Source organism: Clostridium sp. AF12-41, from assembly GCF_003461685.1.
Taxonomy (GTDB): domain Bacteria; phylum Bacillota; class Clostridia; order Lachnospirales; family Lachnospiraceae; genus Otoolea; species Otoolea fessa.
Genome location: NZ_QTXO01000001.1, coordinates 518,023 through 633,365, shown reverse-complemented (window position 1 = coordinate 633,365; position 115,343 = coordinate 518,023). Strand labels below are relative to the sequence as shown.

At 50.2% G+C, this 115,343-nt stretch carries 94 protein-coding genes (2 of these 94 only partly in view); 83 read left to right on the top strand and 11 right to left on the bottom strand.

Annotation, left to right across the window (positions count from 1 at the left end; genetic code table 11):
- From DWV73_RS02760 to serS, 31 genes are all read left to right on the top strand, one after another.
- Positions 1-764 carry the 3' portion of a cobalamin biosynthesis protein gene (locus tag DWV73_RS02760; protein ID WP_117795553.1) on the top strand. It extends 580 nt beyond the left edge of the window, so the window shows 764 of its 1,344 coding nt (coding positions 581-1,344); its start codon lies beyond the left edge, outside the window; it ends in the stop codon at positions 762-764.
- Positions 765-793: 29 nt separating this feature from the next.
- Positions 794-1,477: a precorrin-3B C(17)-methyltransferase gene (gene cobJ, locus DWV73_RS02755; protein ID WP_117795792.1), complete on the top strand. Its 684-nt coding sequence runs from the start codon at positions 794-796 to the stop codon at positions 1,475-1,477.
- Positions 1,470-4,652, top strand: coding sequence for a cobyrinate a,c-diamide synthase (locus DWV73_RS02750; RefSeq protein ID WP_117795552.1), 3,183 nt, complete (start codon positions 1,470-1,472; stop codon positions 4,650-4,652). The genes cobJ and DWV73_RS02750 overlap by 8 nt, the downstream gene beginning before the upstream one ends.
- Positions 4,653-4,691: 39 nt before the next feature.
- Complete coding sequence (gene cbiT / locus DWV73_RS02745) at positions 4,692-5,258, top strand: precorrin-6Y C5,15-methyltransferase (decarboxylating) subunit CbiT (protein WP_117795550.1); 567 nt, start codon at positions 4,692-4,694, stop codon at positions 5,256-5,258.
- 5 nt (positions 5,259-5,263) lie between these two features.
- A complete protein-coding gene (locus DWV73_RS02740) occupies positions 5,264-6,364 on the top strand; it encodes a tRNA-dihydrouridine synthase family protein (RefSeq protein WP_117795790.1) in 1,101 nt (366 codons plus the stop codon).
- Between the two features lie 166 nt (positions 6,365-6,530).
- Positions 6,531-8,204 carry a Na/Pi cotransporter family protein gene (locus tag DWV73_RS02735; RefSeq protein ID WP_022358706.1) on the top strand — a complete coding sequence of 558 codons (1,674 nt, stop codon included), beginning with the start codon at positions 6,531-6,533 and terminating at the stop codon, positions 8,202-8,204.
- On the top strand, positions 8,204-8,932 hold the full coding sequence (locus tag DWV73_RS02730; protein ID WP_117795548.1) for a response regulator transcription factor: 729 nt from the start codon (positions 8,204-8,206) through the stop codon (positions 8,930-8,932). Before DWV73_RS02735 ends, DWV73_RS02730 begins: the two co-directional genes overlap by 1 nt.
- 7 nt (positions 8,933-8,939) lie before the next feature.
- Positions 8,940-10,340, top strand: coding sequence for an ATP-binding protein (locus DWV73_RS02725; RefSeq protein WP_117795546.1), 1,401 nt, complete (start codon positions 8,940-8,942; stop codon positions 10,338-10,340).
- Between the two features lie 182 nt (positions 10,341-10,522).
- The gene (locus tag DWV73_RS02720; protein ID WP_106999973.1) at positions 10,523-11,545 is read left to right on the top strand and encodes an ABC transporter substrate-binding protein; all 1,023 of its coding nucleotides are present in this window, start codon (positions 10,523-10,525) and stop codon (positions 11,543-11,545) included.
- Positions 11,546-11,675: 130 nt separating this feature from the next.
- Entirely contained in the window at positions 11,676-12,593 is a 918-nt protein-coding gene (locus DWV73_RS02715) for an ABC transporter permease (RefSeq protein ID WP_117795544.1), read from the top strand.
- Complete coding sequence (locus DWV73_RS02710) at positions 12,593-13,390, top strand: ABC transporter ATP-binding protein (protein ID WP_117795542.1); 798 nt, start codon at positions 12,593-12,595, stop codon at positions 13,388-13,390. Before DWV73_RS02715 ends, DWV73_RS02710 begins: the two co-directional genes overlap by 1 nt.
- Positions 13,391-13,922: 532 nt before the next feature.
- Positions 13,923-15,602, top strand: coding sequence for a C40 family peptidase (locus DWV73_RS02705; RefSeq protein WP_106999971.1), 1,680 nt, complete (start codon positions 13,923-13,925; stop codon positions 15,600-15,602).
- Positions 15,603-15,617: 15 nt separating this feature from the next.
- A complete protein-coding gene (locus DWV73_RS02700; RefSeq protein ID WP_117795540.1) occupies positions 15,618-17,297 on the top strand; it encodes an SH3 domain-containing protein in 1,680 nt (559 codons plus the stop codon).
- A gap of 325 nt (positions 17,298-17,622) precedes the next feature.
- Positions 17,623-18,429 (top strand): ATP-dependent Clp protease proteolytic subunit, encoded by an 807-nt coding sequence (locus tag DWV73_RS02695; protein ID WP_117795538.1) that lies wholly within the window; start codon positions 17,623-17,625, stop codon positions 18,427-18,429.
- A 139-nt stretch (positions 18,430-18,568) separates the two neighbouring features.
- On the top strand, positions 18,569-21,844 hold the full coding sequence (locus DWV73_RS02690; protein WP_242995710.1) for a DNA translocase FtsK 4TM domain-containing protein: 3,276 nt from the start codon (positions 18,569-18,571) through the stop codon (positions 21,842-21,844).
- A 42-nt stretch (positions 21,845-21,886) separates the two neighbouring features.
- Positions 21,887-23,350 (top strand): UDP-N-acetylmuramoyl-L-alanyl-D-glutamate--2,6-diaminopimelate ligase, encoded by a 1,464-nt coding sequence (locus DWV73_RS02685; protein WP_117795536.1) that lies wholly within the window; start codon positions 21,887-21,889, stop codon positions 23,348-23,350.
- 18 nt (positions 23,351-23,368) lie between these two features.
- Positions 23,369-24,778: a UDP-N-acetylmuramoyl-tripeptide--D-alanyl-D-alanine ligase gene (murF, locus tag DWV73_RS02680; protein ID WP_117795534.1), complete on the top strand. Its 1,410-nt coding sequence runs from the start codon at positions 23,369-23,371 to the stop codon at positions 24,776-24,778.
- Between the two features lie 161 nt (positions 24,779-24,939).
- A complete protein-coding gene (gene priA, locus DWV73_RS02675) occupies positions 24,940-27,156 on the top strand; it encodes a primosomal protein N' (protein ID WP_181986196.1) in 2,217 nt (738 codons plus the stop codon).
- Positions 27,157-27,174: 18 nt separating this feature from the next.
- Entirely contained in the window at positions 27,175-27,648 is a 474-nt protein-coding gene (gene def, locus DWV73_RS02670; protein WP_022358693.1) for a peptide deformylase, read from the top strand.
- A gap of 49 nt (positions 27,649-27,697) precedes the next feature.
- Positions 27,698-28,642, top strand: a complete 945-nt coding sequence (gene fmt, locus DWV73_RS02665) for a methionyl-tRNA formyltransferase (protein WP_117795530.1) — start codon at positions 27,698-27,700, stop codon at positions 28,640-28,642.
- Between the two features lie 66 nt (positions 28,643-28,708).
- Positions 28,709-29,419: a zinc metallopeptidase gene (locus DWV73_RS02660; RefSeq protein WP_117795528.1), complete on the top strand. Its 711-nt coding sequence runs from the start codon at positions 28,709-28,711 to the stop codon at positions 29,417-29,419.
- Complete coding sequence (gene rsmB / locus DWV73_RS02655) at positions 29,412-30,743, top strand: 16S rRNA (cytosine(967)-C(5))-methyltransferase RsmB (protein WP_117795526.1); 1,332 nt, start codon at positions 29,412-29,414, stop codon at positions 30,741-30,743. The genes DWV73_RS02660 and rsmB overlap by 8 nt, the downstream gene beginning before the upstream one ends.
- 71 nt (positions 30,744-30,814) lie before the next feature.
- Complete coding sequence (gene rlmN, locus DWV73_RS02650; protein ID WP_022358690.1) at positions 30,815-31,879, top strand: 23S rRNA (adenine(2503)-C(2))-methyltransferase RlmN; 1,065 nt, start codon at positions 30,815-30,817, stop codon at positions 31,877-31,879.
- A complete protein-coding gene (locus tag DWV73_RS02645; protein ID WP_117795524.1) occupies positions 31,876-32,622 on the top strand; it encodes a Stp1/IreP family PP2C-type Ser/Thr phosphatase in 747 nt (248 codons plus the stop codon). Before rlmN ends, DWV73_RS02645 begins: the two co-directional genes overlap by 4 nt.
- Entirely contained in the window at positions 32,619-34,865 is a 2,247-nt protein-coding gene (gene pknB / locus DWV73_RS02640) for a Stk1 family PASTA domain-containing Ser/Thr kinase (RefSeq protein WP_117795522.1), read from the top strand. The genes DWV73_RS02645 and pknB overlap by 4 nt, the downstream gene beginning before the upstream one ends.
- A 25-nt stretch (positions 34,866-34,890) precedes the next feature.
- On the top strand, positions 34,891-35,784 hold the full coding sequence (rsgA, locus tag DWV73_RS02635) for a ribosome small subunit-dependent GTPase A (protein ID WP_117795520.1): 894 nt from the start codon (positions 34,891-34,893) through the stop codon (positions 35,782-35,784).
- Between the two features lie 32 nt (positions 35,785-35,816).
- The gene (rpe, locus tag DWV73_RS02630; RefSeq protein ID WP_022360278.1) at positions 35,817-36,482 is read left to right on the top strand and encodes a ribulose-phosphate 3-epimerase; all 666 of its coding nucleotides are present in this window, start codon (positions 35,817-35,819) and stop codon (positions 36,480-36,482) included.
- Between the two features lie 5 nt (positions 36,483-36,487).
- A complete protein-coding gene (locus DWV73_RS02625) occupies positions 36,488-37,138 on the top strand; it encodes a thiamine diphosphokinase (RefSeq protein WP_107000407.1) in 651 nt (216 codons plus the stop codon).
- Between the two features lie 117 nt (positions 37,139-37,255).
- On the top strand, positions 37,256-37,858 hold the full coding sequence (locus tag DWV73_RS02620) for an ECF transporter S component (RefSeq protein WP_022360276.1): 603 nt from the start codon (positions 37,256-37,258) through the stop codon (positions 37,856-37,858).
- A gap of 470 nt (positions 37,859-38,328) precedes the next feature.
- A complete protein-coding gene (locus DWV73_RS02615; protein WP_242995709.1) occupies positions 38,329-39,156 on the top strand; it encodes a pyridoxamine kinase in 828 nt (275 codons plus the stop codon).
- Positions 39,157-39,435: 279 nt separating this feature from the next.
- Positions 39,436-40,713 (top strand): serine--tRNA ligase, encoded by a 1,278-nt coding sequence (gene serS, locus DWV73_RS02610; RefSeq protein ID WP_022360274.1) that lies wholly within the window; start codon positions 39,436-39,438, stop codon positions 40,711-40,713.
- 109 nt (positions 40,714-40,822) lie between these two features.
- On the opposite strand, the gene DWV73_RS02605 is transcribed toward serS, so the two are convergent.
- Positions 40,823-42,565 (bottom strand): NFACT RNA binding domain-containing protein, encoded by a 1,743-nt coding sequence (locus DWV73_RS02605; RefSeq protein ID WP_117795516.1) that lies wholly within the window; start codon positions 42,563-42,565, stop codon positions 40,823-40,825.
- A gap of 144 nt (positions 42,566-42,709) precedes the next feature.
- On the opposite strand from DWV73_RS02605, the gene DWV73_RS02600 reads away from it, so the two are divergent.
- From DWV73_RS02600 to DWV73_RS02560, 9 genes are all read left to right on the top strand, one after another.
- Positions 42,710-43,588 carry a YicC/YloC family endoribonuclease gene (locus DWV73_RS02600; RefSeq protein WP_117795514.1) on the top strand — a complete coding sequence of 293 codons (879 nt, stop codon included), beginning with the start codon at positions 42,710-42,712 and terminating at the stop codon, positions 43,586-43,588.
- Positions 43,589-43,696: 108 nt separating this feature from the next.
- The gene (gene gmk / locus DWV73_RS02595; protein ID WP_022360271.1) at positions 43,697-44,317 is read left to right on the top strand and encodes a guanylate kinase; all 621 of its coding nucleotides are present in this window, start codon (positions 43,697-43,699) and stop codon (positions 44,315-44,317) included.
- A gap of 17 nt (positions 44,318-44,334) precedes the next feature.
- Positions 44,335-44,589, top strand: coding sequence for a DNA-directed RNA polymerase subunit omega (gene rpoZ, locus DWV73_RS02590; protein ID WP_022360270.1), 255 nt, complete (start codon positions 44,335-44,337; stop codon positions 44,587-44,589).
- A gap of 274 nt (positions 44,590-44,863) precedes the next feature.
- Positions 44,864-46,207, top strand: a complete 1,344-nt coding sequence (rimO, locus tag DWV73_RS02585; protein WP_117795512.1) for a 30S ribosomal protein S12 methylthiotransferase RimO — start codon at positions 44,864-44,866, stop codon at positions 46,205-46,207.
- Positions 46,191-46,733: a CDP-diacylglycerol--glycerol-3-phosphate 3-phosphatidyltransferase gene (gene pgsA, locus DWV73_RS02580; RefSeq protein WP_117795511.1), complete on the top strand. Its 543-nt coding sequence runs from the start codon at positions 46,191-46,193 to the stop codon at positions 46,731-46,733. The genes rimO and pgsA overlap by 17 nt, the downstream gene beginning before the upstream one ends.
- A 1-nt stretch (position 46,734) precedes the next feature.
- Complete coding sequence (locus tag DWV73_RS02575) at positions 46,735-47,988, top strand: competence/damage-inducible protein A (protein WP_117795510.1); 1,254 nt, start codon at positions 46,735-46,737, stop codon at positions 47,986-47,988.
- A gap of 102 nt (positions 47,989-48,090) precedes the next feature.
- Entirely contained in the window at positions 48,091-48,429 is a 339-nt protein-coding gene (locus DWV73_RS02570) for a hypothetical protein (protein ID WP_022360266.1), read from the top strand.
- A gap of 146 nt (positions 48,430-48,575) precedes the next feature.
- Positions 48,576-49,649 (top strand): hypothetical protein, encoded by a 1,074-nt coding sequence (locus tag DWV73_RS02565; RefSeq protein ID WP_207661031.1) that lies wholly within the window; start codon positions 48,576-48,578, stop codon positions 49,647-49,649.
- 1 nt (position 49,650) lies between these two features.
- Positions 49,651-50,055 carry a GerW family sporulation protein gene (locus DWV73_RS02560; protein WP_022360264.1) on the top strand — a complete coding sequence of 135 codons (405 nt, stop codon included), beginning with the start codon at positions 49,651-49,653 and terminating at the stop codon, positions 50,053-50,055.
- A 268-nt stretch (positions 50,056-50,323) separates the two neighbouring features.
- Here the strand turns inward: DWV73_RS02560 and DWV73_RS02555 are convergent, their stop codons facing one another.
- Complete coding sequence (locus DWV73_RS02555) at positions 50,324-51,391, bottom strand: HAMP domain-containing sensor histidine kinase (protein WP_117795506.1); 1,068 nt, start codon at positions 51,389-51,391, stop codon at positions 50,324-50,326.
- Positions 51,388-52,065 carry a response regulator transcription factor gene (locus DWV73_RS02550; protein WP_117795504.1) on the bottom strand — a complete coding sequence of 226 codons (678 nt, stop codon included), beginning with the start codon at positions 52,063-52,065 and terminating at the stop codon, positions 51,388-51,390. The genes DWV73_RS02555 and DWV73_RS02550 overlap by 4 nt, the downstream gene beginning before the upstream one ends.
- Before the next feature lie 207 nt (positions 52,066-52,272).
- On the opposite strand from DWV73_RS02550, the gene DWV73_RS02545 reads away from it, so the two are divergent.
- The 12 genes from DWV73_RS02545 to DWV73_RS02490 all read left to right on the top strand — a co-directional run bounded on the left by DWV73_RS02545 (position 52,273) and on the right by DWV73_RS02490 (position 67,614).
- Positions 52,273-53,556, top strand: coding sequence for an efflux RND transporter periplasmic adaptor subunit (locus DWV73_RS02545; protein WP_242995708.1), 1,284 nt, complete (start codon positions 52,273-52,275; stop codon positions 53,554-53,556).
- A gap of 19 nt (positions 53,557-53,575) precedes the next feature.
- Complete coding sequence (locus DWV73_RS02540; protein ID WP_117795502.1) at positions 53,576-56,584, top strand: efflux RND transporter permease subunit; 3,009 nt, start codon at positions 53,576-53,578, stop codon at positions 56,582-56,584.
- An 86-nt stretch (positions 56,585-56,670) separates the two neighbouring features.
- Entirely contained in the window at positions 56,671-57,861 is a 1,191-nt protein-coding gene (locus DWV73_RS02535; protein ID WP_117795500.1) for a TolC family protein, read from the top strand.
- Positions 57,862-57,932: 71 nt separating this feature from the next.
- Positions 57,933-59,252, top strand: coding sequence for a TolC family protein (locus DWV73_RS02530; RefSeq protein ID WP_207661030.1), 1,320 nt, complete (start codon positions 57,933-57,935; stop codon positions 59,250-59,252).
- Positions 59,253-59,516: 264 nt separating this feature from the next.
- Positions 59,517-60,659 carry a nicotinate-nucleotide--dimethylbenzimidazole phosphoribosyltransferase gene (gene cobT / locus DWV73_RS02525; RefSeq protein ID WP_117795496.1) on the top strand — a complete coding sequence of 381 codons (1,143 nt, stop codon included), beginning with the start codon at positions 59,517-59,519 and terminating at the stop codon, positions 60,657-60,659.
- Between the two features lie 87 nt (positions 60,660-60,746).
- A complete protein-coding gene (locus DWV73_RS02520) occupies positions 60,747-61,388 on the top strand; it encodes a bifunctional adenosylcobinamide kinase/adenosylcobinamide-phosphate guanylyltransferase (protein WP_117795494.1) in 642 nt (213 codons plus the stop codon).
- 71 nt (positions 61,389-61,459) lie between these two features.
- A complete protein-coding gene (locus tag DWV73_RS02515; protein WP_117795492.1) occupies positions 61,460-62,245 on the top strand; it encodes an adenosylcobinamide-GDP ribazoletransferase in 786 nt (261 codons plus the stop codon).
- Positions 62,246-62,260: 15 nt separating this feature from the next.
- A complete protein-coding gene (locus DWV73_RS02510; protein ID WP_117795490.1) occupies positions 62,261-62,719 on the top strand; it encodes a bifunctional adenosylcobinamide kinase/adenosylcobinamide-phosphate guanylyltransferase in 459 nt (152 codons plus the stop codon).
- Between the two features lie 23 nt (positions 62,720-62,742).
- A complete protein-coding gene (gene cbiB / locus DWV73_RS02505; protein ID WP_242995707.1) occupies positions 62,743-63,762 on the top strand; it encodes an adenosylcobinamide-phosphate synthase CbiB in 1,020 nt (339 codons plus the stop codon).
- A 250-nt stretch (positions 63,763-64,012) separates the two neighbouring features.
- On the top strand, positions 64,013-65,200 hold the full coding sequence (locus tag DWV73_RS02500; RefSeq protein WP_117795486.1) for an aminotransferase class I/II-fold pyridoxal phosphate-dependent enzyme: 1,188 nt from the start codon (positions 64,013-64,015) through the stop codon (positions 65,198-65,200).
- Between the two features lie 148 nt (positions 65,201-65,348).
- A complete protein-coding gene (locus DWV73_RS02495) occupies positions 65,349-66,962 on the top strand; it encodes a cobyric acid synthase (RefSeq protein WP_117795484.1) in 1,614 nt (537 codons plus the stop codon).
- 16 nt (positions 66,963-66,978) lie between these two features.
- Complete coding sequence (locus DWV73_RS02490; protein WP_117795784.1) at positions 66,979-67,614, top strand: precorrin-8X methylmutase; 636 nt, start codon at positions 66,979-66,981, stop codon at positions 67,612-67,614.
- A gap of 82 nt (positions 67,615-67,696) precedes the next feature.
- On the opposite strand, the gene DWV73_RS02485 is transcribed toward DWV73_RS02490, so the two are convergent.
- Positions 67,697-67,948, bottom strand: coding sequence for a hypothetical protein (locus tag DWV73_RS02485; protein WP_022359551.1), 252 nt, complete (start codon positions 67,946-67,948; stop codon positions 67,697-67,699).
- Positions 67,949-68,155: 207 nt separating this feature from the next.
- Between DWV73_RS02485 and DWV73_RS02480 the strand changes: the two genes are divergently transcribed.
- Complete coding sequence (locus tag DWV73_RS02480; RefSeq protein ID WP_117795483.1) at positions 68,156-69,322, top strand: alanyl-tRNA editing protein; 1,167 nt, start codon at positions 68,156-68,158, stop codon at positions 69,320-69,322.
- Between the two features lie 202 nt (positions 69,323-69,524).
- On the opposite strand, the gene DWV73_RS02475 is transcribed toward DWV73_RS02480, so the two are convergent.
- Positions 69,525-69,761 carry a hypothetical protein gene (locus DWV73_RS02475; protein ID WP_022359553.1) on the bottom strand — a complete coding sequence of 79 codons (237 nt, stop codon included), beginning with the start codon at positions 69,759-69,761 and terminating at the stop codon, positions 69,525-69,527.
- A 185-nt stretch (positions 69,762-69,946) separates the two neighbouring features.
- Positions 69,947-70,204: a hypothetical protein gene (locus tag DWV73_RS02470; RefSeq protein WP_022359554.1), complete on the bottom strand. Its 258-nt coding sequence runs from the start codon at positions 70,202-70,204 to the stop codon at positions 69,947-69,949.
- A gap of 494 nt (positions 70,205-70,698) precedes the next feature.
- Here DWV73_RS02470 and DWV73_RS02465 point away from each other — a divergent pair, with 494 nt between their 5' ends.
- Both DWV73_RS02465 and hemC read left to right on the top strand, forming a co-directional pair.
- Positions 70,699-71,181 carry a bifunctional precorrin-2 dehydrogenase/sirohydrochlorin ferrochelatase gene (locus tag DWV73_RS02465; protein ID WP_117795481.1) on the top strand — a complete coding sequence of 161 codons (483 nt, stop codon included), beginning with the start codon at positions 70,699-70,701 and terminating at the stop codon, positions 71,179-71,181.
- Between the two features lie 25 nt (positions 71,182-71,206).
- A complete protein-coding gene (gene hemC, locus DWV73_RS02460; protein ID WP_242995706.1) occupies positions 71,207-73,633 on the top strand; it encodes a hydroxymethylbilane synthase in 2,427 nt (808 codons plus the stop codon).
- Positions 73,634-73,741: 108 nt separating this feature from the next.
- On the opposite strand, the gene DWV73_RS02455 is transcribed toward hemC, so the two are convergent.
- Positions 73,742-74,596, bottom strand: coding sequence for a PHP domain-containing protein (locus tag DWV73_RS02455; protein ID WP_117795479.1), 855 nt, complete (start codon positions 74,594-74,596; stop codon positions 73,742-73,744).
- 385 nt (positions 74,597-74,981) lie between these two features.
- Here DWV73_RS02455 and DWV73_RS02450 point away from each other — a divergent pair, with 385 nt between their 5' ends.
- The 4 genes from DWV73_RS02450 to DWV73_RS02435 all read left to right on the top strand — a co-directional run bounded on the left by DWV73_RS02450 (position 74,982) and on the right by DWV73_RS02435 (position 83,378).
- Positions 74,982-76,730 carry a VanW family protein gene (locus tag DWV73_RS02450; RefSeq protein ID WP_242995705.1) on the top strand — a complete coding sequence of 583 codons (1,749 nt, stop codon included), beginning with the start codon at positions 74,982-74,984 and terminating at the stop codon, positions 76,728-76,730.
- A gap of 346 nt (positions 76,731-77,076) precedes the next feature.
- Positions 77,077-80,613, top strand: coding sequence for a pyruvate:ferredoxin (flavodoxin) oxidoreductase (gene nifJ, locus DWV73_RS02445; protein WP_117795477.1), 3,537 nt, complete (start codon positions 77,077-77,079; stop codon positions 80,611-80,613).
- A gap of 298 nt (positions 80,614-80,911) precedes the next feature.
- Positions 80,912-81,835: an alpha/beta hydrolase gene (locus DWV73_RS02440; protein WP_117795475.1), complete on the top strand. Its 924-nt coding sequence runs from the start codon at positions 80,912-80,914 to the stop codon at positions 81,833-81,835.
- A gap of 145 nt (positions 81,836-81,980) precedes the next feature.
- Entirely contained in the window at positions 81,981-83,378 is a 1,398-nt protein-coding gene (locus DWV73_RS02435) for a nucleobase:cation symporter-2 family protein (RefSeq protein WP_117795473.1), read from the top strand.
- 146 nt (positions 83,379-83,524) lie between these two features.
- Here DWV73_RS02435 and DWV73_RS12695 read toward each other — a convergent pair whose 3' ends face one another.
- Positions 83,525-84,649, bottom strand: a complete 1,125-nt coding sequence (locus tag DWV73_RS12695) for an NTP transferase domain-containing protein (RefSeq protein ID WP_181986195.1) — start codon at positions 84,647-84,649, stop codon at positions 83,525-83,527.
- A 147-nt stretch (positions 84,650-84,796) separates the two neighbouring features.
- On the opposite strand from DWV73_RS12695, the gene DWV73_RS02425 reads away from it, so the two are divergent.
- The 7 genes from DWV73_RS02425 (at position 84,797) to codY (ending at position 94,849) form a co-directional block, all read left to right on the top strand.
- A complete protein-coding gene (locus DWV73_RS02425) occupies positions 84,797-85,660 on the top strand; it encodes an FAD binding domain-containing protein (protein ID WP_117795471.1) in 864 nt (287 codons plus the stop codon).
- A gap of 59 nt (positions 85,661-85,719) precedes the next feature.
- Positions 85,720-86,196, top strand: coding sequence for a (2Fe-2S)-binding protein (locus DWV73_RS02420; RefSeq protein WP_107000403.1), 477 nt, complete (start codon positions 85,720-85,722; stop codon positions 86,194-86,196).
- Complete coding sequence (locus DWV73_RS02415; protein WP_106999931.1) at positions 86,193-88,505, top strand: molybdopterin cofactor-binding domain-containing protein; 2,313 nt, start codon at positions 86,193-86,195, stop codon at positions 88,503-88,505. The genes DWV73_RS02420 and DWV73_RS02415 overlap by 4 nt, the downstream gene beginning before the upstream one ends.
- Before the next feature lie 342 nt (positions 88,506-88,847).
- Positions 88,848-90,491 carry a YifB family Mg chelatase-like AAA ATPase gene (locus tag DWV73_RS02410; RefSeq protein WP_117795469.1) on the top strand — a complete coding sequence of 548 codons (1,644 nt, stop codon included), beginning with the start codon at positions 88,848-88,850 and terminating at the stop codon, positions 90,489-90,491.
- A 102-nt stretch (positions 90,492-90,593) separates the two neighbouring features.
- Positions 90,594-91,826 carry a DNA-processing protein DprA gene (dprA, locus tag DWV73_RS02405; protein WP_242995704.1) on the top strand — a complete coding sequence of 411 codons (1,233 nt, stop codon included), beginning with the start codon at positions 90,594-90,596 and terminating at the stop codon, positions 91,824-91,826.
- A 9-nt stretch (positions 91,827-91,835) separates the two neighbouring features.
- On the top strand, positions 91,836-93,905 hold the full coding sequence (gene topA / locus DWV73_RS02400) for a type I DNA topoisomerase (RefSeq protein ID WP_117795467.1): 2,070 nt from the start codon (positions 91,836-91,838) through the stop codon (positions 93,903-93,905).
- Between the two features lie 143 nt (positions 93,906-94,048).
- Positions 94,049-94,849, top strand: coding sequence for a GTP-sensing pleiotropic transcriptional regulator CodY (codY, locus tag DWV73_RS02395; protein WP_117795465.1), 801 nt, complete (start codon positions 94,049-94,051; stop codon positions 94,847-94,849).
- A 777-nt stretch (positions 94,850-95,626) separates the two neighbouring features.
- On the opposite strand, the gene purF is transcribed toward codY, so the two are convergent.
- Positions 95,627-97,051: an amidophosphoribosyltransferase gene (gene purF, locus DWV73_RS02390; protein ID WP_117795463.1), complete on the bottom strand. Its 1,425-nt coding sequence runs from the start codon at positions 97,049-97,051 to the stop codon at positions 95,627-95,629.
- A gap of 174 nt (positions 97,052-97,225) precedes the next feature.
- Positions 97,226-99,325, bottom strand: coding sequence for a glutamine synthetase III (locus DWV73_RS02385; protein WP_117795462.1), 2,100 nt, complete (start codon positions 99,323-99,325; stop codon positions 97,226-97,228).
- Between the two features lie 1,017 nt (positions 99,326-100,342).
- Here DWV73_RS02385 and aspS point away from each other — a divergent pair.
- The 4 genes from aspS (at position 100,343) to gatB (ending at position 104,998) form a co-directional block, all read left to right on the top strand.
- Positions 100,343-101,674: an aspartate--tRNA(Asn) ligase gene (gene aspS, locus DWV73_RS02380; protein WP_022360244.1), complete on the top strand. Its 1,332-nt coding sequence runs from the start codon at positions 100,343-100,345 to the stop codon at positions 101,672-101,674.
- Between the two features lie 75 nt (positions 101,675-101,749).
- Complete coding sequence (gatC, locus tag DWV73_RS02375) at positions 101,750-102,043, top strand: Asp-tRNA(Asn)/Glu-tRNA(Gln) amidotransferase subunit GatC (protein WP_117795460.1); 294 nt, start codon at positions 101,750-101,752, stop codon at positions 102,041-102,043.
- A 41-nt stretch (positions 102,044-102,084) separates the two neighbouring features.
- Entirely contained in the window at positions 102,085-103,560 is a 1,476-nt protein-coding gene (gatA, locus tag DWV73_RS02370; RefSeq protein ID WP_022360242.1) for an Asp-tRNA(Asn)/Glu-tRNA(Gln) amidotransferase subunit GatA, read from the top strand.
- Position 103,561: 1 nt separating this feature from the next.
- Complete coding sequence (gene gatB, locus DWV73_RS02365; protein ID WP_117795458.1) at positions 103,562-104,998, top strand: Asp-tRNA(Asn)/Glu-tRNA(Gln) amidotransferase subunit GatB; 1,437 nt, start codon at positions 103,562-103,564, stop codon at positions 104,996-104,998.
- 166 nt (positions 104,999-105,164) lie between these two features.
- Here the strand turns inward: gatB and DWV73_RS02360 are convergent, their stop codons facing one another.
- The gene (locus DWV73_RS02360) at positions 105,165-106,244 is read right to left on the bottom strand and encodes a Xaa-Pro peptidase family protein (protein WP_117795456.1); all 1,080 of its coding nucleotides are present in this window, start codon (positions 106,242-106,244) and stop codon (positions 105,165-105,167) included.
- Positions 106,245-106,492: 248 nt separating this feature from the next.
- On the opposite strand from DWV73_RS02360, the gene DWV73_RS02355 reads away from it, so the two are divergent.
- The 13 genes from DWV73_RS02355 to pgeF all read left to right on the top strand — a co-directional run.
- A complete protein-coding gene (locus DWV73_RS02355) occupies positions 106,493-107,857 on the top strand; it encodes an MATE family efflux transporter (RefSeq protein ID WP_117795454.1) in 1,365 nt (454 codons plus the stop codon).
- 232 nt (positions 107,858-108,089) lie between these two features.
- Positions 108,090-108,431 (top strand): YlxM family DNA-binding protein, encoded by a 342-nt coding sequence (ylxM, locus tag DWV73_RS02350; RefSeq protein ID WP_117795452.1) that lies wholly within the window; start codon positions 108,090-108,092, stop codon positions 108,429-108,431.
- A 15-nt stretch (positions 108,432-108,446) separates the two neighbouring features.
- On the top strand, positions 108,447-109,814 hold the full coding sequence (gene ffh, locus DWV73_RS02345) for a signal recognition particle protein (protein WP_117795450.1): 1,368 nt from the start codon (positions 108,447-108,449) through the stop codon (positions 109,812-109,814).
- 81 nt (positions 109,815-109,895) lie between these two features.
- Positions 109,896-110,135, top strand: a complete 240-nt coding sequence (gene rpsP, locus DWV73_RS02340; protein WP_106999919.1) for a 30S ribosomal protein S16 — start codon at positions 109,896-109,898, stop codon at positions 110,133-110,135.
- Between the two features lie 32 nt (positions 110,136-110,167).
- Positions 110,168-110,395: a KH domain-containing protein gene (locus DWV73_RS02335; protein WP_022360235.1), complete on the top strand. Its 228-nt coding sequence runs from the start codon at positions 110,168-110,170 to the stop codon at positions 110,393-110,395.
- Positions 110,396-110,540: 145 nt separating this feature from the next.
- Positions 110,541-111,053, top strand: coding sequence for a ribosome maturation factor RimM (gene rimM / locus DWV73_RS02330; protein WP_022360234.1), 513 nt, complete (start codon positions 110,541-110,543; stop codon positions 111,051-111,053).
- 65 nt (positions 111,054-111,118) lie between these two features.
- On the top strand, positions 111,119-111,877 hold the full coding sequence (trmD, locus tag DWV73_RS02325; protein WP_117795448.1) for a tRNA (guanosine(37)-N1)-methyltransferase TrmD: 759 nt from the start codon (positions 111,119-111,121) through the stop codon (positions 111,875-111,877).
- 154 nt (positions 111,878-112,031) lie between these two features.
- On the top strand, positions 112,032-112,379 hold the full coding sequence (gene rplS / locus DWV73_RS02320) for a 50S ribosomal protein L19 (RefSeq protein WP_022360232.1): 348 nt from the start codon (positions 112,032-112,034) through the stop codon (positions 112,377-112,379).
- A 242-nt stretch (positions 112,380-112,621) separates the two neighbouring features.
- Positions 112,622-113,167, top strand: a complete 546-nt coding sequence (gene lepB, locus DWV73_RS02315; protein WP_022358768.1) for a signal peptidase I — start codon at positions 112,622-112,624, stop codon at positions 113,165-113,167.
- Between the two features lie 24 nt (positions 113,168-113,191).
- Positions 113,192-114,067 (top strand): ribosome biogenesis GTPase YlqF, encoded by an 876-nt coding sequence (ylqF, locus tag DWV73_RS02310; RefSeq protein ID WP_022358769.1) that lies wholly within the window; start codon positions 113,192-113,194, stop codon positions 114,065-114,067.
- Between the two features lie 6 nt (positions 114,068-114,073).
- Positions 114,074-114,745: a ribonuclease HII gene (locus tag DWV73_RS02305; RefSeq protein WP_117795445.1), complete on the top strand. Its 672-nt coding sequence runs from the start codon at positions 114,074-114,076 to the stop codon at positions 114,743-114,745.
- A 15-nt stretch (positions 114,746-114,760) separates the two neighbouring features.
- Positions 114,761-115,147, top strand: a complete 387-nt coding sequence (locus DWV73_RS02300) for a YraN family protein (RefSeq protein WP_117795443.1) — start codon at positions 114,761-114,763, stop codon at positions 115,145-115,147.
- A gap of 70 nt (positions 115,148-115,217) precedes the next feature.
- Positions 115,218-115,343, top strand: partial view of a peptidoglycan editing factor PgeF gene (pgeF, locus tag DWV73_RS02295; protein ID WP_117795441.1) — the start only. Its footprint extends 765 nt past the window's final position; the window shows 126 of its 891 coding nt (coding positions 1-126); it begins with the start codon at positions 115,218-115,220; its stop codon lies off the right edge, out of view.

The window sequence follows — 115,343 nt, the reverse complement described above, 5'->3', positions numbered from 1 at the left end:
GGCAGAAGGAAAACATCTATGTGACGCTGAAACAGGGCGGATGCCCGAAAAATGCCCCAGCGTCTCTGGTGCGCCGGGATATGGTGATTGGGCTGCAGGAGAAGAAGGAACAGCGGGATGCAGTCAAAGCAGCGGCGGTAGTGGCAGTGGAAACCGGCGATTCGGCGAAGGTGGCTGAGATAGATATGTCTGTCGGAAAATCCGATATAGGATCGCCTGGGCAGAAAAGTGAGCAGAAGAAAGAGCAAAGTTATGAGTCGGAAAATGAATCAGGTACGCCGGAACTTCTGCGCCTGTATCCGCGAACGGTTGTTCTTGGAATGGGATGCCGCCGGGATTCGTCCCTGAATGCTGTCCGGGAGATGGCAAGAGTGGCACTTTCTCGGGCGATGATTGATAAAAGTGCGGTGCGGGCGATTGCAACGGTAGATCGGAAGAAAAATGAGATGGCATTTCTGGCGCTTGCGAAGGAGTGGGATGTGGAACTGTGGAGTTTTACCCCGGAAGAGCTGGAAAGTGCCGGTACGAAGTTTGCAGAATCGCCGTTTGTGCGGAAGACAGTAGGGGTAGGAAATGTTTGTGAGCGTGCAGCCGTCATGGGGGTGCGCCGGATTTACCGGGAACGGGAGATGGATGAGAAAAATCTGCCTGCGATTGATCTGAGAGTACAGAAAATGGCGTTTAACGGTGTGACGGCAGCAGTAGCGGTTCCGGCATCGGAGCAAGTAAGGAGGCAGCAGTGGAAGAAAAAAAATTATACGTGATCGGAATTGGACCGGGGGCGAGAGAACAGATGACGGTCCGGGCAGACCGCATTTTGCGGGAAAGCCAGGTGATCATCGGTTATACGGTATACGTGGACCTGGTAAAAGAATTTTATCCACAGGCGGAATTTCTGACAACGCCGATGCGCCAGGAAAAGGAACGCTGTGAGATGGCATTAAAAGCGGCGCAGGATGGTCGGAAAACAGCAATGATCTGCAGTGGGGACAGCGGCGTCTATGGCATGGCGGGGCTGGTGCTGCAGATGGCAGAGGCGTACCCGGATGTGAACGTGGAAGTAATTCCAGGAGTGACGGCAGCGCTGGGAGGCGGAGCCATTCTCGGTGCACCGTTGGGACATGATTTTGCGGTGATCAGCCTGAGTGACCTTCTGACGCCGATGGAAGTGATCGAAAAAAGGCTGCGTGCAGCGGCGGAAGCGGATTTTATTATCTGCCTCTACAATCCATCCAGCCGGAAACGCCACGATTATCTGGAGCGTGCCTGCCGGATTCTTTTAGAGTATAAAAGTGGTGAGACTGCCTGCGGATATGTACAGAATATTGGCCGCGAGGGCGAGGCGGTGCACCTGCTGACACTGGCAGAACTGGAAAAGACGCCGGTGGATATGTTTACGACCGTATTTATTGGAAATAAGGAAACGCAGATGTTAAATGGATGTCTGGTGACACCGAGGGGATACCGCGATGTGTAAAATATGGATATTTGGAGGAACGACAGAAGGGCGCCTGCTGGCGGAATATTGTAGCCGGGAAAAGATTGAGGCGTGGGTCAGCGTGGCTTCGGAGTATGGAGAGGAGCTTTTGCAGGAGGAGCTGATGGAATCTGGGAATGCAGGGAATCCAGATTTGAACCACAATACTTGCCTTGCAAAGAAAAACTTGAAAACGGTTCAGGCATCCTCAGTGATAAAAGTCTTACGTGGACGGATGGATCGTTACCAGATGGAAGAATTTATCCGAAACCAGGGGATTCATCTTGTGATCGATGCAACACATCCGCATGCCAGACTTGTTTCAGAAGAAATCCAGGAAGCGTGCGGACGGACCGGTGTCCGCTTGGAACGGTGCCTGCGCGCAGAGGGCGAACAAAACAAAGCACGTGATTGGGTCGAGGTTGATTCCATTCAGGAGGCAGTGTCATTTCTTTCTTCTGTTTCCGGCGTGATTTTTGCCACAACCGGCAGTAAAGAACTGGAAGCCCTGTGCCAGATACCAGATTATCAAAAACGGGTGTATGCGAGAGTGCTTCCAACTTCGAATGTTTTGAAGAAATGTGAAAAATTGGGGATAACTGGCAGCCATCTGATTGCGATGCAGGGACCTTTTTCCACCGAAATGAATACGCTATTTCTCCGACAGACAAAAGCGGAGTGGCTATTGACGAAAGATTCCGGGCGTGCGGGCGGATTTCAGGAAAAGGTGGAAGCGGCGCGTGAAAATGGAACCAGAGTGGTTGTGATCCGCAGACCGGAGGAGGATGGTATTTCGCTGGAAGAGGCAATGGAGGTGCTGAAGAAGGCGGATGAGGGGAATGTTGGAGAGTTAAAAACACATTTGATTCTGGCGGGAATTGGCATGGGACAGCCGTCCCAGATGACAGGGGAAGTCCTTCGGGCAATTCGAGAGAGTGACGCCTTGATTGGCGCGGGGCGTATGCTGGAATCCGCGGAGAGAGCGCTGCAGAATGATTTGCTGATTAGCAAGGAAGGAAAAGCTGAAAACAGACAGGAATCAGCGGCTGCGGTGGAAAAAGAAACGAAGTGCTATAAAGCATATCTTCCTGACGATGTGATACAGATTGTATCGAAGCACCCGGAATGGAAGCAGGCGGTCATCCTGTATTCGGGTGATACCGGCTTTTTCAGCGGGGCATCCAGGATGGCAGAGCGGCTGCGGGAAGCTGGTTATCCATTTACCGTCTATCCGGGTACATCCTGTGTCAGTTATCTGGCGGCACGCCTGGGGACGCACTGGGAAGATGCGGCGATTTATTCCGCACATGGAAGAGAATTGTCTGTCGATCGGGTGATGAAACGTCTGTGTGATCCAGAAGAACCGGCTAAGCGTGCGTTTATCCTCATGGGCGGCAAAAATGGAGCTGGACAGTTTTGTGAACGTCTGACACAGGCGGGATATGGAAATGTACAGGTGACGGTTGGTGAAAACTTATCGTACCCGGAAGAGCAGATCCGGAGCGGAACCGCGGAAGAAATGAAAAAATTGGAATTTGCGGATTTGAGCTTGATGCTGCTGGAAGTCACGGATGAAATAAAGCGTGGGCAGAACGAAGAGGAAAAGATTACAGATGGTAACAATACAGAAACAAAAAATGTAGAGAAGTTGATATATGAACAGAAAATGGTGTCAGAAAAAATGCCATCCGATGTTCGAGTAACAGAATCATATAAAAATGATGCAGATAAACTTTTGCCACATGAGGCTTCTGTCAGAGCATGTCCACGCATCATGCTTGCCGCCCCCAAAAGCGGCAGTGGAAAAACTCTTTTGACCTGCGGACTGCTTGAAATCCTTCGCCGCCGCGGTCTGAATCCGATCGCGTGCAAATGTGGACCGGACTATATCGATCCAATGTTTCACCGCTATGTGCTCGGCATTCCCGGGCGAAATCTCGATAGCTTTTTTCTGCCGGCGGAAGGCGTGCGGAAGGTTTTGATGGATGCAGTGCGGGAAGAACAGGCGGGAATCGCAGTTTTAGAGGGTGTCATGGGCTATTATGACGGCTTGGGCGGAACAGAAACGTCCGCCAGCAGCTGGGAGATTGCAGAGATCACAGACACGCCGGCGATTCTGGTGCTGGACTGTAAGGGCGCATCGTTGTCGGCGGCAGCAATGGCATCTGGATTTTTACATTTCCGGAAAAAAAGCCATATTGCCGGAGTGATTTTGAACCGGGTTTCTTCGATGTATTATGAGCGGCTGGCAGCAGCCGTGGAAGAGGCGTCGGGGCTTCCGGTGCTTGGTTATCTGCCGGAATCCGAGGAATACCGCATGGAAAGCCGCCATCTGGGACTTTTTCTGCCGGGCGAGATCGATCGTCTGCGCGAGCGGATCGGGCGATTGGCAGATCAGATGGAAAAGTCGATCGCGGTGGAGCGGGTGCTGGAAGTGGCAGGGATGCTTCCATTGAGGATAGAAAACAAAGAGAAAGAAAAAGTAGAAAACGAATCAATGGAGGCGGAAAGTATAGCGAAATTCCCAGCATGTCAAGAGCAAAAAGTCACCTCGCGTGTCCGCATCGGTGTTGCCCGTGACGAGGCATTCTGCTTCTACTATCAGGAAAATTTCCGCCTTCTGGAACAGATGGGGGCGGAGCTGGTTTATTTCAGTCCACTGAGGGATAAAAAAATCCCGGACAGAGTGGATGGGCTTTTATTTGGCGGTGGTTATCCGGAGAATTATGCACGGGAGCTGGCAAAGAACGCGGCGATGCGTGAGAGTATCCGGCGGTCGATTGCGGCGGGAATGCCGTTTCTGGCGGAATGTGGTGGATTTTTATATTTACACCGTACTCTTGAAGGAAGCGATGGAAAACACTGGGAAATGGCTGGCGTTTATCCATTTGACGCTTACCGGACGAACCGCCTGCGCCGGTTTGGCTATGTGCGTCTGCTGACCTCATCTGGTCAGGAAATTCACGGGCATGAGTTCCATTACTGGGAGAGCGAAGATCCAGGCACCAACTGGGAGGCAGTCAAACCGACCGGAAACCGAAGCTGGCGCTGCATCCATGAAAAGGGAGGACAGATTGGCGGATTTCCGCATCTCTATTATGCATCCTGTCCAGATTTTTTGCGAAAATGGCTGGATGTATGTGCCAAAGGGAGTCAGAAAAAATATATCAATTGAGTGAATTTATATGAGAATCTAGAAAATGGGGAGTAGCAAATGCGAGATGAATGGTTTATCCGGGGCAAGGTCCCGATGACGAAGAGTGAGGTGCGGACCGTGTCATTGTCCAAGCTGGAATTGTATGAGGACTGTGAGTTCTGGGACATTGGCGCGGGAACGGGTTCTGTCAGTGTGGAAGCGGCGGTAAGCTGTCCGGGGATTCATGTGTGTGCGTTTGAATATAAGGAAGAGGCGGTTGAACTGATCCGGGCAAATTGTGAGAAAGCCAGAACAGAGGCGGTCACGATCGTGCCGGGAAAGGCGCCGGAGACATTTGCACAGGTAAGTGTTCACCGACCGGATCGGGCATTTATCGGGGGAACAACCGGACAGATGCGCGAGATTCTGGATGAATTGTTCCGCTTGAACCCAGATATCCGGATTGTGATCAACCTGATTGCGCTGGAGTCTCTGACAGTGCTTATGAGTTACCTGAAAGAGCGCGGGATAGAGGCGGAGATTCTGTCCATGCAGATTGCAAAAGCGGAGAAGATTGGTTCCAGTCATTTGATGAAAGGGCAGAATCCGATCTATATCATATCACTGGGAGGAAATGAAGCGTGAAGAAAATGATTCAGCCAGAGGCATTAAAAGTGGGCGCGAATCGTATAAGCGCAAACGATGCAAGGAGTGTAAAATTAGATTTTGCACCAATGGAGGGAATCACGGGATACGTATTCCGGCAGGCGCATGCAGTCATTTATGGGGGCGTTGACCGGTATTACAGTCCGTTCATTGCACCAGGTTCCAGTCATAAGCTGACATCCAGGGAGAGGAACGATATTCTTCCAGAGCATAATCAGGGATTATGCCTGATCCCGCAGATTCTGACGCATTCGGCGGAAGATTTTCTGTGGGTTTGCGAGGAACTGGCGGAGTATGGATATAGGACGGTTAATCTGAACCTGGGCTGTCCGTCGGGAACGGTGGTTACGAAGAAAAAGGGCGCGGGATTTTTAGCCGAGCCGGAAGATTTGAGCTTGTTTCTGGAGGAAGTCTGCAATGGATTGGAAAAAATCCACGCGTCGGATGGAAAGCCGGTGCGTTTGTCGATCAAAACCCGGATCGGCATGAAAGAAGCGTCTGAATTTCCACGCCTGCTTGCTATCTATAATCACTATCCGCTGGAAGAACTGATTGTACACCCGAGAGTGCGCGAGGACTATTATAAGGGGAAAATACGGATGGAGTCATTTGCGTATGCGCTGGAGCAGAGCTGCTGCCCGGTCAGCTATAATGGAAATCTTTTTTCGGCGGCGGATGCGTCTGCGCTCATGGAAGAAATTGTAGGACAAGATGAATCGTCTGACAAAGGCGAAATGCAGAAAAAAACGAAATTAGCCGCACTGATGTTTGGGCGCGGTGCGGTTGCGAGCCCGTGGATTTTTGGAGAGGTGCGGAATCTGCCATCCTCGACTCATCTCCAATCCTTCCAGCAATTCCACGATCGCCTCCTGACCGGTTATGCAGAAATCATGTCCGGCGACCGGAATACTTTGTTTAAAATGAAGGAACTCTGGTACTATTTCCAGTGCCATTTTCCGGGATGTGAAAAAGAATTGAAGAAGATTAAGAAGGCACAGAAGCTGTCTGACTACCGGGCTGCTGTTCAGGCGATGTTTGCGAGCGGGCGGTTTGTGGAAGGCGGCTTTCGCAACCCGGCACCATAGGAGTGATACCGGGCTGTCCTGTAACCATCCTCTCATTCAGGCAGTACAGTGTTGCGAATATCAAATTTTACACAGATTTTACATTTCCTGCTGGTTATTTTTACATTTATTTGATATAGTGAAGACATACTATGTGTAAAGATCAAAAGATGATGGGAGAATATGTATGTCTATTAGTACTTTGGGAACACTCTTTCAGTTCATTGGAGGACTGGGAATGTTCCTGTATGGAATGGAGTCGATGGCGGATGGTCTGCAGAAGTTTGCGGGCAACCGTTTACAACGTGTGCTTGAGATCCTGACTTCGAACCGCTTGCTGGGCGTGCTGGTGGGCGCGGGCGTTACCGCGATCATCCAGAGTAGTTCCGCGACGACGGTTATGGTCGTTGGTTTCGTAAATGCCGGAATTATCAATCTTCTGCAGGCGACCGGCATCATCATGGGTGCCAACATTGGTACGACTGTGACGAGCTGGATTGTGTCGATGAGTGAGTGGGGCGAGGTGTTAAAGCCAGAGTTCTTTGCACCGGTTCTCTTCGGTATCGGCGCATTCATCACGATGTTTGCGAAGAGCCACAAGAAAAAAGAGGGTGCCGAAGTCCTGATCGGTTTTGCACTCCTGTTTATCGGTCTTTCTTTCATGTCCGGTTCGATTGAGCCGTACCGGGATGCGCCGATCTTCTCCGAGTCCTTCCGGGTACTGGGACAGAATCCACTTTTAGGTATTTTAGTCGGTCTGGCAGTTACCGCAATCATCCAGAGTAGTTCCGCGTCCGTCGGTATTTTACAGATGCTGGCGATCAACGGCATGGTAAACTGGCAGTCAGCAGTCTTTATTACATTGGGACAGAACATCGGTACCTGTGCGACCGCGCTGTTATCCTGTATCGGTACGACCCGTACGGCAAAGCGTGCGGCGGTCATTCACCTTCTGTTCAATGTGACGGGTGCAGTTGTATTTGGCGTCGCTTTATACATCGTGTTTATGATGAATCCGGAGCTTGCGATGACGCGTGCGGACAGTGTGGGAATTTCGATTTTCCATACGATATTTAACGTTGTCAACACCTGCATTATGTTCCCGTTTGCTGGTTTCCTGGTAAAGGCATCGGATGTGATTGTTCCGAAGCCGAAGGAGACAGAGAAAGAGTGGTCGGCAAACAGTGTCGAGACCGAGATGATCCGTCACTTAGACGACCGTATCCTCGAAACTCCGTCCTTTGCGATTGAGACGGCGTGCAACGAGGTTGTCAACATGGGCAAGGTAGCGGTTGCCAACTTAAAAATAGCGACAGCAGCCTTAGTAGATGCAGATGATAATTTCTGTGAACAGGTATTTGAAAATGAAGAGACGATCGACCGCATGGAGAAAATGCTGACCGAATATCTCTTAAAGATCAACAACCTCTCCTTGAATGATGAACAGCATCTTCTCGTTAAGAATATGTATTATACAATCGGTGATCTTGAACGTGTCGGTGACCACTGTGAAAACTTAGCAGAGCTTGCCAAGAAACGGATTGAGAATGTGAATATTGATTTCTCGGATCTGGCGCTGAAAGAGCTGCGGACGATTGCAGATGCAACGCTTAAATCGGTCGAGGCGTCCGTGGAGGCGCGTCAGGCGCATGACATGCAGAAAGTACGTCAGACTGCCCGCTGGGAGGAAGAGGTTGACAATATGGAAGAGGAGATGCGCGAGAGCCATATGAACCGTCTTTCCAATGGAGAATGCAAGATTGAGGGCGGTGTTATCTTCCTGGATGCACTGGCAAATTATGAGAGAATCGCGGATCATGCCAAGAATGTAGCTGGCTACGTAAAGGAAGAGATGCAGTAATGAAATATCGGATATATGTGATTGAGGATGATGAAAATATCCGGAATCTGATCTGCGTGGCACTGGAAAACTTTGGTTACTGCGCCAGCGGATTTGAGACGGCAGAGGAAGCGCTTGACAACCTCTCGGCCCTGCTCCGGAGAGGCAGGGAGGCGCAGCGGGAGTATCCGGCGATGTTTGTATTCGACTGGATGCTGCCGGGGATGGACGGCATGGCGGCGATCCGCAAGATCCGGGAGATGCCGGATTTTTCCGCAGCCCCGGTCCTGATGCTGACGGCAAAGGATCGTGAGATGGATATTGTACAGGGACTTGACAACGGTGCTGACGACTACATGACGAAACCGTTTGGTATTCTGGAGCTTTCGGCGCGCGTCAGAAACCTTTTAAAGCGGGTGGAACCTGCAAAAGAGGAGGTTTCCAGCCTGACGATCGGTGAAGTCAGCATCAACCGGGAGACGCGAGAGGTGATTGCCTGCGGCGACCGGACGGAGCTGACGCTCAAAGAATTTGAACTTTTAACATATCTCATGGAACATATCAACCGGGTGGTGACGCGCGACGAGCTTCTCGATCATATCTGGGGCTATGACTATGATGGGGAGACGAGAACGCTGGACATGCACATCAAGACACTCCGGCAGAAGCTGCATGATGCCGGAGCCCAGATCAAGACAGTGCGCGGCGTGGGCTATCGGTTTTTAAAGGAAAAAGAAGCGGGAAAGTGATGAAACGATGCGAAAAGCGATTTTGACGAAATTTATTCATCTGTTATTCCTGGCGCTGGTTCTGAATACATTTATCGCTCTGGTGGTTACCAGCAGTGTATTGCTCAAACGGTCAAGGGAGGACATGCATTTTGCATTGGAATCCGTTGACCGTATGTTGGATTATACGGGGAATGTGGAAGAACAGCTGATGGATTTGAGCGACCTTACGAACGACAATAATAGCCGTTATACGCTGATCCGGATGGATGGCACGGTGGTGGCTGATACGGAAGTAGCGCAGGTGAATCAGATGGAAAATCATCTGGAGCGCAAGGAAGTGAAGGATGCGCTGGCGACGGGCTATGGATATTCGGTGCGCCGTTCCGGAACGTTAGGAATGCAGATGGCGTACGCGGCGATCCGTTCATCGGACGGCAAATACATACTGCGCCTTTCTGCCTGTTCAACCGGTTTGGGTGAATATATCCTGATGTTGATTCCGGCCGCTTTTTTGAGCTTTGGAATAGCTTTTTTTGCATCGGCAATGGAGGCGGAACGGTTTTCCCAGTCCATCACGCGTCCTTTGCAGGAAATTTCCAGCGAAATGGTGCGGATGGATGACGACTACACGCGTTTTCAGTTTGAAAAATGCCCGTATGAGGAGATCAATGTCATCGCGGACACGACGACGCGGATGTCCCGGAATATGAAGAAATATCTGGAGCGCATTGAGAAAGAAAAACAGATCCGGCAGGAGTTTTTCAGCAATGCATCGCATGAGCTGAAAACACCGATCACTTCGATCCGCGGTTATGTCGAGCTTTTGGAAAGCGGCATGGCACAGGATCCGGACACGGCACATGATTTTCTGGGACGCATAAAAAAAGAGGCAATGCGGATGACGAACCTGGTGGATGATATTTTGATGATCTCCCGTCTGGAATCGCGCGGTGCGAAAGCAGATATTGTGACAATCCGCACGGTGGAACTGCTGGAGGACAGCCTGTCTTCGATTGCCGCGCAGGCGGCGTCGCGCGGCATCACAGTCCATAAAGAGTGCGAGAATTTCACAATTCGTGCCGATCTGCGCCAGATGCAGGAGCTGTTTAACAATCTGTTGACAAACGCGGTCAAGTATAACAACGAGGGCGGCGAAATCTGGGTGCAGGTCAAGCACTGGGGCGCGGATATGATACTGACGGTCCGCGACACTGGCGTCGGCATCCCGGCGGAGAGCCAGAGCCGTATTTTTGAGCGGTTTTACCGGGTGGATAAAGGGCGCAGCCGCAAACAGGGCGGCACCGGGCTTGGTCTTTCGATCGTCAAGCATATCGTGAATTTTTATCATGGAAGCGTGAAGGTAGAGTCGGAAGTCGGAAAAGGTTCAACGTTTACGGTGAAACTGCAGATCGCGGAAGCAAAATAAAAAAGAGTCAACCTAAATTCCCTATAAAATAGCGGAATTTTAGGTTGACTCTTTTTGGAGTTTGTAGTATGATTGCTTTAAAGCGTAACAGTTCAGCTCTTTAAAGCGAAAAATAAATCATGGTTTGAAGCATAAGAGGAAAATCTGTTACATACGTTGAAAAGGTTCAGGAGGATGATATTATGAGAAAGACAAAGAAATTAGCAGCCCTGATGCTGGCTGGCGCAATGGCGGCATCCCTGGCAGCCTGCGGAGGACAGACAGCAAGTACGGACACGACAGCAGCGGAGTCCGCAGACGGAGAAGAAAGCAAAGAGGCAGAGCAGACAGCAGACGGCGAGACCTATAAGATTGGCGTATTACAGCTGACCCAGCATGTGGCACTGGATAAGACCAATGAGGGCTTCGTGGCAGCGCTGGACGATGCAGGCATCAAATATGAGATCGACCAGCAGAATGCAGCTGGCGAGCAGTCTGCATGCCAGACGATCGCAGAGAAACTGGTCAACGATAAAGATGATTTGATTTTTGCAATCGCAACCCCGGCAGCACAGGCAGTTGCAGGTGTGACGGATTCGATTCCGATTCTTGTAAGCGCCGTTACCGATCCGGCGGCTTCCGGTCTGGTAGAGAGCAACGAGGTTCCGGGCGGCAACGTATCGGGTACTTCTGATCTGACTCCGGTTAAAGAGCAGATTGATCTGATGCAGCAGATTATTCCAGATGTAAAAAAGGTCGGGCTTCTGTATTGCAGCGCGGAGGCAAACTCCGTTCTTCAGATTGACATGGCGAAAGAAGCACTTGATACAGCTGGTATTGAGTATGAAGATTACACCGTTTCCAATTCCAATGAGATTCCTACCGTTGTAGAATCTATGGTTGGCAATGTAGACTGTGTATACACACCAACCGACAACATGATCGCAGCTGGTATGGCAACCGTAACGATGGTAACAAATGAGAATAAACTTCCGGTTATCTGCGGCGAGAAAGGCATGGTAGATGCAGGCGGTCTTGCTACTTACGGTATTGATTACTACCAGTTAGGCTACATGACCGGTGAGCAGGCCGTTAAAATCCTGACTGAGGGCGCCGATATTTCTAAGATGCCGATCGGTTATCTGGACGCTTCCAAGTGCGAGCTGAGTGTCAATGAAGAGACAGCGCAGACGCTGGGAATCGATGTATCTGGACTTGAGAAATAAAGAGTACCAGAAAGACCTAAACTTCAAATGAGATGGACTGTCAGATCAGAAGCATAAAATAAATATGCCGATCTGGCAGTCTTTACAGTTAATCAGATGAAGAAAATACGAAACACGGGGAGGTAAAAGTTTGAGCGGTTTATTAGTATCCCTGCAGGGCGCGGTCGCACAGGGCGTTCTTTGGGGAATCATGGTATTGGGAGTTTACATTACATTCCGCCTGATGAATATCGCGGATATGACGGTAGACGGAAGTTTCGCGCTGGGTGCCTGCGTTTGTGCAGTCCTGGTAGTCAACAAAGGAGTAAATCCGGTGCTGGCACTTTTAGTTGCAGTGGCAGCCGGTGTCGTGGCTGGTGCGGTAACGGGTATTCTTCATACTGTATTTGAGATACCAGCGATTCTGGCAGGAATTCTGACCCAGATTTCCCTCTGGTCGATCAACCTCCGGATCATGGGAGGAAAGAGCAATCTGCCGCTTCTGAAAGTCAAGACACTTATCAGTGGTCTGGCTACTTCCTTCGGGATGACTCAGGCACAGGCATCGATGATCGTTGGAATTGTGCTGGCGGTGGCGGCTATTCTGTTTCTTTATTGGTTCTTCGGAACCGAGATCGGAAGTGCGATGCGTGCAACCGGTAACAACGAGGATATGGTGCGTGCGCTGGGCGTGGACACTCGTATGGCGAAGCTTTTATCCCTGATGGTTAGCAACGGCCTGGTCGCTCTCTCCGGCGCACTCGTCTGCCAGAGCCAGAAATATGGTGATGTTGGAAGTGGTACGGGTGCGATCGTCATTGGTCTGGCGGCGATCGTCATCGGCGAAGTCCTGATGGGACGATTGACCTCTTTTTATTGGAAACTGACCTCCGTGGTTGTCGGTTCGGTCATTTACTTTGTGATCCGTGCGGTTGTACTCCGCATGGGTATGGATGCAAACGACATGAAGCTGCTCTCTGCTGTCATTGTAGCACTGGCACTCTGTATTCCGGTAGCACTCGCTAAATATCGGCTGAGAAAAGATTATTCAGAAGGGGGCGAGGAGTAATGCTGACGATAACAAATGTAAAGAAAACTTTTAATAAAGGAACTGTTAATGAGAAAAAAGCCTTAAACGGTATCAACTTACACCTGGCACCGGGCGATTTCGTGACGATCATCGGCGGAAACGGTGCTGGAAAATCCACCATGTTAAATATGATCGCAGGCGTATATCCGATCGATTCTGGTAAAATCGAGATCGACGGTGTAAACATATCTAGGGAGCCAGAATACAAACGCGCTAAATATATCGGCAGAGTCTTCCAGGATCCGATGCGCGGCACCGCCGCCAATATGGAGATACAGGAAAACCTTGCCATGGCACTGCGCCGCGGCAAATCCAGAGGACTCGGCTGGGGCATCAAAAAGAATGAAAAGGACTTCTACCGTGAGGCATTGGCACAGCTCGATCTGGGGCTTCAGACCCGTATGACCAGCAAAGTGGGTTTACTCTCCGGCGGACAGCGCCAGGCGCTCACCCTTCTGATGGCAACTCTCCAGAAGCCAAAGCTCCTTCTCTTAGACGAACACACCGCCGCCCTCGATCCTAAAACAGCCCGCAAAGTCCTCGATCTTACCGAAAAGATCGTAGACGAACAAAATCTGACCGCGCTTATGGTTACCCATAACATGAAAGATGCGATTCAGATCGGCAACCGTCTGATTATGATGCACGAAGGTCGGATTATCTACGATGTAGCAGGGGAAGAGAAGAAGAATCTGCAGGTAGAAGACCTGTTAGAGAGATTTGAAAAGGTAAGCGGAGAAGAATTTGCGAATGATCGTATGATGCTTGCCAAATAAGCAGGGGTTATAAGATTTGAAGGGTTTTATCTCAGTCGAGAAGACTCCCACCTCTTCAGGTGGTGAGTAATAGCAAATTTGTCTCAGTGGGAGTCCATTCTCCGACTGAGATAAACGCTCCGCGAGGATGCGCAGTGATTCTGATAGGAATATGTCAGCTTCGCTGACCAGAATCACGCGCCAAGTCTCACGGACGTTCGACTTGAATAAAATCAATAACCGATAACAGACAAAAAGTATACGGAATGAAAAGTGGGTCAACAAATTAAAAACCACGACTATAAGTGAGAAAGAATGCCCTCCGGCGGCGCGAGCGGTCGGAGGGCATTCTCCTCTCCCATATTTCCAACTAATTCCCCCTTTCACGACTTAACCGTTTATATACAACTTAACACTTCTGTAATAATTCATTCATAGAAAATTCATTTTTTCCTCCACATCCTTCCTTGGCAATTCCCTACGAATATGATAAAATAAAAATTACGTTTAAGATATTAAGTCATAATTTCAAGAAAAATCAGGAGCGATCCATATGTTAGAAGAAGAAAACAAAAAAGAAACGCAGGAGTCAGAACAGGTGCCAGCGGCGGAGCGGATTCAAGAGCCGGAAGCAGTTCAGAGTCAGGAATCAGAACCAGCTCAGGATCAGACACCAAATCCGGTCCGGGAATCCGCGGGACATTCGCGCAGGCGCCAGGGCGAAGATAAGAGTCAGAATCTGCGCTTCGGAGTGATAGCAGCAGGGGTGGTGATTGCTCTTGCAGTTGCAGCATTTGCAGGCAAGTCCCTGCTCAGCCGTCAGGCGGGAGCCGGAACTGCAAAGAATGGGGCGGCGACAGCATCAGAGCTTTCGAAGGACGAGGCATCCGAAGAGTCCAGAGCGGAGGAGATCAAAGAGAAAGAAGCAGTGGTAGCTTCCTATAAAAATTTGGGTATCGTGCAGGTGTCCGGTTATCTGAATATGCGTGAGACGGCGAGCACGGATGGCAACATCATCGGCAAGCTGATGGGCGACAGTGCGTGTGAGATCGTGGATGATTCAGCCGAAGGCTGGTATCAGGTCGAATCTGGCGGTATTTCCGGTTATATCAGCTCAGAGTTTGTTCTGACCGGGGATGAGGCGAAGAAAAAAGCGTTGGAACTGGTTGAAAAGCGTGCGCTCATCACGGCAGATTCCCTGAACATCCGAAAAGAGCCGAACACGGAGTCAGAGGTTGTCGGTCAGGCATTAAAAAATGAGCGCTATGTGGTCGAGAGTGAGCCGGAGAATGGCTGGATTCAGATTTCGAGCGGTTATATTTCCACGGATTATGCAGAGATCAAATACGCACTCAATGAGGCGCGGAAGCTGGATATGCGTGCGATGGTGCTGAATTTATACAAAAATCTAGGTATTTCCAGTGTGGATAATTACTTGAATGTGCGCGATCAGCCAAGTGAGGATGGCAATATCATCGGTAAGATGACGAGCAAGTCTGCCGGAGAGATTCTGGAGACGAGCGAGGACGGCGGCTGGTATAAGATCCAGTCGGGTCCCGTCACTGGATATGTGAAGGCGGAGTATATCCTGACAGGAGATGCGGCGAAGCAGGAGGCGATGGAGGTTGCAGAACTGATGGCGATCGTTTCAACCGACCGCCTGAATGCCCGCACGGAGCCGAGCACGGATGCGCCGATCTGGACGCAGATCTCTAACAATGAGCGTTACGACGTTATAAGCCAGCAGGATGGCTGGGTCGAGATTGCGCTCGATACGACGAGTGCGTATGTGGCGACTGATTTCGTAGATGTGCGTTATGCATTGCCGGAGGCGATCCCATTTACCCCATTAAAAGAAAAGGAATCCTTGCGGACCCAGATTGTCAACTATGCGCTTCAGTTTGTCGGAAACCGTTATGTCTGGGGCGGTAATGACCCGCATTCGGGTGTGGACTGTTCTGGTTTTACAAAGTATGTATACAGCCATGTGGCGGGCGTGTCCCTGCCGCGGGTGTCCCGGGAACAGGCGCGGACGGGTACGAAGATTGATTCTTCGAAGATGCGTCCGGGCGATCTGATTTTCTATACGAATCGCAAGGGAACGGTCAACCATGTGGCGATGTACATTGGCAATGGTCAGATCGTCCATGCGGCGAGCCGGAGAAGCGGCATCAAGATTTCTACCTGGAATTACCGGAATCCGTACCGGATTGTCAATATGCTGGGAGACTGATAGGGAGAGGATAAGATGGAAGAGCAAAAGACAGAAGATTATAAAGAACGCCTGCAGAAAGCACGTCAGAGACGAAATGGCAAAGATCCGATGCACTGGTTCATGATCGGGGGCTGTGCCGTCATTGTGGTGCTGGCTCTGGTTATCATCGTGAAGCTGGCACAGGGCGGCACGTTCGGAGGTTCTGGAAACGCCCGGGTGGCATCGGCATCCGAGGCAGAGGCGCAGGAAACCGTGATCGGAGAGACGCTGCCGGAGGATGAGGAACAGGCAAAAGAGGACGAAGAAAAGAAAAATGTAGTCGAGTCCTACCAGAATCTGGGTATTGTGGATGTATCTGGTTATCTTAATATGCGTGAGAGCGCCAGTACAACCTCCGATGTCATTGGCAAACTGATGGGCGGCAGTGCGTGCGAGATTCTGGACGATTCCCAGGAAGGCTGGTATCAGATATCTTCCGGCGGTCTGGAGGGCTACATCAGTTCAGAATTTGTACAGACCGGCGAGGCGGCAAAAACAGAGGCATTTGAGCTGGTCAAGAAGATGGCGGTCATCACGACTGACAAGCTGAATATCCGGAGTGAGCCGAGTGAGGACGCGCAGGTGCTGGAACAGGCGCTGAAAAATGAGCGTTATTCCATTGTCAGCGAGCAGGACGGCTGGATCCAGATCAGCGGGGGCTATATTTCAGCGGATTATGTGGATGTGCGCTATGCGTTAAATGAAGCGCGTAAGCTGGATCTGCGGACGATGGTTCTCAATATGTATGACAATCTGGGTATTTCCAATGTCAATAACTACTTAAATATCCGCGTGGAGCCGAAGGAGGATGCGAAGATCATCGGTAAGATGACGAGCAAGTCCGGTGGTGAGATTCTGGAAACGACCGAGGATGGCGGCTGGTATAAGATCAAGTCCGGTCCGGTTACTGGCTATGTTAAATCCGAATTTATTCTGACTGGAGATGCGGCGAAGCAGGAGGCACTGCAGGTTGCACAGCTGATGGCGATCGTATCAACTGACCGTCTGAATGCCCGTACGGAGCCGAACACGGACGCGCCGATCTGGACGCAGATTTCCAACAGCGAGCGGTATTCGGTTATGAGCCAGCAGGATGGCTGGGTGCAGATTGCACTGGATGAGACGAGTGCCTATGTAGCGACTGAATTTGTCGATGTCCGGTATGCGTTAAATGAGGCGATCGAGTTTACACCGGTTGAGGAGACCCCGGAGCCTGAGACCAAGGCGGCGAGCAGCAAGGGAGGCTCTGGAAGCAAGAGCAGCAGTAACGGTGGTTCTGGCAGCCAGAAAGCATCTTCAAGCGGCTCCTCCAAGCGTGCGCAGATCGCAAACTACGCGACTCAGTTCCTTGGGAATCCGTATGTATGGGGCGGTACCAGCTTGACAAATGGTACGGATTGTTCTGGATTTACGATGTCGGTTATGGCACACTTCGGCGTCGGCCTGCCGCATCATTCGGGTTCCCAGGCGGGAGCAGGAAGAAGTATCAGTTCTTCCCAGATGCGTCCGGGTGATCTGATCTTCTACACAAACAGCGGTGGAACGATCAACCATGTAGCACTCTATATCGGCGGCGGGCGCGTGTGCCATGCATCGAATGCAAGGGATGGTATCAAGATTTCCACCTGGAATTACCGTACCCCGGCGAAGATCGTCAATGTACTGGGCGATTAATTCCATGGAAAGTCAATAAAAAATATTTGAAAGAGAGCAGGGAGAAAAGGCAGCTTTTCCCAGCTCTCTTTTTCTGTTTCATAGGAAATTGTGTCCTATGAAATAAAAAACGCATCGCGGGGATGCGCACTCGCGCGAAGCAGAAACATGTCGCAAGTGACCGCGCGAGACGCCCGAATGTGCCAAGGCACATCCTTGTTTGTATAAAAAGCGGTTTCAGTGAATAAAGATAATAGGAAGACAGAATACTAAGAATGAATTAGGCAGTTGAGAAAAAACATTGAATCCGCGTGTAAGATGGAAAGAGCGCAGAAAAGAGGAAAATATGATTCGGGCAAATCGTGAAAACAGGGAATGGGAAAATGAAGCGTGGGACAAGCAGGCAGATAAAGTGGGAGAAAGTCGGGAACAGGCGCAGGAGGATCCGATTCAGAAGCGTGAAAATGGACAGACGGATATTACGGGAAAGAATGGCAATCACATTGAATTAATCTCGATCATCGGAGAGATAGAGGGACATGAAAATTTGTCCGGCAATACGAAAACGACGAAATATGAGCATATTCTGCCTAAGCTGGCGGAGATCGAGGAGAGCGGTGAGACGGAGGGAGTTTTAGTCCTGATTAACACGGTGGGCGGCGATGTAAGCTGTGGACTGGCACTGGCGGAGATGATTGCTTCGCTCAGCAAACCGACCGTTTCACTGGTCATCGGAGACAGCCATTCGATCGGTGTGCCGCTCGCAGTGGCGGTCGATCACTCTTTTATTGTCCCGACCGGGACGATGATGGTACATCCGGTACGGATGACGGGGATGGTGATCGGTGCCGTGCAGACGTATGATTATTTTGAAATGATTCAGGATCGTATTTTAAGCTTTGTGTCCGGACACAGTCAGATCTCCTATGAGCGCCTCCGGAGCCTGATGCTCAATACGGAGATGATGACAAAAGATCTGGGAACGGTCCTGGTTGGCGGGGAGGCGGTCCAGGAGGGACTGATCGATGAATGCGGCGGGATCCGGGAAGCGCTTGCATGGCTGAACCGGGCGATCGATGGGAAGAAACAGGAAATAGATGCACACGACCGGATGACGAACACGGATTTTAGTGAAAATCTGAAAAGAAAGTAGAACATACGTGCGAAAATTTTAGGAAAGCGTTGCTTTTTTCCCTGAATTTGGGTATACTGAATGAGATAATAAGAATGTAAAATGAGAAAAGCAGTCTGCGGGAGGCTGTATTTTGTGAAACAGGAGGAACCGCAGATACATGGGAAATGTTGGAGGCATGAGACAGGTGGCAGATACAAGCAGGAAAAGACAGAGTACAGAGCGTGCCGGGGAGACAGCTGGGACAGAGAAAAAAGCCGGGCGATCCAGAAAGTCCCCTGCGGCGAAGAAAGCGGAGGAGACGCTGAACGAGAAAAAGAGTAGGGGGAAGAAGAAAGCTTCGTCCGGAAAAGGTACCGAGAAGGGAACAGGAAGCCGAAGCCGCGCCAGCCAGGCGCCGGAGCCGGTGGAGAAAAGTGGTACAGGGGCATTTATGGGAACGGAAGTGGCGATTATTGTATCATTTGCAATATCGGTACTTTTGTTTTTGAGCAATTTCGGGCTTTGCGGCTTTGTCGGAAGTTTTCTGCGATCGACTCTGCTTGGCGTATTCGGCGTGATGGGGTATCTGGTGCCATTCCTTTTATTTATGGGAACTTGTTTTTATCTTTCAAACCGAGGCAACCAGAAAGCCGTAGCCAAGTTGGTGGCGGTTGGCGAGGTGCTTCTGGCATTTTGCGGACTTTCCCAGCTTCTTATGGGAGGCGGTCAGCATCTGGACTGGAATCTGGGCGATTATTACGCGCAGGCAGGCGGAGGCGGTTTTATCGGTGGCATTCTGATGTTGCTGTTGTGCGGAACAGTGGGAACGATCGGAGCAGTTCTGATTCTGCTGGTGCTTTTGGCACTCGGTGCTGTGTGCATTACGGAGCGTTCCCTGGTAAACTTCGTTAAACAGGGCAGCGGAAGGGCATATGAGTATGCGAAAGAAGATATGAGCCGCCGCCGTGAGATACATGAGGAGAAAAAGGAAGAAAAACGCCGTCTGCGGGAGGAGCAGCGGGTCCGTGGCGTTGATCTCGAGGGTGCCAAGCTGACCGAGCTGCCAGTGATGCGGAATTTCTCGGAAGGAGTCCCGGAGGGAACCGTGCTGGGACCGGAGGATGCACCGGAGGAATTTCGTGAGATGCATGGAAGGCAGGAAAACTTGCAGGATGAGGCCGCGGCTTATGATGATTGGACCGATGTTCCGGCAGAGGGAAAAAATCTGGCACAGGATTCCGGACAGGGAGTAGAGAAGGAGAATCCGGCAGATGTATTTCGCGGGCAGATATTCCACGGTGGCGGAGCGGTAGAACCAGAACCGATGGAGTATGAAGAAGAGCCGGTGGAATCGGAGCAGGATACATATGCATACGCTGGTTCAGAATCCCAGTTTCAGGAAGAATCGGAGCGCGAGACGGCGCGGGCAGTAAAGGAGACAGAATTTGCAGAGGAGCCTGCAGAGACAGAGGACAGTGCGAGCGACCAGCTTCTGAAACGCCTGTATGTACGCCGTGATACCCGGACGATGGAAGAATTTGCCGGCGGCGAGAGTCAGAAAGGTCCAGGCTATTATCCGGTAGAGACACGGGAGAGACCGGCTGCGGAGGCGGCGTCCGGTTTGACCGCAGAGGAGGTTCATACAGATTTAGGGCATCAGGATGTCTTTGAGCCATCGGAAAACGAGTGGGAAACCGTTTCGATGGGGAATGAGGATGAATGGAACGAACCTATATCTGGGGAAACGGATTCCGAACCAATCGATGGCTATTATAAGACGCTGGAATCAGAGCGGGGCGAGACAAAGGGCAGTTTCTTTGTCCCGGAGGATTCCAAAACGGTCGTGACCGCATCCGGAAAGGTGATCGAGACAGATACAGAGGCGATACAGAAAAAACTGGAGCAGAAACGGGAAGAACGAAAAGCACTTCCAGTTGAGGAACTGACGGTTCCAGAGCAGATCGAGCGCAAGGAAGAGGAAGAAAAGAAGATCCAGAAAGAATACATATTCCCGCCATTGACACTTTTAAAACGCGGCACGGGACAGACCGATTTCTCGGATCAGGAGTACCGGGAGACAGCGATCAAGCTGCAGCAGACGCTCCAGAACTTCGGCGTGGGCGTGACGGTTACAAACATCAGCTGTGGACCGACGGTTACCCGCTATGAGCTTCACCCGGAGCAGGGTGTCAAGGTCAGCAAGATTGTAGCGCTGGCGGATGATATCAAGTTAAATCTGGCAGCGGCGGACATCCGTATCGAGGCACCGATTCCTGGCAAGGCGGCGGTCGGTATCGAGGTTCCGAACAAGGAGAACCATGTGGTTCTGCTGCGCGATCTGCTGGAGTCAGAGGCATTTAAGAAATATCCGTCCCGGCTGGCATTCGCGGTCGGAAAAGATATCGCAGGTCAGACGGTTGTCAGCGACATTGCGAAGATGCCGCATCTTCTGATCGCGGGTGCGACCGGATCGGGTAAATCAGTCTGCATCAATACGCTGATCATGAGTGTGATTTATAAAGCGAAGCCGAGCGAGGTCAAGCTCATCATGATCGACCCCAAGGTGGTTGAGTTAAGTGTATACAACGGTATTCCGCATCTTCTGATTCCGGTTGTGACCGACCCGAAAAAGGCGTCCGGCGCCCTCAACTGGGCGGTGGCAGAGATGACCGACCGTTACCAGAAGTTTGCAAAATACGGCGTGCGCGATCTTAAGGGTTTCAATGCCAAGGTTGAGTCGATCGCGGATATCGACGATCCGAAGAAACCGGAGAAACTGCCGCAGATCATCATTATCGTGGATGAGCTTGCCGATCTGATGATGGTAGCGCCGGGCGAAGTAGAAGATTCGATCTGTCGTCTGGCCCAGCTGGCGCGTGCAGCGGGCATTCATCTGGTGATTGCGACGCAGCGACCATCGGTCAATGTCATCACCGGTGTGATCAAGGCAAATATTCCGTCGAGAATTGCTTTTTCCGTCTCTTCCGGAGTGGATTCCCGTACCATTATTGATATGAATGGCGCGGAGAAACTGCTCGGAAAGGGCGATATGCTGTTCTATCCGTCGGGCTATCAGAAACCGCAGCGTGTACAGGGCGCGTTTGTGTCCGACAATGAGGTTTCGGATGTGGTCGGATTTTTGAAACAGGAGGGGCTGACCGCAGAGTACAGCGCCGAGGTTGAGTCCAAGATCCGTTCGACGGCGATGGATGCGGGCTTTGGCGGCGGTGAGCGCGATGCCTATTTTGCACAGGCAGGTAAATTTATTATTGAGAAAGACAAAGCATCCATCGGCATGCTGCAGCGTATGTTTAAGATTGGCTTCAACCGTGCCGCGCGTATCATGGATCAGCTTGCAGATGCAGGCGTGGTCGGTGAGGAAGAAGGCACGAAGCCGCGTAAGGTGCTGATGAGCATGGAGCAGTTTGAAAACATGATGGAAGAAGGATATTAAAAAGCGAAATCATTATAAAATATCAAAATCAGGAGGTATCCTATGAAGCTTAAAAGCTGGCTGAAAGAATTGCCGTATACATTATTGCAGGGCAGCCTGGAGACGGAGGTTGACGAGGTGGTCTACGATTCAAGAAAGGCGGCGCCGGGGACGGTGTTTGTGTGTATGCGCGGGGCAAACGTCGATTCGCATACCTTTATCCCGGATGTGGTTGAAAAGGGCGCGCCGGTTCTGGTGGTCGAGCATCCGGTTGAGGCGCCTGAGAACGTGACGGTCATTCAAGTGGAGAATGGACGGAACGCGCTATCGCTTCTTTCGGCGGCACGTTTTGATTATCCGGCGCGGAAGATGACGGCGATCGGTGTGACCGGCACGAAGGGAAAGACGACTACCACTTATATGATCAAGGCGATTCTGGAGGCAGCCGGACAGAAGACGGGTCTCATCGGAACGAACGGCGCTGTGATCGGTGAGAATCATTATCCGACCAAAAATACGACGCCAGAATCCTACATTTTGCAAGAATATTTTGCAAAAATGGTGGAAGCGGGCTGCCGTTACATCGTGATGGAGGTTTCTTCCCAAAGCTACCTGATGCACCGGGTAGATGGACTTTTCTTTGATTATGGAATTTTCCTGAATATTTCCAATGATCATATTGGCCCGAATGAACATGCAAGTTTTGAAGAATATCTTTACTACAAAAAGCAGCTTTTGAAAAACTGCCGGACAGCGCTCGTCAACCGCGATGATCCGTACTTTGATGCGATCGTAGAAGGGGCGACAGCAGAGATCCTGACCTTTTCATTGGAACAGGCGGCTGATTTTACAGCGGATGACATTCACTATGTACGCGAACATGATTTCGTGGGCGTCGAATTTCAGACGCATGGACGATATGAGAGCGATCTGCGTGTCGGCATTCCGGGCAAATTTAACGTGGACAATGCGCTGGCGGCAGCGGGCGTGTGCAGCTTCTTTGATCTGCCGAAGGAGAAAGTCTGCCATGCGCTGGAACATATCCAGGTCGATGGACGGATGGAGATTGTATATAAATCAGCAAAGTGCACCGTGATCGTTGACTACGCCCACAATGCGGTCAGCATGGAAAGTCTTCTTCTGACGCTGCGCGACTACAAGCCGAAGCGTCTCGTCTGCGTCTTCGGATGCGGCGGCAACCGGGCGCGCGATCGCCGGTACTCGATGGGAGAGATTGGCGGAAAGCTGGCAGATCTGTCGATCATCACGGCGGATAATTCCCGCTTTGAGAAAGTGGAAGATATTCTGGCAGATATCAAGGTCGGACTTGCAAAAACCGATGGCAAATACGTTGAAATCCCGGATCGCCGCGAAGCGATTGAGTACAGCTTGTCCCATGCGGAAGATGGCGATATCATCGCGATCATCGGAAAAGGGCATGAGGATTATCAGGAGATCGAGGGCGTGCGCTATCATTTCCTTGACCGGGAAGTAGTGCAGGAGACGGTGAAGAAGCTGCATATGTAATCAATTTGGAGGCAAAATATGGACCATATTACAGTCAGACATATCGTGGAAGCAGTGTCGGGAACACTGCTCTGCGGAGATGCAGATACGGAGTTAAAACACATCAGCATTGATTCCCGGAGTATGCGCGGGGCGGATCTGTTTGTTCCGCTGATCGGGGAGAAATCAGACGCGCATCGTTTCCTGGTTCAGGCGATGGACAATGGGGCGGCAGCCGCACTGACTTCGGAGCATGAGGCGGCACCGGAGGGCTTTCACGGCGCGCTGATCCAGGTGAAAGATACGAAACTGGCATTGCAGACGATCGGGCGCTGCCTGCGGGCACGTCTTTCTATCCCGTTAGTTGGTATCACCGGCAGCGTGGGAAAGACGACGACGCGCGAAATGGTGGCGGCGGCGCTTTCAGCGAAATATAAGACATTCAAGACACCGGCAAACCACAACAGCCAGATCGGTGTGCCACTCACGATCTCGGAGATTTCTGAGAATGATGAAATCGGCGTGCTGGAACTGGGAATGAGTGAGCCGGGCGAGATGGCGGTGATCGCGGAGATTGCGGCGGTGGATTCGGCAGTCATGACGAATATCGGTGTGACGCATATTGAGAATCTGGGCTCCCGCGAGAATATCTTAAAAGAAAAGCTGCATATCCAGGACGGTATGAAGGCAGGCGGAATCCTGTTTGTAAATGGAGATAATGATATGCTTTCCACCGTGCATGCAAAAGCAGGCTGCCATACCGTCCGTTATGGACTTGGAGCAGATAACGACTACCGCGCCGAGGATCTTTCATATCCGGATGGATTTCCGTCCTTTACGATGGTACACGGCGAGGTGCGCGTCCCGGTGAAGCTGACTGTTATGGGCGAGCACAATGTCATGAATGCGCTGGCTGCCCTGGCGGTTGCGGATGCCTACGGTGTGCCGCTTGCCGATGCAGCGGAAAAGCTGCTTGAATTTGGCGGGTTCAAGAACCGTCAGCAGATTTATCATAAAAATGGTTATACGATCGTGGACGATACCTACAATGCAAGCCCGGATTCGATGAAAGCGGCGATAGGTGTGCTTTCTTCCCTGCCGGCAGGACGCAGAATTGCGGTTCTGGCGGATATGAAGGAACTGGGAGAGAATACGATTCAGTTCCACCGTGAAGTTGGTGCGTTTCTGGCGGAAAAACCGGTCGATATCCTGGTTGTATATGGCGAACTGGCGCAGGCGATCGCCGAGGGAGCAAAGAAAGTCAAACCGGATCTGCATGTCGTTTCGTTTGAAGAGGACGAAAAAGAAGATATGCTTGACTGGCTGGATGCACAGATCGGTGAGGGAGATGCAGTCCTGTTTAAGGGTTCCAACAGTATGAAGCTGGGGGAGACGGCAGCGAGGTTTATCTCAGTCGAGAAGACTCCCACCTCTTCAGGTGGTAAGTAATAGCAAGTTTGTCTCAGTAGGAGTCCATTCTCCGACTGAGATAAACGCTCCGCGAGGATGCGCAGTGATTCTGTAAAGAATATGTCAGCTTCGCTGACCAGAATCACGCGCCAAATCTCACGGACGTTCGACTTGAATTAGAAATAGAAAGAGAAGGAATCATGGCGTATCAATACGCGGATATTATTATAGATATATCCCATGAGAAGGTGGATCGCCCGTTTCAGTACCGGATTCCGGCGCATCTGGCGGAGGAGATTACGGCGGGAACGTGCGTGACGGTACCGTTTGGAAAGGGTAATTCACTTCGGACTGGATATGTGGTGGGAATGGGAAATACGGCGGAGTATGACCCATCCCGCATCAAGGAGATAGCTGGGATCGCACCGGGCAGTATGTCGGTGCAATCTCAGCTTATCCGTCTGGCGTGGTGGATGCGGGAACGTTATGGCGCGACGATGAACCAGACGCTCAAAACCGTACTTCCCGTCAAGGAAAAGATAAAACCGCGCGAGAAAAAGACGCTGCATTGTCTTTTAAACCAGGAAGAGCTGGAAGCGGCAATCCTGGCGGCACAGAAGCGGCATTATAAGGCGCGGGTGCGGCTCCTTGAGGCATTCCGGGACAATCTGGATATTCCGATGGAATTTGCCCGACGGGAGCTTGACCTGACCCTGGCGACGATCCGCCCGATGGAGGAACAGGGACAGCTTTCAGTGAAAGTTTCCCGTGAGGAACGCGGGTTAAACCATGCAAAACTGCCGCGTCCAGCCGGACAGACCGTGCATCTCAATGAAGAGCAGCAGGCGGCGGTTGACCGTTTCTGTGAGGATTATGAGACGGGGAAACGTGAAACGTATCTGATTCACGGCGTTACGGGAAGTGGAAAGACCGAAGTCTACATGGAGCTGATGGCGCGTGTCCTGCGGGATGGAAAGCAGGTGATTCTGCTGATCCCGGAAATTTCGCTGACATATCAGACGGTGATGCGGTTTTACCGGCGATTTGGCGATCAGATCGCGATTCTGAATTCCCGTCTCTCTGCGGGAGAACGCTATGATCAGTGGGAACGGGCGGCGCGGGGCGAGGTTTCCGTGATGATCGGACCGCGGTCGGCGCTGTTTGCCCCATTTTCCAATCTGGGACTGATTCTGATCGACGAGGAACATGAGGGCGCCTATAAGAGCGAGACGATGCCGCGCTATCATGCAAGGGAAGTAGCGGCGGAGCGCGCCCGGCTTTCCGGGGCTTCGCTGGTCTTGGGCTCAGCGACTCCTTCTCTGGAATCGTATCTGCGGGCGCAGAATGGCGAATATGTGCTTCTGCCCCTGCATCACCGGGCAGTGGCGGGAAGTATCCTGCCGAAGGTACAGATCGCTGATATGCGTGCGGAGATGCAGGTAGGCAATAAATCGGTGTTCAGCCGGACGTTGGATGCAATGTTGACAGAGAGACTCGCACGTGGCGAGCAGGCGATGCTTTTTATGAACCGGCGCGGCTATTCCAATTTTGTTTCCTGTCGTTCCTGCGGAAAGGCGGTGACCTGTCCGCATTGTGATGTTTCCCTGACACTACACGGGAAGAACCGTCTGGTCTGTCATTACTGCGGCTATACGATTCCGCTGATGAAGCAGTGTCCGTCCTGCGGATCACCGTATATTGCCGGGTTTGGGGCCGGAACGCAGAAGATGGAAGAATTTACGAAAATTCGGTTTCCGGATGCGAGGATCCTGCGGATGGATGCGGATACAACGGCAAAAAAAGGCGGACATGAAGCGATTCTGGAGGCATTTGCAAATCGTGAGGCAGATATCCTGATCGGCACGCAGATGATTGTAAAAGGGCATGATTTTCCGGGAGTGACGCTGGTCGGAATCCTGGCGGCGGATCTTTCCTTAAATACGCCGGATTACCGCAGCGCGGAGCGGACGTTCCAGCTTCTGACGCAGGCGGCTGGCAGAGCGGGACGCGCCGGGAAGCCCGGCGATGTGGTCATCCAGACGTACCGGCCGGAACACTATGCCGTGCAGGCGGCAGCGGCGCAGAATTATGAGCTGTTTTACAGCCATGAGATCAATTACCGGAGGCTGCTTCATTATCCCCCGGTCTGCCAGATGGCTGCGGTTTATTTTGCCTGCGGCGATGAGGCGGTGCTGGATGAATGTGCGGAAATGGCGGCGCGGCGGCTGCGCGAAAGTGCCGAGTGTATCGGTCCGGTTCCGGCACCGGTATACAAAGTTAATGACATCTACAGAAAAATTTTATATATAAAGTGTGAAAAATGTGCTATACTGGATCAAATCAGGGGTCAGATTGAAACCCTGGCTGCCGCAGATACAAAATGGCAGGCGGTCCAGATTCAATACGATATATCATAGAGAGGAAGAGTGTATAAAATGGCAATCCGGTCAATTAGAACTATTGGCGATGAGGTACTGAAAAAAGAGTGTAAGGCAGTGACGGAGGTAACCGATCACACACTTGAACTGATAGAGGATATGTTTGACACGATGTATTCAGCCGGCGGCGTAGGTCTGGCAGCACCGCAGGTCGGTATCCGCAAACAGATCGTAGTAATCGACGTGGAGGACGGCAACCAGTATGTCCTGATCAATCCGGTCATCGAGGAAATGTCCGGCAGCCAGACTGGTCAGGAAGGCTGCTTAAGCGTTCCGGGCAAGGCTGGTCTGGTAACCCGTCCGAGCCATGTAAAGGTACGCGCGCTGAACGAAAAAATGGAAGAGTTTGTCCTGGAAGCAGATGATTTCCTGGCACGTGCGATCTGCCATGAGTGCGATCATCTGCACGGACATCTGTATGTGGAGTTGGTAGAAGGTCCGTTAGAGGATGTAGCGGCAGAGGAAGAATAAAGCACATTGGCAGAATGAGAGAGAAACAAGAGTGGGGTGACAGGCAGATATGAAGATCGTATTTATGGGAACACCGGATTTTGCGGTTCCGACACTGGAAGCGCTCTATCAGAGCCGGCATGAAGTAGCGGCGGTGGTGACACAGCCAGATAAGCCGAAGGGACGCGGCAAGGCGATGGCAATGCCGCCTGTCAAGGAAAAAGCGCTGGAATATGGGCTTCCGGTTTATCAGCCGGTGCGCGTCCGCAAGGATGAGGCATTTTTTGAGGAATTGACGAAGATTCAGCCGGACGTGATCGTCGTGATTGCATTTGGCCAGATTCTGCCGGAGCGGATTCTGAACCTGCCGAAATACGGCTGTATCAACATCCATGCGTCGCTTCTGCCAAAATACCGTGGGGCAGCCCCGATCCAGTGGGCGGTCATCAATGGCGATGAGGTCAGCGGTGTGACGACGATGCAGATGGATGTCGGTCTGGACACCGGAGATATCCTGGATACCGTGGAAGTACGCCTGGATCCGAAAGAGACAGGCGGCAGCCTGTTTGACCGCTTGAGCCTTGCGGGAGGAAAGCTGATTCTCTCCACACTTGAGAAAGCGGAGGCAGGAATCCTGCATCCGGTTAAACAAGATGAGGCAGAGGCAACCCATGTGACAATGCTCGATAAGTCGATGGGGCAGATCGACTGGTCGATGGATGCGGCAGTGATTGAGCGCCTGATCCGCGGCTTAAATCCATGGCCGAGCGCTTATACAAAATTTGAAGGAAAAACCCTGAAAATCTGGTCGGCGGATGTCGAGGAAGATGCGGCGGGAAGACCGTCACCGGAGACATTCGGACAGGTGGTACGTGTCGGTAAAGATGCATTCTCTGTCCAGACCGGCAAAGGGCTTCTCACGATCCGGGAACTTCAGCTGGAAGGCAAGAAGCGGATGGATACGGCGGCATTTTTACGCGGATATCCGGTGGAAACGGGAGTAAAGCTCGGATAAAATGAATGCTTCAGCAGGAACTGAACTGCTACAGGCAGCCAGGCGTTTGAAAGGAGTTGGAGTGATATGTACGGATACGGATATTACAGTATGTTTGATCCGACGATGATTCTGGTATTAATTGGTGTATTTCTGTCATTAGGGGCATCTGCGAAGGTAAAAAGCACCTACGCGCGGTTTTCAAGAGTCCGGAGCATGACCGGCATGACGGGAGCCGAGGCGGCGAGACAGCTTTTAAATTCACAGGGCATCTATGATGTCCAGATCCGCCAGGTGGCAGGCAGTCTGACCGACCACTATGATCCGCGGACCAAGACTGTGAATTTATCTGAGAGTGTATATGGTTCTACTTCGGTCGCGGCGATCGGTGTTGCGGCGCATGAGTGCGGACATGCGATGCAGGATGCATCTGAGTATGTTCCGCTGCGCCTGCGCGGTTCAATGGTGCCGGTGGTCAACATCGGCGCACAGCTTTCCTGGCCTATGATCCTGATTGGTGTCCTGATCGGCGGCATGGGATCTCCGATCGTTTCACTTGGAATTCTTTTATTTTCCTTGTCGGTGCTGTTCCAGCTGGTGACGCTTCCGGTTGAGTTCAATGCATCCGCGCGTGCGGTACGTCTGCTTGATTCAACAGGGATTCTTCGCGGGGAAGAAGTTGGATATACCAAACAGGTGCTTGGTGCGGCGGCACTGACGTATGTGGCAGCGGCGGCTGGTTCGATTTTACAGCTTCTGCGTCTGATTATATTATTTGGAGGACGACGCGATGACTGATGGAACTGCGCTGCGTGAAATAGCGGTCGAAATTTTGACCGAGATTCTGGAAAAGGGACAGTATACACATCTGGCCCTTTTTCAGGCTCTTTCTAAATATCAGTATCTGGAAAAATCAGACCGCTCGTTTTTAAAACGGATTGTGGACGGGACGGTGGAGTATAAAATCCAGATTGATTATATTATCAACGCATATTCCAAAACAAAAGTTCATAAGATGAAACCGTTTATCCGCACACTTCTGCGGATGAGCGTGTACCAGATTTATTATATGGACCGTGTACCGGATTCGGCGGCGTGCAATGAGGCGGTGCGCCTTGCGAAAAAACGCGGATTTTCCGGACTTTCCGGCTTTGTAAATGGTGTGTTGCGTTCTGTGGTGCGTGGAAAAGGCAAACTGACCTTCCCGGATGATTCAGTGCGGTATTCAATGCCGGACTGGATTTTATCTCTCTGGGAGGAAAACTATGGGGCAGAGACGACGCACAGGATGGCACAGGCTGGTCTGGAGAAACGTCCGTTTATGGTGCGGTTTGCCGAGAGCCGTGCAGGGAAAGAAGAGATTCTTGCCTCCCTGTCCGCCCAGGGCGTGACGGCAGAGGAGACAGCGACGGGAAGCGGCGTTTACCGTCTGACGGGAGTGGACTATCCAGAGAGTCTGGATGCGTTCCGCGAAGGACTAATCCGGATTCAGGACCTGAGTTCGTCGCTGGCAGGTGATGCGGCGGGTATTAAAGAGGGTGATTTTGTACTCGATGTCTGTGGGGCACCGGGTGGAAAAGGGCTTCATGCGGCGGATCTGCTGCACGGAACTGGACAGGTTGAGATCCGGGATGTGAGTGATTACAAGGTATCTTTGATCAAGGAGAATATTGCCCGCAGCGGCTGTACAAACGTCTCTGCCTGCGCCTGGAATGCGTGTGAATTCGATGCTTCGATGGAGCAGAAAGCGGATGTGGTCATTGCCGATCTGCCGTGTTCAGGACTTGGCATTATCGGACGCAAGCCGGATATCAAATACAACGCTTCAATGGACGGAATCCGGGATCTGGCTGCATTGCAGCGGCAGATGCTGTCGGTGGTCTGGCAGTACGTGAAGCCGGGTGGAGTGCTGGTTTACAGCACCTGCACGGTCAACCGTCTGGAAAATGATGAAAACCGGGCATGGTTTTTAAACGAATATCCATTTGAGCCGGTTGATATCAGTGGTCGTCTGGGGATTGATTTTCAGGAAGACAGCCTGAAAGAGGGATACATCCAGCTCTATCCGAGCGTTCATCCGTGTGATGGATTTTTCATCTCTGTGATGAAAAGAAAAGGATAACTGGACGGAACAGCGTATGAATACAGGAAAGACTCCGAGAGTGCATATAGGAGAGAGGGAGGCAGTCCGATATGGAAAAGCAGGATATAAAATCAATGACGCAGGAGGAACTGCGTGCCTTTTTGGTGAGTCTGGGTGAAAAACCATTCCGGACCGCCCAGATCTATCAGTGGATGCATGAAAAACTGGCATCTTCCTTTGACGATATGACAAACCTTTCCAAGGTACTCCGGCAGAAGCTGCAGGACGCGTGCGAGTATGTATCGCTGGAAAAGGTACGGGTGCAGATTTCGCAGATCGATGGAACCCGCAAGTACCTGTTCCGCCTCGCGGACGGCAATGTCATCGAGAGTGTCCTGATGCGTTATAAGCATGGAAATTCCGTTTGTATTTCCTCGCAGGTGGGGTGTCGGATGGGCTGCCGTTTCTGTGCTTCGACCCTGGACGGCCTGGAACGGAACCTGCGCCCGTCGGAGATGCTGGACCAGATTTATCAGATTCAGCGCGATACAGGCGAACGCGTTTCCAACGTGGTTGTGATGGGATCGGGTGAACCGCTGGACAATTACGATAACCTGATCCGCTTTATCCATCTTTTGACGGAGGAAGGCGGACTGCATATCAGTCAGCGGAATGTGACGGTTTCCACCTGTGGGCTGGTTCCGAAGATCCGGGAGCTGGCAGATCAGGGACTGACCATCACGCTGGCACTTTCTCTGCATGCGCCGAATGACGAGGTGCGGAAGAGCCTGATGCCGATCGCGCGTACATATGCGTTAAAGGATGTATTGGCGGCCTGTCATTACTATTTTGAAAAAACGGGACGCCGCATGACGTTTGAGTACAGCCTGGTGCAGGGAGTCAACGACAATCTGGACGAGGCGCGCGAGCTGGCGGCGCTGATTCAGGATCAGCACGGGCATGTGAATCTGATTCCGGTCAATCCGATCAAGGAGCGCTCTTATGTACAGTCGGGACGGAAAGCGATCGAAGCATTTAAGGGATGCCTGGAATCTAAGGGAATCAATGTGACAATCCGGCGCGAGATGGGGCGCGACATAGACGGTGCCTGCGGACAGCTCCGGAAGAGCTATATGGATAAAGAGCAGGAGAAAGAAGGTGCGGCGGTCAAATGAAAGCATACGCACTGACGGATATCGGAAAAACGCGTAAGGTCAATCAGGACGCCCAGTTTGCCAGCACGGAGCCGGTGGGAGGACTCTCCAACCTGTTTGTCGTGGCGGACGGAATGGGCGGTCATCAGGCGGGAGATTTCGCTTCGCGCTATCTGATCGAGCATATGCCGGAATATATCAAAGAGAGTGGTGAGAATGAGCCGGTCGCGGCGCTTCGAAAGGGGATCGAGGCAGTCAATCAGGAACTTTATTCCCTTTCCTGTGAGCGCGAGGAGCTTGCCGGCATGGGAACAACGCTGGTAGCGGCTTCAATTCAGGGAAATACACTCTACGTGGCAAACGTGGGGGACAGCCGTCTCTACCGGATTGAGCGCTCCGGCATTCATCAGATTACCCGGGATCATTCCTACGTGGAGGCGATGGTCTCGCTGGGACAGATGAGCCGCGGCAGCCGGGAATATGAGACGAAGAAAAATATCATTACCCGCGCAGTCGGGATCGGTGGGCATGTGGAGCCGGATTTCTTTGAGGTTTCACTGAACCCGGGCGATTACATACTGCTGTGTTCGGACGGGTTAACCAATATGGTGGATAATTCAGCAATTTACCGGATGGTGCTTCTGCCGGGAACCCTGGACACCAAGGCAAGGGCGCTCACGGCGCTCGCAAACCAGAACGGCGGGAAAGATAATATCGCGGTCATATTGATTGACCCGCAGATCAAGGAGGTGAGAGAATCATGATGCTGAAACCGGGAACTTATCTGCAGGATCGCTATGAGATCCTCTCACTGATTGGTACGGGCGGCATGTCAGAGGTGTATCAGGCAAAATGCCACACTCTGAACCGTCTGGTGGCGATCAAGGTTTTAAAGGATGAGTACAGCCAGGATGCGAATTTCGTCAGCAAATTCAAGATGGAGGCGCAGGCGGCGGCAGGGCTTTCCCATCCCAATATTGTGAGTGTTTATGACGTTGTGGATGAGGGCAGTCTTCATTATATCGTCATGGAACTCATCGAGGGAATCACGCTGAAAAGCTATATTCTCAAGAAAGGTCATCTGGGCGTCAAAGAAACGATTGGAATTGCCATCCAGGTAGCGCAGGGGCTGGCAGCGGCACATGACCAGCATATTGTGCACCGGGACATCAAACCGCAGAATATGATTATCTCGCGTGACGGCAAGGTGAAGGTGGCGGATTTCGGTATTGCCAGAGCTGTATCGTCCCAGACGATCGGGGTCAATGCGGTCGGTTCCGTGCATTATATCTCGCCGGAGCAGGCAAAAGGAAATTATAGCGACGGACGAAGCGATCTGTATTCACTGGGAATCACGATGTATGAGATGCTAACAGGAAAACTTCCGTTTGACGGGGATACCCCGGTTTCAGTGGCACTGGCACATCTGGAAGAACCGGTGCAGCCGCCGAGCCGCATCAACCCGGAGGTGTCGGCAAGCCTGGACCGCATTATTTTAAAATGTACCCAGAAAAAGCCGGAACGCCGTTACCAGAATGCGTATGAGCTGATCGCGGATCTGCGCCATGCGCTGGTGGATCCAAACGATGATTTTCTGAAAAAAGAACCGGAATTTGATGAAAATTCCCCGACAGTCGTACGCGGGGCAGAGGAACTGAACCGCCAGATGGAGGCACAGAGAAATCGAAATCTGGAACAAACGATGGAACATCCGGCAGTGAGTGAAAAGACCGGACCGGTTCCGACAGAAAATGAACGTGGTGAGGTAGTCTGGAAAGAGCCGGAACAGCCGGAGAAAGAGATAGAAGGTTGGCAGGAAGAAGAGAGGGATGTCTATGAGGAAGAAACCTCAAGGCGCCCAGACCGTAGACGGAAGGGACACCGTATAGAAGAAGACAGCGAGGATGTCAATCCGCAGATGGAGCGCCTGCTTACGATGATTGGAATCGGTGCAGCCGTATTGATTGTGGTGGTTGTGATTGTCATTGCTGCGAAGTTGACAGGCATCTTTAATCTGGGATCTGGTAGTCAGAAGCATCCGAAGACGACCGTTGAAGCTTCTTCGGAGGCGTCTGAGAGCAAGAGTCTGGAATCAACGGAGTGCAGGGTTCCGCCGCTGGACGGCATGACGGAGGATGAGGCGAAGACAGCATTGGAAAAGCAGTCGTTGAAAATCCGTTATGAATATGCAAAGTCGGAAACCTCTGAAAAGGGGAAGGTCATTGGTCAGAGTATTGCCAGCGGCACGGTTGTCTCGAAACAGACGGATGTTATCGTCACGATCGGAGAAGGCAATGAGGCAATAGATTTGACGAAACTTGGACTGGAAGAGATGTCCGGCGAGGATGCAGAGACGCTTCTGGCAGAAGAAAATAAACTGACCGTAGTAGTGCAGAAAGAGAGCAGCGATACGGTTGCCTCCGGTATAGTGATCCGGTACAGCCCGTCCAGCGTGGATCCAGGCGGCACGGTGACGCTGTATGTCAGCACAGGTCCGGACGTACCGACGGTACCGATGCCGAGGATTACAGGGCTTTCAGAGGAAAATGCAAAAGTTGTTCTGGAAGCGGTCGGATTAGGGCTTGGCGAGCGCAAGGAAGCGAAGAGTTCAGAAGTGGCAAAGGGCAAGATCATCAGTCAGGATGTCCTGGAGAAAACAGATACACCGGAGGGAAGTGCCATTGGCTATACAGTCAGTCTGGGAAAAGGAACCCGCTATGTGGCGGCGATCAACGATGAATTCCAGATGAGTGAACTGTTTGGACCAAGTTCCGGAGATACGCATATCCGCGTCAGTATTGTGATGAAGCAGACGATTGCCGGCAATACTGTGACTAAGACGGTCATGGAACCGAGGGAGATCGGCGGCGATATCACGCTTCCGATTCATTATAATATCGAGGGAGCGGACGGTGTGCAGACAGGCGAGCTGCAGATCCTCGATCTGACGAACGATCGGGTTCTAAAAACGTATCAGCTTGAATTTGTGGAAGTTTCAGATAATTAATAAGAGGTAGTTGTAAGGTACAGGTATGCAGGGAAAGATAATTAAAGGGATCGGCGGTTTCTATTATGTACACGACGGTATTGGAAAGGTATATGAATGCCGTGCAAAGGGAATTTTCCGAAATCGCGGCATCAAGCCGCTGGTAGGCGATGACGTGGAGATCAGTGTTCTCGATGAGGAGAAGGCGACAGGCAATCTCGATGAGATCCTTCCTCGTAAAAACCGTCTGATCCGCCCGGCGGTTTCAAATGTTGATCAGGCGGTGGTGGTTTTTGCCATCACCGATCCGATGCCAAATTTAAACCTTCTCGACCGCTTCCTCGTCATGATGGAACGGCAGGAAGTTCCGGTCAGCATCTGTTTCAACAAGATCGATCTGGTCGATGCAGCCGAGCAGGAGAAGCTGCGTGCGATCTATGAACCGGCGGGCTATCCGGTGCATTTTATCAGCACCTACGAAAAATCAGGGCTGGAGGAGTTTCATCGGTTGATCATTGGGAAAACAACGGTCTTAGCAGGACCTTCGGGTGTCGGAAAATCGTCGATCACGAACTTTATCCAGCCGGAGGCACAGATGGAAACGGGCGGTATCAGTGAGAAGATCCGCCGGGGCAAACATACGACGCGCCATTCAGAACTGTTTTTCGTGGAAGAGAGCACCTATATGATGGATACGCCGGGATTCAGTTCTCTCTATATCGAGGATTTGGAGCCGGAGGCGCTCAAGGACTTTTTCCCGGAATTTGAGCCATATGAGGATGAATGCCGTTTCTTGGGCTGTGTCCACATTGGCGAGCGCGAGTGCGGAGTTAAGACGGCGGTGCAGGAGCATAAGATCGGGCAGAGCCGGTATGACAATTACCGTTTGATGTATCAGGAATTAAAAGAGAAAAAGAAATACGGCAGAAGCAGCCGTTGAGGATATTATACAAAAAATGGGAGGAAAGAACCATGATTATATTATCACCTTCGATTCTGGGGGCAGATTTTACAAAGCTGGGAGAGCAGGTCGCTGAGGTGGATAAGGCAGGCGCACAGTACATCCATCTGGATGTGATGGATGGCGCGTTTGTGCCGAGTATCTCCTTTGGAATGCCGGTAATTAAGAGCCTGCGCCCGGTGACGGATCGTGTGTTTGACGTACACATGATGGTGGAAGAACCGGGACGTTATGTAGAGGATATCAAAAAAGCGGGGGCGGATCTGATCTGTGTGCATCAGGAAGCCTGTCTTCATCTGGACCGCACGATCGCGCAGATCCGTGAGGCAGGGCTGCAAACAGGTGTAGCGTTAAATCCGGCGACCCCGGTCGAGACACTGGATGTTATTTTGCCGGAGGTGGACATGGTTCTTCTGATGACGGTCAACCCGGGATTTGGCGGTCAGAAATTTATTCCATATACGGTAGAAAAAATCAAGAAGCTGCGCGCAATGTGCAGCGAGAGGGGACTTTCCACCCGCATTGAGGTGGACGGCGGAATCACGCCGGACAATGTGCGGACGGTTTTGGAGGCAGGAGCCGATGTGATCGTGGCGGGAAGCGCCGTATTTAAGGGGAACCCGGCTGGGAATGTAAAAACATTTTTAAATATTTTTCAGGAATTTGAACAGGGATGATGAAGATGAAGCGTTGTTTGATTGTGACAGGCGGAACGATTGATATTGCGTTTGCGAAAGATTTTCTCTCACAGCGCTCGTATGACTATGTAATTGCGGCAGATGCGGGGCTGGAGGTTCTGCGCCCGCTGCATATTTCTCCGAATGCGGTGGTCGGCGATCTGGACACGGTGGATAAAAAGGTTCTGGAAGAATATCAGAACCAGCCGGACATCGAATTTGAGATCCATAAACCGGAGAAGGATGAGACGGATACGGAGCTGGCGCTTTTGACGGCGGCGCGCCAGGGCTGTGAGGCAGTTGATATCCTGGGGGCGCTGGGCGGCCGTATGGATCACGCCATCGGCAATATCCAGCTGATGTATCAGTTTTTCTGCCAGGGAATGGAAGTGAATATTTATGATGCCCGCAACCGCCTGTATCTTCTGGGCGGGCATAAGGTATTTCACCGGGAAGAGGTGTATGGAAAATACATTTCGTTCCTGCCGATGACCGAGACTGTCGAGGGACTGACGCTGCGGGGATTTAAATACCCGCTCCAGCGGCGGACGATCGGGCTGGGGACGAGTCTCTGCATCAGCAATGAACTCAAACGGGAAGAGGGCATTCTGGAGCTGGAGAGAGGCGTCCTTTTGTGCGTGGAGGCACATGATTAATTCGGATAAAAAAGTGGCAAGTTAAAACTGACCTGTTTAAAATGATAAAAACTGTATGTTTTTCAGGGGACAAGATTGTGCTATGATGAGTCCAATAACAAGGGAGGATGAAACATCATGGCAAACAAATCAAATCAGGCTTACAAGATCGCGATGGTCGGTCTGCTGGCAGCTCTCTCCTATGTCGTATTTACATACGGACAGGTGAAGATCACACTTCCGGGCGGCGATGCAACTTCCATTCATCTGGGAAATGCAGTCTGTGTCATCGGGGCACTCTTAGTCGGCGGCTTTTACGGCGGTTTGGGAGGTGCTATCGGCATGACGATAGGTGACCTTCTCGATCCGGTTTATATTGTATATGCACCGAAGACATTTATCTGCAAACTCTGCATCGGACTGATCGCCGGATTCGTAGCACATCGTCTGGGCAAGATTGACCGGAGCACCGATAAGAACCACATCCTTGGTTTTACGATTGCAGCAGCGGTGGCAGGTCTTTTATTCAACGTCATTGCAGATCCGCTGATCGGATATTATTATAAACTCTGGATCATTGGTAAACCGGCGGCAGAGCTCACACTTGCATGGAATATCGCAGCGACTTCGATCAATGCGGTGACATCTACGATTGCGTCTGTTGTTATATATATGGCAGTTCGTCCGGCACTCCGCAAGGCAGGTTTTCTGGATGCATTGTCTGTAGAAGCGAGAGCATAAGGCAATTTATCTCAGTCGAGAAGAATTAAAATGAAATACATACAGGAGACTGTGGTTGGGCAGAATGGGAAAAACATCTGGCCGGGCGCAGTCTCCTTGTTGCGTCATTGGAGTGTGCGGCTTATAAAACACAAATGCATAGATACACGCTTGTAGAAACCAGAATCATGCCGCAGGCAGTCGTATCTGCCGCGAGAATATGTTAGATTATAAAGTTGCTTAAAATGATGTTGGGGTCAAAAGACGTTTTGACCCCTCTGATACCAGATTGCTCCGCACTATATGCTCCCGCAATCTTCAAAAACATTCGTAATTCGCTCATTTTTCTTTGAAAAATGGCTACTTACTCATGTTTTTGGCGGGTCCCAAGGTCAAAAATTCTCCTGCAGGCAAGCTTGCGTCGAACTTCTGACCTTTTGACCCTGGTATCTTAAAATTAAGAAAATGAGGAAAAAGTATACATGGAAGGAATGCAGAAGAAAATAGCAGTTTTAAATGACCTGTCAGGCTACGGGCGCTGTTCGCTGACGGCGGCGATGCCGGTTATCAGCGCCCTCAAGGTACAGTGCTGTCCGGTGGTGACGGCGGTGCTGTCCAATCACGCGGGATATCCGGAATGCTATATGGATGATTATACCGATCGGATGGAGGCATACCTGGAGCCGTGGCGGAAGATGGGATTTGAGATGGACGGAATCATGACTGGATTCTTAGGTTCTGCCAGACAGGCGTCGATCGTGGCAGATTTTATCCGGGATTTTAAACGGGAAAATACGCAGGTTTTGGTAGATCCGACGATGGGCGACCACGGACATCTCTACAGCGTCTGTGACGAGGATCTGATCGAGGCGATGCGGGAGCTGATGCAGTATGCGGACGTTGTTACGCCAAACCTGACTGAAGCCTGTGCCCTGACGGACACGCTGTATCAGGAAAATGGATGGAGTAAGCGCAAGCTCTCAGATCTGACCTGGAAGCTTCATCTTTTGGGCGCGCGGTCAGTCATTTTGACAGGCGTGGTCAAGGGCAAACAGGTCCTCAACGTGATCCATGAGCGCGGCAAGGATCCGGTCTTTCATGCAACTAAATTTGTAGCGGGCAATTACCACGGAACCGGGGATGTCTTTGCAGCAGTCATCGGTGCCAGCATGGTGCGAGGTGTGCCGATGGAGGAAGCCGTCAGACGGGCGGCAGCTTTTACAAAAAAATGTGTGGAAAAGACAGAAGAACTTGGTGCCCCGGAGCAGGACGGACTGTGCCTGGAGGCGTGTCTGTCCTATTTGACGAAGTTGAGTTAAATATAATGGGCAGTCTATCCTGTTTTGTATCAAGAAGAACAGAGGTTACAGTTCACGGGTAGGCACTTTTGGAACCGAAAGTGCCGTAAGAAAACGTGGTGGCAGCAGGAATTTGCCGTATTTAAATGCGAAGCCACGGCAAATTCCGTTACTGTTCACGTATGCGTGAACAGTAACGAACAGAGGAACTCTTGAAACAGGGCTTTTCATTCGTACAAAGTTGTAGTATAATTATAACTAGTTTTCGTGCAGTTAATTGCATAACAGTAGGAGGAAGATATGTTAGATCTTAAATTCGTCAGAGAAAATCCTGACATTGTAAAGCAGAATATTAAAAATAAGTTCCAGGACAAGAAAATTCCGCTGGTAGATGAGGTAATTGAGCTGGATGCCAAGAACCGTGCAGCGAAGAAGGAAGCAGACGATCTGCGTGCGAACAAGAACAAGATTGCAAAACAGATCGGCGCTCTGATGGGTCAGGGAAAGAAAGAGGAAGCAGAAGAGCTGAAGAAACAGGTAGCAGAGCAGTCTGCCCGCCTGTCTGAGCTGGAAGAGCAGGAGAAGGATCTTGGCGAGCGCATCTTAAAGATTATGATGACCATCCCGAACATCATTGATCCGAGTGTTCCGATCGGTAAAGACGACAGCGAGAACGTAGAGATCGAGCGCTTCGGCGAGCCGGTTGTACCGGATTTCGAGATCCCGTACCACACCGAGATTATGGAGAAATTTAACGGCATCGATCTGGACAGTGCCAGAAAGGTAGCTGGAAATGGTTTCTATTACCTGATGGGCGATATCGCAAGACTTCATTCTGCTGTTATCGCATATGCAAGAGATTTCATGATTGACCGTGGATTTACCTACTGTATCCCGCCGTTCATGATCCGCAGCAATGTTGTAACCGGCGTTATGAGTTTCGATGAGATGGATGCGATGATGTACAAGATCGAGGGCGAGGATCTTTACCTGATCGGTACTAGCGAGCACTCTATGATCGGTAAATTCATTGATACCGTAGTTCCGGAGGAAGAGCTTCCGAAGACACTGACCAGCTATTCTCCGTGTTTCCGTAAAGAGAAGGGCGCTCACGGCATCGAGGAGAGAGGCGTATACCGCATCCACCAGTTTGAGAAACAGGAAATGATCGTAGTCTGCAAACCGGAAGACAGCAAGATGTGGTATGACAAACTGTGGAAGAACACCGTGGACCTGTTCCGTTCCATGGATATTCCGGTTCGTACTCTGGAGTGCTGCTCCGGAGACCTGGCTGATCTGAAAGTAAAATCCGTTGATGTAGAGGCATGGTCCCCGCGTCAGAAGAAATATTTCGAGGTTGGAAGCTGCTCCAACTTAGGTGATGCACAGGCAAGACGTCTGAAGATCCGTGTCAACGGCAAAGACGGCAAATACTTTGCACACACCTTGAATAACACGGTAGTAGCTCCGCCGCGTATGCTGATCGCATTCTTAGAGAACAACCTGCAGGCAGACGGTTCTGTCCGCATTCCGGAGGTTCTGCGTCCGTATATGGGTGGTAAGAGCGAGATTCGCTAAGTTCATTTGAGTCCAGTAAAAAAACGCCATGGGTTGTGTGCCTGTGGCGTTTTTTACTGGACTCATTGTGAATTGCAGAAATATAGACATTGTCTTTTTTCAGGCGGCATTATGATGGCAGTTCTTCCAGCTGATTCGACGGCGTCGCCATCATCGAATAATTCGTATGATAAATCACAAATCCCGGAGCAGCGCCCGCTACTTTTTTGACCTGCTTTTTCTGTACATAATCGATCTCAACTTTTTCATTTTCCCGTCCCTTGGAATAGTAGGCAGCCAGCCCGGCAGCTTCTTCGAAGGTGCGGTCCGGAAGCTCTTTTCCTTCGGATTTCACAATGACATGGGAACCCGGAATTCCTTTTGCGTGGAACCACCAGTCATTTCCAGTCGCGATCTTGAAGGTCAGCTCCTCATTCTGGTAGTTGTTTTTGCCGACGTAGATATGGAATCCGTCGGAGGAAAGGTAGTGGAATGGACGGCTTGTGATTTTCACTTTCTTTCCAGCCGGACCGTGCTTTTTGATGAAGCCATATTCCGTCAGCTCCTGCTTAATCTGGGTCAGATCTTCCTCCTTTAAGGCAATATCGAGGGAGGTACTGATGGATTCGAGGTGCTCGATCTCCTGCTTCGTCTCCTCAATGAGCTGGCTCTGAGCCTCGAAAGTACGTTTGAGTTTTCCATATTTGTCAAAATACTTCTGCGAATTTTCGCGGGCGGTCAGCTGCGGGTCAAGCGGGATCTTGACCTCTTTTCCTGTGTAGTAGTTCGTGCAGACAAGTTCTTTTTCGCCGCCGGTCAGCTCATAACCGTAGGTGTTTAACAGCTCGCCGTAGAGCTTGTATTTATCCCGTTTTTCGGTGTCCTTTAACTGTTTCTGCTGCAAATCGTATTTTTTATAATTGCGCTCCAGGGCAGTCTGGACGATCCGGCGCAGATCCGAGGATTTCTGGCGGATTCGTGTGATGACGTTCTTGGACGCATAGTAGGTTTCCAGCACTTTACTGATCGAATCAAAGTGTTCGACCTGATATTCCGGCGGGAACGAGGTCAATGGGAGAGCAGCAAATTCCATTGGCTCATCTTCACGGTATACGATGCAGGGCGAGAACTGTCCATTTTTGATGGATTCCATTGCCAGTTCCAGCGTGTGACCGAGGTGCGTGCGCTCCAGCTCATTCAGTTCCGATGCGGGGCGGTCGGCATCGATCGATGCCTCATAGCAGAATTCTTCTGCCATGACCGGGCTGATACCGGTGAAATTCGTGTAAATGGCTTTTCCTGCCGGTGCCGGTGACTGTGCCAGAATGGCGGCGAAATCATCGGCAGATGCAGTCAGCGGATCCTGCTTCGTGACCGTCTGCGGGAGGAAATATTGCCGTCCCGGCAGAACCTCGCGCACGGAGCTGACCTGCACGGAGATATGTTTGATACTGTCGAGGATCGTGCCGTCAGGGCTGCAGAAAATGATATTGCTGTATTTTCCCATCAGTTCGACGATAAGCAGCTTGCGGCAGAGGTCACCCATCTCGTCCAGATGTTCGATCTCAAAATGAATACAGCGTTCCAGACCCGGCTGGCTGACCGACACGATGCGTCCGCTTCCGATGTGCTTGCGAAGCAGCATGCAGAAATTCGGGGCAGTCATCGGTCCCTGCTTGTTGGTATCCGTCAGATATGCCAGAGGAAGACTTGCGTTGACCGAGAGAAGAAGCCGTTTCGTCTCCCGGAAGTTCTTTATGGTAAAAAGAAGTTCATCGCGCTCGGTCTGCGTGATCTTTGCGATCTTGCCGCCGGTAAGCGCGTCACTAAACTCCTTAACCAGGTTTGCGATTACAATTCCGTCAAATGCCATGGTTTTGGTGCTCCTTTATTTGTGTAGTATCTACTATTATAATGAAAGAAGACACGAAAAACAATCACTTTTAAATTCAGTTGACGCTTGCGGCGATTTGCATTATAATACCATTATCTATGGATGAAAGAGAGAGGCGTCACTATGCTTAAAAGTATGACTGGATTTGGCCGATGCGAGATGGCAACGGATGAATATAAGATTTCTGTGGAGATGAAGGCGGTAAACCACCGTTACTTGGATCTCAGCATTAAGATGCCGAAGAAATTTAATTACTTTGAGGCGGCGATTCGCGCGCAGCTCAAGAAATACATTCAGCGGGGAAAGGTAGATGTCTTTATTTCCTATGAAGATTATACGGATGAGAAGATGTCCTTAAAGTACAATCGTTCCCTGGCCGGCGAGTATATGGATTATTTCCGTCAGATGGCGGACGAGCTTGGGATTCCGAATGACGCGACGGTGATGCGTCTTGCACGGTGTCCGGAGGTCTTTACGATGGAACAGGTGCCGGAGGACGAGGAGCATATGTGGCAGATTCTCGAAAAGGCGATCGGCGAGGCGGCAGAGAAATTTGTCGAGACACGCACACGCGAGGGTGAGAATCTGAAGCAGGATCTGCTTGGCAAGCTGGACTATATGGTAACGCTGGTCGATCAGATTGAAGAACGTTCCCCGAAGATCGTGGAAGAATACCGGGCGAAACTGGAAGATAAGGTGAAAGAGCTTCTGGAAGGAAGCAGCGTCGATGAAGGCCGGATTGCGGCAGAGGTTGTGATTTTTGCAGACAAGATCTGCACCGATGAGGAGACGGTCCGCCTGAGAAGCCATATCGAGGCGACCCGCAAGGAGCTGACGGAGGGCGGAAGTGTCGGACGTAAGCTGGATTTCATTGCACAGGAGATGAACCGCGAGGCGAATACGATCCTTTCCAAGGCAAACGATCTGGAGGTTTCCGATTGTGCGATTGCACTCAAGACAGAGATCGAGAAAGTCAGAGAGCAGATTCAGAATATTGAATAGCCGATCATGCTGGAAGAGGTATTCACGGAAAGCTGCCGTTGGCGGTGAAAATACGGAGAATATGAAATATTGTAATAATAGATAGAATTTAGAAAGCAGGCGAAATATATGGATAATCAGGGAGTACTGGCAGTTATATCCGGATTTTCAGGGGCAGGCAAGGGAACATTGATGCGTGCATTGCTGGAGCGGTATGACAATTATGCCCTTTCCATCTCCGCGACCACCCGCGCACCGCGCGAGGGCGAGGTTGATGGAAGAGAGTATTTCTTTAAGACCCGGGAAGAGTTCGAACAGATGATCGAACACGATGAGCTGGTCGAATACGCCCAGTATGTCGGAAACTATTACGGCACACCGAAGGAGTATGTGTTTTCCAACCTGAAAGCGGGCAAGGATGTCCTTTTGGAGATTGAGATTCAGGGTGCCCTGAAAATCAAGAAGAAATTCCCGGAGGCAGTTCTCATTTTTGTCACGCCGCCGAGTGCCGGGGAGCTTAGAAACCGGCTGGCAGGTCGTGGAACCGAGACACCTGAGAAGATTGCCGCACGGCTTTCGAGAGCAGCGGAGGAGTCCAAGCAGATGGATGACTACGATTTCATTCTGGTGAATGATGAGGTAGACCGCTGTGTAGAAGAAATGCACGCACTGATTCAGGCGATGCATGCCAGAACAGAAAATCACAAGACTTTGATTGAAAAAATAAAAGAAGAGATGAAGCAATTCTGAAAGGAGAAAGATGTATTATGATGCTGCGTCCGTCATATCTTGACTTAATTAATGTTGTAAACAAAGAGGCTGAGCCGGGGAAAGAACCGCTGATTCAGAGCCGTTACTCCATCGTAATTGCGACTGCAAAGCGTGCAAGACAGCTGATCGCCGGTGATGAGGCACTGGTCATTGAGAATGGAAGAAAACCGCTTTCGATCGCGATCGACGAGCTGTACCATTCTAAGGTTAAAATTGTAGCAGAGAACGATTCCCCGGAGGAAGAGGTCTAAAAGGTGACAGAAGACCGTCCCGTGTTCATTATGTACATGGAGATGGTCTTTTCTTAGATATAGAGTAACTGTTCAGTAGGTCTGCGCATCTACTGCGCTGACCGTACGAAAACATGGGCCAGCAGGCAAAAATCCCATTGCCGTAGGCAATTTTTAATGGATTTTTGCGCGTGACTGTGAAGGTACTGAACAGTTACGATATAGAATTTTTGTGACGGTTCAAATCGATTATGGTTACAGAAATTTTTTAAATATGGTATTAGGAGAGAGTTGAATGAAATTACTTTGTATATCCCTTGGCTGCGATAAAAACCTGGTTGATGCAGAGCGTATGCTGGGTTCGCTGAGCCAGGACGGGTACACGTTTACCGATGACGAGCAGGAGGCAGATGTCATTCTGGTCAATACCTGCTGCTTTATCAACGATGCCAAGGAGGAGAGTGTCAACACCATCTTAGAGATGGCAGAGTACAAAAAGAGCGGAACCTGCAAGGCGCTCTTAGTCAGCGGCTGTATGGCACAGCGTTACAAGGAAGAGATCCTGCAGGAGGTGCCGGAGGTGGACGGTATTCTCGGTACGACCAGCTATGATGAGGTCAGCAAGGTGCTGGCGAAGGCGCTGAAGGGTGAGAGGGTATCTGATTTCCACGATTTGTCCGAACTTCCGGAGACGAAGATGCGGAGCAAACGTCTGGTGACGACCGGCGGACATTATGCTTTTTTAAAGATTTCCGAGGGCTGTAACAAACGGTGTACCTATTGTATTATCCCGTCCCTGCGTGGACCGTACCGCAGTGTGCCGATGGAGCAGCTTCTCGCAGAGGCAAAGGAGCTTGCGGATCAGGGTGTGAAGGAACTGATTCTTGTCGCACAGGAGACGACGCTTTACGGCGTGGATTTGTATGGAGAGAAGACCCTGCCGAAACTTTTACATGAACTGGCACAGATCGATGGAATCGAATGGATCCGTATCCAGTACTGTTATCCGGAGGAGATCACCGAGGAGTTGATTCAGGCGATCAAGACGGAAGAAAAAGTCTGTCATTACCTGGATATTCCGATCCAGCACGCGAGCGATGCCGTTCTCAAGCGGATGGGACGCCGCACGAATCAGGCGGAGCTTCGGGAGCGGATCGCGCATCTGCGGGAAGAGATCCCAGATATTGCACTCCGCACGACCTTAATTTCCGGTTTCCCGGGTGAGACACAGGAGGATCATGAGGAACTGATGCGGTTCGTCGATGAGATGGAATTTGACCGCTTGGGCGTGTTTGCATACTCTGCAGAAGAGGACACACCGGCAGCCGGATATCCGGATCAGGTACCGCAGGAGGTCAAGGAAGACCGCCGCGACGAGATCATGGAGCTGCAGCAGGAGATTGCCTTTGAGAAAGCCGAGGATATGAAAGACCGTGTGCTTGAGGTTATGATCGAGGGAAAAGTGGCAGACGAGAATGCTTTCGTGGGACGTACCTATAAGGACGCGCCGAACGTAGATGGTTTGATTTTTGTCAATGCGGATGTTCCGCTGATGTCCGGCGATTTCTGCCGTGTCCGCGTAACGGGAGCACTCGAATATGATTTGATAGGAGAGTTGGCTGATGAATTTACCGAATAAGCTTACGACGCTTCGCGTCATCATGATTCCGTTTTTTGTGTTTTTCCTTCTCTGGCAGAATGGTGAAAACTATACCTTCCGTATGATTGCACTGGCACTGTTTATCATAGCCAGCCTGACCGATCTTCTGGATGGAAAGATTGCCAGAAAGTACAATCTGGTTACGAACTTTGGAAAATTTATGGATCCGCTCGCGGACAAGCTTCTAGTGTGCTCGGCGCTCATCTGCCTGATCGAGCTGAACGCGCTTCCAGCCTGGATGGTTATCATCATCATCAGCCGGGAGTTTATCATCAGCGGATTCCGTCTGATCGCCTCGGACAACGGAGTTGTCATCGCCGCCAGCTATTGGGGCAAATTTAAGACGACGTTTCAGATGGTATCGGTGGTGTTGTTGATTCTGGATATTCCGGCGCTTGCGTTTGTCACGACGATCTGTGTCTGGATCGCGCTGGTGCTGACGATTGTGTCACTTGTTGATTATATTTACAAGAATCATAAAATACTGACAGAAGGGAGTATCTGATATGATAGTCGAACTGATCTCGGTAGGAACAGAGCTGCTGCTTGGCAATATCGTCAATACCAATGCGCAGTATTTATCGGAAACGTGTGCAAAGCTGGGGCTTAACGTCTATTACCAGACGACGGTAGGGGACAACCGGGAGCGCATGACAGAAGTCTTCCGGACGGCGCTCTCAAGAGCCGATCTCGTTATCATCGGCGGCGGTCTGGGACCGACGGAGGATGATATCACGAAGGATGTCTGCGCGGAGCTGATGGGAATGCCGTTAGTCGAGGATCCGGAGGTGCGGGCACATCTGGAGGACTGGTACCGGCAGCGCAAGCGCACCGATATTCCGGATAGCAACTGGCGTCAGGCGCTGGTGCCGGAGGGCGCGGTGGTATTTTCCAACACAAACGGCACAGCTCCGGGACTTGCCCTGGAGAAAAACGGTAAGACCGCGATTCTTCTTCCGGGACCGCCGAACGAACTGTATCCGATGGTGGAAGATCAGGTTTGTGCTTATATTCAGAAACGATCTGACTGTGTGATCTATTCCCAGATGCTCAAAATCTGCGGATACGGGGAGAGCAAGGTGGAGGAGATGCTTCTCGACCTCATCGACCATCAGACGAACCCGACGATTGCGACCTATGCAAAGACGAAAGAAGTACATCTGCGCGTGACCGCGAGAGCCGAGAGCGAAGACGCGGCAAAACAGCTGTTAAAACCGGTTATCAAAGAGATCAAGAAACGGTTCGGTAATGCGGTTTACACGACGGATGAGCATGAGAATCTGGAGGATGTCGTTGTCCGCCTCTTAAAGAAATACGACCTGACTGTGACAACCGCAGAGTCCTGCACAGGCGGTCTGATCGCCGGACGCATCGTCAACGTGCCGGGGGCTTCAGAGGTCTTTAACGAGGGATACGTGACGTATTCCAACAAGGCAAAGAAAAAGATCCTGGGCGTCAGCAAGGCGACCCTGAAAAAATACGGCGCGGTCAGCGAACAGACGGCGCGTGAGATGGCTGCAGGCGGTGTATTTACGACGGATGCGGATGCCTGTATCGCTGTGACCGGCATCGCCGGACCGGACGGCGGAACCGAGGAGAAACCGGTGGGACTCGTCTATATCGCATGTTATATGAAGGATAAAGTCAAAGTAGAGGAATACCATTTCCGCGGAAACCGCGAGAAGGTGCGTGAGCAGACGGTGATTCAGGCGCTGGATCTGCTGAGACGGTCGATTATTAAGAATTATAAAAAAGATTGATCACGTAAAGGAGGGAGAGCTGACAGGTGGGTGAAATAGCCGGAAACGTGCTGTTTTTAGAGCGCCATGGATCAGGCTCTCCTTTTTTAGGAGGCGGGGACGATGATTTGGTATAAATATCTGTATCTGGGAGAAACTGCTAAAAAGCATCGTTTTTCGATTCTACAGAAACTCCGCCTCGGAAAGGTACAGCCGGGCGTTCACGTGATCACGCCTGCCTCAGGCGGACACAACCTGCTTGATATCCTGCCTGCCTATGTGCTCCGGCAGAATTATTACCGGGAGCAGGCGGATCTGCTGATCGTAGGGGTCGGCGCGAGCTACCAGGATGCCGTGGAGACGGTGGGGCGGATTGTGGATGAGACGTACCGCGAGACGGGTGGATTTGATGTGAAGACGTATCTGAGAGAGAAGGAAGACAGGCTGAGGAAAAAGAGGTAAGTATTTTGCAGCCTTTGATGAAGATTTTTTGGACTGAAAATGTCTTTTGACACCAACATCATATGATACAGAGCTGATACATGAATTTGTCAATGAAAGAATAAGAAGTGGGAGGGGATGGATTGCTGCATATTTTGTTCATAATCTTGAAAATACTCGGAATCCTGCTTCTTGTCATTCTGGGACTGTTGTTTTTGTGCCTGCTGGCGGTTTTATTTGTCCCGATTCGATACCGGGGGAACGGAAGCTACCACAGTATCAAGGATTTTGGCGTGCATCTGCATATCCATTGGCTGCTTCATGCGGTGTCGCTGCGGATTGCTTATGAAAATGGGCTTCGATATGCGGTTAAGTTGTCTGGATTCCGGATTTTCGGGAGTGAGAGTGAAGAGAAAGATACGGAATCTGGGCGTGTGCGGGAAGGCACGCAGGCAGCGGATTCGGATGAGCTGGAATTTGTAAATGCGCAGGAGAAAACAGAGGATGCTGATTTAGACACCGGTGAACTGATTTTGCGGGCGGAAGCAGCATCGGAGAAGACAGACGCCGCGATCGAGAAAGCGGAGGAAACGGCCAGGCTGCTGGAGGAGGCGGTGAAGAGACGGAGTGCGCAGAGGGAGGCGGAAATGTCTCAAGCTGTGAAGAATGCAGATGCATTTCCAGATGTGAAGGAGGCGGGAGTGTCCGAGGCAGAAGGAGAAACGCATCAGGCAAAGAATGAATTAAAATCAAATCCCAGCCAGGAAAAGCGTGAATCGTTCCTTCATAGAATCATTAGCTGGTTCAAACAAAAATGGAGCGCCCTGCGGCAATCCCTCTCAAAGCTGCTTACCCGAATCAACAACCTGGAGCACAAACGCCAATCCGTCCTTGCATTTATAGAAAATGAAGAAAATCAGAAGTCATTTCGCCTGATCAAACGCCAGCTCATGCGAGTTCTGCGGCATATATTTCCCAGAAAGCTGTCCGGGCAGGTTACGTTTGGCGTGGAGGATCCTTATTTGATGGGACAAATTTTGAGTGTGGCGGCTTTTTTGTATCCAGTTTACGGAAAGAAGATTGATTTGACTCCAGTCATGGATGCAAATGCGCTGGACGGGGAGCTTTCGTTCCGGGGCAGAGTCCAGATTGGCGTGCTGGCATTGATGGCGCTTCGGATCTGGATGGATAAGAATGTACGGACACAGGTTTATAAATATAGAAACCGAGGAGGAAGATAATATGGCAGACAATCAGTTTGCATCGACAATCGGTGCATTATTTCAGGGTATGGATGAGTTCGTCACGACGAAGACAGTCGTGGGAGAGCCGGTGACAGTTGGCGATGCGATTATACTTCCACTCGTGGATGTAACCTGCGGCATGGCGGCGGGCGCGTTTGGTCAGTCGGCGAAAGAGAAGAATGCGGGTGGCATGAGCGCCAAGATGACGCCGAGCGCGGTGCTGGTCATTCAGAATGGCATGACGAAGGTGGTCAATATCAAGCATCAGGATGCATTGACCAAGGTTCTTGACATGGCACCGGATCTTGTCAATAAATTTGTCGGCGGAAGCACCGGACCGATCGATGCGGAGACGATGCAGACAGCTGAGAAAATGGCGGGCGAGATGGAAGAGAAGAAATAAAGAAATTAAAATCAAAACGCTTCATAGAATGATCATAGCACACGATCGAATGTCAGATGTCTCTGGCAATGATCGCCTGCTATTTAACTTCTTTTGAAAACAGACATTTCAGAGAGGTATCATTCTATGAAGCGTTTATTTGGTTTAGTTCTTTTTTCAATGGGATTTGGCATGACCCTGGTGCTCATTTTCCCAAAGAATTTTCTATGGGTCAGCATCGCCATTTCTCTGATGATTGTCGGGTACAATATGTTTTGCCGATGAGATTCTATGCTTTTTCAAGCGGCAGAATCACTGTAAAGCAGCTACCCTCGTCCACCTGGCTGGATACCTCGATGGTACCGTGCATCAGGTCGATGATCCGTTTCGTGATGGAAAGTCCCAGCCCGTTGCCCTTTTCATTGGGATCAGAGTTCCTGCTGTAAAATTTTTCAAAGATCCGTTTCATCGTGGCGTCATCCATGCCGACGCCGGTATCGCGGATGGAGACACGCACCTTATCTCCTGTGATAACGAGTTTGGCAGAAAGCATACCGCCAGCCGGGGTGAATTTGATGGCATTTTGCAGGAGATTGATCCAGACCTGCTGCAGCATCTCACAGTTGCCGTAAAATTTGCACGCCGTCAGATCAATGTCGAGATTCAGATGCTTTTTCTCCCAGAGCGGTTCCAGCAGAAGAATCGCCTGACGGATTTGTTCGTCGAGGCTGAACGTCGTGCGGCCAGTCACGATCTCCTGCTTTTCCAGGCGGGAAAGCAGAAGAATGTTGCCGGTCATCGTGGTGAGCTGGCGCGTGCTGTCGATGATGATGCGCGTGTATTCATTCCGGTCCGCCTCTGAGAGAGATGGATCCTGCAGCAGTGTCGCATAGCCCTCGATGGCGGCGAGCGGTGTCTTGAACTCATGGGAAACCGTGGTCACGAAATCATTTCGCAGCGATTCGATGCTGTTTAACTCCTGCACCATACGGTTAAAATTGTCGGTTAGTTCACAGATCGCCTGCAAAGACTTCGAATTTGGCACATGAACAGAAAAGTCTCCGTCTGCTACCTGCTTAGCGGCAAGGCTTATGGAACCGATCGGGCGGAGGATTTTCGACCAGAGGAACAGCGACAGCGCGATACTGAACGCAAGGCTGCTCAAAAATGACATCAGGCGCGGAAAATTCGGACCGAAAATCCGAAAAACTTCGTGTTTATCTGTTCCGCTTGTGAGCAGCGAGACAAAATATCCGGTCAGCATCGGTATCAACGAGGACACCAGGAAGAAAAAGACCAGGAGGGTCAGCCAGTAGAGTGGAATCTGGAAATATTTGGTAAAGTTCTTGCCGATCATACTTCTGTTTTCACCGCCTTATAGCCGAGACCCCGCACGGTCATGATGATAAAATCATCGCAGTTTTTAAAACGTTCGCGCAGCCGGTTGACATGCACATCGACCGTCCGTTCGTCGGTTGTCGAGTCAAGCCCCCAGATTTCGTCCATGAGCTGCTGCCTCGTGAAAATCTTATTTGGATAAGAAAGTAATTTATATAGAAGATAAAATTCTTTCTGCGGCAGAAGCGTCTCCTGCCCGTTGACCGTGACCGTCAGTGCATCGTAGTCGAGAATCGTATTTTGGCAGACAATCCGATGCTCCGTCGCGATCTTGGCGCGTTTGAGCAGGGCGCCAACCCGCAGAACCATCTCATTGACATCGATCGGCTTCACCATGTAGTCATCCGTGCCTGCCTGAAAGCCGCGCTGCTTGTCTTCAAAGCGCTCTTTGGCGGTGATAATCAGGATCGGCATCGTAAATCCACTCGTCCGCAGGTGATCAATCAGTTCATATCCGTCCATTCCGGACATCATAATATCCGAAATAATGAGATCTACATATTCAGAATCTAAAAGAGATAATGCTTTTTCGCCGCTTTCTGCCGGAAGCGCCAGATAACCATTGTTGGTGAGTACCGTGCAGAACAGGGAACGCAGTTTCGCATCATCTTCTACCACGAGAATGTGAAACATATCCGTAAATCCTCCCTATAATTCAATTAAAAAGATGTAATATCATAAGTGCTCATAGTATACCACATAAGTTTAAACTGATTGTGAACGGTGCAACACATTTTTTTCACGGTTCGTTTACATTCAGTTTATATGTAGTTGAAACTCGTTTAAAAATGGGATGTTATACTAGGGACAATTAGGAAAAACCAGAAAGGAATATGCGAAATGAGTAAACTATCTTCTCTGATGGAAGCGGCAAAGCAGAATAAAAAGAAAACAGCCATCATCGCGGTGGTGGTGCTGATCGTACTTACGGCGCTTTTTATGCGTTTCAAGGGCGGCAGCAAAGGAGGTCCAGGCGGCGGTCCGGGCGGTATGCAGGACACGCAGATGGACAATGTGGCAACGGTTGCGGCTGAGAATCCAAAGATCGGAACGATCGAGCGGACAACCAGCACATCCGGTACTGTCGAGGCATCGGACGTTGTCTATGTCTATGCGAAGGCATCCGGCGATGTGACGGGCGTCAACGTCAGCGTCGGTGATATGGTAGCAGCGGGTCAGCTTCTCTGTACGATCAATACCGAACAGGTTGAGACGGCGAAAAATGCGATGGACTCCGCCTCTGTTAACCTGACCGAGGCACAGAGCAATTTAAGCCGTATGCAGCTTCTTTATCAGGGAGGAGATATTTCTGATCAGGAATGGGAGCAGTACCAGAACCAGGCGAAGACGGCACAGTTAAATTATGAATCGGCAAAATTAAACTACGACCGTCAGGTGGAATACAGTTCCGTGACCGCACCGATCTCCGGCAAGATTGAGACGATGGATATTGATGTATATGATCATGTCAACCAGCAGGCGCAGCTCTGCGTTATCTCCGGTGAGGGAGATAAAAGGGTATCGTTCTACGTATCCGAGCGTGTTATGAGCAACTTAAACCAGGGCGACGCGATGACGATTGTAAAAGATGGAACGACTTATGATGGTGTGATTACCGATGTCAGCAGCATGGCGGACGAGAGCAACGGTCTGTTTAAGATAAAGGCAGAGCTGCCGGAGGCGAACAGCCTTTCAACGGGAAGTACTGTCAAGGTAACAGTAACTTCTGAGCGTGCAGAGAATGTCATGACTGTGCCGGTAGATGCGATCTACTATGATAACGGCGTTGGAAATGTCTATGTTTACCAGGACGGAACGGTACATAAAGTGGAAGTCGAAGTGGGGCTTTATAATACAGAGCTGGCGGAGATCAAGTCGGGGCTGACGGCAGATGATCTCGTCATCAGTACATGGAGTTCCCAGCTTTATGAGGGTTCAACTGTTAACTTAAAGGGTGAAGAAACAGATGCGGCAGCAGCGGATGAAGCTGGAAACCAAAAAGCTGATGCCTCGGCAGGGTCTGAAAATGGACAGAAAGCGGGTGCTCCGGCAGATGGCGGAAACGATCAGCCTGCGGGTGATGCAGGTGCTCCGAACGATGCAAAAAATGGACAGAAACAGTAGGACAGGAGGAATGTAAGACATGGGAGTAACGAAATATATCCTGAAACATCCGGTTACTACTGTCATGGCTCTGTTGTGTCTGGTTGTATTCGGCATTTCATCGGTCTTTTCGGCAAAGCTGGAGCAGATGCCGGATATGGAGACGCCGATGCTGATTATCATGGCAAATTATTCAGGCGCAGGACCGGAGGATATCAGCGAGCTGGTAACCGAACCGATCGAGGAGGCGATCGGCACGATGGAAGGCGTGGACACGATTTCCTCCACATCGAGCGATGGACGTTCGATGATCATGCTTCAGTACGATTACGGCACCGATATGGATGAGGCGTATGACAACTTAAAGCAGAAACTGGACAATATCCAGCGGGCGCTGCCGGATGATGTGGAACCGAGCGTTATGTCGATGAACTCCAATCAAGGAGACAGCATGATGCTTTCGATTGCACATAAAACGCAGACAAACCTCTACGATTATGTGGATCAGAAGATAGTACCTGAATTAGAGCGAATTTCTTCAATTGCAAACATTGAGACGCGAGGCGGTTCTTCTAAGTACGTCAGCATTGAATTACAGTCTGAAAAAATGGATCAATACAATCTGACCATGCAGGATGTTGCGAGTGCGATTAACGATGCGAACGTGGCATCCCCGTCGGGTGAGGCAGATGCCGGAAACCTGGAGCTTTCCGTTACTACCTCCTTAAAAACAGAACAGGTAAATGAGCTGCAGGATATTCCAATCAAGACGCCGGCAGGACAGATTATTTCTCTGTCGGATGTGGCAAATGTGTATGAGGCAACGAAAGACCGGGGCGGCATTTCCCGTTACAACGGTCAGGAGACGATCTCCGTTTCGATTCAGAAGCAGCAGGACAGCACAGATATGGAAGTGTCCTCGGCTGTAAAAGAGAAAATTGAAGAATTGATGGCAGATGATTCGGATCTGACGATCACGGTTGCAAATGATACATCTGACACGATTCTTGATTCCTTAAAAGACGTAGCAGAGACAATGGTTCTGGCGGTTATCATCTCCATGCTCATCATTTTCCTGTTCTTTGGCGATTATAAGGCGTCCCTGATCGTCGGAAGTTCCATTCCGACTTCGATTTTGATGTCCTTGATTGCGATCACGATGGCAGGATTTTCGTTGAACGTTATCACGATGAGTGCGCTGGTACTCGGCGTCGGCATGATGGTCGATAACTCGATCGTTGTACTGGAGAGCTGTTTTCGTGCAACGGCGGAGCAGGAAGACAAGGGGGCGCTTGGCTATTTTTCAGCAGCGCTTCACGGAACCGGCATTGTCATCAATTCGATCATCGGTTCGACGATCACGACCTGTGTCGTATTCCTGCCGCTGGCATTCTTAAACGGTATGACCGGACAGATGTTCAAACCGCTGGGATTCACGATCGTGTTCTGTATGTCGGCGTCCCTGCTTTCTGCGATGACGGTGGTTCCACTGTGCTATTTGTTCTACAAACCGAGCGAGGCGAAGCGCGCCCTGATGGGACGTCCGATTGAACGTTTACAGAAATGGTACCGCGGCATCATGGACCGTCTGTTAAACCACAAAGCGATGGTTATGGGATTTTCGGTTCTGGTACTTGTACTGACGGTAATTCTGGCGAGCGGAATGCAGACGGAGCTGATGACATCGGATGATACCGGTACGGTCAGTGTCAGCATTGAGACGCGTCCGGGTCTGAAACAGGAAAAGATCGAGGAGGCGCTGGCAGAAGCGGAGGCGATTGTTTCCGCGAGCAACCAGGTTGATTCGTACATGCTGCGTTACAACGGAGACAGCGGCGAGATCAGTGCCTATCTGAAAGATGACCGTACCATGAAAACAGACGATGTAGCCGATCAGTGGCAGAAAGAGATGGATAACATTGCAAACTGTACGATCGACGTATCGGCATCGACTTCCATGAGCTTCATGGGAAGACAGCGCGGCTATGAAGTGATTCTTCACGGCACGCAGTATGATGAATTAAAAGAAGTTAGTGATAAGATTGTCAAGGAAATGACAGCAAGAACGGATGTCATCAACATCCATTCCAGTATTGAGAATAATGCACCGATCATTACCCTGAAGATTGATCCAGTCATGGCAAAGGCGTATGGACTCACGGCTTCCAGTATCGGAACGACGATTAACCAGATGTTGAGTGGTATCGACGCGACGACACTTAAAATTGACGGCGAGGACATTACGGTAACGGTTGAGTATCCGGAGGGCGAGTACGAGACAGTTGATAACATAAAAGATATTATTTTGACGGGAACAAACGGACAGAAGGTGGCACTGACCGATGTGGCAAATGTCGTATTTGAGGACAGTCCGGCTTCGATTTCCAGAACCGACGGTGCATATGAGATCACAATCTCTGCCGATTACACCGGTGATAATGTACAGCAGCAAATCAACAGTGAGGTAATTACTCCGAACTTAAGCGGTACAATCAGCATTGGGCAGAACAGCCGTGACCGTATGATGAAGAGTGAGTTCAGCTCCCTGTACCGCGCGATTGCGATTGCAGTCTTCCTGGTATTCGTTGTCATGGCGGCACAGTTTGAGTCTGTGAAGTTTTCCATCATGGTTATGACGACCATCCCGTTCAGTTTGGTTGGTTCCTTCGGATTACTGAAGCTGACCGGCGTCAGCATCAGTATGACGTCCCTGCTTGGCTTCCTGATTCTGGTCGGAACTGTTGTAAATAACGGTATTCTCTACGTGGATACGGTCAACCAGTATCGCTCCACGATGGATCTGCGGACAGCGCTCATCGAGGCAGGTGCGACCCGTATCCGACCGATTCTGATGACAAGTATGACAACCATCCTCTCGATGATTCCGATGGCACTGGCAATCGGAAGCAGCGGTTCCACGACACAGGGTCTGGCGATCGTAGATATCGGCGGTCTGAGCGCAGGTGTGATTGTCGCGCTCTTCATGGTTCCAGTATATTACGCACTGCTGAGCCGGAAACCGAAGGAAGAGATACCGGATGTGGATTAGATATAGGTTAATTGAAAAAATATTGTAGGAAATAAAATATTTGCTGCGGAAATTAAAATCAGATAGATCGGAATGGAGTGACATACATGAATCAAAATAGAAGATTATGCCTGACCCGCCGGATTGCCTCTGGCGTGGCAGCCTGCTCACTGGGAGTATTCCTGGCGGCAGGTGTGCCGGTTCAGGCATTGGCAGCCAGCCCGCAGTTTGCATATTCTACAGAAAAATGGGCTTCGCTGCAGGATGATAAGCTCGAATTTGACGAGATTGCTGATCGGATCCATGAGTACAACAGCACAGTGGAGAAGAACCGGATCGAGTACAAAGATTATCAGGGCAAAGACAGCAATGAGATCGCGCAGGAATATTATGACGCGGCAGATGAGATCGAGAGCAGTATCGAGTACCCGGATTCAGATGATGCGAATTATGGTTCCGCACTGGCAGCAGCACAGAGAAGCGAGACTTCCGCGACCCAGATGCGCGAGCAGGGCGATAATAACGTCGATGATGCGAATGTTAAGGCGTGGGGGTATACGCAGACCGAGAAATCGTTGGTACAGCAGGCGCAGAACCTGATGATCCAGTACTGGAATGCCCAGGAAAACTTAAAGAGTGTGCAGAACCAGGTGTCCAAGGCAGAAAAAGACTATGAGACAGCGAACTTAAAGCTCTCATCCGGAAATGGGACACAGACGGATGTGCTGGATGCCAAGGAGACTCTTTTAAAGGCGCAGGCGTCTATCACCACGGCGGAAAGCAGTATTGCATCGACGAAGGAATCCCTGTGCCAGATGCTTGGATGGAAATATGGCGCATCAGTAGAAATCTGTGCATTACCGGACCCGCAGGAACAGATGAGTGCATTGGTCAACCTCGAAGAGGACATTGCGAAAGCACAGGAAAATAATTATCAGTTAAAGATTCTGGCACGTCAGGTCAACAATGCGATGACAAGCACCCTTAAAGAGCAGTACCAGACAACTCTGACCAGCGGGAAGGAGGCAGTCAAGTCGAATGTCCAGTCGGCTTATCAGAATCTGAAGTTGTCTGAGGCACAGTATGAACAGGCAAAACGCAGCCTTGAATTAGAAGAAAAGACGAAACAGACCAACGACCGCAAGCTGGCAGCCGGACTTATCAGCCAGAACGCATACCAGAGCGCAACCTATTCCTATGAATCGGCATCCGTGGCAAAAGAGACGGCAGCGATGTCGCTTCTCCAGGCGCAGCTCGCCTACCAGTGGGCGGTGGGCGGACTGGCGTCCACGCAGTAGAAAGGGGTGGGCGGATGATGCGAAATCTGAAAGGAAAATGGATGAACGCGGAAGCTGGGACAGAGCAAAAGATGCGCAAGGGGCAAGAAAGAGACCGAAGCGGTGCAAGTGCTTTGGATGTGCATCTGGACGGTTATAATGTGAAACGAATCGGAAAAAGCAGATTGAGTCGTTCGATCGGAATTGCCCTGGCGGCTTGTATTCTTGTATCGAGCCCGGCGCAGGCGGCGAAAACGCCTTTGATTTCCGGCACAGAAAGTGATTCAGACAGCGAGGCAGATGGTCCGGCGCTGGAAGATGGCACCATAACCGAAAACAGCGCAGACAACACGATCGCCAGCCAGTCCGGCTCCTATACGGAGGAACAGCTAGCGGATTCTGTGATAGAGTACGGGGAACTGGAGGCGCTGGTGCGGCGCGGCAATGGAACGGCTGTCAGCGCCGATTACAGTTATCAGGACAGCCTTGCCGTCTACCAGGAAGCCTACGATGCGATGATTTCCGGTGCCCGGGATATGAACTATAAAGCAGATGAGCTCGAAGATGCGGGCGGAGATGAGGCACTGATCGGCACCTATGAGCGAAATGCACAAACGCTGTCGATGGCAGCGAAGCAGTATAAAAAGTCGCTCACTTCCTTAAATTCGGCGTCAAGCCGTGCGTCCAGAAACCGGACGGTCTGGCAGGTCGTAAAGACCGCACAGATCCAGTGGGGCACCTGCCGGCAGCTTCAGGACGAGGTGGAGGCGGCTGCCAAGACGGCAGAGAACTATCAGGCGCAGGCAGATCGCAAAGAGCGGGAGCTGGCAGCGGGGCTTTGCACGGAGACAGACTTATTGCAGGCGCAGAAAAACCTGCTAAGCGCCCAGACAGCATTACAATCCACGACCGATCAGGCAAATAAGGCGCTGCGCCAGCTTGCCATTTTACTTGGAAAGAGCGGAACTTCTATTACGCTGGGGAAAATTCCAGCCGTATCGGCAACGGAACTGGCTTCTATGAATCTGGATGCGGACCGCGCGGCAGCTGTCGTTGCAAGTTCCAGTGTCAAATCAGCCAGACGATCCTCCGCAACCGGAGATGCGGCGCGCAAGCTGCGCCACCAGCAGATCGAGGAAGCCGAGAGCGCCGCAAGCGCCTCAGCGGATGAGCAGTACGCTGAGATAGCGGCATTAAGCCTAGAACGTGACGCGGCGCAGGCAGCCTACCAGTCTGCCGAAAAAACATACGGCGCCACCCAGATTAAGTATCAGTCCGGTGCGATTAATAAAGCAACGTATTTACAGGGTGAGGCGTCTTATCTGCAGAAAAAAGCAGAACTAGAGACTGCCGAGATTTCCCTGCGGACGGCGTATGATGCGTATGAGTGGATGTTGAAAGGAGTTGCGTGAGGATCAAGTGATTGCGCTTCCTGAGATTATATGTTTTGTATGGATATGTGAAATAGAATTTTATAAGATGGGTTTAAAAAAGACGGCACTGCCCGGGTGGGTGGTGTCGTTTTCGGTGTGAGAACAAATTTGTATTTGCGTATTGTTCCGGTCGATGGTACAATCATAGGCGGAATTTTGAACCGGTAAACGATAGACTGAAAGGGTACGCCCGTTCACGGACCCATGGAAAAGGGCGGAAACGAAAACGGGAGGAACATATAGATGCAGCAGGAGAATATGAAGACATTGGAATCCCTGGAAGATTTTCGGCATTTTTCGGAAAAAGAGCTGGAAATACGGTTTGACCAGCTTAAGAAACAGATTGTACCAGCGGACAAGACAATCCGGGAGCAGGCAGAAAAGCATTGGGGGCATGTGGCAAAACCGCTTGGCAGTCTGGGAGTCCTGGAGGAAGATATTGTGCGGGCGGCGGCAGCGCAGGGGGAGAAAGTGCCAGACTTCTCCAAGCGTGCGCTTTTGATTTTTTGCGCGGATAATGGGGTGGTTGAAGAAGGGGTATCACAGACCGGGCAGGAGGTTACAGCGGCAGTTGTTTCGAATATGACACGCGGGAGGAGCTGCTCCTGCCTGATGGCAGAAAAGGCAGAAACGGACGTGTTTCCGATCGATATAGGAATCGCCTGTGAGGTGGAACATCAGGGGAAACTTCATCCCCTGACAGAACGGAAAATCCGGCGCGGGACTTCCAATTTTACAAAAGCAGCAGCGATGACGCGCCAGGAGGTGTTGACAGCCATTTTGACGGGAATCGATGCAGTGCGTGTGCTGAAGGAGCAGGGGTACCGCTTGTCTGCAGTGGGTGAAATGGGGATCGGCAATACGACGACCAGCAGTGCGGTCGCATCGGTTCTGCTGCAAAAGGATCCAGAACTTGTCACTGGAGCTGGGGCGGGTTTAGATTCGGCTGGATTGAAACGGAAAACGGAGGTAATCCGGCGTGGAATCGGACTGCATCACCCGGATCCCATGGATGGCATGGAGGTATTGCAAAAGGTAGGCGGATTCGATCTGGCGGCGATGGCAGGTGCTTTTTTGGGCGGTGCCATCTATCATGTTCCGGTTGTGATTGACGGGGTTATCGCGGCAGCTGCGGCGGCAGCTGCTGGAAGAATTGCACCGGCAGCGACGGACTATATGCTGGCAGCCCATGTATCGGCGGAACCGGCGTCTATCTGGCTGCTTGATTTGATAGGAGTAACTCCGGCTATCCAGGCGGGACTTCGACTCGGAGAAGGTACAGGGGCGCTGGCGCTGTTTCCACTGCTGGATATGGCGCTGTCCATTTACCGGGATATGGATACGTTTGCGGAGATGGAAATAGAGGAATATAAGCCGCTGGTGTGATGAGATATACGGATTAAAACATTTTTTGCGTATGTTTTTAAAGCATGGAAACTGCTGCAATTCGGTGAAAAAGAGGATAAATGAACGATGTTATATATAGTTACAGGCGGCAGTGGCAGCGGTAAGTCTGAATATGCCGAACAGACTGCCGTGCAGTGCCGGAACAGGAACGGTGGGACACTCTGGTATCTGGCGACGATGCGGATTTGGGATGATGAAGGCAGAAAACGGGTGGAGCGCCATCGGCGGATGCGCGCGGCAAAAGGGTTTGAGACGATTGAGCGGTATACGGGGTTAGAAACATTAGAATTAGAGGAGAGATTCGAAGAGTCCAATTCGGCTGGTTTGGACGCTGAACAGGAAAACGATAGTTTGAAGCGCTGGGAGTCCTGCCGAGTGGCACAAAAACCAGTGCTTCTCCTTGAATGTATGTCCAACCTTGTCCTCAATGAATTTTATGCTCAGGAAAATGGTGCGCAAGAGCGGATTCTGCAAGGAATAAAACACTTGCAAAACCAGTGCCATGACCTTATCATTGTAACGAATGAGATCTTTTCGGACGGTGTGACGTATGATCTGGAATCGGAGCGGTACATAGAGCTTCTGGGACGGATCAACCGGGAACTGGGACAGATGGCGGATTCGGTGACGGAAGTGGTGTATGGAATTCCGCTTGCGGTGTCAACACCTGTTTTTGCAGCCGGTGAAAGGACAAAAGATGTAGGGTAGTCAGTGAGTGGAACAGAGCGGAATGCCTGCTAAAGTTATGGTTGCCAGAATAGAGTCAGGGGGATCGAAGATTGAATCTGATAGGAAGTTTTGTCATTGCATTTTCCATGTATTCACGCATTCCGATGCCGCGCATGGACTGGACGGAAGAGCGGATGCGCTATGCGCTTTGTTTTTTTCCGCTGATCGGGGCGGTGATCGGAGCGGTAGAGATAGCCACGTTTGCGCTCTGTGAAATTTTGGGTGCTGGAGTTCTGTTCCAGACCTGCCTGTTGACGGTAGTTCCACTATTGATTACCGGTGGAATCCATATGGACGGGTATCTCGATGTGACGGATGCGCGCCATTCCTACGGCGAGCGGGAAAAAAAGCTGGCGATTTTAAAAGATCCCCATACGGGGGCGTTTGCGATCATCGGTCTGGGGCTGTACCTGCTTCTCTATGCGGGGGCAGTTTCTGAGCTTGTGGGAGCAGATGTGTGGCTGCTGCCGGGGGCGCTTATGCTGGAACGCGCCTGCAGCGGCTATTCGGTGGTGGCATTTCCAAAGGCGAAAAAGGACGGGCTTGCCGCTGAATTTTCCAGAAGTGCCGAGACAAAGGGTGTTCGCGTGAGTATGGCAGTTTTAGCAGTGTTGGCGATCAGCTGGATGATTTACTGGGGACATCTGCGCGGCGCTCTGGCAGCCTTAACAGCCCTTGTGACTTTCGTTTGTTATTATCGTTTTTCCATGCGGGAATTTGGCGGCATCAACGGCGATCTGGCAGGGCATTTTCTGCAGAGCTGCGAGCGGAATGTGGTGCTGGTGCTGGCGGCGATGCGGCTGGCAGGTACGTGCCTGCGGTTTTTGAATTTTTAAGCGAGGAAAAGCAGAATGATTTTTATAATTGGCGGCAGGGAACAAGGAAAGACAGCGTATGCGATGAAATTGTGGGAAAAACGTACTTTGGAACGGAGGAAAACAAAAGACTTATCCACCGTTCTGAATCGATCGAAAAATCCAGAAGCGTGTAGAGTTACGGCACGCATCGCGGATGGGAGATTAGAAACGGACAAACAGACGATCATGCAGGCGGATCTGATCACGCATTTTGAACTGTTTGTGAGGCGTGAGATGGAAGCCGGGCGCGATCCATACGTGTTTGCAGAACGCCTGATGCAGGAAAATCCGGATGCATTCGTGACGGCGGATGAAATCGGCTGCGGCATTGTGCCGATGGAAGCATTTGAGCGCGATTACCGGGAGACAGACGGGCGCATTTGCCAGCGGATCGCCGCATATTCGGAGGAAGTGCACCGGGTTATCTGCGGTCTGGGAATGCGGATCAAATAAAAGAATAGTTGGGAGTAGACAAAATGACAGCAATCAGTAAAGTATTGACAGGAATGATAGAAGGTAGAATGGTCGGATATCACTTAGCTGCGATTCTGGCAGGTTATCTTCTGGATCTGTGCCTGGGTGATCCGCATTCGATGCCGCATCCGGTCCGGGCGCTCGGAAATCTGATTGTGTGGCTGGAAAAATATTTGCGTCCAGCTGGAAAAAAGCATGCAACGGAACGGGGGGAACGCCGCGCGGGCGTTCTTTTTGTGTGTCTGGTGCTGCTTGTGACAGGCAGTGTGGCAGGCGGAATCCTCTGGATTTCCCGTCTGGGCGGCATCTGGATTCAGACAGTAGTCGAGGCGGTCATGACTTACTATCTGCTGGCGGCGCGCTCCTTGCGGGATGAGAGCATGGCGGTCTGCCGGAAGCTGGAGGCGGGAGAGATCGAGGGAGCCCGCTATGCAGTGTCGATGATTGTCGGGCGCGATACGAAACCTCTTTCAGAGGCGGGGATCGCACGGGCGGCAGTTGAGACGGTAGCGGAAAATGCGTCGGATGGAGTGATTGCGCCTTTGTTTTATCTGGCGATTGGAGGTCCGCTTCTTGGTTGGCTGTACAAGGCAGTCAACACGATGGATTCGATGGTCGGATATAAAAATGACAGGTATCTGCATTTTGGACGCGCGGCAGCAAAACTGGACGATCTGGTAAACCTGATTCCGTCGCGTCTGGCAGCGCTTTTATTGATAGTATCTGCATACCTTTTGCGATATGACGGAAAGAATGCTTACCGTATCTGGCGGCGTGATCGCCGGAACCACAAAAGCCCCAATTCCGCGCAGACCGAGTCGGCATGCGCCGGCGCGCTGGGCTTGCGACTGGCGGGCGATGCCTGGTATTTCGGCAAGTTAGTTCCGAAGCCATATATCGGTGATGAGATACACCCGATTGAACCGCAGGACATCCGCCGTGTCAACCGCCTGATGTATGGAGCGGCGGGAATTATGGGGATTATTGCGTTGGTGGTGCGCGGTGTGATTCTGTTTTTATAGAATTGGAAGAATTCCGGAATGATAAAAATATTAAAAACAGAGTAACTGTTCAGTACCTTCACAGTCACGCGCAAAAATCCATTAAAAATTGCCTGCGGCAATGGGATTTTTGCCTGCTGGCCCATGTTTTCGTACGGTCAGCGCAGTAAATGCGCAGACCTACTGAACAATTACAAAACAGAACGAAATAAGAGAACAGTAAACAGATAAAGAATATATAAAAAGAGGGAACAACAGGGAGGAAGCATCTATGCCATACACGCACGGCGGCGATATTTACGGTGATGCAGCCGTAGAGTTAGATTTTTCAGTCAATACAAATCGTCTTGGAATGCCGCAGGCTGTCCGTGATGCTGTGATGGCATCGGCGGCTGCTTGGGAACAATATCCGGATGCTTTATGCCGGAAGCTGCGGCGTGCAGCGGCTGCTTTTTATGAGGCAGACGGCACGCCGATTCCGGAGGACTGGCTCGTGTTTGGAAACGGTGCTTCGGATATTTTATATGCAGTTGTCTCAGCGATTCGGCCCAAACAGGCGATTTTGCTGGCACCGGGATTTTCGGAGTATGAGCAGGCGCTTCGGATGTGCGGCTGCGAGATCCGGTGGCTTCATTTAAAGGATGAAAATGGATTTTCCCTGGAGAGTGCGAGGGAAGAATTGTATGCCATGCTTTGCGATGGCTCCGGGGATGCATCGAAGATAGATTCGGTCCCAACTTTATCCTCTAAACGTGAAAACGTCTGGGAAAAAATTTTGATTCTCGGAAATCCCAATAACCCGACAGGGCGCGCCATTTCAGCCACCGAGCTGGAAAGGTTGGCGGAGGTCTGCCGGGAAACACATACCTGGCTTATGCTGGACGAGTGTTTTCAGTGGTTTTTGGATACACGGAGAGAATGTTCGTTTGTTGGAAATTTGTTAAATGGTGTTGGAGATCACGTTATCCTCTTAAATGCCTTGACCAAAATCTGCTCAATGGCAGGCCTTCGCCTGGGCTATGGCATCATCCCCAATGCCGGACTCCGGGAACGCCTCGAGAAGTTCCGCCAGCCGTGGAGTGTCTCGGCTCCGGCACAGGCGGGCGGGGTGGCGGCATTTGCGGTACTGGCGGATCATTCAGAAGGAAATCTGCTGGAATGGACGGTTAAATCTTTGCAGACGGAACGTCCGCGGCTGGCGGAAAAACTGGAAGAACTGGGATTTATCGTTTATCCGTCCCAGACAAATTATCTGTTGTTCCGTTCGCCGGATGAGGATTCGCGCGATTACAAACAGGGATGTTTAGAGCATGGCATTTTGATTCGCGCCTGTGAGAATTTTGAAGGGCTGAACCGTCATTATTACCGGGTGGCGGTGCGGAACCGGGGAGAAAATGAAAGGTTGATAAATATTTTGAAAGAGGTACAATCTGAAGAAAAACACAATGTGAATTTGTAATATAAAACGAACCCATAAAATAGCCTCTGTCATTTGAAAGGACAAATGGCAGAAAAATAGTTTCGGTTAAGCACAAAATAGCTTCGAATTAAATAGCTTTGAGCAACCATTATTTGGTAAGACACTCAAAAATAAGGAGGATTTCACCGTGGCAAAAGCAATCATGATACAGGGAACGATGTCCAATGCGGGAAAAAGCCTGCTGGCGGCGGGACTCTGCCGGATTTTCAAGCAGGACGGCTATCGCGTGGCGCCGTTTAAATCGCAGAATATGGCGCTGAACTCCTATATTACCAGCGAGGGATTGGAAATGGGACGCGCACAGGTAGTGCAGGCGCAGGCGGCGGGCTGTGAGCCATCGGTGGACATGAATCCGATTCTCTTAAAGCCATCCAGCGATGTCGGTTCTCAGGTGATCGTGCGCGGTGTCCCGATCGGCACAATGCCCGCGAAGGAATATTTCAAGTATAAAAAGCAGCTAATCCCGGAAATCAAGAAAGCGTTTCAGCACTTGTCCGAACAGTACGATATCATCGTGATTGAGGGCGCCGGCAGCCCGGCGGAGATCAACTTAAAATCGGATGATATCGTGAACATGGGAATGGCGCGCATGGCGGGTGCGCCAGTGCTGCTTGCCGGGGACATCGACCGGGGCGGCGTGTTTGCACAGCTCTATGGAACGGTAGCGCTTCTAGAACCGGATGAACAGGCGATGGTAAAGGGGCTTATCATCAACAAATTCCGCGGCGATAAGACGATCCTGGATCCAGGTGTTGAGATGATCGAGAAATTATGCAAGATTCCGGTGGTCGGCGTCGTTCCGTACATGGATGTGGATATCGAGGACGAGGATAGCTTAAGCAGCCGCCTTTCATCCACAGGGCGGAATAATACCCTTAAACAGGAAAACGAGTCATCTGAAAAACATGTAGAGGCATGGATCGACATTGCAGCCATCCGCTTTCCGCGTTTATCCAATTTCACTGACCTGAACGTCTTTGACCCGATCCCCGGCGTTTCGGTGCGTTATGTGAGCCGCCTGTCTGAGCTGGGGCGACCGGATCTGATTGTTCTTCCGGGAACGAAGAATACGATCGAGGATCTGCTCTGGATTCGGCAGAATGGTCTGGAAGCGGCAGTTTTAAAGAAAGCAGCCGGAGGAACGCCGATCTGGGGCATCTGCGGCGGCTATCAGATGATGGGACAGACGCTGTCAGATCAGGAAGGAACCGAGGCGGGTGTGCCTGGGCGTACGATCTCCGGTATGGGGCTTCTGCCGTTACAGACACAGTTTCAGGAAGAAAAGACCAGGACGCAGGTCAAGGGATGTTTCGGGACGGTCAGCGGTATCTTTTCCGGGCTTTCGGGGATGGAGGCGGAAGGATATGAAATACATATGGGAGAGACATCATCTGTCGGCGGTGATATTGTTAAGAACGTGATCAAGGAGCAGGAAAAAGCCGTAAATCATAGTTTATTGAAACTCAGGGAAGAACAGGCGGGAAACCACACTGAAAAACAGGATGGCTGCTGCCGGGACAACCTTTACGGCACTTACGTCCACGGCATTTTTGACAAGGCAGAGGTGGCGGAGACGATTGTCTGTGCGCTGATGAAAGAAAAAGGAATGGAGCCGGAAGTCAGCGGATTGTCGTTTGATTATGAGAAATACCGGGAAGAGCAGTACAACCGGCTGGCAGACACGATGCGGAAGTACTTGGATATGGAAGCAATTTACCGGATTCTGGAAAAGGGAGTGTAGATAGATGGATGAAAAAATGAAAGAACTCAGTCAGGTATTGCCGTCGGAGATCGAGGCGAGAAGTTTTGAGATTATCACCGAGGAGCTGGGGGAACGGACATTTCCGGAGAAAGAAGCACCAATTGTGAAACGCGTGATTCACACGACAGCCGACTTTGAGTACGCAGATTCGCTTGTATTTTCACCGGGCGCAGTCGATAGGGCGTTGGAAGCCCTGAAAAATGGGGCGTGCATCGTGACTGATACGAATATGGGAAAATCCGGCATCAACAAGCGCGCGCTTGCGTCGCTGGGCGGCGAGGTCTACTGTTTTATGGCGGACGAGGATGTCGCGAAGAAAGCGGCAGCGTTCGGGACCACCCGTGCGGTTGCCAGCATGGACAAGGCGGCAGAAATGGGAAAAGACTGTATTTTTGCAGTTGGGAATGCACCGACCGCGCTGGTGCGTCTGTACGAGTTGATTCAGGAGGGAAAAATCCACCCGAAGCTCATCATCGGCGTGCCGGTCGGCTTTGTCAATGTCGTGCCGTCCAAGGAATTGATTATATCCTTGCCGGACACTCCTTATATTGTGGCAAGAGGCAGAAAGGGCGGCAGCAATGTAGCCGCCGCGATCTGCAATGCATTGATTTATCAGTTGACGCGCAAATAAGATGTGATGGTGTTAAATCTGCGGTATTAAAATGTACATGGATGCATTCTCAAAAGATATGCTGGGTATGGGCGGATGTTTATCAGCAGCCAAAGCCACCGCCGCCACAGCAGCAGCACAGAAGCAGGATCCAGATCAGGCAGTCGCAGTTGTTGCCGCCGCATCCGTGATCAAAGCATCCGCCGCCACATCCGCCGCAGCACAGCAGAATCAGAATCAGGAAGAGACAGTTGTTGTTGCCGAAACCGCCGCATCCACAGCCACAATTACAGCCGCAGCTTCCTCCGTTGTTATCACATCCGCAACCGCAGTTGGTAGCCGCTAAATCACTCATGGTTATGTCCTCCGAGATTTTCTATACACTTCATCATATGAGGGGCAGCTTGCCACAGTTTCCATAAATCAGGAAAATTAGGACGGAAATATTTTACTATAAATTTTTTGTTGAAATAATCGAGATAACCGGGCGGATCGACATGGATGTTTATCCATAACGATTTGTCACAGAACATTGTACAACGAAATGAAAAGAGGAATGAAAATGGAACCGTTATATTATCAGACACCGTATGTAAAAGAATTTGATGCCATCGTCACCGCCTGCCGTCCGGCAAAGCACGGATTTGAGGTGGAACTTTCCCAGACCGGATTTTACCCGGAGGGCGGCGGACAGCCGTCGGACACCGGACGGATCGGGGAAGTGCACGTGACACATGTGGAGGAGAAACATGGCGTGGTTGTTCATGAGACGGACGCGCCGCTGGAGGTGGGAAGCACCGTTCACGCGGCCATCGACTGGGAACAGCGTTTTTCCAACATGCAGCAACATACGGGAGAACATATCATATCGGGGCTGATTCATGCCGCATACGGATATGATAATGTCGGATTTCATATGGGACACGATGAAGTGACGGTCGATCTGAATGGTCCGCTTAACTGGGAACAGTTAAAGGAAATCGAGAAGAAGGCAAATGCGATTGTCTGGGCGAATCTTCCGGTACAGGTGACATATCCGGGTGAGGAGGAATTGAAAACCATCGATTACCGCAGCAAGAAAGAGCTGACCGGTCAGGTCCGCATCGTAGAGATTCCGGGGGCGGATATCTGTGCCTGCTGCGGCACACACGTGGATTACACGGGAGAGATTGGCGTGATCAAGGTGCTTTCCCTGATGAATTACAAGGGCGGTGTGCGTTTCTCCATGCTCTGTGGTGACCGTGCGCTGGAGAATTTTGAGGCGAAGACGGAGCAGATGCAGACGATCTCTAACCTGCTTTCTGCAAAACCGGAGAAGGCGGCGGAGGCGGTCAGCCATCTGAAAGAGGAGAGCGGGCGCAAGGACGGTGAGATTAACCGCCTCTGGCAGCGCATTCTCACCATGCAGGCAGACGTCTATCCGCAGGGTCAGAAAGCGCTGGCTGTATTTGAGCAGGGCATGACGCCAGTTCTGGTGCGTCAGTTTGCAAATCTGCTATTGGAACAGGAAAAAGGAGAGACCGTGCTGGTGTGCTCTGGCGATGACGCGTCAGGTTATAACTACACAGCCGGAAGCCTCGGCCGTGATATGCGTGCATTCGGAAAAGAATTAAACGCCCGTCTGCAGGGACGCGGCGGCGGGAGCGCCCAGATGGTGCAGGGAACATTCCGGGCGTCGCGGGAAGAAATTGAAAAAGTCTTTCAAGAGCTGGCGCGGATAGAAGCGTAGCTGTTTAGAAGGTTTGCGTGTTTACTGCGTGAAGTATGAGAAACGGTTTGACTTAGATTCATAAAACGGAAAAAAGCTTTCTGTGCAGCAGAGCCAATCTGCCATGCAGCCAGAAAGCTTTTTTATACAGTTTCTATCGCATCATTCAAACATTTTTTTATACAACGGCAACGTACATACCATGTACACCTCAGAAGAGAGCTTACTCTCCCTGATACATAAATTTAATCAGTCGGTCTAAGTCCTCTTTCTCATAAGCAACCAGCTCCAGCTCTTTGATATAGCCATTGGAAAAAATATTTGCCATCGACAGATACTGGGACAGCTTGGATTTCAGGTTGATGCGGTCGCCCTCCGGGGAAACCAGTTCGACGGTTCCTTTGCAGGAATCAATTACTTTAAAAAATGTGTTTACATCGGAAATATTCTGGATTTTCATATTTAGCCCTCCTTCATGGATTGGCACACAACCCTGTGTGCAGTTTATAATTTCGTCAATCTTTTAACAATGATAATTATAACAGACCTCTATAAAGGGCGCAATGCTCACATTTTCCAAAAAAATCCTTAAAAAAATATCCCTGTATGTCAAAAATACAGGGATGTCCAAGAAAAGATTGTCTATTAATTGTCAAAATCAATATGAAACGTGTCGTTATTTGCGGTAATATGAACATAGGAGAGATTGAAAGACTCATCCAGAATGTCTACCTTGTATTCAAATACGACGCCATTGTCTTTCTTGGAGAGAAACAGGTAGGTTCCATTTTCTTTTTCCTCCATCTGATCGCAGATGTCGTTGTAGATATCCTCGCCGTTTACCTCGCCCGGATAGCCGGAAGCTTTGATCTTGTCTTCGATTGCTTTGTAAAATTCTTCCATCGTTGTAACTCCTTTATTGGTATTAGTCAATCTTTTTATACTCATTGTATTGAATTTAAATGTGTTATAAGTATACAAAATCTGCACCGTTCTGGCAAGACAAAACAAGGATTACTTTTTACGTATGCGGGTATTAATAAAAGAGGGTTACTGTACACGCATACGTAAAAAGTAACGGAATTTGCCGTGGCTTCGCATTTCAATACGGCAAATTCCTGCTGCCACCACGTTTTCTTACGGCACTTTCGGTTCCAAAAGTGCCTACCCGTGAACAGAAACAAAAGAGGTTCTAAAATGAAAAATAGGTCTGCCTCATGCTTGATTTATAAAACGTGAAACCTTATAATAATACGGAAATACGGTTTTGAAGAGATGAACTCAATTCCGGTGGCATAGAAACAAACGAAGTAACTGTTCAGTAGGTCTGCGGATTTATTGCGCGTGACTGTGAAGGCACTGAACAGTTACCAAACGAAAATAGTGGGAGAAGAGAAATGTCCTATTTTCCGATTTTTATAGATATGACAGATCGGCAGGTGCTGGTTGTGGGAGCTGGAAGTGTGGCATCGAGGCGGGTCGGCGTGCTGGAAAAATTTGGCGCAGCGATCACGGTGATTGCACCGAACACTTCGGAAGAGATACGGAAGCTGGCGGATTCACGGAAAATCCGTCTGATTGAACAAACCTATGAGGAAGTTCGTGATACGATCTGGCAGGAAAAAAACTTTTTTATGGCGCTGGCAGCGACCGGGCAGACGGGGACGGACGCACGGATCAAGGAGGATGCGTCGAGCCATTCCGTCTGGTTTAATATGGCTTCCGATAAAAGTCAGTCAGAGTTTTATTTCCCGGCGATCGCCCAGGGCAGAGAACTGACAGCCGGATTGATTTCTGGCGGAGCGGATCCGGGATTGACGCATCGTGTGGCAAAAGAGGTACGCCGCGTGCTGGCGGAGGCAGAGGTAGAAGATACTTAATATATTTTATAGAGGAGATTAAAAATTGACAGATAAAAATAGGATCCGCGTAGGCAGCCGCGACAGTGCGCTGGCAGTTGTTCAGTCAAAGATGGCGATCGCAGCGATGCAGAATGTCTGTCCGGAGACAGGATTTGAATTGATCACGATGAAAACGACGGGAGACAAGGTGCTTGACCGTCCACTTGATGCGGTTGGCGGCAGGGGATTGTTTGTAAAAGAACTGGATCAGGCGCTTTATGAAGGGCGGTGCGAACTGACAGTTCATTCCCTAAAAGATATGCCGCTCTGTCCGCCGGAGGAGCTGCCGGTGCTGGCGCTTTTAGAGCGCGGAGACTGCCGCGATGTGCTGGTTCTGCGCGAAGGCTTATCCGAGCTTCCGGCACACCCGGTAATCGGAACTTCCAGCCGCCGCCGTGTCCTACAGGGGCAGAGATTATTCCCGGATGCAGAATTTAGGGGGATCCGCGGCAACCTGAACACGCGCTTGCGAAAACTTGATTCTGGCGAATATGATGCGCTGATTCTGGCAGCGGCAGGGCTGATTCGCCTGGGATTTGCAGACCGCATCAGCCGTTATTTTTCTGTGGAGGAAATGATCCCGTCAGCAGGACAGGGCATTCTGGCAATCCAGGGACGGCGTGACCGGGAGATCCCTTTTGTGAAAATGGTTCACTCTGAGGAGTCTGCGATCTTAACCAGGGCAGAACAGGGCTTTGTCGCCACGCTTGGAGGCGGATGTTCGTCGCCGACGGCAGCTTTGGCGGTGCTTGAAAATGGAAAAATCAAGCTGCGAGGTCTTTATTATAAGGAAGAAACGGGAGAAGTCCGTATTGGTTCCATTGAGGGGGAGGCAGAGAAAGCAGCGGAGCTTGGAAGAAAATTGGCGGAACAGTTATCGGGAAAGCCTGCACTGTCTCCGCTGGGGAAAGTCTACCTTATCGGCTCGGGTCCTGGCGATGCAGGGCTTTTTACCCTGCGCGGCAGAGAACTTCTGGAGCAGGCGGATGCCGTCGTCTACGACGCTTTGGCAGGCGACGCGGTACTGGGCTGGATTCCGGAGCATACGCGGAAAATTGACGTTGGTAAACGGAGTGGACGCCATTCGAAGAAGCAGGAAGAAATCTTAGAAATTTTATTAGAGGAAGCGAAAAAGGGCGGAACGATCGTGCGCCTCAAGGGCGGGGATCCGTTCGTCTTTGGACGCGGCGGCGAAGAAGCTGAATTTTTAAAGAAACATCAGATCCCGTTTGAGGTGGTTCCGGGTATCAGCTCCAGCCTGGCAGTTCCGGCATATTTTGGCATCCCGGTGACGCACCGCGGATTGGCGGGATCGTTTCATGTGATTACCGGACATCGTATGGAGGGCATGCCGGCCCTGGATTTTGAGGCACTTGCTCGGGTCGGCGGTACCTTGATTTTTCTGATGAGTGTTGCGAATGCGCCGAGGATCTGTGAGGGGCTTCTGAATGCGGGAATGAAACCGGAGACGCCGGCGGCATTTCTGATGAACGGAACCCTTGCGTCCCAGAGAATGATCCGCGCAACCCTGCAGACACTTCCGGAAGAGGGTGTGCGTCAGGGCGTCAAGGCGCCTGCCATCCTTGTGATCGGGGAGGTCTGTGCGCTTGCTGATACGTGTGCATGGAGAGAAGAAAAGCCGTTGGCAGGAAAACGGATCGTGATTACCCGCCCGAAGGAGCGCAGCCAGAAGCTGGCGGAACATCTGCGCGATGCCGGAGCGGAGGTGCTGGAATTTCCGACGATTGAGTTAAAACCGGTCTGGAAAAAATCAGAAAAAGCGGATGCTGGCACAGCGGATAAAGAAAAACTGTATGAACTGGTTCGGAATCTGGAATCGTATCACTGGCTGGTGCTCACGAGTCCGGCAGGGGCGCAATATTTCTTTGAGCTTTTGAACCGGATGCAGAAAGATTTCAGGAGCCTTTCCCATCTGCGTTTTGCTGTGATCGGCGAGGGAACCGCGTCCGTCTGCCGGGAACACGGCATTTACCCAGATTATATTCCGGAACGCTTTTATGCGGCAGATCTCGGAAAAGGGCTGGCAAAACAGGTGAAGCAGAACGAACGCGTATGCATCCTGCGCGCCAGACATGGTTCGCCGGAACTGACGCAGGCATTTGAAGCTGCCGGAATATCCTATATGGATGTGACACTTTACGATACGATCACGCCGGAGAAATCGCCGCTTGCAGAGCGCATCCGTGAACTCCTAAAAGAGGGCGCGATCGATGCGGCCACGTTTACGAGCGGATCGACGGTACAGGGATTCCTGGATATTTTACAGCCGGATAAGGAGACATTGAACGGATTTACAGCCGTCTGTATCGGAGAAAAGACAGAAAAAACCGCCAGCGCGGCGGGAATGAAAGCCGTACTGGCGGAGTCCGTCTCGGAAGAAGGGATTGAGCAGGCGCTCTATCATATGTAAACATATAAACAGACGTCTGTTCAGCAGGTTCATGAAGAAGTTTTCATATAGATCGTAAATGCCTGAACATACGGAACCGATAGAAGTGTGAGCGGGTAAATCAGCATTTTAGCTGTTTTTCTGCTGTAACCGGGCTTTTATGTTGTCCAGCAGCAGTGCAGAAACCCGCAGACCGCCGTAGCCGCTTCCAAGATGGATATCTGGTTTGTTGGCACCGTGAAAATCGGAACCGCCGGTGGAGACCAGACCGAGACGGGAAGCTATTTCACGTAAATGAAGACTGTCGGATTGAGAGTGTGAGGAATAATAAACCTCGATGCCCATCATTCCGGCTTCTTTTAAATAGGAGAGAAGCTGCTCGGTCTTTTTCCAGCCAAGTTTATACTGGAGAGGATGTGCGAGCGCTGGTAAACCGCCAGCTACACGGATCAGGCGGATCGCTTCCTCCGGCTCAATCATCTGCTTCGGGCGGTAATATTTTTTGCCGTCCCCGAGGTATTTATCAAATGCCTGGCTGACCGAAGTGACACAGCCTTTTTCAAGCAGTGCGCGTGCAAAATGGGCACGGGTGATGACAGTGTGTTCATTTCCGTGAATTAAATCTTCATATTTAATGGGAAATCCATCTGCCTGAAATAAAGCGAGAAGCTCTTCATTGCGCCGGTTGCGGATCTCGCGGACCTGCCGCAGTGCAGATAAAAGTTCCGGGCAGTGCGGGTTCAGGTAGAGCCCCAGAATATGGATTTCTTTTCCTTCATAAGGACTGGAAAATTCGGCACCGGGAATGACAGTCAGGGAGGTGTTCTCGGCTGCCTGCATGGCTTCCGCAACGCCGTCAACTGTATCATGATCCGTCAGCGCATAGGCGGTCAGACCGCATTGGAGCGCCAGCTTTGTCACTTCGGTGGGCGTGAGTGTGCCGTCCGAAGCAGTAGAATGAACGTGTAAATCAATTAACTGCATAGATGCAGACCTCCTTCTGCTGTAAGACTACCCGCATTAGATGGAAAAGTCAAGTATGCGGCAAATACCCGCTGCAGTTTGCCAGTGTGTAAACGGGAACAAAAATGATTGTTTACATCAGATATATTTGAAAGAAGAAGCGCTATACAAAAAACAGAGCGGCTGTGGAAATTTGTACCAGGAAACGGTTGTGGGGATCAAAAAAATTTATAAGTTAATTTAAGAATTATGTTATTTTCTTTTCCTGGAATTGTGCTATACTGTAGCAGGGATATTTTCAAATAAACACATATAATAAAATTTCATGGAAAAGACGGACAGGTGATGGAAAATGAGTGAGTACAACAGAAATTCTTCAGGAGGAAGGAATTTTGAACATAGAGGATTGGAGGGCGGAACGCTGAGTTCGTACAGCAGTACCGGGCATCGTTCGTCGTCCGGAACATCCAGCCATACAAAAAGTACAGCTGCGCACACAAGCACGGGACGCCGGGATACTGCGATGAACCGGGCGGCAGCCGGTCGGAGTGGGCATACTTCCGGGCGTTATAAAAAGAAGAGAAGAAACCGTCTGGATATTACACAGATCCTTTTGATCGTGATCGGTGTCCTGGCGGTTATCCTGATAGCGGCGATTGCCTCCCGCGGGTGCGGTGGGGGCAGCGCGGCAGGCGGGGCGACCGAATCGGATGCCGTACAGGAGAGTACCGTGGCAGATGGAGAGGTGACCGTCAACGGTGTCAATATTTACGGAATGACGCAGGAGGAGGCGCGCAAGGCGATCCTTGATTCATTTGACTGGAAGATGAAGGTCAAATACGAGGACAAAGAGGCCGACGTCACCAATCTGATGGCGGATAAAGTTGATCAGCTTCTCGAGGAGATCTATGCAAGTGATCTGAAACCGGGTGAGACATATGAAGTCAACACGGAAAATATGATCGAGGATGCCAAGGCAGAGGCAGCACTGATTGCCGGAAACTGGAATATGGCAGCCAAGAGCGGCGGTATCTCCGGTTACAATAAGGAAACGGGCAAGTTTGAGTTCAGCGAGGGCACCAAGGGACTTGTCATCGATCAGGACAAGCTGGCACAGGCGATGGTCGATGCGATTGACAAGAAAGAGTTTGATGCCGTTCTGACCGCAGAGACGAAGGAAGTCGCAGCGGATTCGTCGGTACAGGATAAGTACAAGACAATGTCCACCTACACAACCACGACGACCTCCAACAGCAACCGAAACGAGAATATCCGTCTGGCGGTCGCAGCGTTAAACGGAATGATTGTCAAACCAGGACAGGAATTTTCCTTTAACAATACGACCGGTGCGAGAACCGAAGAAAAAGGCTACAAGCCGGCAACCGCATACTTAAATGGCGAGGTTGTCCAGGAGCCAGGCGGCGGCGTCTGCCAGGTATCTTCAACCTTATATAACGCGGTTGTATTTGCGGGGCTTAAAAGTACGGAGCGCCACGCACACAGCTACGAGCCGTCCTACGTTACACCGGGCGAGGATGCGGCAGTCAGCTACGGCGGACCGGACTTCAAGTTCGTCAACAACTCGGAATATCCGCTGGCTATCAAGGCAAGCTTCAGCGCATCGGATCGAAAACTGACGATCGCACTGTATGGAGTTCCGATTCTGAAAGAGGGTGTCAAGATTCGTATGTCTTCTGAGAAGACAAGCGAGATTGATCCGCCGTCTGCGGTTTATACCGAGGATGGTTCCTTGCAGCCGGGGCAGGAAGTGCAGACAAAGGCAGCGACTCCGGGCAGCCGCTGGTCCACGGATCTGGTTACCTATGAGAATGATAAAGAAGTGAGTCGTGAATTTTTTCACAATAGCAGCTATCGTGGAAAGGCAGCGCAAATCAAACGTAACAGTTCCGCTACTGTAGCGACCAACGCAACGGAGACAACGGCGGCAGCAGAGAGCACCACAGCTGAGACAAATGCAGCTAATGAGAGCACAGCGGCACATGAGACAACCACAGCGGCACCGTCCAGCTCTGGCGGCGAGACAAAAGCTCCGACCACGACAGCGGCGGAATCCAACGAAGGACCACAGGAGACAACTCCAGAGCCAGAGGAAACGAATCCGGTTGTGGAAGCAAATGGACCTGGAAGCAATTAAAACCAAGGAAAAACTAAGGTGAAATATAGAAAGTGCTGTAAGATAGATTGCAAAAATGAATGATAAAAGGGCATTCAAGCGGCATTTGAATGAAAAGCACCGCTGGATGGAGAGTCTTTCTTCGTCTGGCGGCGCTTTTTTTCATATTTTGTGATTTTACCGACTATCTGAAAAAACAGTAGACAGCTTTTTTGTAATTGTTCGAAAAATAATACCGGATATTAATCAAATTTATTTGCATTTTGACGAGAATTTGTTATAATATTATCAGGTAAATTTCCAGGACAATCTATTTGGGGAGATTTATTACTGAATACATTCACTATCAATAGGAGGAATATTCATTATGGCAAGAAAGATGAAAACCATGGATGGAAACCACGCAGCAGCGCATGCTTCTTACGCATACACCGACGTGGCAGCTATCTATCCGATTACCCCTTCTTCTCCGATGGCTGAGGCTACCGATGAATGGGCAACAGACGGAAGAACCAATATTTTCGGCCACACAGTTCAGATTACAGAGATGCAGTCTGAGGCAGGTGCAGCAGGTGCAGTACACGGATCTCTGGCAGCAGGTGCGCTGACAACCACGTACACCGCTTCCCAGGGTCTGCTTCTGATGATCCCGAACTTATACAAGATTGCAGGTGAGCAGCTCCCGGGCGTATTTAATGTTTCTGCTCGTGCACTGGCCAGCCATGCGTTATCCATCTTTGGTGACCATTCTGATATTTATGCGTGCCGTCAGACAGGCTGCGCGATGCTGTGTGAATCCAGCGTACAGGAAGTTATGGATTTAACCCCGGTTGCACATCTGGCATCCATCAAGGGCAAGATTCCGTTCATTAACTTCTTTGATGGTTTCCGTACATCCCATGAGATTCAGAAGATCGAGACCTGGGATTATGAAGATCTGAAAGATATGGCAGATATGGATGCAATCGATGCATTCCGTAAGAATGCACTGAACCCGAACCACCCGTGTCAGCGCGGTTCTGCTCAGAACCCGGATATCTTCTTTCAGGTAAGAGAGGCTTGCAACCCGTACTACGATGCACTTCCGGCGATTGTTCAGGAATACATGGACAAGGTCAATGAGAAGATTGGCACAGACTACAAGCTGTTCAACTACTATGGCGCTCCGGATGCAGAGCACGTTATCATCGCAATGGGTTCTGTCAACGATACCATCGAGGAGACGATCGATTACCTCGTAGCAGCTGGAAAGAAAGTTGGCGTTGTAAAGGTTCGCCTGTACCGTCCGTTCGTAGCCAGCGCACTGGTAGACGCTATTCCGGATACAGTTAAGCAGATTTCTGTATTAGACCGCACCAAAGAGCCAGGTTCCCTTGGCGAGCCGCTTTACCTTGATGTAGTAGCAGCATTAAAGGGTACAAAATTCGATCAGACTCCGATCTTCACAGGTCGTTACGGACTTGGTTCCAAGGATACCACACCGGCTCAGATCGTAGCTGTATATGAGAACACAACCAAGAAACAGTTCACCATCGGTATCGTAGATGATGTTACCAACCTTTCCCTGGAGCTTGGCGCACCGCTTGTTACCACTCCGGAAGGAACTGTAAACTGTAAGTTCTGGGGTCTTGGTGCCGACGGTACTGTAGGTGCAAACAAGAACTCTATCAAGATCATCGGCGATAATACCGATATGTACGCACAGGCTTACTTCGATTATGACTCCAAGAAATCTGGTGGTGTTACAATGTCCCACCTTCGTTTCGGTCATAAACCGATCAAATCCACCTACCTGATCCACAAGGCAAACTTCGTTGCCTGTCACAACCCGGCTTACATCCGTAAGTACAACATGGTTCAGGAACTGGTTGACGGCGGTACATTCCTGTTAAACTGCCCGTGGAACATGGAAGAGCTGGAGCAGCACTTACCGGGACAGGTTAAGAAGTTCATCGCTGACCACAAGATTAAATTCTACACCATCGACGGTGTTAAACTGGGTATCGAGACCGGTATGGGTCCGACCCGTATCAATACCATCCTTCAGTCCGCATTCTTCAAGCTGGCAAATATTATTCCGGAGGAGAGAGCGATCGAACTGATGAAGGCTGCTGCAAAGGCAACCTACGGTCGTAAGGGCGAAGATGTTGTTAAGAAAAACTGGGCTGCTATCGATGCAGGCGCTCAGAACGTTGTAGAGATTCAGGTTCCGGAAAGCTGGAAGAACGGCGAGGACGAGGGACTTGAGATGACTCACGCAACCGAGGGAAGAGCAGACGTTGTTAAGTTTGTCAACACCGTTCAGGCTGCTGTCAATGCTCAGGAGGGTAACAACCTGCCGGTATCTGCATTTACCGATTATGTAGATGGTACAACTCCGTCTGGTTCCGCTGCATACGAGAAACGTGGTATCGCAGTCAATGTACCGGTTTGGAATCCGGACAACTGTATCCAGTGTAACTTCTGTTCTTATGTGTGCCCGCACGCAGTTATCCGCCCGATCGCGATGACCGAGGAAGAGGCTGCTGCCGCTCCGGAAGGAACAAAGACACTGCCACTTACAGGTATGCCGCAGTACAAGTTCGTGATGACTATTTCTTCCCTGGATTGTACCGGATGTGGTTCCTGTGCAAATGTCTGCCCGGGCAAGAAGGGTGAGAAAGCACTTACGATGGTAAGTCTTGACAAGAATCTGGAGGCTCAGAAGGGTTATGACTACGGTCAGACACTTCCGATCAAACAGGATGTCATTGATAAATATAAAGAGACAACCGTTAAGGGAAGCCAGTTCAAACAGCCGTTACTTGAGTTCTCCGGCGCTTGTGCAGGATGCGGCGAGACTCCGTACGCAAAACTGATTACTCAGCTGTTCGGCGATCGTATGTACATTGCCAACGCAACCGGATGCTCCTCTATCTGGGGCAACTCTTCACCGTCCACACCTTACACCATGAACAAGGCTGGCAAGGGTCCGGCTTGGGACAACTCCCTGTTCGAGGACAACGCAGAGTTCGGTTATGGTATGCTTCTGGCTCAGAACGCAATCCGTGACGGCTTAAAGGGTAAGGTTGAGGCTGTGATGGCGGCAGAACAGGCGACCGATGAAGTGAAAGTAGCTTGCAAAGAGTGGCTGGATACTTACGGAATCGGTGCATTGAACGGCGCAGCTACCGACAAGCTGGTAGAGGCTCTGGATGGCATCGACTGCCCGAACTGCAAGGATATTGTGAAGAACAAAGACTTCCTCGCTAAGAAATCCCAGTGGGTATTCGGTGGCGACGGTTGGGCTTACGATATCGGTTTCGGCGGTGTTGACCACGTACTTGCTTCTGGCAAGGATATCAACATCATGGTATATGATACCGAGGTTTACTCCAACACAGGCGGACAGTCCTCTAAGGCAACTCCGACCGGTGCAGTTGCACAGTTCGCAGCAGGTGGTAAAGATGTGAAGAAGAAAGATCTTGCTTCCATCGCTATGAGTTACGGCTATGTATACGTTGCTCAGATTTCTATGGGTGCTGACTATGCTCAGACTGTTAAGGCTCTTGCTGAGGCAGAGGCATATCCGGGTCCGTCCTTAATCATCGCTTACGCTCCGTGTATCAACCACGGTATCAAGAAGGGTATGGATAAGGCTCAGACTGAGGAGAAACTGGCAGTAGAGTGCGGTTACTGGCACAACTTCCGTTACAATCCGGCTGCAGAGGACAAGAAGTTCACTCTGGACAGCAAGGCACCGACAGGTGACTATCAGGCATTCTTAAAGGGTGAGGTTCGTTACGCATCTCTGGCTCTGAAGAATCCGGATAGAGCCGGCGCGCTGGATGCAAAGAACGAGGAAGAGGCAAAGGCTAGATACCAGTACCTGAACAAGCTCGTTACTCTGTATACAAACAACTAATGAATCACTGATTCATGAATATATGACATACGATATATAAAACGTATGACTGCAGAAGCTCCGTCGAAAGATGGAGCTTTTGTTGTGTAATAGGAAATTCCTTGGAATTCCCTATTACACAACAAGGCACGTTCTTTTTTTAAGGGGGAAAATTGTATAATAGAGTGTTTTTGTGGTATCCTGTATATGAAAAGGATCTGAAAATTATATGCTTCAATAAAACAGGAAAATAAAAAATATTTCAGGCAATGTTGAGAGAGCTAATTCGATATAGCATTTAGAAAGCGGGGAAATCAGGATGGCACAGGGCAAAGATTTTTATATTCCATTTCAGGATGGGAGCGGCAGAATCCATGGCATCTGCTGGGAGCCGGAGGAAACACCGTGGGCGGTCATTCAGGTGGCGCACGGTATGATCGAGCACATTGGCAGATACGAAGAATTTGCACAGGCGATGAACCGGGCGGGGATTGCGGTCATCGGGCACGATCATCCGGGACATGGAGGGACAGCAAAACCGGGGGAATTGGGCGAGTTCGCGGAGAAAAACGGTGTCCGCCGCGTGATCGGTGCGATGGCGCAGGTGGCACGTTTTGCGAAACACAAGTTTCAGGGCATTCCGCATATTCTTTTGGGGCATAGCATGGGTTCGTTTTTTGGACGCCGTTTTATCACGCATTATGGAGAATGGCTGGACGGCGCAATTTTCATGGGAACCGGAAGCCAGCCGGAACCACTTTTGTGGCTGGGCGGAACCGTCGTGGCAGCGGCAGCGTGGCTGGAAGGAAGAAATGGACGAAATGAGCGGCTGCACCAGCTGGTTCTTGGAAGCTATAACCACTATTTTGAAAAAGGAAAAACGGAACATCAATGGCTGTCGCGCGTGACGGAGGAGGATGAAAAATACGAGGCGGATCCATACTGCCAGTTTTTATTTACTGATGGGGCATTCGTCGATTTTTTCCAGGTCATGCTGGATTTGAAGCGGAAGAGAGGCTTTGATGGAATTCCGAAAAATCTGCCGATTCTGCTGATATCGGGAGAGGAGGACCCGGTCGGAGAAGGCGGACGCGGTGTGCGGCGCGCGATGGAAGATCTGCAAGAAACCGGATGTACCAATGTGGCGATGCAACTTTATCCGGGGGCAAGGCATGAACTGTTTCATGAGATCAACCGGGAAGAGGTATTTGGTGATATTGTGGACTGGGTAAGTAAGTTATAAGTAATACTTATAACTTACTTAATGAAAAATAATATACAAATGAAAAAACAATCTTTACAGTTCATATGCTTTTTTTTATAATTGAGAATGTTTTGGAAACTGTGTAAAAAGGTAGTTTTAAATTGGGTACAGGGAGAGAAAATCTATGGAAAATGAAAAAAAATTTACGGGACCTGCCTATGAGTTTGAGGCGAAGATGCCGTTAAAACAGGCGATTCCGCTGGGACTGCAGCACGTGCTTGCGATGTTTGTCGGTAACCTGACACCGCTTCTGATCATCACAGGCGCCTGTGGTATCACGGGCGGAAACGATCTGGCACAGTTGCAGATCGAGCTTCTGCAGAATGCGATGTTGGTGGCGGGACTGATCACGCTGCTGCAGTTATTTTCGGTTGGTCCGGTCGGCGGCAAGGTTCCGATTATCATGGGAACCAGCTCTGGTTTCATTGGTGTATTCAACAGCGTGGCGGCTACGATGGGCGGCGGTATTTTAGCGTACGGCGCCATTATGGGTGCTTCGATCATCGGCGGTCTGTTCGAGAGTGTGCTTGGATGCTTCTTAAAGCCGCTTCGCCGATTTTTCCCGTCGGTCGTAACAGGTACGGTCGTTCTTTCGATTGGTCTGTCATTGATCGGGGTCGGCGTCAATTCCTTCGGCGGCGGCAGCTCGGCGCAGGACTTTGGTTCCATGGAAAATATGCTGCTTGCTATTTTTGTCCTGATTGTGATTCTGGCAGTAAAGCACGGAACGAAGGGATATTTAAGTTCTTCCTCGATTCTGGTCGGAATTATTGCCGGTTATGCTGTAGCATTCGTCATGGGTCTGGTGCTTCCGCACACGGGCATTGCAGCGGACGGAACCGAATATACCAAAGCATGGGTATTAAACTGGGATAAGGTAGCACAGGCGAGCTGGATCAGCATTCCGGTGATCGTCCCGGTTAAAATTGTCTTTGATATGCGCGCGATTTTGCCGGTTCTTATCATGTTTATTGTAACCGCTGTTGAGACGGTCGGAGATATTTCCGGTGTCGTTGAGGGCGGTATGGACCGTGAGGCGACCGATAAAGAGCTTTCCGGCGGCGTTATCTGCGATGGACTTGGTTCCAGTATTGCGGCGCTGTTCGGTGTTCTTCCGAACACTTCGTTCAGCCAGAACGTAGGTCTGGTTACGATGACAAAGGTAGTCAACCGCATGGCACTTGCAACCGGTGCGGTATTCCTGATTCTGTGCGGTTTGATTCCGAAGCTGGGTGCGATCGTTTCGATCATGCCGCAGTCGGTACTGGGAGGCGCAGCGGTTATGATGTTCTCTTCGATCGTAGTTAGCGGTATTCAGCTTATCACGAAAGAGAAGATGACTTCACGCAACCTGACCATCGTCTCTGTTGCACTGGGTGTTGGTTACGGCATGGGTGCACATGCAACCATCCTTTCCAAGATGCCGGAAGCAATTCAGCTTGTATTCGGCGGATCTGGTATCGTTCCGGCAGCTTTCATGGCGATTATCCTGAATGTGCTGCTGCCGAAGGATGAGGCGTAAGAAATAGGAAGATTAGAAAAAGGTCATAGGTACATAAAAATATAAGATCCATCTATAAAATATGGAATGTATGGCTGAAAGTGATACGTAGATTGATAAAAAGGGACTGGCATCATGCTGCATGTGTGATGTCAGTCCTTATAGTTTTATTCGATTGTTACCAGATTCTCCAGGCGTTTGAGCTCCTCCGGCGTGTCTACATCCATCAATTCCTCCGGCACTTCGGCAGTCACATACTGGACAACGTCCGGATGCTGGCGGAGAACATGGCTTCCGCCAGCTTTTTCCGGCAGATGGAGCAGTTCGTCAAAATATGCCCGGTCGAAGAGAATCGGGCTTCCGACGGTGGTTGAGACGGAAGGTTCGGGAGAAGCCGTCATTTGGACGCTGCAGAGCTGTACGATCGGTGATTTTTCCGCAATTCCTGAATTCTGAGGCAATTTTGATTCCAAAATAGAAAAATCAGAATCTGGGAAAACAGATTTTGAGTGACCTGGTGATATTCTGCATTCGAGATAGCGCCGGCATATCCGTTCCAGTGTCCGTGGACGCAGAAGCGGCTGATCGCCGAGTGCAAAGAGACAGCCTGATAAATCCGGGTGCCTTTTTAACATGTGTGTAAGTCCCAGACAGAGCGCCTCGTTCCGATTGGGAAGTGTATGAATCAGCACCGGAATCCCCAGGGACTGACAGTAATCGTGAACCTCCCGGGAGCGCGTCACAACGAGACGATCGGCAAAGAGCGGAACAGAACCGGTCACATCCAGAACCGAGTGGATGAGCGGAGCACCGTGGAACGAAGCCATGAGCTTGTTCAAGCCGAAACGTTTTCCAAGACCGGAGGCCATGATGATGCAGGCGACCCGGACATCGTTTGAATTTTGCAAACAAGTGAAAGAGGGCATTTGTGTTCCAGAAGAGAAAAAAACAGATTTCCGCCTGCAAAAAAATTCTTCATATAATTGTTGCCCACTCTCCGTACATGCATCCCGATATGCCTCATACTTAGCCAGAAACTCCCTCGCCTCCGCCGTCATCTGGCTGCCTCCGCCGCCTTTTCCGCCGGTGGTGCGGACGGTCAGTGGAAATCCAAGCGTGGCTTCGGCGGAGCGGATAATCCGAAGTGCTTTTGTATACGCCATATTCATGGACAGAGCGGCGGAGCGGAGCGAGCCGGTTTCATCGATGGCATGAAGAAGCTGACGAGGACCTTCGCCAAAGAAACGATGGTTTTCGTCATTGCAGAGGTAGGTACGGATGGATGGTTTCATAGTTTTGTCAAATCCTCCTAATCTTTTCTGGAAAAAGGGGCCTCGTTGTATTTTAAAAATAACAACGGAATTATACCATGTTTTATGCTATAATAAAAGATGGATAATTTTGTTATTTAAGAAATAGATGAAAAAGAGGAAAAACCTATGATGACGATTCGAGAATATAAACGGGTAGAAAGCCTGGAGGAAGCCTGGGAGCTGAATCAGAAAAAAGCGAACCGGGTGATAGGCGGTATGATCTGGCTGAAGATGAGCCGGGGCAATGTAGGAACCGCGATTGATATTTCAGGGCTGGGGCTGGATCAGATAGAGGAGACAGAGGATGCGTTTGAGATTGGCGCGATGGTTACCCTGCGCCAGCTGGAAGAACATCCGGGATTGGCGGCATACACAGACGGTGCCATGCGCGAGTCGGTGCGCCATATCGTCGGCGTGCAGCTTCGGAACCTGGCGACAGTCGGAGGCAGTATCTATGGCAGATTTGGATTTTCAGATGTCCTGACGATGTTCCTGGCGATGGACACCGAAGTGGAACTTTACAAAGCTGGACGGATGCCGTTGGTGGAATTTGCAAAACAGATCGGCGGCCGGGACATTTTAGTCAAATTAATTGTCCATAAAGACAAAGCCGTATATCACTACCAGTCCGTGCGGAATACGCAGACTGATTTTCCAGTGCTGACCTGTGCAGCGGCGAAACGGGCGGATGGAGCATATCGTTTTAGCATCGGTGCGCGTCCGGGGCGTGCTGTGTTGTTCGAGGCATCAGCGGAGACAATACAGGCGCTTATAGAGGAAAAGCAAAAGGCTGAAACAAAAGCAGATGCGGATGCCGATACCAGAGAAAGTCAGGACAAGACGCAGACCGGGAAGAAAGCAGCCTGTCTTGCAAAGTGGATCCGTGATCAGGTTCAGACGTCTTCAAATATGCGCGGCAGCGCTGAATACCGGAAACATTTAACCGGTGTTCTGATAAAGCGGGCGGTGCGTGTGCTGGAAGAGTGCTAAACGAAATAGGACAATAAAATGATCGTATAACAGTATGAATATTAGGAGATTCACATATGATGCAGATAACGATTACTCTAAATGGAACGAAGATTTCCCCGGAGATTGAACCGGATACGCTTCTGATTGATCTGGTACGCAGTCAGGGCTGTTACAGTGTCAAGCGCGGCTGCGAGACGGCAAACTGCGGACTCTGTACCGTATTTCTGGATGAAAAACCAGTGCTTTCCTGTTCCGTGCTGGCGGCGCGGGCGGACGGTCACAGCGTGACGACGCTGGAAGGACTCCAGGAGGAGGCAAAAGAATTTGGCGCATTCATTGCCGATCAGGGAGCCGAACAGTGCGGCTTCTGTAATCCGGGCTTTATCATGAATGCGCTGGCGCTGTTCCGGGAAAAAGAGTTCCCGGAGGAGGATGAAATCCGCGAATATCTGGCAGGAAACCTGTGCCGCTGTTCCGGTTATGAAGGACAGCTTCGCGGCATTCTGGCATTTTTAGACTGGAAGAGAGAAAAACAGAAGGAGGCGGCAGAATGAGAGTGGTCAATACTTCTGTACGAAAAAAAGATGCGATGCAGCTGGTAACCGGACAGCCGGTTTACGTGGATGATCTGGCGCCGCAGGACTGCCTGATCGTCAAACTTCTGCGTTCCCCGTATGCGAATGCGATGGTAAAAACGATCAACACCGCGATCGCAATGAAAGTTCCGGGCATCGAGGCAATTTATACCTGGGAGGATGTGCCGCAGGATGCAAAGCGCTACACACAGGCGGGGCAGACATACCCGGAGGCGAGCCCGTATGACCGTCTCCTGATCGACCGCCATGTCCGTTTTCAGGGCGATATTGTGGCGATTGTAGCAGGAAAAGATGAAAAATGTGTCGATAAAGCACTCCGCCTGATCAAGGTACAGTACGAAGTCTTAGAGCCGGTTCTGGATTTCCATACGTCAAAGGACAACCCGATCCTGGTTCACCCAGAGGACAACTGGGAGAGTCTTGCTCCGGTCGGCGCAGACAACAAGCGCAACCTCTGCGCGCACGATGAGTGCGGCAACGGGGATGTCGAGGCGGTTTTAAAGGACTGCGACATCGTGATTGACCATGTATACCACACAAAGCCGTGCCAGCAGACGATGATGGAGACATTCCGTACCTATTGTTCGATCGATACCTACGGAAGATTAAATATTTTAAGTTCCACGCAGATCGTGTTCCACTGTCGCAGAATCGTGGCAAATGCGCTTCATATCCCGAAGTCGATGGTGCGCGTGAGCAAGCCGAGAATCGGCGGGGGTTTTGGTGCGAAGCAGACGGCGGTCTGTGAAGTGTATCCGGCATTCGTTACCTGGATGACGAAAAAACCGTCGAAGCTGATTTATAGCCGGATGGAGACACAGACGGCGTCTTCGCCGCGCCATGAGATGGAGATGCATGTACGTCTGGGCGCGATGAAGGACGGCACGATCCGCGGCATCGATCTTTACACATTGTCCAATACCGGTGCTTACGGCGAGCATGGACCGACAACCGTTGGACTGTCAGGACACAAATCGATCCCGTTGTATGGAAGTGTTGAAGCATTCCGCTTTATCAGCGATGTTGTCTATACGAATATCATGTCGGCAGGCGCGTACCGTGGCTATGGTGCGACACAGGGACTTTTCGCGATCGAGTCGGCGGTCAATGAGCTGGCAGACCAGATTCAGATGGACCGCTTTGAGATCCGCCTGAAAAACATGGTTAAAGAGGGCGATCTGATGCCAGCATATTATAATCAGGTTAATACAAGCTGCGCACTCGACCGTTGTGTAAAAAAAGTGCGTGAGATGATCGGCTGGGAAGACAAATATCCGGTGCGTGACATGGGCAATGGCAAGGTCCGCAGCGTCGGCATGGGTATGGCGATGCAGGGATCGGCAATCACGGCGATGGATGTCGGAAGTGCCCGTCTCAAAGTCAACGACGAAGGGTTCTATACATTGTCGCTCGGAGCGGCAGATATGGGAACCGGCTGTGACACGATTCTGGCGCAGATTGCGGCGGAAGTGCTGGAATGCCCAATTGACGCAATCACGGTGCTGGGCGCGGACACGGATTCATCCCCGTATGACTCAGGTTCTTATGCATCGAGTACGACTTATCTGACCGGAAAAGCGACCGAACGGTGTGCGCTGCGCCTGCGCGAGCAGATCTGTAAACTGGGTGCAGAGCTTCTGGGCGTCCCGGCGGATGCAGTGGAATTTGACGGAAAAGAGGTATTCACAACCGAAAAAGCCGGGGATGAGACGAAGAAGATCGCTCTGGCTGATATCGCAACGGCGTCCATGTACGGGCATGAAATTCCGCTGGAGGTAACCGAGTCGAGAACCGCCCACATTTCCCCGCCTCCGTTTATGGCAGGTGCGGTTGAGCTTGAGATTGATATGGAGACAGGCGAAACCAGCGTTATTAATTATGCGGCAGCGGTAGACTGCGGTACACCGATCAATCCGAATCTGTCCCGCCTGCAGGTTGAGGGCGGTCTGATGCAGGGAATCGGCATGGCGCTGACGGAAAATATTACCCGTAATGCACAGGGTGGTGTGCGTGAAAATTCCCTGATGCAGTATAAGATTCCGACCCGGATTGACTATGGACATTTAAACGTTGAGTTTGAGAGCAGTTATGAGCCATCTGGTCCGTTCGGAGCAAAGTCGATCGGCGAGATTGTTATCAATACGCCGCTTCCGGCGATTGCTGATGCGGTGTACAATGCAGTCGGAAAACGATTCTATGAGCTTCCGATCACGCCGGAGCAGATTGCACGCGCGGCGGCAGAGAAGCTGGGAGAAGATTTTATTTAAAGAGATAGATTAAAAACAAAAAGCTGCAGCAGAATGTTATATGTTAGCATTTTGCTGCAGCGTTTTGTTTTTGTGTGCGCACAATGTCAATTAATTAGTGTCATAGTTCTAAGCTGTTTTGGCTTGCATTCTGCCGCAGGTCTATATATAATGAAAGAGTGAATATCTATTTTAGGTCTGGTAAATCTGATTTCATGATTCAAATCTATTTATTTTAATTTCAAATCAAATTCAAGTAGAATCTCTTTTATCTCAGTATATCGTTAAAAACATTCAAATTTTAAGCCTGTATGATATGAAAAATACAAGGCAAGGTAAAAAATCAATAATAGGGGGAAATATATGTTCAGTAAAATAAACAGTTTCAGCACCCGCGGCATCGATGGCTACCGGATCACGGTGGAGGTTGATGTGAGCAACGGATTGCCGAGTTTTGTCATGGTGGGCTACCTGGCGGAGGAGGTGCGGGAGGCGCAGGAGCGCGTTCGGACCGCACTTCGGAATGCGGGGTTTTGCCTGCCGCCTAAGCGGATCACGGTCAATTTATCGCCAGCCGGGGTGCGGAAAGAGGGAACGGGGTGTGATCTGGCGATCGCGGCAGGAATTTTGAGGTGCTTGTGGGAACAGGGTGAAAAGGCAAAAATAAGAAAGACGGATGAAACCTGCCCGGAAATGGATGGGGTGGAAGATGAGGAGAACAATTCTGCACCGGATTGGGACCAATGGGCGTTTATCGGTGAACTGGGTTTGGACGGCAGCATCAAGCCGTTGACCGGTGTTCTCTCGATGGTCTATGAAGCGCGCCGCTGCGGAATGAAACGGGTTTTTCTATCCGAAGAGAATGTACAGGAGGGACGGGCTGTGGATGGGATCGAGATCGTCGGAGTCCGGGATGTGAAAGCGATGACGGCTTGCCTGCAGCATCCGGAACAGATTCACGGACAATGGTTCACACCAGATCTGTTTCAGGCGGGACAGGAAGAATTTGACGTCGATTTTGATGAGATCGTCGGACTTCCGCTGGTGCGGCAGGCAACCGAGGCGGCAGCAGCGGGGCGTCACAACATTCTCTATATCGGACCGGCTGGAACGGGAAAAACGATGGCAGCTCGGCGTATTCCGACAATTTTGCCGCCGCTTACGCTGGAGGAAAGCATTGAAGTTTCGAAGATATACAGTATCTGCGGTCTCCTGAAGCCAGACACACCGCTGGTTTTGCAGCGTCCGTTCCGCAGCCCGCATCACAGCACGACCGCCCAGGCGATGGCGGGCGGAGGACGAAATCCGAAGCCCGGGGAGATCTCACTCGCTAGTTATGGAACCCTCTTTTTAGATGAGTTAACGGAGTTTCAGCCGAAAATTTTGGATCTGCTGCGTCAGCCGATGGAGGAAGGAAGCATCACGGTTTCCCGTCTCAACCAGACGGTTGTATTTCCGGCAAAAACGATGATTGCGGCGGCGATGAATCCCTGCAAATGCGGTTTTTTCCCAGATTTGGGAAAATGCCGTTGTACTCCAACCCAGATCCGCCGGTATCTGAACCGCGTTTCGGGACCATTTTTAGATCGGATCGATATTGGGGTGGAAGTACCGCGGCAGGATTTGGGTATGATGGCTTCAGAGAAGAGTATAGATGAGGGGAGTTTTCCACAGACGGAGCAGAGGAATTCCTCCGCTGTCATGCGCGCCCGCGTCATGGAGGCGCGCGCTCGACAGGAAAAGAGGTTTGCAGACGAATCTATCTCCTACAACAGCCAGATGACCCGCCGCCAGATCGAAAAGTATTGCCGTCTATCCGGGGAAGATGTGGTATTTCTGGAAAAGGTCGAACGGCATCAGGGAATCAGTGCCAGGGGACACGGAAAGATTTTAAAAGTAGCGCGCACACTTGCCGATCTGGATGGACAGGCGGAGATCGGGCGGACGCAGTTGGCGGAGGCGATTGGATTCCGGAGTTTTGAAAAAAAATATTGGGGGAGTCTCTGAAAAGAAGCATGTCTAAAAGATCGAAAGAATAAAAAGTTTAACAAGGGTTGTAATTGTTATATGGTAAAAGGCAGCCGATCTGACATATATAGGGGGAAAGATATGGAAATAGGAAAAGAAGAGAGCAATGTACAGAATACTCAGCTTTCTATGCAGGAACTATATGGAAAAACACAGGAACCGCTGCATAAAAAAGTGCTTCTGACAGAAAATATGCAGTATTCCGACCGTGAGCGCATCCATGCCTACTGGTTATCGAGAGTGGATGGAATCGGCGCGGTGACGGCGGCTAAATTATATGAATCGTGCGGCAGTTTTGAGGGAATCTATGAGCGGGTTTTATATAATAGGAAGAAACTGGATCCGTTTATATGTTCCTTTCTCGGAAAAGCTGTGAAAAAGGGGCTGGAGGAAGCGGTTCTGCTCTTCAAACAGCGCGTGGAAGAATACGATAGGCTGGAGGAACAGGGGGTACGTTTCATTCTGTGCGGTGAGGCGGCATATCCGAAGCGCCTGATGCATATCTATGATAAACCGATGTGGCTGTTTGTGCGTGGAACGCTTCCAGAAGATGCAAAACCATCCGCGGCAGTCATCGGGGCGCGCAGCTGTACGCCATATGGACGACAGGAGGCAGAGTATTTCGGCCGGATTCTGGCAGAAAATGGCGTGCAGGTAGTGAGCGGCATGGCGCTGGGGATCGATCAGGCGGGGCATGCGGGCGCGATGGATGGCGGCGGACTGACGTATGCCGTGATGGGCTGTGGGATTGACACCTGTTATCCGCCATCCGGCATCCGGCTGCATGCGCGCATCCGTGAACAAGGCGGCATATTGTCAGAATATGGACCGGGTGTACCGCCGACGGCATCCCATTTTCCAATCCGGAACCGGATCATCAGCGGACTTTCCGACCTGGTGCTGGTCGTGGAAGCACGAAAAAGAAGCGGCTCCCTGATTACGGCGGATCTGGCGCTGGAACAGGGAAAAGAGGTATTTGCGCTGCCGGGACGGCGCATCGATCCGCTCAGTGAGGGCTGCAACCGGCTGATTGCACAGGGAGCGGGGATCGTGACGAAACCGGAGGATGTGTTGGATTTCTTCCATATAAAATGTAAAAATTCTTGTAAAAAAACAATAAAATCAGTAAATGCACTTGCCAAGTCGGAAAAAATGGTGTATAGTTGCCTAGATTCACAACCGAAACATCTGGAAGCGGTCATGAAAAGCTGTGGGGTGACAGCAGGGGAATGCATGACTGCGCTTTTGAATCTGGAAATGCAGGGATTGATCCTGCAGCCAATGAATCAATATTACGTTAGGAAGATTGTATAGAGGTCTGTTATGGCAAAAAATCTGGTTATTGTAGAGTCTCCGGCGAAAGTCAAGACAATTAAAAAATTTTTGGGTTCCAACTATGAGGTGGACGCCTCCGGCGGTCATGTGCGCGACCTCCCTAAGAGTACGCTGGGAGTGGACGTAGAGCATGGATATGAGCCGAAGTATATCACCATCCGGGGAAAGGGCGATGTGTTGGCGCGTCTGCGGAAAGAGGTTAAAAAAGCAGATAAGATTTATCTCGCAACTGACCCGGACCGCGAGGGAGAGGCGATCTCCTGGCACCTGATGAAAGCATTAAAGCTGGATGAACAGAAAGATAAAAAGGTTTACCGTATCAGTTTCAATGAGATTACAAAAAACGCCGTCAAGGCATCTTTAAAAGAGCCGCGTGCCATCGATGAAAATCTGGTGGATGCACAGCAGGCGAGACGTATGCTCGACCGTATGGTGGGTTACCTCATCAGCCCGCTTCTCTGGGCGAAGGTCAAGAGAGGACTCAGCGCCGGTCGTGTGCAGTCGGTCGCGCTGCGTATGATCTGCGACCGTGAGGAAGAGATCAATGCGTTTATACCGGAAGAATACTGGACGCTGGATGCAAAGCTCCACGTACATGGCTCCAGAAAGAAGCTGACCGCCCATTATTACGGCGATAAGGACGGCAGGAAGGCAATTCACAGCAAAGAGGAAGTGGAGGCGCTTATGAAGCGTCTGGAGGGCTGTGAGTACGAAGTGCGAGATGTGAAGCTGGGCGAGCGCGTGAAGAAGGCGCCGATCCCGTTTACGACCAGTACGCTGCAGCAGGAGGCATCCAAGACGCTGAATTTCTCAACGCAGAAGACGATGCGCCTTGCCCAGCAGCTCTATGAGGGCGTGGATATCAAGGGACGCGGCACAATCGGTCTGATCACCTACCTGCGTACCGATTCCACCCGCATCGCGGCAGAGGCAGATGAGGCGGCGAGAAGTTATATCGGCGACCAGTTTGGGGCAAGTTACGTGTCCGAGGCGCCGGCGGCGGCAAAATCAGACGCCAAGATCCAGGACGCACACGAGGCGATCCGTCCGACCGACATTACACTGACGCCGGTACAGGTAAAAGAACAGCTTTCCAGAGACCAGTTCCGTCTGTACCAGCTTATCTGGAAGCGCTTCACGGCGAGCCGGATGCGCCCGGCGGTTTACGAGACAACCTCCGTCAAGGTAGCAGCCGGAGAGGAGCTTTTCACCCTGTCGGCGTCCAAAATCAAATTTGACGGCTTCATGTCCGTCTATTCACAGGACGAGGATAAGGAGACCGACGGCGTTCTGAACGAGTCGCTGGAAGCAGGCATGAAGCTGGATTTAAACCAGTTAGAACCGGCACAGCATTTTACACAGCCACCGGCACATTATACAGAGGCGTCGCTCGTCAAGGCGCTGGAAGAGCAGGGCATCGGACGGCCAAGTACCTATGCACCGACCATCACGACAATCATCGCGCGCCGCTATGTAGCGAAGGAAAATAAGAACCTCTATGTGACGGAGCTTGGCGAGGTAGTCAACCGGATGATGAAGAAGGCGTTCCCATCCATCGTTGATTTGCAGTTTACGGCAAATATGGAGTACCTGCTCGACAGCATCGGGGACGGCACGATCGGCTGGAAGACCGTTATCGAAAACTTTTATCCGGATCTTGACAAGGCGGTTAAAGAAGCGGAGAAGACGCTTGAGAGCGTCAAGATTGCTGACGAGGTGACGGATGTGATCTGTGACCAGTGCGGGCGCAACATGGTAATTAAGTATGGTCCGCACGGCAAATTCCTTGCCTGCCCTGGATTCCCAGACTGTAAAAACACGAAGCCGTATCTGGAAAAGATCGGCGTGAAGTGCCCGAAATGCGGTGGTGAGATTGTCATCCGTAAATCGAAAAAGGGCAGAAGATATTACGGCTGCGAAAATAACCCGGACTGCGATTTTATGACCTGGCAGAAACCGTCAAAAGAAATGTGTCCGAAATGTGGACATATTATGCTCGAAAAGGGAAATAAGCTTCTTTGTTCTAACGAAGCCTGCGGTTTTGTAAAAAACTCATAAAAACTCTTGAAATAGATATTAATTATTAAAAAAAATGAAAAATACAGAAAAACTCTTGCTATTATACGAAAATCGTGTTACAATTCTTACAGGTTAGGATCGAATTCTAATTTACGATAAAGGCAAAGGAGGTAACTGGTAAAATGAGCGTTCAATTACTGGACAAAACTAGAAAAATTAATAAGTTGTTGCACAACAACCATTCTCATAAGGTTGTGTTCAATGACATTTGTGAAGTCCTCAGTGACATACTGGAATCCAATATTCTCGTAATCAGCAAGAAAGGTAAAGTACTCGGAGTTGCGATTCATGAGGGTGTGGATGAGATCGAAGAGTTGATCAAGGATCAGGTCGGCGGTTTTGTTGACCGTATGTTGAATGAACGCCTTTTAAGCGTTTTGTCAACGAAGGAAAATGTCAACCTTGCTACATTGGGATTCGCCGAGGAGAACGTGAAGAAGTATCAGGCGATCATCACGCCTATTGATATATCCGGTGAGAGACTGGGTACTCTGTTCATCTACAAATCAGATGCACAGTACGACATCGACGATATCATCCTGAGTGAGTACGGAACCACTGTTGTCGGACTTGAGATGATGCGTTCTGTCAACGAGGAGAATGCAGAGGAGACAAGAAAGATCCAGATCGTTAAATCAGCGATCAGCACCTTGTCCTTCTCCGAACTGGAAGCAATTACCCACATCTTCGATGAGCTGGAAGGCAACGAGGGCATTCTGGTAGCCAGCAAGATTGCAGACAGAGTCGGCATTACCCGTTCCGTTATCGTCAATGCACTCCGCAAGTTTGAAAGTGCAGGCGTTATTGAGTCCCGTTCGTCCGGTATGAAGGGAACCTACATTAAGGTTCTGAACGATGTTGTATTTGACGAGTTGAAAGCGTTAAAAGCGCAGAACTCAGCACGTACTCTTCAAAATAGCTAAAACGTGCAAAAAAATCGCCCAAAAGGGCAGAAAAAAAGAACCAAAACTTGGCAAGGAAAATAGACAAAACGCAGTTGAGGAAACTCAACTAAGGTGTGAGGGAAGAAAGAAGAACTCTGAAAAAAGGGTTCTTCTTTTTTTTATATTCAAAATCACATCTTCACGATTTTGATAAAAAACTCGAATATATAGCCGAAAATCAGGATTTAAATCAAAAAAATCGAGAAAAAATCGAAAACGAACTATTTTTCCACTTTTGAAAAAGAAAAAAGGAAAGAAAATCCGAAAAATAGAACGGAATTTTTAAGGAAAAATAGGAAATCAGAAAAACGAAAACATGAAAAAAGAAAGGGGAGGAGAAAAAAAAGAAAAGAAGAAAACAGAAAAACGAAAATAAAGCTGTTTCTTCTATATATAATGCCTGTTGTTTTAGTATTTTTCACTGTACTTTACTCTAGGGCGATTTTTTCGCACGTTTTTGCTGTTTTTCGCAGGACGGGATGAAGAACAACCGTCCGTCATCCAATGTATAAAAACATATAAGACATTTTAAACAAAAACAAAAGTTTTGACAAAACGTGAAAAAGTGTGAGGGATAAAAAAGGACTCGGTGAGAGCCCTTTTTTATGTAATAGGAAATTCCTTGGAATTCCCTATTACACAAAAAGGCACTAACGTGCCAATGATGCGCACTCCCGCGAAGCAGAAACATGTCGCAAGCGACCGCGCTCGGCGCGAGAATGTGCCAAGGCACATTCTTTTTCATTTGCGAAATATTTATTCTAATGCATCCTTAATCTCCCCATCCGGCACATCCATCGGATAGTTTCCGGTAAAACATGCCGTACAGAGCGGCAGTCCGCCTGCCATCTCCTCAAGATCTTCAATCGGCATATATCCAAGCGAATCCGCACCGATCTCCCGGCAGATTTCTTCGACGGAATGGCTGCTGGCGATGAGCTGTTTATTGGAGGGGACATCGGTGCCGAAATAGCAGGGGAAGAGGAATGGCGGGGAGCTGACGCGCACATGAACCTCCTTCGCCCCGGCTTTTTTGAGCATGCGGATCAGGTTTTTCATCGTCGTACCGCGCACGATAGAGTCATCGACGAGGACAATGCGTTTTCCCCTGACAGCCGGTTCCAGAATATTAAGCTTGATACGGACGCTATTTTCGCGTTCTTCCTGGGTCGGTTTGATGAAGGTTCTGCCGACATAGCTATTTTTATGGAAAATAATCTCATATGGAATGCCGGATGCCTTCGCATATCCCATCGCGGCGGTCAGGCCGGAATCCGGTACACCGGCGACGAGGTCGGCATCGGCAGGGAAGGAATGTGCGAGAGCCGCGCCGCCGCGCAGCCTTGCCTCATAGACGCTCACATCATCGATGTGGCTGTCGAGGCGGGCAAAATAGATGTATTCGAAAACGCAGTGCGCCCGTTTTTCCTGCTGCAGGCTTTTATCAGAAAAAACGCCGTCGCGGGTGATGGTCACGATCTCACCCGGTTCGATATCACGGATAAATTCGCCGCCAACCGAGGTGATGGCACAGCTTTCCGATGCCATGATCCAGACATTTCCCTTTTTGCCGAGGCAGAGAGGACGCAGACCAAATGGGTCACGAACACCGATCAGCTTGCGCGGGCTGGAGATAATCAGGGCATAAGCGCCACGTGTTTTTGCCGCGGTCCGTTTGATTGCCTCTTCAGCGGTCGGGGCAGCCAGACGTTCTCTGGCGATGTGGAACGCGATTACCTCTGAATCCATCGTCGTCTGGAAGATTGCGCCGGTTTCTTCAAGCTGGCGGCGCATCTCAAACGCATTTACCAGGTTTCCGTTGTGCGCCAGACAGAGTGTTCCCTTAAAATACTTAAGCACCAGTGGCTGTGTGTTTTCGATGGTGGAAGAACCGGTTGTGGAGTAGCGGACATGACCAACTCCCAGATTGCCGCCGAGGCGTTTTAACGTCTCCTCATGAAATACCTCATTGACAAGTCCCAGCCCTTTGTAGCAGTTGACAACGCCCTTTGGACCGTTCGTGTCACAGACTGCGATGCCGCATGACTCCTGACCGCGGTGCTGGAGTGCGCTGAGTCCGTAGTACATATCTCTGGCAACATCGCCGCCCTCCAGGTCAAACATTCCAAATACGCCGCATTCCTCACGAAGCCCGGTTTCGTATGTGAGTGACTCCCTCATGATATAAACCTCCTTTGTATTCAAGATACCTGAATGATAAGAAAATAACAGGGATAAGAACCCAAAATTGACTGCAAAATATCAGTATAAAAGACAATATAGCAATATTTTGCAGCCAAATCATAACACATTTTTCTCGATTTTTCAATCAAGTCATAATATTGACATGTCAGATTATACGGAGAACAGCAGTTCATCGTAAGTCGGATACGGCAGGAAGGAATCCGGAATCAGGGCTTCTGCGGTATCAACGCTGCTTCTCAAGTCATCCATCTTGGCAAGAATCGTATAGTGGAAATATGCAACCTTCTCGATATTATCTTCCATGGATTCTGCCGCTTTTTCAGCCTCTGCCAGTGCTTCGGTTTTCTCGGAAATCTCGGTGTAGAGATCGGACAGCTTCTCAAGCAGTTTGCTCTCGGCGCTGATCGGTGCGTCCGGCAGGATTGCCTTTGTCTTTGCGGCGGTTTCAGCCAGCTCCTTGCAGTAGGAGAGGACGGACGGCAGGAAGGTCTTCTTCATCATCGAAAGCATCGTCTTTGCCTCGATGTTGATGGTCTTGATGTAGTTCTCTTCCTTGATTTCGTAGCGGGAGAAGAGTTCCTCCTTGGTGTAGATGCCGTGTTTCAGGAACAGTTCTACGTTTTTCTCAGCAATCAGGCGCGGAAATGCCTCTGCGCAGCTCGGCAGGTCGAAGAGTCCGCGTTTGTGAGCTTCCTCTACCCATTCGCTGGTGTAACCGTTGCCGTTGAATACGATGTGGCGGTGATCACGCAGCACTTCCTTTAAGAGCAGATGGATTTCTGCCTCCAGAGCCTTGCCTGAAAGACCTTCCAGACGGTCTGCAAATTCGCCTAAAACTTCAGCTACGGCTGTATTGATGACAATGTTCGGTTCCGATACAGAGAGAGCGGAACCTGGCATACGGAACTCGAATTTATTGCCGGTAAAGGCAAACGGAGAAGTACGGTTGCGATCGGTTGTATCTTTGATAAAGTGCGGCAGAACCTTTGCGCCCGGCTTCATGGTCTGGACTTCTTTTGCCTCAGACTCGAGATCTTTTTCCACAATATCGAGAACTGCTTCCAGATCATCTCCGATAAACATAGACACGATAGCTGGCGGTGCCTCGTTGCCGCCCAGACGGTGGTCATTTCCAGCAGTTGCAACTGATACGCGGAGCAGATCGCCGTAGACATCGACTGCCTTGATCGTTGCGAACAGGAAGAGAAGGAACTGTAAGTTCTTTGCCGGATCGCGGTCCGGATCAAGAAGGTTTTCGCCGGTGTTGGTCGATAAAGACCAGTTGTTGTGTTTACCGCTTCCGTTTATGCCCTCAAATGGTTTCTCATGGAGCAGGCACACAAGACCATGTTTCTCTGCCACACGTTTCATGATTTCCATAGTGAGCTGGTTGTTGTCAACTGCCACATTGGTAGTCGTGTAGATGGTGGCAAGTTCATGCTGCGCCGGAGCTACCTCGTTGTGTTTGGTTTTTGCCGGAATACCGAGCTTCCAGAGCTCTTCATCCAGTTCTTTCATGAAAGCGGAAACTCTCGGACGGAGAGCGCCGAAATAGTGGTCATCCATTTCCTGACCCTTCGGAGCTGGTGCGCCAAACAGAGTTCTTCCGCAGAACTTCAAATCGTTTCTCTTATTAAACAGCTTTTTATCAACCAGGAAATACTCCTGTTCCGGACCAACGGTGGAGACAACGCGGGTCACATCTTCATTTCCGAAGAGCTTCAGGACACGCAGCGCCTCGCGGTTGATGGTTTCCATCGAACGCAGAAGAGGGGTTTTGGTATCAAGTGCCTCGCCGCTGTAGGAACAGAATGCGGTCGGGATGCAGAGTGTATCGTCTTTAATAAATGCCGGGGAGGTTGGATCCCAGGCTGTATAACCTCTTGCCTCAAAGGTGGCACGAAGTCCGCCGGATGGGAAACTGGATGCATCCGGTTCGCCCTTTACCAGCTCTTTGCCGGAGAAATCCATGATAACTTCGCCATTGCCAACCGGGTTGATGAAACTGTCGTGCTTCTCAGCAGTGATGCCGGTCATCGGCTGGAACCAGTGTGTGAAGTGAGTTGCACCATTTTCAACGGCCCATTCCTTCATTGCAACTGCGACTGCATTTGCAATGTCGAGATCCAGATGACTGCCATTTTCAATCGTTTTGCGGAGTGCCTTATAAACATCTCGCGGCAATTTGCTTTTCATGACTTTGTCGTTGAATACAAGACTTCCATACAGTTCAGGGATGTTTTTTTTCATAACTCATGTCTCCTTTCAGGTTTTATGTCTGCGATTTTGTGATGATTAAATCCACGTAAGATGAATGTGCTCTGACACATTCTCACGCCGGGCGCGGTCGCTTGCGACAGCTTACATCTTCGCGCGAGTGCGTATCATTGGCACGTTAGTGCCTTTTGGTGTAATAAGGAATTCCAAGGAATTTCCTATTACATAAAGAAAAGGGCACCTCGATCATCTCGAAGCGCCCTTGCTTTTATGTGTAGTAGTATACACGAAAAATTCTGAATGTCAATACAATTTGCACACGAATTTTGAAAAAATGTTTCAAGGGAGAATATTGTACAAGATTTCTTCTATTTAAGTCGAACATCTGTGAGACTTGGCGCGTGATACTGGTCAGCGAAGCTGACATATTCCATACAGAATTACTGCGTGAAAAAAAATTAAAAAACCTCTTTACAAACTCAGAAAAATAGTTTATAGTTTGAACATAAAAAATTGAATCCAATGGGGTGGGCAAGGATGCCATGATAATCATGGTATTCGTGCCCACTTTTTTAAAAGGCAAAGATGGAGACTCTGTTTCGAAGAATCCGACAGAAAGACGCGGTCACCGGCTGAGAGCCGTGTCAGGAGGGAGCGGGACAATAGGGAACACTCCGGAGCCGGATGACTGAGAGCGACACTGGACACCCCGCCAGCCGCCGCAGGTAGGTCATCACGTGACTGCGCGTTAAGCAGCGAAAGAGTAAAAAGAAAAACAATCGTTTCTTTTTAAATGCGGGTGGTACCGCGGGAATATCCCGTCCCGGAATGATGTGAGTGAACGTCATTCCGGGACTTTTTATGTAATAGGAAATTCCTTGGAATCCCCTATTACACAAAAAGGCACTAACGTGCCAATGATGCGCACTCGCGCGAAGATGTAGTTTGTCGCAAGCGACCGCGCTCGGCGCGAGAATGTGCCAAGGCACATTCTTTTTCATTATTCCCGTCCCGGACATATCAAAAAGCAGAGAAAGAGAGGAAACAGCGATGGAATTTATGACAGGTAAAAAGGAAAAAGAAGTGCTGGATCTGGCAGCCGTGTTTGCAGACGGTATGGAAGGACGGGAAGTAAAGGTAAACGGCGCGATCATGAGTGTCCGCAACATGGGAGATATCGCATTTGTGATTCTCCGGAAACGTGACGGCGTGTTGCAGACTGTCTATGAAAAAGGTGTGACCGACGCGGATTTTGCTGAATTAAGAGAAGAAACATTCGTAGAAGTTTCCGGTGTCCTCCGAAAAGAAGAGCGGGCGCCGAGAGGCATGGAACTTCGTTTAAAGAGTGTTCGGATCCTCTCGAAACCGGAAGAACCGATGCCGATTGCCGTATCAAAATGGAAAATGAGCGCATCCCTGGAAGCCAAACTGGATATGCGTTCTCTGACACTCCGCAACCTGCGGGAGCGCGCACGTTTCAGAATCCAGGAAGGAATCGCACGGGCATTCCGGGAGTACCTGCATGGAGAAGGATTTACGGAAATTCATTCCCCGAAGATCGGAGCAAAAGGAGCCGAGGGCGGAGCAAACGTCTTTAAACTCGATTATTTTCACCGCCCGGCGGTGTTAGCGCAGAGTCCGCAGTTTTACAAACAGATGATGGTCGGCGTGTTTGACCGTGTGATGGAGGTTGGTCCGGTGTTCCGTGCGGAGAAGCATAACACGAAACGTCATTTAAACGAATATACCGGACTGGATTTTGAGATGGGATATATCGATGATTTTACCGATATCATGGCGATGGAAACCGGATTTCTTCAGCATATGGTGGAAATTTTAAAGAAGGAATATTCCACGGAGCTGGAAATCCTTAAAGTCAAACTTCCGGAAGTAGAGAAGATTCCGGCAGTGACCTTTACCGAGGCGAAACGCCTTGCCTCCGAAAAATATGGAACCCAGATCAAAAACCCATACGATCTGGAGCCGGAGGAAGAACACCTGATTGGACGCTACTTTAAAGAAGAGTACGGCGCCGATTTCGTGTTTGTCACCCATTATCCATCCAAGAAGCGTCCATTCTACGCGATGGATGACCCGACAGATCCGAAAGTAACACTCAGCTTTGACCTTTTATTCCGTGGACTGGAAGTCACAACCGGCGGACAGCGTATCCACAGCTACACCGAGTTGATGGAGAAGATTGAAAAACGCGGTATGGATACCGAGGGAATGGAACAGTATTTAAGCACCTTCAAACACGGTATGCCGCCTCACGGCGGACTCGGTATCGGTCTGGAACGTATGACGATGCAGCTGCTTGAAGAGGAGAATGTCCGTGAGGTTTCGCTCTTCCCGAGAGATATGAGCCGTCTGGTACCGTAACGTGACAGGACGCAATTTCCTATGAAACAAAGAGCTTGTCCATAACACATATTATAATAGGAAGGAACAGAACTTATGGCAGTGAAAATAGACGATGAAATGATTGATTATGTTGGTATTTTAGCAAAGCTTTCCCTTTCCCCAAAGGAAAAAGAGGCAGCGAAAAGCGACATGAGCCGGATGCTTGAGTATATCGATATGCTGAATCAGCTTGATACTTCGGAGGTAGAACCGATGTCGCATGTCTTTGACATTCACAATGTGTTCCGCGAAGATGTCGTGGAAAATGGAGATGAATCAGATGCGATGCTTTCGAATGCACCGGAGCAGAAAGAAAAACAGTACAAGGTGCCGAGGACAGTGGAGTAAAAAGAAGTAGAGATACAGGCAGCAATATGGAGGAAATCAGGATGGGAATTTCAGAATTAACAGCGCTGGAGCTGGGAAAAGAAATTAAAGAAAAACAAATCTCCGTCCGGGAGGCGGTACAGGCATCTCTGGAACGGATTCATAAATATGAAGATACAGTTCATGCTTATGTAACGCTGACCGAGGAGGCAGCACTGGCACAGGCGGATGAGATCCAGAAACAGATTGACGATGGCATCCTGACCGGACCGCTGGCGGGCGTTCCGATGGCGATCAAGGATAATATTTGTACAGAGGGAATTGAGACAACGTGCAGTTCCAAAATTTTAAGGGGATTTGTACCTCCGTACTCAGCGGAGGCAGCGCTGAACCTCAAAAAAGCCGGTGCGATCCTGCTTGGCAAGACAAATATGGATGAATTTGCGATGGGAAGTACGACCGAGACATCCTGGTTTGGACCGACGAAAAACCCGTGGAATACAGAGCATGTACCGGGCGGATCTTCCGGTGGCTCGTGTGCGGCTGTCGCAGCGGGAGAGACCTTTTTTGCTCTTGGTTCAGATACGGGCGGTTCCATCCGCCAGCCAAGTTCCTTCTGCGGCGTGACCGGCATCAAACCGACCTATGGAACGGTTTCCCGGTATGGTCTGATCGCCTATGGTTCCTCGCTGGATCAGATTGGACCGATTGCGAAAGATACCGCAGACTGCGCGGCAATTCTGGAGACGATCGCTTCCTATGATAAAAAGGACAGCACCTCTGTCAAGCGGGAGGCGTACAATTTTACCGCTGCCCTGACCGGAGAGGTAAAAGGGATGAAGATTGGAATCCCGTCCGATTATCTGGGCGAAGGGCTCGATGAAGATGTAAAAAAAGCTGTTCTGGCGGCAGCTGATGCGTTAAAAGAACGCGGGGCAGAAGTGGAGTTTTTTGATTTAGGCATGGTTGAGTATGCGATCCCGGCATATTACGTCATTGCATCGGCGGAGGCAAGCTCCAACCTGTCCCGGTTTGACGGTGTGAAGTACGGTTACCGCACACCGGAATATGAAGATTTACATGAAATGTATAAAAAGAGCCGTTCCGAGGGCTTTGGACCAGAGGTAAAACGCCGTATCATGCTCGGTTCGTTCGTTTTGAGTTCCGGCTACTACGATGCATATTATCTGAAAGCACTCCGCACAAAAGCATTGATTAAACAGGCATTTGACAAGGCGTTTGAGAAATACGATGTCATTCTGGGACCGGCAGCGCCGTCCACGGCACCGCTGCTGGGCGACAGCCTTTCCGATCCGATGAAGATGTATCTGGGCGATATTTATACTGTTTCGGTCAACCTGGCAGGTCTTCCGGGCATTTCAGTTCCGTGCGGGCTGGATTCGAAGGGACTTCCGATCGGGCTTCAGATGATCGCAGACTGCTTCCAGGAAAAGAAGCTGTTTGGCGCGGCATCTGCATACGAAAAGGCGAGAGGTGCATGGAAGCTTCCGGTTATGACAGACAAGGAGGGCAGATAAGATGAAGAAAGAATATGAGACAGTCATCGGCTTGGAGGTACACGTAGAGCTGGCGACGAAAACCAAGATTTTCTGCGGCTGCTCCACCGAATTTGGAGCAAAACCAAATACTCATACCTGCCCGGTTTGTACCGGTATGCCGGGTTCTCTGCCGGTTTTAAATAAGAAGGTCGTTGAATACGCGATGTCTGTCGGTCTGGCGGCAAACTGTGGTATCAACCAGTTCTGTAAATTTGACCGGAAAAACTATTTTTACCCGGACAACCCGCAAAACTATCAGATTTCCCAGCTGTATCTCCCGATCTGCCACGACGGTTATATCCCGATCGATACGCCTGCCGGTGAAAAGAAAATTCGTATTCATGAAATTCACATGGAGGAAGATGCCGGAAAGCTGATCCACGACGAGTGGGAAGACTGCTCGCTGGTTGATTACAACCGAAGCGGCGTGCCGTTGATCGAGATCGTTTCTGAGCCGGATATGCGGAGTGCTGATGAGGTTATTGCCTACCTCGAACGCCTGCGCCTGCTGGTACAGTATCTGGGCGCATCAGATTGTAAGTTACAGGAAGGTTCGATGCGTGCCGATGTCAACTTATCGGTCCGTGAGGTGGGAAGTGAGACATTTGGTACGAGAACCGAGATGAAGAACTTGAACTCTTTCAAGGCGATTGCCCGTGCGATCGACGGTGAGCGCGCCCGCCAGATTGAGCTGCTGGAAGAGGGCAGGAAGGTCATCCAGGAGACGAGACGCTGGGATGACAACAAGGAATACTCCTATGCGATGCGTTCTAAAGAGGATGCGAAAGATTACCGTTATTTCCCGGATCCGGATCTTCCGCCGGTCTGCATCAGCGATGAATGGCTGGAATCCGTCCGCGCCGCCCTGCCGGAATTGCAGCCGGAAAAAATGGCACGTTACCAGAGTGAATATGGTCTGTCTGAATATGACAGCCGCATTCTGACTGAGTCTAAGAAGATGGCGGATATGTTTGAAAAGACCACTACCATCTGCCAGAAACCGAAGAAAGCGGCAAACTGGCTGATCGGCGAGGCAAGCCGCCTGCTCAAGGAAAAAGGACAGGACGCTGAAAGCCTGTGGTTCTCCCCGATGCATCTGGCACAGCTCATCGATCTGGTCGATGCCGGAACGATCAATAACAACACGGCAAAAGAAGTATTTACAGCTGTTTTCGAGCAAGATGTCGATCCGTCCGCCTATGTCGATGCACATGGACTTGGCATGGTCAATGACGACAGTGCCCTGGAACAGGCAGTTTCCGATGTACTCGCCGCAAACCCGAAGACGGTGGAAGAGTATAAGAGTGGAAAGACAAAGGTACTTGGATTTCTGGTTGGTCAGGTGATGAAAGCGATGAAGGGCAAGGCAAATCCGGGTAAAGTGAATGAAATGATGACGGAGAAGCTGAACGCGTAAAAACGCCTTTTTATAAATGAAAATTATAATTAGCTTTTAAAGAAAAGTAAAAAGAAACTGTCTACAGATACTGGATTTCTGGATGATTCGTGAGTTGTAAGCGGAATTACCAGAAATACCATCTGTAACAGTTTCTTTTTTATATGTTATAAATTATGCGATGTGATTACTCTACAATATCCAGCTCCTTGCTGAAGGAGTTCAGAATCTCGCATCCGTCCTCAGTAATCAGCACCAGATCCTCGATTCTCACACCAACTTCGCCTTCTACATAAATACCTGGTTCGATGGAGAAGATATTGCCAACCTCAGCGACCTTGGTGTTCGCAGAAGAAACATCGCCGTACTCATGTACTTCCAGACCGATGAAATGTCCCAGCCGATGGGTAAAGTTCGGACCATATCCGGCATCCTCGATGATCTGGCGGGCAGCTTTATCGACTTCGCAGAGCGGAACGCCCGGTTTCAGAATTGCTTCTGCGGCAGCATTTGCGCGGCGGACGGTCTCATAAATAGCGCGGTGCTTCTCAGACGGTACTTTTTTATAGAAGAAAGTACGTGTCATATCGGCACAATAGCCATCCTTCCTGCATCCAACATCAAACAGGACGGTGTCGCCCTCTTTCAGAACCGTGTTGTCCGGACCGTGGTGTCCAAGCGCGCAGTTTGCACCGAAGCCAACCAGTGGTTCAAAGGAATATCCGTCTGCACCGAGACTCTTATAAATATCTAACATCTTGGAAGCGATCTCTTCCTCAGTCACGCCCTCATGGATCAGACCTCGGAACTGTGCCATCGCCTTATCATTGATTGCGGAAACCGCACGCATTTTTTCACGTTCTTCGTCATCCTTGCACGCACGGACCTCATCGATGCAGATGGAGCTGACCTTGTAGGAGGAAGCGCCCGAATGATCGATGACCGGAATCAGGAAACGGGCAGCAAATGTTTTATCAATACCGAGCGGTTTGCCTGCCTCAACACAGTCGCACAGAGGAGTCAGGTAATCGTCTGTATCCGAGAAACGGAATTTTTCTACGCCCAGATCTTCCGGAACGGTAAAGAGGTTATTGATAAAGATCTTATTCTTGCCGGACTGGTTAATGTAAAGTGCCAGCAGACGTTCACCCGGATCAATAAAGCGACCCGTCAGATAATAGATCGCATATGGATCGGAAATAATCATCTGATCGAGTCCCTCTGTCTCCATTTTTTTCAAAATTTTATCAAGTCGCTGTGTGTTCATCATGATGTCCTCCTTATAAATAGAGTGGCTGTAACTGTGAAGATGCCGGACAGTTTACGCCATAAATTTATCGTAACTGTTCAGTACCTTCACAGTCACAATTTAGCTGCTTTTATTATAAGACGCGCTGAGAAAAAGTCAACGATAAAAGAACGCTTGAAAAGTGTATGGAAAGGGGGTAGAATAGTATCAACTGACCAGCCTTTGAAAAATGAAAGGACTTTTTTTGGATACGAAAGGAAAAAAACATGGCGAAATCCTATGAAATGGATATGTGCAATGGCCCGATTCTCAGAAAGGTACTTACATACTCCATTCCGTTGATGCTTTCTGGCGTGCTTCAGCTTCTTTTTAATGCGGCGGATGTGATTGTGGTGGGACGTTTTGCAGGCAGCCAGTCTCTGGCAGCAGTCGGCTCGACCAGTTCCCTTATTAATCTTCTCATTAACGTCTTTATTGGTCTGTCGATCGGCGCGAATGTCCTGGTAGCGCGCTATTATGGTGCGAAGAATGACCGCGACATGAGCGAGACAATCCATACGGCGATCACGGTCAGCCTGATGAGCGGGCTGTTTCTGGTCTTTTTGGGTTTGTTTACCTCACGTTTCTGGCTGGAACTGATGGGGACGCCGGACGATGTCATCGATAAATCGACGATCTACATGCGGATTTATTTTGCCGGTATGCCGGCAACGATGGTGTACAATTTCGGAAGTGCAATCCTGCGCGCGATCGGCGATACGAAACGCCCGCTGTATTTCCTGACCGTGGCAGGTGTTATCAATGCGGCACTGAACGTATTCTTTGTTACCCAGCTCCAGATGGATGTAGCAGGTGTCGCGCTGGCAACCGTGATTTCCCAGTGTATTTCCGCATTTCTGGTTATCCGCTGCCTGATGCGTTCAGATGGCGCGATGAAGCTGTCGCTTTCCAAGCTGGGAGTCAACCGGAGGAAACTTCTTCTTATTATAAAGGTAGGTCTTCCGGCTGGTATTCAGGGGGCGATTTTTGCGATCTCCAACGTACTGATTCAGTCGTCTGTCAATTCCTTCGGTTCGATCGCGATGGCAGGCAACACGGCATCGCAGAATATCGAGGGATTTGTGTATACCTCGATGAATGCGCTGTACCAGACCAATTTAAGCTTTACGAGTCAGAATATCGGAGCAGAGAAATACACGCGGATCAAAAAGATTCTTGCCACCTGCCAGGGCGTCGTTGTGACAGTAGGACTGGTGCTTGGATTTGCAGCATACCTCGGCGGTCCGTGGCTGTTGCAGATATATTCAGAAGACGCCGACGTTATTTCCTATGGACTGCTCCGGATGTCGATCATCTGTACGACGTATTTCCTGTGCGGCGTGATGGATACGATGGTCGGAAGCATCCGCGGACTTGGGTATTCGATCCTGCCGACGCTAGTCTCTCTGACCGGCGCCTGCGGACTGCGAGTGATTTGGATCTTTACCATATTTGCAGCGCAGCGATCGCTGGCGATCCTGTATCTGTCGTACCCAATCTCCTGGGCGGTCACTGCGACGGCACATATGATCTGCTTCTGGCGGGCGGCGAAGAAGATGCCGAAGGAAGATGGCCATCCGGTGCGGGGATAGAATTTGAAAGAAAACGTTACTGTTCACGCATACGTGCCCAGTAACGGAATTTGCCGTGGCTTCGCATTTAAATACGGCAAATTCCTGCTGCCACCACGTTTTCTTACGGCACTTTCGGTTCCAAAAGTGCCTACCTGTGAACAGTAACAAGAAAACACAAATCTAATTAGTGTAAAGAAAAAATACTTGACACCAATTAGATTATCGTGTATGATAACACAGGTGATGAGGAATGGAAAAAATTGTTGAACAGGGTCTTTTGTATGATTTCTACGGAGAACTCCTGACAAAGCATCAGCAAAGTGTATATGAGGATGTGGTATTTAACGATCTATCCCTCGGTGAGATTGCAGACGAACAGGGCATTACCCGTCAGGGTGTGCATGATCTGATCCGGCGCTGTGACCGTACACTTCTTGGTTATGAGGAAAAGCTTGGACTGATTGCCAAATTCCAGAAAACCAAGGAAAAAGTAACTGAGATTCATCGGTTGACGGAAGAATTCAGCCAGACACAGAATCAGGCGCTGATTGAGGCAATCGGGCGAATCTCAAACGAGATATTGGATTTATAATGCAGGAGGTTTTTGATGGCATTTGAAAGCTTGGCAGACAAACTGCAGAATGTGTTTAAAAACCTGACAGGCAAGGGACGACTCAGCGAGAGCGACGTAAAAGCCGGACTCAAAGAAGTCAAGATGGCCCTTCTGGAAGCGGATGTAAGCTTCAAGGTAGTAAAACAGTTTATCAATTCTGTACAGGAGCGGGCGATTGGAACCGATGTTTTAAATGGTCTGAATCCAGGACAGATGGTAATAAAGATTGTCAACGACGAGCTGGTCAAGCTGATGGGCTCCGAAATGACAGAGATTGCGTTAAAACCGGGCAATGAGATTACCGTCATCATGATGGCAGGTCTCCAGGGTGCTGGTAAGACGACCACGACGGCAAAGATTGCCGGAAAGCTCAAAGCAAAGGGAAGAAATCCATTGCTGGCAGCATGTGATGTCTACCGACCGGCGGCAATCGAACAGCTGCAGAAAAATGGTGAAAAACAGGGTGTTCCCGTATTTGCGATGGGAACGAACCACAAACCGGTCAATATCGCAAAGGCAGCGCTTGAGCACGCGGCGAAAAATGGCAACAATGTGGTTATCATCGATACAGCCGGCCGTCTCCACATCGATGAAGCGATGATGGATGAGCTGGTTGAGATCAAAGAGAATGTGGATGTTTATCAGACACTTCTCGTTGTAGATGCCATGACTGGTCAGGATGCAGTCAATGTAGCGAGCATGTTTAACGACAAAATCGGCATTGACGGTGTGGTTCTGACAAAGATGGATGGCGATACGCGAGGCGGTGCGGCTCTTTCTATCAAGGCGGTAACCGGAAAACCGATTCTCTATGTCGGTATGGGCGAGAAACTTTCCGATTTGGAACAGTTTTACCCGGACCGTATGGCTTCCCGGATCTTGGGCATGGGCGATGTTCTTTCCATCATCGACAAAGCATCTGCTGTGATCGACGAGGAGAAGGCAAAAGAACTCGGCCGCAAGATTAAGAAGGCAGAATTTGATTACAACGACTTCCTCGATCAGATGAACCAAATCAAGAAGATGGGCGGCATGGCGAGCATCATGAGCATGATGCCGGGCATGGGACAGCTTAAAGGTCTGGATTTAGATGAAAATGAGAAGACGATGGGGCGCGTGGAGGCGATCATCCTCTCGATGACAGCCGAAGAGCGGCGCAACCCGGATCTGATGAATCCGTCCCGCAAGAAACGAATCGCACAGGGCGCAGGCGTGGATATCGCAGAAGTCAACCGCCTGGTAAAACAGTTCGGAGATATGAAAAAGCTGATGAAACAGCTTCCGGGCATGGCAGGCGGCGGAAAACGCAAGGGTCTTGGCGGATTCGGCGGTATGCTTGGCAAGATGAAGCTGCCGTTTTAAACAAGTGTTAGTAGATGCAGTGTGCATTAGCTATATTTTATAATTCAAGGAAATAAGGAAAATTTCAGGAGGTAATTTAAAATGGTAAAGATGAGATTAAGAAGAATGGGTCAGAAGAAAGCTCCTTTCTATAGAATCGTTGTTGCAGATTCCAGATCCCCGAGAGATGGCAGATTTATCGAGGAGATCGGTATCTATGATCCGAACACAGAGCCGAGCACTCTGAAATTCGACGAGGAAGCTGCTAAGAAATGGTTAGCAACAGGCGCTCAGCCGACAGAGACTGTTGGTAAACTCTTAAAGATCGCTGGTATCCAGTAAATCAAGCATACTGACCTGTGAGGTGCAAAGGTATGAAAGAATTAGTAGAAGTTATCGCGAAAGCACTGGTTGAGAACCCGGACGAGGTAGTGGTTACAGAATCGGTCAAAGACGACGAGACTGTAATCGAGCTTTCCGTTGCACCGGCCGATATGGGTAAGGTAATTGGAAAACAGGGTCGTATCGCGAAAGCGATTCGCTCGGTTGTCAAGGCGGCTTCATCCAAGGAAGACAAGAAAGTTATTGTAGAGATTCAGTAATACAGACGAAGCTGAAAAGCCGGCTGCCTGAAAGGGTGTCCGGCTTTTTTATATCAATCACAGGAAATTCAAGAGGATGCCAACGCAACCGCAACCCGGCGCGGGAATGCAAGGCACGTTCTATTTCATACAGGAGGATTACAGAATGGTTGATTATCTGAGAGTTGGTGTAATTACGTCCCCGCATGGTCTGCGCGGAGATGTGAAAGTATTCCCTACCACCGATGATGTGAATCGCTTTAAAAAATTAAAAAAAGCGTATATCGACACTGGAAAAGAAAAAATGCCGGTGACCGTGGAACAGGCGCGTTTTTTCAAAAATATGGTCATTCTTAAATTTAAAGAGATGAACCGGATTGAGGACTGCGAGCCATTCCGTAATAAGGATATTCTGATCACCCGCGATCAGGCGGTGAAACTGAATCCGGATGAGAATTTCATTGCCGATCTGATTGGTCTGAAAGTGCTGACGGATGAGGGCGAGGAGTTCGGTACGGTGAAAGATATCCTTCAGACAGCAGCTAACGATGTGTATCTGATCGAAGGACCTGAGGGCAAAGAATACCTCTTCCCGTCCATCAAGGAATGCATCCTGAATGTCGATCTGGAGGCTGGCACCGTAACGGTACATATCATGGACGGGCTTCTGGATCTGTAAATGGAATGACAATCCTAAAATAAAAGTACCGTTGTGAAAGTGCTGTATAAATATAGGAGAAACGGATGAATTTTCATATTCTGACCCTGTTCCCGGAGATGGTAATGGGGGGACTGAACACAAGTATTACGGGGCGTGCGATTGACAAAGGGCTGATCTCGGTTGAGGCGGTCAATATCCGCGATTACTCAAAGGACAAACATCATCATGTAGACGATGCGCCCTATGGCGGCGGCGCCGGTATGGTGATGCAGCCGGAACCGATTTACGATGCATATGAAGCCCTGGCGGCGCGCACCGGAAAACGTCCGCGAGTGATCTATCTGACTCCGCAGGGGCAGGTTTTCAACCAGAAAATCGCGGAAGAACTGGCGAAAGAAGAGGATCTGGTGTTCCTCTGCGGGCATTATGAGGGGATCGATGAGCGCGCGCTGGATCTGGTTGTAACTGACTATCTCTCCATCGGCGATTATGTCCTGACGGGCGGTGAGCTTCCGGCGATGGTTATGATCGACTGCATTTCCCGTCTGGTGCCTGGTGTGTTAAATAATGACGTATCCGCGGAATTTGAGTCATTTCACGACAATCTGCTGGAATATCCACAATACACCCGCCCGGTTGTATTTATGGATAAGGCGGTCCCGGACGTACTTCTGACCGGGCATCACAAAAATATCGAGACCTGGCGCCGTCAGAAATCGATCGAACGGACGCTGGAACGCCGCCCGGACCTTTTAAAGGATGCGGTTCTGGATAAGAAAGAGAAGAAATATCTGGAAGAGCTGATTCGTCAGAAAGAGGAAAAAGAAACCAAAAAACTCTAAAAAAGGGAGCAGAAAGTCCTTGCAAATCAAGGATTTCTATGATAAAATCATATTCTGTGAAATAAAGAGATGTTCCGCTGTTACAGGAAGCACGTTTTTACGGGATAAAAGATCGTATTAAGAACATCAAAGATTTTAAAGGAGGTTCACAAAGATGAACGAGATTATTAAGAACATTGAAGCAGCTCAGTTAAAGGAAACCGTTCCGAGTTTCAACGTAGGCGATACAGTACGTGTATCTGCTAAGATCAAAGAGGGAAACCGCGAGAGAATTCAGGTTTTCGAGGGAACTGTTATTAAAAGACAGAACGGCGGCGTTCGCGAGACTTTCACTGTTAGAAAGAGCTCCAACGGTGTTGGTGTAGAGAAGACCTGGCCGTTACATTCTCCGTCTGTAGAGAACGTTGAAGTAGTAAGAAGAGGTAAAGTAAGAAGAGCAAAACTGAACTACCTGAGATCCAGAATCGGCAAGGCAGCGAAGGTAAAAGAGTTAGTAAAATAATTTCTGAAGCGGATGGGGCTGCTGTACAGGTCAGCCCGCTGTGTATCCGGATATGCGGTTATGTGTGTCCGGCGCGGCGGGAGGAGCTGTGCAGCAGCTTTTTTCGATCCATAGGGGGAAGGCTGGGCACCAACCACATACATGAGCGTTGATGAAATTCGGGTGCGGCTGGCGGAAAATCAGCCACAAAAGCAAGTGCAAAAAAGACTCCGAGAGTACATTGGATAGAGAGGGAGTGACATATGGAGCTGAAAGAGGATAGGAACCGCATCCGTTTGGTGGTCGGATGGATCGTGGATATCGCGGTGGTAATTTCGATCGCGTGGTTCGCCGTGTTTGCGATGGGGACGCAGATACGGGTGAGCGGTCAATCGATGGAACCCGTGTTGTCGCAGAACGAAAAGGTTCTGATGAACCGCCTGAGTTACCGCGTGATGCGCCCAAAGCGCTATGACATTATCGTATTTGAAAAAGAAACGGGAAATTACAATATAAAACGCGTCATTGGACTGCCAGGTGAGACGGTGCAGATCAAGGACGGTTATATTTACATTAATAATGAAAAATTAGACGCCCCGAACGACTTGGGTAAGGCGGCTCTGGCTGGACTGGCGGAATATCCGATTAGTCTGGATAAAAACGAATATTTTCTGCTGGGTGACAACCGCTCCGGCAGTGAGGACAGCCGCTTTTCCAATGTGGGAAATGTGAAGTTCCGGCAGATCAAAGGAAAGGTCTGGCTGCGGATCCAGCCGGTTAGCCGGTTTGGGTTGATTTCGTCGAGATAGGTTCTAAGAAAGGAAGAAAATTTCATGCAGATACAATGGTACCCTGGACATATGACAAAGGCAAAAAGAGCCATGAAGGAAGATATCAAGCTAATCGATCTGGTGATTGAGCTGGTGGATGCGCGCGTGCCGCTCGGCAGCCGCAACCCGGATATTGATGAGCTTGCGAAGGGAAAGGGACGGATTGTCCTTTTAAATAAGGCGGATCTGGCGGACGACGGCTGTACAGAGCGCTGGATCGCATGGTTTAAGGAGCAGGGCATCCATGCACTCCGCATCAACGCGCGCAGCGGCATGGGAATGAAGCAGATCCAGCCGCTGGTGCAGGAGGCATGTAAGGAGAAAATTGAGCGTGACCGCCGCCGCGGTATCAAAAACCGCCCGGTGCGGACAATGGTAGTCGGCATTCCGAATGTCGGAAAATCGACCTTTATCAATTCCTTTGCCGGAAAAGCCTGCGCCAAGACTGGAAATAAACCGGGTGTTACCAAGGGAAACCAGTGGATCCGCTTAAATAAGACACTGGAACTTCTCGATACGCCGGGAATCCTCTGGCCGAAATTTGAAGATCCGAATGTGGGACTGTGCCTTGCATTTATCGGCTCGATCAACGATGAGATTCTGGATAAGGAAGAGCTGGCAGCCGAGCTGATCAAAAATATGTCCGGACGTTACGGAAAGCGCCTGGAAGAGCGGTATGGTGTGACGCTGGTTGAGAATACGGCTGGGGACGGCGAAGATACAAAAAAAGCCTGGGAAATTCTGCGTGAAATCGCAAGGGCACGTTCCTGTCTTTTAAAGGGCAGCGAGCTGGATACGAAAAAAGCGGCTGGCTTCCTATTAGATGACTTCCGCAGCGGCAAACTGGGGCGCGTGACGCTGGAAGTGCCGGAGGTATAGGAAAACATGAGAAAACTAACAGGAGAAAAACTGGAAGCAGAACTGGCGCGTCTCGAAGGAATGCGCGCCTATGAACATCAGTACGAAAGTGCAGGGATCGTCTGCGGCATTGATGAGGCGGGCAGAGGTCCATTAGCCGGTCCGGTGGTGGCGGCGGTCGCGGTACTTCCGAAAGACTGTACGATTCTGCGGCTGAACGATTCCAAAAAATTGTCGGAAAAATGCCGGGAAGAATTATTTCTGGAAATCAAAGAAAAGGCAGCTGCCTACGGAATTGGAATTGTAAGCCCGGAGGTGATCGATTCCATCAATATTTTGCAGGCGACCTATGAAGCAATGCGTCAGGCAGTCGCACAGCTTCCGCAGGAGCCGGATATCTTTTTAAATGACGCGGTCATCATTCCGGGGATTTCGGAGGAAAAGCAGATTAAGATTATCAAGGGCGATGCAAAAAGTGTCTCGATCGCGGCAGCCAGTATCCTGGCAAAAGTGACGAGGGATCATATGATGATGGAGTACGATAAAATCTATCCGGAATACGGGTTTGCGAAGCATAAAGGATACGGAACCAAGATGCATAACGAGGCAATTTTAACCTATGGTCCATGCCCGATCCACCGGAGAACCTTTTTGAAGAAGCTGCTGGGCGAGGAAGCCGCGATGCAGGGAATGAAATAACAGAAAAGGAGCTGAATGGGAGAAAGAAACTTTCATCTTCATGGAAATTCATTCAACCGCCGTGCCATCGGAACTGAATATGAAACCCTGGCGTGTGAATATCTCACCCGGTACGGTTATCAGATTCTCTGCCGGAATTTCCGCTGTCGCCAGGGTGAAATTGATATTATCGCAAGAGATAGAGACTACCTGGTTTTTATCGAGGTCAAATACCGCCGCGATGAACACGAAGGCGATCCGGCGGAGGCAGTGGATGCCCGCAAGCAGGCGAGGATTCTTCGTACCGCCCGGTATTATATGACGCGTTATCATATTTCCGAGGACACGCCGTGCCGGTTTGATGTGGTGGCGGTGCTTGGCAGTAACGTGAGGTTAATTCGGGACGCGTTCTGGTGTGGATAATTACAAATGAGAGAATTCAAAAACTGCACAATCAGATTTGAGCAAGAGACAGAAAAAGGATGTGACAATCATGGCGCTTACCTATATACAAAAAACAGTTCATCCGGCACCAATTACCCTTCATGAGTCAAACGGAGTGGCTTATTTTACCTTTCCGCTCTTAGAGCAGACCAGGATGGTGCGCCACGCATTTTCT

What these genes read in the sequence shown, in the direction of transcription:
- DWV73_RS02600 (WP_117795514.1), top strand. Translation starts at nt 42,710, where the DNA reads ATGCTTAAAAGTATGACTGGATTTGGCCGATGCGAGATGGCAACGGAT.
- DWV73_RS02555 (WP_117795506.1), bottom strand. Translation starts at nt 51,391, where the DNA reads ATGATCGGCAAGAACTTTACCAAATATTTCCAGATTCCACTCTACTGG.
- DWV73_RS02475 (WP_022359553.1), bottom strand. Translation starts at nt 69,761, where the DNA reads ATGAAAATCCAGAATATTTCCGATGTAAACACATTTTTTAAAGTAATT.
- DWV73_RS02575 (WP_117795510.1), top strand. Translation starts at nt 46,735, where the DNA reads ATGATAGTCGAACTGATCTCGGTAGGAACAGAGCTGCTGCTTGGCAAT.
- DWV73_RS02730 (WP_117795548.1), top strand. Translation starts at nt 8,204, where the DNA reads ATGAAATATCGGATATATGTGATTGAGGATGATGAAAATATCCGGAAT.
- DWV73_RS02410 (WP_117795469.1), top strand. Translation starts at nt 88,848, where the DNA reads ATGTTCAGTAAAATAAACAGTTTCAGCACCCGCGGCATCGATGGCTAC.
- DWV73_RS02660 (WP_117795528.1), top strand. Translation starts at nt 28,709, where the DNA reads ATGTACGGATACGGATATTACAGTATGTTTGATCCGACGATGATTCTG.
- gatB (WP_117795458.1), top strand. Translation starts at nt 103,562, where the DNA reads ATGAAGAAAGAATATGAGACAGTCATCGGCTTGGAGGTACACGTAGAG.
- DWV73_RS02700 (WP_117795540.1), top strand. Translation starts at nt 15,618, where the DNA reads ATGGAAGAGCAAAAGACAGAAGATTATAAAGAACGCCTGCAGAAAGCA.
- DWV73_RS02695 (WP_117795538.1), top strand. Translation starts at nt 17,623, where the DNA reads ATGATTCGGGCAAATCGTGAAAACAGGGAATGGGAAAATGAAGCGTGG.
- DWV73_RS02300 (WP_117795443.1), top strand. Translation starts at nt 114,761, where the DNA reads ATGGGAGAAAGAAACTTTCATCTTCATGGAAATTCATTCAACCGCCGT.
- DWV73_RS02710 (WP_117795542.1), top strand. Translation starts at nt 12,593, where the DNA reads ATGCTGACGATAACAAATGTAAAGAAAACTTTTAATAAAGGAACTGTT.
- rpe (WP_022360278.1), top strand. Translation starts at nt 35,817, where the DNA reads ATGATTATATTATCACCTTCGATTCTGGGGGCAGATTTTACAAAGCTG.
- DWV73_RS02690 (WP_242995710.1), top strand. Translation starts at nt 18,569, where the DNA reads ATGGGAAATGTTGGAGGCATGAGACAGGTGGCAGATACAAGCAGGAAA.
- DWV73_RS02735 (WP_022358706.1), top strand. Translation starts at nt 6,531, where the DNA reads ATGTCTATTAGTACTTTGGGAACACTCTTTCAGTTCATTGGAGGACTG.
- DWV73_RS02385 (WP_117795462.1), bottom strand. Translation starts at nt 99,325, where the DNA reads ATGAAAAAAAACATCCCTGAACTGTATGGAAGTCTTGTATTCAACGAC.
- ffh (WP_117795450.1), top strand. Translation starts at nt 108,447, where the DNA reads ATGGCATTTGAAAGCTTGGCAGACAAACTGCAGAATGTGTTTAAAAAC.
- DWV73_RS02335 (WP_022360235.1), top strand. Translation starts at nt 110,168, where the DNA reads ATGAAAGAATTAGTAGAAGTTATCGCGAAAGCACTGGTTGAGAACCCG.
- cbiB (WP_242995707.1), top strand. Translation starts at nt 62,743, where the DNA reads ATGACAGCAATCAGTAAAGTATTGACAGGAATGATAGAAGGTAGAATG.
- rsgA (WP_117795520.1), top strand. Translation starts at nt 34,891, where the DNA reads ATGCAGGGAAAGATAATTAAAGGGATCGGCGGTTTCTATTATGTACAC.
- DWV73_RS02510 (WP_117795490.1), top strand. Translation starts at nt 62,261, where the DNA reads ATGATTTTTATAATTGGCGGCAGGGAACAAGGAAAGACAGCGTATGCG.
- DWV73_RS02500 (WP_117795486.1), top strand. Translation starts at nt 64,013, where the DNA reads ATGCCATACACGCACGGCGGCGATATTTACGGTGATGCAGCCGTAGAG.
- fmt (WP_117795530.1), top strand. Translation starts at nt 27,698, where the DNA reads ATGAAGATCGTATTTATGGGAACACCGGATTTTGCGGTTCCGACACTG.
- cobT (WP_117795496.1), top strand. Translation starts at nt 59,517, where the DNA reads ATGCAGCAGGAGAATATGAAGACATTGGAATCCCTGGAAGATTTTCGG.
- DWV73_RS02545 (WP_242995708.1), top strand. Translation starts at nt 52,273, where the DNA reads ATGAGTAAACTATCTTCTCTGATGGAAGCGGCAAAGCAGAATAAAAAG.
- DWV73_RS02360 (WP_117795456.1), bottom strand. Translation starts at nt 106,244, where the DNA reads ATGAACACACAGCGACTTGATAAAATTTTGAAAAAAATGGAGACAGAG.
- rimO (WP_117795512.1), top strand. Translation starts at nt 44,864, where the DNA reads ATGAAATTACTTTGTATATCCCTTGGCTGCGATAAAAACCTGGTTGAT.
- gatC (WP_117795460.1), top strand. Translation starts at nt 101,750, where the DNA reads ATGGCAGTGAAAATAGACGATGAAATGATTGATTATGTTGGTATTTTA.
- DWV73_RS02560 (WP_022360264.1), top strand. Translation starts at nt 49,651, where the DNA reads ATGGCAGACAATCAGTTTGCATCGACAATCGGTGCATTATTTCAGGGT.
- pgsA (WP_117795511.1), top strand. Translation starts at nt 46,191, where the DNA reads ATGAATTTACCGAATAAGCTTACGACGCTTCGCGTCATCATGATTCCG.
- priA (WP_181986196.1), top strand. Translation starts at nt 24,940, where the DNA reads ATGGCGTATCAATACGCGGATATTATTATAGATATATCCCATGAGAAG.
- DWV73_RS02615 (WP_242995709.1), top strand. Translation starts at nt 38,329, where the DNA reads ATGCAGAAGAAAATAGCAGTTTTAAATGACCTGTCAGGCTACGGGCGC.
- codY (WP_117795465.1), top strand. Translation starts at nt 94,049, where the DNA reads ATGAGCGTTCAATTACTGGACAAAACTAGAAAAATTAATAAGTTGTTG.
- DWV73_RS02740 (WP_117795790.1), top strand. Translation starts at nt 5,264, where the DNA reads ATGATTCAGCCAGAGGCATTAAAAGTGGGCGCGAATCGTATAAGCGCA.
- DWV73_RS02520 (WP_117795494.1), top strand. Translation starts at nt 60,747, where the DNA reads ATGTTATATATAGTTACAGGCGGCAGTGGCAGCGGTAAGTCTGAATAT.
- DWV73_RS02550 (WP_117795504.1), bottom strand. Translation starts at nt 52,065, where the DNA reads ATGTTTCACATTCTCGTGGTAGAAGATGATGCGAAACTGCGTTCCCTG.
- aspS (WP_022360244.1), top strand. Translation starts at nt 100,343, where the DNA reads ATGGAATTTATGACAGGTAAAAAGGAAAAAGAAGTGCTGGATCTGGCA.
- rlmN (WP_022358690.1), top strand. Translation starts at nt 30,815, where the DNA reads ATGGAAAAGCAGGATATAAAATCAATGACGCAGGAGGAACTGCGTGCC.
- DWV73_RS02415 (WP_106999931.1), top strand. Translation starts at nt 86,193, where the DNA reads ATGAGAGTGGTCAATACTTCTGTACGAAAAAAAGATGCGATGCAGCTG.
- DWV73_RS02685 (WP_117795536.1), top strand. Translation starts at nt 21,887, where the DNA reads ATGAAGCTTAAAAGCTGGCTGAAAGAATTGCCGTATACATTATTGCAG.
- DWV73_RS02540 (WP_117795502.1), top strand. Translation starts at nt 53,576, where the DNA reads ATGGGAGTAACGAAATATATCCTGAAACATCCGGTTACTACTGTCATG.
- rsmB (WP_117795526.1), top strand. Translation starts at nt 29,412, where the DNA reads ATGACTGATGGAACTGCGCTGCGTGAAATAGCGGTCGAAATTTTGACC.
- nifJ (WP_117795477.1), top strand. Translation starts at nt 77,077, where the DNA reads ATGGCAAGAAAGATGAAAACCATGGATGGAAACCACGCAGCAGCGCAT.
- rplS (WP_022360232.1), top strand. Translation starts at nt 112,032, where the DNA reads ATGAACGAGATTATTAAGAACATTGAAGCAGCTCAGTTAAAGGAAACC.
- cbiT (WP_117795550.1), top strand. Translation starts at nt 4,692, where the DNA reads ATGCGAGATGAATGGTTTATCCGGGGCAAGGTCCCGATGACGAAGAGT.
- DWV73_RS02465 (WP_117795481.1), top strand. Translation starts at nt 70,699, where the DNA reads ATGTCCTATTTTCCGATTTTTATAGATATGACAGATCGGCAGGTGCTG.
- DWV73_RS02725 (WP_117795546.1), top strand. Translation starts at nt 8,940, where the DNA reads ATGCGAAAAGCGATTTTGACGAAATTTATTCATCTGTTATTCCTGGCG.
- cobJ (WP_117795792.1), top strand. Translation starts at nt 794, where the DNA reads ATGACGGTCCGGGCAGACCGCATTTTGCGGGAAAGCCAGGTGATCATC.
- DWV73_RS02485 (WP_022359551.1), bottom strand. Translation starts at nt 67,948, where the DNA reads ATGAGTGATTTAGCGGCTACCAACTGCGGTTGCGGATGTGATAACAAC.
- DWV73_RS02355 (WP_117795454.1), top strand. Translation starts at nt 106,493, where the DNA reads ATGGCGAAATCCTATGAAATGGATATGTGCAATGGCCCGATTCTCAGA.
- DWV73_RS02490 (WP_117795784.1), top strand. Translation starts at nt 66,979, where the DNA reads ATGAAAGAACTCAGTCAGGTATTGCCGTCGGAGATCGAGGCGAGAAGT.
- dprA (WP_242995704.1), top strand. Translation starts at nt 90,594, where the DNA reads ATGGAAATAGGAAAAGAAGAGAGCAATGTACAGAATACTCAGCTTTCT.
- DWV73_RS02480 (WP_117795483.1), top strand. Translation starts at nt 68,156, where the DNA reads ATGGAACCGTTATATTATCAGACACCGTATGTAAAAGAATTTGATGCC.
- DWV73_RS12695 (WP_181986195.1), bottom strand. Translation starts at nt 84,649, where the DNA reads ATGAAACCATCCATCCGTACCTACCTCTGCAATGACGAAAACCATCGT.
- DWV73_RS02440 (WP_117795475.1), top strand. Translation starts at nt 80,912, where the DNA reads ATGGCACAGGGCAAAGATTTTTATATTCCATTTCAGGATGGGAGCGGC.
- trmD (WP_117795448.1), top strand. Translation starts at nt 111,119, where the DNA reads ATGAATTTTCATATTCTGACCCTGTTCCCGGAGATGGTAATGGGGGGA.
- DWV73_RS02470 (WP_022359554.1), bottom strand. Translation starts at nt 70,204, where the DNA reads ATGGAAGAATTTTACAAAGCAATCGAAGACAAGATCAAAGCTTCCGGC.
- gatA (WP_022360242.1), top strand. Translation starts at nt 102,085, where the DNA reads ATGGGAATTTCAGAATTAACAGCGCTGGAGCTGGGAAAAGAAATTAAA.
- DWV73_RS02705 (WP_106999971.1), top strand. Translation starts at nt 13,923, where the DNA reads ATGTTAGAAGAAGAAAACAAAAAAGAAACGCAGGAGTCAGAACAGGTG.
- DWV73_RS02455 (WP_117795479.1), bottom strand. Translation starts at nt 74,596, where the DNA reads ATGCAGTTAATTGATTTACACGTTCATTCTACTGCTTCGGACGGCACA.
- DWV73_RS02425 (WP_117795471.1), top strand. Translation starts at nt 84,797, where the DNA reads ATGATGACGATTCGAGAATATAAACGGGTAGAAAGCCTGGAGGAAGCC.
- DWV73_RS02625 (WP_107000407.1), top strand. Translation starts at nt 36,488, where the DNA reads ATGAAGCGTTGTTTGATTGTGACAGGCGGAACGATTGATATTGCGTTT.
- rimM (WP_022360234.1), top strand. Translation starts at nt 110,541, where the DNA reads ATGGTTGATTATCTGAGAGTTGGTGTAATTACGTCCCCGCATGGTCTG.
- DWV73_RS02570 (WP_022360266.1), top strand. Translation starts at nt 48,091, where the DNA reads ATGATTTGGTATAAATATCTGTATCTGGGAGAAACTGCTAAAAAGCAT.
- gmk (WP_022360271.1), top strand. Translation starts at nt 43,697, where the DNA reads ATGGATAATCAGGGAGTACTGGCAGTTATATCCGGATTTTCAGGGGCA.
- serS (WP_022360274.1), top strand. Translation starts at nt 39,436, where the DNA reads ATGTTAGATCTTAAATTCGTCAGAGAAAATCCTGACATTGTAAAGCAG.
- ylqF (WP_022358769.1), top strand. Translation starts at nt 113,192, where the DNA reads ATGCAGATACAATGGTACCCTGGACATATGACAAAGGCAAAAAGAGCC.
- topA (WP_117795467.1), top strand. Translation starts at nt 91,836, where the DNA reads ATGGCAAAAAATCTGGTTATTGTAGAGTCTCCGGCGAAAGTCAAGACA.
- purF (WP_117795463.1), bottom strand. Translation starts at nt 97,051, where the DNA reads ATGAGGGAGTCACTCACATACGAAACCGGGCTTCGTGAGGAATGCGGC.
- DWV73_RS02435 (WP_117795473.1), top strand. Translation starts at nt 81,981, where the DNA reads ATGGAAAATGAAAAAAAATTTACGGGACCTGCCTATGAGTTTGAGGCG.
- DWV73_RS02420 (WP_107000403.1), top strand. Translation starts at nt 85,720, where the DNA reads ATGCAGATAACGATTACTCTAAATGGAACGAAGATTTCCCCGGAGATT.
- def (WP_022358693.1), top strand. Translation starts at nt 27,175, where the DNA reads ATGGCAATCCGGTCAATTAGAACTATTGGCGATGAGGTACTGAAAAAA.
- DWV73_RS02750 (WP_117795552.1), top strand. Translation starts at nt 1,470, where the DNA reads ATGTGTAAAATATGGATATTTGGAGGAACGACAGAAGGGCGCCTGCTG.
- rpsP (WP_106999919.1), top strand. Translation starts at nt 109,896, where the DNA reads ATGGTAAAGATGAGATTAAGAAGAATGGGTCAGAAGAAAGCTCCTTTC.
- DWV73_RS02605 (WP_117795516.1), bottom strand. Translation starts at nt 42,565, where the DNA reads ATGGCATTTGACGGAATTGTAATCGCAAACCTGGTTAAGGAGTTTAGT.
- lepB (WP_022358768.1), top strand. Translation starts at nt 112,622, where the DNA reads ATGGAGCTGAAAGAGGATAGGAACCGCATCCGTTTGGTGGTCGGATGG.
- DWV73_RS02535 (WP_117795500.1), top strand. Translation starts at nt 56,671, where the DNA reads ATGAATCAAAATAGAAGATTATGCCTGACCCGCCGGATTGCCTCTGGC.
- murF (WP_117795534.1), top strand. Translation starts at nt 23,369, where the DNA reads ATGGACCATATTACAGTCAGACATATCGTGGAAGCAGTGTCGGGAACA.
- ylxM (WP_117795452.1), top strand. Translation starts at nt 108,090, where the DNA reads ATGGAAAAAATTGTTGAACAGGGTCTTTTGTATGATTTCTACGGAGAA.
- pknB (WP_117795522.1), top strand. Translation starts at nt 32,619, where the DNA reads ATGATGCTGAAACCGGGAACTTATCTGCAGGATCGCTATGAGATCCTC.
- DWV73_RS02645 (WP_117795524.1), top strand. Translation starts at nt 31,876, where the DNA reads ATGAAAGCATACGCACTGACGGATATCGGAAAAACGCGTAAGGTCAAT.
- DWV73_RS02620 (WP_022360276.1), top strand. Translation starts at nt 37,256, where the DNA reads ATGGCAAACAAATCAAATCAGGCTTACAAGATCGCGATGGTCGGTCTG.
- rpoZ (WP_022360270.1), top strand. Translation starts at nt 44,335, where the DNA reads ATGATGCTGCGTCCGTCATATCTTGACTTAATTAATGTTGTAAACAAA.
- DWV73_RS02530 (WP_207661030.1), top strand. Translation starts at nt 57,933, where the DNA reads ATGCGCAAGGGGCAAGAAAGAGACCGAAGCGGTGCAAGTGCTTTGGAT.
- DWV73_RS02305 (WP_117795445.1), top strand. Translation starts at nt 114,074, where the DNA reads ATGAGAAAACTAACAGGAGAAAAACTGGAAGCAGAACTGGCGCGTCTC.
- DWV73_RS02720 (WP_106999973.1), top strand. Translation starts at nt 10,523, where the DNA reads ATGAGAAAGACAAAGAAATTAGCAGCCCTGATGCTGGCTGGCGCAATG.